Origin of the sequence: Pseudovibrio exalbescens (assembly GCF_028737195.1) — a bacterium.
Lineage (GTDB): Bacteria > Pseudomonadota > Alphaproteobacteria > Rhizobiales > Stappiaceae > Pseudovibrio > Pseudovibrio zosterae.
On record NZ_JAQZAJ010000001.1, the window covers coordinates 743031 to 857835 of the forward strand.

Consider the following 114805-nt stretch of genomic DNA (forward strand, 5'->3'; position numbering starts at 1 on the left):
AGAGACAATCAAATAAGAACAGGAAGTGCATCCCCTGCGCACCGTCTATTTGCCACGCCGAAATGGCACCTTCTCTTGCGGCGCTTTGACAAGCCGCTCATGTACGCCTTTGTCGCTTTTGGATTTCATCTCCTCGGCAACAGCTTTCAACGGGTGATCAGGCGAGGCCGGATCGAGATTCTTCTGGCGCTCCTCCTCCAGCTTTTGCAAATGCTGGTTCAAGTTGGAGCGTATGGCGCTTTCCTTCAAGTTTGGCTTCTTGCGGATGTAGTGGCCTTCCATGATCGCAATCATGCGGTCTTGCAGGACGGCTGGCGACAAGGGCTTTGACAGGAACAAGTTGACCCCGGCCCGCATCGCCTGAATGACCACAGACCGGCGCGCATCGGCGCTGATCACGATCACGGGTGTCTGGGCAATGTCTGGATCTGAGTCTTCACGCAGGATGCGCAGGAAATCCTCGCCATCCAGCGGGCGCATGACCCACTCGCACAGGATAATGTCCGGTCTGCGGTCAATCGCGATGGCGATCGCATCCGCCCCGTCCTGCGCTTCGTAAATGTTGCGAACGCCGAACCCTGCCACCATGGTTCGAAGCAAGCTTCGCATGTAGTTGTTACCCTCAGCAATCAGAACAGAGTAATTGCTCAAGGCAGCTTTCTTGTGCCGCACGCCACGTCTCCCGGCAACCTGTTAACTGCACTCTACATAAGGTAAAGGGCCACTGGTTAGCGGCCCTTTAACACAACTTAAAATTTTCTGAAAAATAAAAGTCAGCCTATTGAGCTGCTTCCTTTTCAGCCTCTTTGCGCAGGTTTTCCGCAATTCTGAAGGCCAGTTCGATAGACTGGTCTGCATTCAACCGTGGGTCGCAATGGGTATGGTAGCGGTCCCCAAGGTCCTCAGCGGAGAGCTGATGTGCACCACCGGTACATTCAGTCACATTGCGTCCGGTCATTTCCACATGAACGCCACCGGCGTGAGAGCCTTCAGCGCGGTGTACAGCGAAGAATGCATCGACTTCCTGCATCACGCGCTCAAACGGACGGGTCTTGTAGCCGTTGGCTGTAACCGTGTTGCCGTGCATCGGGTCACAGGACCAGACAACCTTGCGGCCTTCACGTTCCACGGCACGAATGAGCTGTGGCAGATGGTCGAACACCTTGTCCGCGCCGAAACGGGCGATCAGGGTCAAGCGGCCCGGTTCGTTCTCCGGGTTCAACAGGTCGATCAGTTCCAACAGGCCATCCGGAGACAGGGATGGGCCACACTTGAGACCAATCGGGTTCTTCACACCACGAGCAAACTCAATGTGTGCGTGATCAGGCTGACGGGTACGGTCCCCAATCCAGATCATGTGGCCAGAGGTGGCGTAATGCTCACCAGTGGTGGAATCCACACGGGTCAGCGCCTCTTCATAGCCCAGAAGAAGCCCTTCATGGCTGGTGAAGAAATCCGTAGACCGCAACTGAGGGGCGCTGTCCGGGTCGATGCCGCACGCACGCATAAACTCAAGTGCTTCGGAAATGCGATCCGCCAGTTCCTGATAGCTCTGACCCTGCGGGCTGTCCTTGACGAAGCCCAGCATCCACTGATGCACATGATCCAGATTTGCAAAACCGCCCTGCGCGAAAGCACGCAGCAGGTTCAGCGTCGCAGCGGACTGGCGGTAGGCCATCAGCTGACGATGTGGATCTGGCGTACGCGATTCCGGCGTAAACGCGATGTCGTTGACATTGTCCCCGCGGTAGCTCGGCAGCTCCACGCCGTCCTTCGTTTCGAAGTCGGACGAGCGCGGCTTGGCGAACTGGCCTGCAATACGGCCAACCTTCACAACCGGCCGTTTCGCTCCATAGGTCAATACGACGGACATCTGCAGGAAGACACGGAAAAAGTCGCGGATGTGATCGGGATGATGCTCCGCAAAGCTCTCCGCACAATCACCACCTTGCAAGAGGAAACCACGCCCCTCGGCAACATCAGCGAGCTGCGCTTTCAACTTGCGCGCCTCACCTGCAAACACGAGCGGCGGATAAGATGCAAGGCGACGCTCGACGTCGGCCAGTGCTTCCTTATCTGGATAGTCCGGCATCTGCACGATCGGTTTTGATCGCCAGGAATCCGGTGTCCAATTTTCCGCCATTTTATAAACTCCAACAGTCATTGGCTTGGGGTCCCTCCTTCAAGAAACTGGGAAACCCCGACAAAATAAGTTTCGTATCGAACTCTAAGAGCAAATACGGGGTAGGCTTATACACGGCCATAGCGGCAGATGCCAGAGCCCAAACCCGCCAGATTCTGCGCTTGTTGTGAGCTTAGCTCAACAAAGCCAACCCAAGCGGAAGTTTGTTGCATGGCTTTTGGCCAAAATAGCATAGAACCGCGGTTTTGGAGAGGCGTGCGAAAGCATGTTTCAAACTCAGGCAGATTTTTTGTATGCACAGGCAGGATCTGCGTGTCCCCACCGTCAATTCCTGAGTCAGTGCAAGCCTTTAGCCGCCATGGTTCATCTATCGATTCAAATGCCGGGCACCGAACTCCTGCAAAAGAGAATCAATTCGGCTCTCCAAGCCCGTTGAGATCGTTACGGCACGTGGGTAGATCTTGTCCCCCCGGTCGTTGAGAACCGGCACCCGGCCCCAGCCGTCTGTGGTTTCAAAGAAGTGGCGCACGCCCGCCTCTCCCCACAGCCGGTCGAAACCCGCCAGCACGCAGTCCAGATAGCTCAGCAGGATCGGATAGTCGTCATTGCCCCAGAAATAGTGCTGGTCCTTGATGGCATACATGAAGGTGTCTTCAGGCACGTGGGCGCTGGCATCTGGCGCAAAGCTGCCCTCCTCCAGCGTGTTGCGGTCATAGTGCCATTCACGGTCGTCCAGCCATGGCAGGTTGTCTTTCCGGTCCAGCACCATCACGCCGCGGATGTGCGCACCTTGCTTGCGGCGCACGCCCAGCGCACACACACCGGCCATCCCGGCGTGTTCCTTGCCACGCCAGCGTGCACAGCCCCGCCATTCACGCACCCAGCCGCTCAGGCGGCCCGGTATGACCCTGGTTCCCTCTTGCAGCGTGTCCTCATTCACCAGAGAGCCATAACCGAAATAACTGATCTGGTTGACTGCAACATCCATGAAAATCGCTTCCTGCTCATTTAAAGGCGAAAAGGGCGACCCGTTGATCGCCCTTTTCATTACGGTTGTCCTGATTACTAGCCGTTCTTGCGAATGCGCTCTGTGGGCTCGCGCATAGTGACAAGCTCTTCCGCAGAGGTTGGATGAACAGCAATGGTGCGGTCGTAGTCCGCCTTGGTTGCGCCCATGGTCAGGGTCACACCGATCAGCTGAATCAACTCGCCAGACTCCGGCCCCATGATGTGAACACCGAGGATCGTGTCTGTATCTGCGTCCACGATCATCTTCATCATTGTCTTTTCATCGCGGCCTGAAAGCGTGTGCTTCATGGGGCGGAAAGACGTCTTGTAGATGTCGATGTTGTCATAGGACGCTTCAGCTTCGGCCTGGGTCAGGCCAGCCGTGCCGATCTCGGGCTGCGAGAACACGGCTGTCGGGATCATGCTGTGATCGACCACCCACGCCTTGTCGCCGTAGATGCTGTCAGCAAAGGCATGGCCTTCGCGCAGCGCCACGGGCGTCAGGTTGGCACGGTTGGTCACATCGCCCACGGCATAGATGTTCGGCACGTTGGTCTGGCTGTCTGCTGTCACCTTGATGGCGCCCTTGTCGTCAAGCGCAACGCCTGCCTTGTCCAAGCCGAGGTCTTCAGTGTTGGGGCTGCGGCCAATGGCGAACATCACCTTGTCGAACACGTGTTTCTCGCCGGATTTGGCGGTCACATGCAGCTCCTCGCCTTCCTTGTCGATCCGGGCAATGGTGTCCTTGGTGATGACGTTGATGCCCTTCTTCACCATCTCCTCATGAAGCGTGGTGCGCACATCATCGTCAAAGCCGCGCAGAATTTCCTCGCCGCGGTACATCAACGTGGTTTCCACGCCCATTCCGGCGAAGATGCCTGCAAATTCAACGGCGATGTAACCGCCACCGGCCACCAGGATGCGCTTGGGCAACTCAGCCATGTGAAAGGCCTCGTTGGAGGTGATCACATGTTCGCGGCCCGGCAAGTCGGGATCAATGTTGGCCTTTGCACCCACAGCAATCAGGATACGCTCGGCCGTCACGACCGTGTTGGTTGCCAGAAGGCGGATTTGGTTTGGCCCTTCCAGCACTGCACGGGTGTCGTGCAGCTCCACACCGACCTTATCCAGATTGCGGCGGTAGATGCCTTCAAGGCGGGTGATTTCCGCGTCCTTGGCTTCAACCAGCTTGGCAAAGTCAAATGATGGCTTTTCGGAAAGACTCCAGCCGTAACCGGCGGCATCTTCAAAGTCCTTGCCGAACTTGGAGGCATAAACAAACAGCTTTTTCGGAACGCAGCCGCGAATTACGCAGGTGCCGCCGTAGCGAAATTCCTCAGCCACACCAACGCGTGCGCCATGTTGAGCGGCAATTCGCGCAGCGCGTACGCCGCCCGAACCGGCGCCTATGACGAAGAGGTCATAATCATACTGTGCCATGGGCATGGGCCTTTTCATTAAAAAGGCCGTGTCTTCAACGACTACGGCCTTGCAAAACACCTTGCAAAAATAAGGGCGGCCCGAACTTTTTCAAGTCGCGGGCCGCCCTTGCACACAATCGTGAACCAAGCTTACTGAGCTGAGAGCTGCTGCAGGCGCTCGCGAGAGATGGCAACCATCTGCTGGCTCAGTGCATCGCTCCACTGCTTTGCAGCGCCCATGGAAAGCGCGCTCAGCTGGCCACCCAGCTTGGCGAGCTTGGAGCCCGCTTCAGTGTTGTAGAACGTGGCAATCTGCTTCAGCTCTTCCTCGGAAAAGCGGCGTGCCCAAACTTCATAGATCAGCTTGTCGAGCGCAGGACGCTCAGCTGCCAGTTCCAGAGCCACTTCATTGACCACGGTGTCGATTTCCGCGCTCATGGCTGGATTGGAGCGGATGAACAGCGTGCGGGTGCGCTCAGCTACATCTGGCAGGATGTTGTCGAAGCCTTCGATGGAGCGCGTTGCAATGACCGCGTCACGGGCTGCATCCAGGTGCGCCGCAGAGAAGGTTTCTTCCTGTGCGATAGATGGAGCGGACAACAGAACGACCGCCAGCGCTGCACCAGCAAGGCTCTTTCCAACCGCATTCAGTGATTTAACGAGCATAATCGGAGCTCTCCCCTTCAAATGAATAGTAATCACAGGCCATCGGGCCCGGATGTTAGCGCTCAATGATCTTTACCTGATCCGTGCCCGCAACATAAGCGCGCATGGCCAGATTAATAAAGAGGCCATTCTCAACGACCCCCGGAATATCATTCAATCCAGCGGCAAAAGCCTCAGGATCTGGAATGGATCCCAGATGCGCGTCAATGATGTAGTTGCCATTGTCGGTCACCAGCGGCGCGTCTGCGCCACCGCGCAGCACCAATTCCCCAGCAAGACCATGGGCTTCCACATGCTTTTCCAGTTTTACACGTGTCGCGCCAAGGCCGAACTGCACAACTTCGATTGGCAGCGGGAACGTGCCGAGCGTTTCCACAATTTTCGTCTGATCTGCAATGACGATGAAGCGCTGAGAGGCCATCACGATCATCTTTTCGCGCAGCAGAGCCGCCCCGCCGCCCTTGATCAGAGCAAGGCCAGGCGCGATTTCGTCCGCCCCGTCAATGCACAAATCCAGTTCAGGTGTTTCATTGAGCGTGGTCAGCGGCACACCGAGTTCACGGCACAGGCTGGCGCTGGCTTCAGACGCAGGCACGCCCACAACATCGAGGCCACCCTTCACTTCTTCCGCCAGAAGCTTGATGAGTTCGTTGACTGTAGAGCCGGAGCCAATGCCCAGACGCATGCCGGATTTGACTTCCTTCAGTGCCGCTGCGGCGGCTTCAACCTTCAATGCTGCGCTCATTGCGATCCCACAGATTTTGCGGCCAACTTGCCTGCGCTCCCGTTTTGACCAGAGCACAAGTCTTGAGTGTTTACCTCAGCCGACCCATTTCCCTTTGGGGGCTGCTTAACATGTCCAACAAACAGGGCCAAGCAGGAAAAGAAAACTCCTGTATGCGGGTTCACTGCAAATTGACAGTTCACATTCTTGCGCTAGGTTGGCGCCACTTTAAGCGAACGACTACGGGCATTCCTAATGATAAAACCAGTATTGGTATTCGATCTCGACGGCACCCTTGTAGAAACTATGGGAGACCTCACAGCTTCTATGAATCACGTCCTGGTTGAAGCCGGATATGAGGCCATTGAGCCAGAGCGGGTGCGTACGATGGTCGGTGCTGGCGTGCGGGTTCTCATGAGCCGCGGCCTCAAGGCCAATAAGGTCGAGCCAACAGATGAAATTCTTGATCCGTTGCTGGACAAGTTCATCAAGTATTACGAGAACCACATTGCGGACCATTCTCACCCGTTCCCGGGTGCGCTGGACGCGGTACGTACCATGCGCGAAAAGGGCTGGAAGACGGCAATCTGCACCAACAAGATGCACGGTCTTGCCATGCCTTTGCTGAAAGCACTCAACATGCTTGAGCTGTTCGACGCTGTTGTCGGCGGAGACACCTTCTCCAAGAACAAGCCTGACGCCATGCCAGTGTTTGGCGCCATTGATATGGCGGGCGGTGATACCGCAGGTTCCATTTTTGTGGGCGACTCTCGTGCAGACATTCAGGCCGCGCGCAATGCAAACCTGCCAGTGATTGCGGTTGATTTCGGCTACACCGATGTGCCGGTTGCGGACCTGCATCCTGACATCGTGATTTCACACTTCAACGAGTTTGAAGCAGCCGTAGAAAAACTTTCTGCACAAGACTGATCGATTTCACATCGATGATCTTCTTTAAAAGGGCGCTCTCGGGCGCCCTTTTTGTTTGACCCTCTCCTCGGGCTTTGTTGAAGCCGCTCCCCTGCCTTTCTGCCTTGCCAGCCCATCAAATAATCCCGCCACCTTCACCTCTAGGCCAGCTTGCGGGCCATCGCTGCATGCGGGCGACTCTCATTGTGGCAAGGTGCCCCCATTTCTTCGAGAAAAAGCCTTACGCCCCCCAAAATATCTCCCCAGGTCGCTGTCATTGTCCGGGCAACGCTGCAAGGGCTGCGCGTGTTCTCCAGCCCTCCCTGACAACAAAAAGAAAAACATAAGCGACTTATCCCATGGTCAGAACCTACCTTGTGTCCTTGTTGGCGATCATTATTGCTGCATCCTGCATGCAAGTGACCAGCTCAGCGCTGATGACCTTTGTGCCGCTCTATGTGGGCGCGCAGGGCGGCGATACTTTTGAAGTCGGTCTCATTGCCGCGGCTTATTCCCTCGGCTTCATGGTGGGGTGCCTGCGTGGCTTGAAGATCATCAACCGGGTCGGTTACATCCGCGCCTTTGCAGCAGGTGCCGGGCTGACCGCCATCATGATCATCTTCGCCCGTATGACCGACAGTCTGGTGGCATGGGCGGCCCTTCGCTTCATTATGGGGGGTGCCATTGCCATGCTGTTTTCAGCGGCAGATGCTTGGCTGAGCGTGGCCACCCCTGACAACGTGCGCGGGCGTATCCTCTCAATCAACTCACTCGCCATTGGCGTGATGGCAATCTTGTCCCAGGTTCTGCTCTTTCACTTTTCCGATGATCCCCTGCTCATGCTGGACGTCATGTTGCTGCTCAGCGTCTGCTCCATCGTTCTGTTGTGCCTCACCCGTTCTGTGCCGCCGGTTACCGGCGACAAGGCAAAGCTGTCATTTGGCCAGGTCTTCAAAGAGGTGCCGGTCGCCCTGCTCGGGGCGTTTGTTGCAGGTGCCATCACCACCAGCTTCCTGACAGTCGTGCCCTTCGCCTTGAACGATGCAGGTGTGGCCGCGGGCACCACGGCGTTTCTGGTGGCCCTGCTTTATGTTGGGCGTTTGATCTTCCAATGGCCCATGGGTGCGCTCTCCGACATGATGGACCGCCGCTTTCTGATCCTGCTGTGCGCTATCGTCATATGTGTGCTGTGTGCACTTTACTTGATCACCGATCCCTTCAAGAACTGGCAGACGATTGGGGACACCGATGACAACCTGTTCCTCATTTTGTCGATTTTGCTGGTGGTTATTGGCGGTTTGAGCTTTCCGCTTTATTCCCTGTGCCTTGCGCATGGATTTGAGTTCAAGGTGGACAATGGCCCGGCGCTTTCAACTTACCTGCTGTTTGTCTGGGCATTGGGCAGTGTGTTTGGCCCGCTTGCGATCAGTGCCATGTCGCCAGTGCTACCGGACCGGGCGGCCCCGGTCCTGACGGTCGTGCTGTCGGGTCTGCTGGCTCTGTTCACTGCTTGGCGGCTTTACCGGCGGCCGTCGCGCAAACCCGTGCTGGAGCTTTCTTACACGAGCTATCCAAGTTCCGGCCTTGGCCTTTCTCCGGAGACCGTGGCCAATGCGCTGGAGAACGCGTCACCTGCTCGTCACACATTGGGAAAAGCACAATAAAATCCGAGGGGAAGAAGTTTTATACAAATCTTTTGGGAAAAAGTTCCGAGGAGGCTTGCGCTCTCAAATCAAACCGCCTAAATACCCCTCCAACGACGACGCGCCGCACGGCGCTCTGGTCGGGCGATTAGCTCAGTTGGTAGAGCGCTTCGTTTACACCGAAGATGTCGGGAGTTCGAGTCTCTCATCGCCCACCATTTCCTCTCCCCCAAAAATATACCTCCTCCCAAGAAATTTGATGCTCCATCTTGCTTGCTGATTGCGCGCGCAAGTGAACGCAAAAACTTGCTTGAAATCCGTCTTTCATTCATTACATCGCAAAAGCAACGCAACGGATGGAGGGCGTGTTGGCAGCCAACAAGAAAAAAAGCTGGTCTGAGCAGGTGTTCCTGTTCGGCGGCATGCTTTTCGGCCTATGCACCTTGATTTTTGCCGCACTGGTGTTCGTACAGGTGCTTTTGTATGGGGGCCCGAACTTCAAAGTGGCGGCAGGCCTTGCCACTGTCATCGGCGTCCCTTCCGCTGTTTATCAGAGGGTCAAAGGCCCCCGAGAAGATGCCTGACCACCGGAACGGCATATAAAAAAGGAGGCTCAACGACCTCCTCTTTTATTTTCTGTTTTCAATGCCTTACAGCGAATAGCCCTCACCATGGCCGAAATTGTCGGTCACATAGTCCAGGTCTTTATCCCCCCGGCCAGACAGGTTCACCAGGATGGTTTCACCCGCCATGGTCTTGGCGATTTTCATGGCGTAGGCAACCGCATGGCTGCTTTCGAGTGCCGGGATGATGCCTTCATGGCGAGACAGCGCATAAAACGCCTGAAGGGTCTCCTCATCGGTTGCATAGCCATACTGGGCACGCCCTGTTTCATGCAGGTAGGAGTGCTCTGGCCCAACGCCCGGATAGTCCAAACCGGAGGCGATGGAGTGGACCGGTGCCGGTTCCCCGGCCTCATTCGTCAGGACCAAGCACTTGAAACCATGGATCATTCCCGGCTTGCCGTAGGTGATCGTTGCCGCGTGCTGCCCTTCCTCTGGCCCCTTGCCCATAGGCTCAACGCCATGGAGTTTCACGCCGTCATCATCAATGAATCCTGAGAAAAGACCCATGGCGTTGGAGCCACCACCCACACAGGCGACAACGTGATCTGGCAGATTGCCGGTCATTTCCAGAAACTGTTCTCGAGCTTCTATGCCGATGATCTGCTGGAAGTCACGAACCATCTTCGGGAATGGGTGCGGCCCCACGACTGAGCCGATGGCGTAGATCGCTTCTTCCGTCTGCCCAAGGTAAGATTCAAAAGCAGAATCAACGGCTTCCTTCAATGTGCGACCACCAAAGCCCACCGGTACGACCGTTGCGCCGAGCAGTTTCATGCGCTTGACGTTGGGGTGTTCCTTGGCGATATCCACCTCGCCCATATGGATTTCGCATTCAAGGCCGAAGTAGGCTGCCGCCGTTGCCAGCGCCACACCGTGTTGCCCCGCGCCAGTTTCCGCAATCAGCTTCTTCTTGCCCATGTGTTTGGCCAAAAGCGCTTCAGCCATACAGTGGTTGAGCTTGTGCGCGCCGGAGTGGTTTAGGTCTTCGCGCTTGAGGTAGATGTTGGCACCACCCAGCTTTTCCGAGAGGTTTTTGGCGTGAGAAATGGGTGTCGGCCTGCCTTGATAGTGCTTTCGAATGTAGCGAAGCTCAGCAATGTAAGAGGCATCCCCGGCAATGCGATCATAGGCTTCAGCTATCTCCTTGAAGTGAGGCTCAAGCTGTGGCGGCAGAAATGCGCCTCCATACTCGCCAAAATACCCCTCTTTATTCGGAAATTGCTTCAGATAACTGGTCATTGTTCCCCCGCAGCCGAGCCAGTTACACGGGCTCGCATCTTGTCAGTCTTATCCATCAGCACCGGGCCGTTTTCAGCCTCTGGCGCCCTTGCTTGCAGACCTCCATCATTCAACGTGGGGTAGCGTGACGCAAGCGATCTTTTGGCCTAGGAGATACCGGAAAAACTCAACAAAAAACCCCCCGGCAGTTTCCCGCCGGAGGGCTGTTCTTATAAGAGCAAATTGGGAGGCTCTTACTTGATATCTACGCCGTAGAAGATGTGACCACCGAACGGATCGATCTTGTAGTTCTCAACGCGAACGCTGATTGGCTCAGACACAACAGAGTGCGCAATGGTTGCCCAAGGAGCCTGCTCCTTGAAGACCACCTGTGCCTGACGGTAGAGCTCTGCACGCTCTTCCGGATCAGCGGTTACCTTGGCCTTCTGGATCAGATCTTCAAATGGCTGGTGGCACCACTGAGCGCGGTTTGAGCCTTCAACAGCATCACAGCCGAGAAGCACTGCGAGGAAGTTGTCCGGGTCACCGTTGTCACCGGTCCAGCCGAGAAGAACAGCACCGTCGCGGTCCAGTTCCTTGGAGCGCTTGAGGTACTCACCCCACTCGTAGGATACGATCTCGACGTTAACACCGATCTTGCTGAAGTCTTCCTGGATCAGCTGCGCCATACGACGTGCGTTCGGGTTGTACGGACGCTGAACCGGCATTGCCCAGATCTTCATGGAAAGATCCGTTACGCCTTCAGCTTCCAGCATGGCCTTTGCAGCTTCCGGATCGTATGGATCGTCAACGATTTCATCGTTGTAGGACCAGATGGTTGGTGGCAGCGGGTTCTTTGCAACCTTACCTGCACCCTGGAACACAGCTTCAAGGATCGCATCCTTGTTGATGGCCATGTTGAGGGCCTTGCGGACCTTCGGGTTGTCAAATGGTGCCATCTGTGTGTTGTAGCCCAGATAGCCGACGTTCAGGCCTTCCTGCTGCATCAGGTTGATGTCTGGATCAGCCTTCATCGCTTCAATGTCAGCTGGGTTCGGGTAAGGCATCACATGACACTCGCCCGCCTTGAGCTTCTGATAGCGAACGGATGCATCTGGCGTGATTGCGAAAACGAGGTTGTCGATTGGTGCCTTGCCTGCCCAGTAGTCTGGGTTGGCCTTGTAGCGAATGATCGCATCTTTCTGGTAGCCAACGAGCTGGAAAGGACCGGTACCGACCGGGTTCTGGTCGAAGGCATCCTTGTTGTCCATCATCGCTTCAGCATATTCAGCGGAGTGAATGGCAGCGAAGTCCATGGCCAGGTTTGCAATCATTGGCGCTTCTGGGCGGGCGAGCACGAACTTGACTGTGTAATCGTCAACTTTCTCGATGGACTTGATCAGGTCCGGCATGGACATGGCGTTGAAGTACTCGTAGGTGCCGCCAGATACCATATGGTACGGGTGGTCCTTGTCGTACTGACGCATGAAGGAGAAGATGACGTCATCGGCGTTGAAATCACGCGTAGGCGTGAAGTTCTGCGTGGTATGGAACTTGACGCCCTCACGCAGCTTGAAGGTGTATTCAAGACCGTCCTCGGATACTTCCCAGCTTTCGGCAAGCGCAGGCACGATGTTGGTGGTGCCGCGCTCGAACTCTACAAGCTTGTTGAAGATCTGGCGGGACGAAGCATCAAAGGTGGTACCAGCGGTGTAAAGGGAAGGAGTGAAACCTTCTGGAGAGCCTTCAGAGCAATAAACGAGGGTCTTGGCCATGCTCGGTGCAGCAAGAACCATGGAAGCGGCCAGTGCGCTACCAAGCAAAAATGATTTTTTCATAGTACTTCCCCAACTGATTGGTTTTTTCTGCAGAAACCAACTGGCTCTCCTGCAAAGCTTCGCTCTCTCTATCCCACGAAACCATGCAGACCAGCTGTTAATTCTGTTCGCCGAGCACCACCCCTGTTCGGTCAGAAACGAGCTCCTCATTTCAACCGCCGGTGCAGCTCACTCGCCTACTCTGATATATATTGAAGGAAAAAATACGTAAACACCTCATAGGGCATTTTTGGTATATTCTCCCTTGGAGGGCCCAAAACCCTTAGGATTTATGTTGGCTTGAGTGAGTGAAACGTAAAATTTTGCCCGTCCTGAGGTGCCGTTTTGGCGTCTGGACGCTGGAACAATTTCAGGTTGCCACCACCCGCGCGCGTTCAATTGCGAGAATCATATTTGTTCGTTTCTTCGCTTTTTCACGCACAAACAAAAAAGGCTGATGCACCGCATCAGCCCTTTTCATCAAGTCAGTTGTGATCAAGCCCTAAGCCGTGCGTGCCAGGCGTTCCTTGATGTGGGCCACATCCGCCCGCGGCGTGGCATTGAACAGCGTCTTTGTGTAGTCGTGCTTCGGATCGCCGAAGACTTCATCCCGCGTGCCATACTCAACGACTTCGCCGAAGTACATCACCATCACCTTGTCTGCGATATACCGCACCACGGAAAGGTCATGGGAAATGAACAGGTAAGTCAGATTGAGCTCTTCCTGCAGGTCGGCCAGAAGGTTCAGGATCTGGGCCTGAACAGAAAGGTCGAGTGCAGAGACCGGCTCATCGAGGATCAGCAGAGACGGGTTCAGGACCAGCGCGCGCGCAATCGCCACACGCTGGCGCTGACCACCGGAGAACATGTGCGGATAGCGGTTGTAGTGCTCAGGACCGAGCCCCACTTTGACCAGCATTTCCATCGCCTTGTCGCGGCGTTCCTGCGGTGTCATGTCGGTGTTGATCATCAATGGCTCGGTGAGCACATCGCCAATGCGCTGGCGCGGGTTCAGCGAACCATAGGGGTTCTGGAACACGATCTGTACCTTGCCGCGCATTTCCGGCGTGATCTTCTGCTGGGCAATATCGATCTTCTTGCCTTCGATCAGCAGATCACCTTCCGTTGCTGGGTCGATCAAGGTCAGAATGCGTGCGAGCGTAGACTTGCCGCAGCCACTTTCGCCAACAACCGCAAGGGTCTTGCCCCGCTCCAGCTTGAAGCTGATGCCTTTCAGCGCGCGTGTGATGTTCAGCTTGCCGAACATGCCCTCTTTGGTGCGGTATTCCCGGACCAGATTGCGGGCCTCAAGAATGATATCCTCTGACATCACGCCCCCTCGCCGTTCAAGTGGAAGTCGGAGACCGTTGGAAGACGGTCGCCTGTTGCGTTTTCAGGCAGCGCAGAGAGCAGTGCCCTGGTGTAGGCATTCTGCGGGTTTTCGAAGAGGGAAAGCACATCGGCTTCTTCCATCTTCTTGCCCTTGTACTGCACCACCACCCGGTCAGCGGTTTCTGCCACAACACCCATGTCGTGGGTGATCATGATCAGGCCCATGCCGGACTTCGCCTGAAGATCCATCAGCAAATCGAGGATCTGCTTTTGAATGGTCACGTCGAGCGCAGTGGTTGGTTCATCAGCAATCAGCAGCTTGGGCTCACATGCAATTGCCATGGCGATCATGACACGCTGGCACTGCCCGCCGGACATCTGGTGCGGGAACTTCTTCAGCGTCTTTTCCGGCTCTGGCATACCCACGGAGTTGAGCAGCTCAACAGCACGGGCCTTGCGCTGCTTCTTGTTCAGCTCGGTGTGTTCTTTCAGTGTTTCGTCAATCTGAAAACCAATGGTAAAGCACGGGTTCAAGCTGGCAATTGGCTCCTGAAAGATCATGGAAATGTCCTTGCCAATCACCTTGCGGCGTTGGCGTGGGGACATGGTCATCAGGTCCAGTCCTTCGAACACCATCTTGTCAGCCTTGATATGACCGTTGTTGGCCAATAGACCCATCACCGCCAGCATGGCCACGGACTTGCCCGAGCCACTTTCACCAACGATGGCCATGACTTCACCGGCGTTAACGGAATAGCTCACGTTGTCCAGTGCGCGGAAGCGGCCATTGACGGTGTCAAACTCAACCGTCAGGTTTTCGATTTCTAAGAGAGCCATTGTGATCAGCTCCTCTTCAGCTTCGGATCGAGTGCGTCGCGCAGACCATCACCGATCAGGTTGATCGCAAGCACGGTGGTCAGGATTGCAAGACCCGGGAAGGTCACAACCCATGGCGCACGCAGGATGAACTCGCGGGCTTCTGCCAGCATTGTACCCCATTCTGGGGTCGGAGGCTGTGCCCCCATGCCGAGGAAGCCGAGAGCTGCCGCATCCAGAATGGCCGTAGAGAACGACAAGGCCGCCTGAACGATGAGCGGCGCCATACAGTTTGGCAGCACCGTCACGAACATCAGGCGCAACGTGCGTACACCAGAAACGCGGGCCGCCATCACGTATTCACGGCTCATTTCAGAGATCACTGCCGCGCGAGTCAAACGCACATAGTACGGCTGCTGAACGATCGCGATTGCGATCATGGCATTGATCAAGGAAGGCCCGAGGATCGCCACCAGAACAAGCGCGAGAAGCAAGGATGGGAACGACAGAATGATATCCATGATGCGCATGATCACGGTATCGATCCAACCACGGAATGTACCAGCCACGAGGCCCAGACAGATGCCGACCACCAGCGCTACTGACACAACGACCACGCCGATAAACAGGGAGAAGCGGCTGCCGTAGATCAGGCGAGACAGGAGATCGCGGCCGACGGCGTCCGTACCCAGAATGTGGTTCCAGCTTCCGCCGTCCATCCACACCGGTGGCACAAGAAGCGCATCGCGGTACTGATCAGTTGCACCATGGGGTGCAATCAACGGCGCAAATACTGCGATCACCACCAGGGTCAGGAAAAAGTACAGCCCGAAAACCGCACCACGGTTAGTCTTGAAATGACGCCAGAAGCCTTTGAGAACTTCAATGCGGGTATCCGGCGCGCTGCTATGAGTTGTATCAGTCATGATTTACTCCGAATGCCGGATCTTGGGATTGATCAGACCGTAAGCCAGATCGACGATGAGGTTCACGATCATGATGATAGCTGCGATCATGAGCAGACCGCCCTGCACCACCGGGTAGTCACGACGGAAGATACTATCGACCATCCACTTGCCGATGCCTGGCCATGAGAAGATGGTTTCCGTCAAGATCGCACCAGCGAACAAAACCCCGATCTGAAGACCAATCACTGTGATCACTGGAATGAGCGCGTTTCGCAGCGCATGCAAACCGACCACACGATAGGTGGACAGACCTTTGGCCTTTGCTGTGCGGACGTAATCCTCGTCGAGAACTTCCAGCATCGCTGACCGGGTCTGACGGGCAATCACCGCCAGCGGAATGGTCCCCAGAACAACGGTTGGAAGGATGAGGTGGTTCACAGCGGACCAGAATGCCCCTTCCTGATCGGAGAGCAGTGTGTCGATCAGCATGAACCCAGTGACAGGCTCAATCCAGTACATCAGTGAGATACGACCGGAGACAGGCGTCCACTGGAGGATACCGGAGAACAGGATGATGAGCAGCAGACCCCACCAGAAGATCGGCATGGAGTAACCGACCAAAGCGGTGGTCATGACGGTGTGATCAAGGGTCTTGCCGCGACGCACTGCCGCCAAGATGCCCGCCGGGAGCCCCAGAACTGCTGCGAAAATGATCGCGCAGACGGAGAGCTCAACCGTCGCAGGGAACAAGGCCATGAACTCGCTCAGAACCGGCTGCTTGGTGACGATTGACGTGCCCAGATCACCTTGCAGGATGTTCCCAAGATAGGTCAGGTATTGCTGCCAGACCGGCTGGTCATAGCCGAATTGGACCATGAGTTCCTGATAGCGTTCCGGGCTGACGCCCCGTTCACCCGCAAGAAGAAGGATTGGATCACCCGGCAACAAGCGAATGAAAAAGAACGAAGTCAGTGTAACTCCGATGAATGTGGGGAGTAACAGCCCCAGTTTTCTCAGTATGAGACGAAGCATTCTGCTGACACACTTTTTGTCGGTTTGGAACACAACGACCAACAACAATCGTCGTGATACGTGAAAATACAAAAATGTATCCCGGCGAATACTCGCCGGGATACGCAAAGTCCAGCGGAAAATTATTCTACTTCAGGTCAACAGGGTAGAAGTAGTGCCCGCCAAGAGGGTCGATTTTGTAACCAACAACGCGGGTGCTGATTGGCTCAGAAACCAGTGAGTGAGCAATCGTTGCCCAAGGAGCCTGCTCCTTGAATACAACCTGTGCCTCTTCGTAGAGCTTGGTGCGCTCTTCTGCTGAAGAAACGGCTTTCGCCTTCATGATCAACTCGTTGAAGCCTTCATGGCACCACTGAGCACGGTTTGATCCGCCAACACCATCACAGCTCAACAAAACGGAGAGGAAGTTGTCAGGGTCACCGTTGTCACCGGTCCAGCCGAGAAGGATCGCACCGTCACGGTTGATATCGGTTGAGCGCTTGAGGTACTCGCCCCACTCGAAGGACACGATCTCCACCTTGACGCCGACCTTGGAGAAGTCTTCCTGAATCAGCTCAGCCATACGGCGTGCGTTCGGGTTGTACGGGCGCTGAACCGGCATGGCCCAGATCTTCATGGATAGATCCGTTACGCCTTCAGCTTCCAGTATCGCCTTTGCAGCTTCCGGATCGTATGGATCGTCAACGATTTCATCGTTATAGCCCCACATGGTAGGTGGCAGTGGGTTCTTTGCTGCCTTACCAGCGCCCTGGAAGACCGCATCGATGATGGCTTCCTTGTTGATGGCCATGTTCAGCGCCTTGCGGACCTTCGGATTGTCGAACGGTGCCATCTGGGTGTTGTAACCCAGGTAACCGACGTTCAGGCCTTCCTGCTGCATCAGGTTGATGTTTTCATCAGCCTTCATTGCGTCGAGATCAGCTGGATTTGGGTATGCCATCACGTGACATTCGCCGGCCTTGACCTTTTGATAGCGAACGGATGCATCAGGGGTGATTGCGAAAACGAGGTTGTCGATCTTCGCAGGCCCAGCCCAGTAGTCCGCATTTGCCTTGTAGCGAATGACAGCGTCCTTCTGGTAGCCAACCATCTGGAAAGGACCTGTACCGACCGGCTTCTGGTCGAATACGTCTTTGTTATCCATCATCTTTTCCGCGTACTCAGCGGAATGGATGGATGCGAAGTCCATTGCAAGGTTCGCGATCATCGGCGCTTCCGGACGCGTCAGCACGAACTTCACGGTGTAGTCATCGACCTTTTCGATGGACTTGATCAGATCCTTCATGGACATGGAGTTGAAGTACTCATAAGTCCCGCCGGATACCATGTGGTACGGATGGTCCTTGTCGTACTGACGCATGAAGGAGAAAATCACATCGTCCGCGTTGAAGTCGCGGGAAGGCGTGAACTCACGTGTGGTGTGGAACTTGACGCCCTCACGCAGCTTGAAGGTGTATTCGAGACCGTCCTCAGACACTTCCCAGCTTTCTGCAAGCGCAGGAATTACTTCCGTGGTGCCATACTTGAACTGCACCAGCTTGTCGTAGACCTGACGGGAGCTTGCATCAAATGTGGTGCCAGACGTGTACAGCGCAGGTGTGAAGCCTTCTGGAGATCCTTCAGAGCAATACACAAGCGTTTTTGCCATGCTTGGATTAGCAAAGGCCAGTGCGGCGACCAACGCGCCCCCCATGAGCAGGCTTTTCTTAAGTTCCATTTTATTCCTCAAGGTATTCAACCGATTGTTACAACAAAGATTTTGCGTGGTTGCTTGTTCCGCAACCTTGGAGCACCCTTCCCCGCCTCAAACGGCGTGCAGGGTGTTGAAGCATTTGCGGCTTATGAGGAAAGAGAAAGAGACACACGTTATCTGGCTTCCTTGACAATCTCGAACTCGCCCGACCGTCTCCTATTCCTCCGGCTAGCCCGAAGGAGAGTGGTTGTTACCCAGAATATCCCTTGGGCCTCATTTTCTTTCCCACAAACCTGCCAAGGGAGTAGAAAATTCCACCCTACGGCATTCAATTAGTCTTTGTACGTAGCATTTTTTACTTTACATGCGCATTTGTGCTACCAGCGCAAAAATAGGGCAGAAGAACTGACCAATGGAGCCATGCAAGCCTAATATTTAGGCATCTGAGCAATGAAAAGCCCTTCCCTTCGGGCCGTTTTGAGGGGATCAATTTTGTGGACAACACACCATCTGCGCAGTTTCCTCATGTGGACTTCAGCTTGCTGACACATTCAGTTTTCGTTTTTTGAGTCGATTGACGATTCGATACTGACCCTTAGGCGCAGTTTGAGAAAAAGCTGACGCTAGGGAGCCCTTTAAGCACCGTTGACAGAAAATCATCGAACCATTGAAATGCGCTCACTCTCCACAACCATAATGCGCCAACAGCCGGGAACTGCATATTTTGCAGTCAGTTGCGCGGCAAAGGCTCTGAATTTGTTGGATTTTCATTGAGTTTTGTCCGGCATCACCCCATTGTCATCGTTCATGGATAAATCGGCAGTGTCTTCCGTCAGAGACTGCTCACAAAAGGGGTGAAAAATGATTGAGGACGTCGAACAGCGCATTATGGATCTTGAAATTCATGTCGCACATCAGGCAGATACCCTTGAGACGCTCAATCAGGTAGTGACATCACAAGCCAAAACGATCGACCGGCTGATGAACTCACTCAATCAAATGAAAGAGCTCGTTACGGATCTGCAGGATCTGGTTGATCAGGCTCCAGCGGACCGCAAACCTCCGCACTACTGACCTCTCTCGGTAGTGCTCTTCCAGATGTAGAACAATGACGCTCAGACCTGCGTGAGGATAAATGAAGCGCACTATTGAAACGATTGAAGGGGACACCACGGGTGTGTCCTACAGCATTCCGGTTTACTCGTTTGCCGGCACAAACGCGGACGAGGCCCCCTCCGCTTATCTTCAGGCGGGCTTGCATGCAGACGAACTGCCGGGCCCGGCCGCCCTGCACTTCTTTTTGGAAATGCTGAAGGAAGCGGAAGCAGAAAACCGCATCCTCGGAAAAATAACCGTTGTGCCGCATGCAAACCCAATTGGGGCAAACCAGTTCCACTTTGGCAAGATGGAAGGCCGCTTCCATCTTGGGACGCGAGACAACTTCAACCGAGCCCACCCTCACCTTGCTACGCCCGACGCCGCTCTTCTGAATGAAGACGAGAGCGCAATGAGCGCGGACAAGAAGCTGAAATGGCGCCTTGCCAAACTGTCTCTTGGCCATGACATCATCCTGGACCTGCACTGTGACGATGAGAGCTTGAACTACGTTTACATTGCAGAAGAGCTATGGCCGCAGACGCAGGACCTTGCGAGCTGCCTTGAGGCAGATGCCGTGCTGTTATGGTCTGGCGATGCCGATCAGCCGTTCGAGTCTGCTGTTCTGGCTCCCTACCTAGGCCCGGACTACAAGAATGTGCTCGCAGAAAAGCTGGTGGTCTCAACACTGGAATTGCGTGGCCAACGCGATGTGGATCTGACCACAGCCCACATGGATGCACGCCGTCTGTTCCGCTTTCTTGTGGCACGCGGCGTAATCGAGGCCGATGTGGGCCAAAAGCATCCTGCAGACTACAAGGGCACGGTTGTCCCGCTCATCAACATCGACATGCTGGAAGCGCCAGTACCGGGCGTGATCCTCTATCATGTGGAGCCGGGCTCTGAAGTGGAAGAAGGCCAGCCGCTGGTCACCTTGCTTCAGGAGCCGGGAAATCCTGAAAAGGATGTGACGCTGAACGCGCCACAGGCAGGACTAATCCTAACCCGTAGAAGTCACCGTTACACGCGTTCCGGTGATGCACTATTAAAACTTCTGGGAACAAAACCGAGCAAAACCGGCAAGGGAAGTATTCTGGAAAGCTGAGGGCAAGCCTTATCTGGGACAAGTGTTAGAAAAGGTCTGGTGTGACATCTGTTCGCATGGTTTCAGACCTTTTTTAATTAGCGTAAAAGCTGTAAAACTTGTTCCATCGATTTGACAGATATTTCTGCTGTCATCATCATTGGAAGCACCTGCCCATCGACAGGTTGCGATCGTGTGTATGCCTTAACAAGAAAGTGGCCCCATGGCGATTGACCATATACTGGCAGAACATTCGCGCGAAAGCTTGGCTGACAAAGCCTATCGTCTGATTGAAGAGTTGATCGTCAATCTTGACCTTTCGCCTGGAATGGTTCTGACAGAGAGTGATCTTTGTGAACGGACCGAGATTGGTCGTACCCCTGTGCGTGAAGCAATCAAGCGCCTTTCCACTGAAGGGCTGATTGTTATTCGTCCTCGAAAGGGACTGTTTGTTTCTGAAGTTGAACCACATGAGTATGTGCTCATGCTGGAAACACGAAAGCCTCTGGAACAGCTTCTTGTTGCATCAGCCGTAAAGCGTGCAACACCGGCAGAACGTGAAGCGCTGCATGAGTGCGCCGAAGAAATCCTGAAACAGGCCCGTGCAGAAGACGTCAAAGGCTACCTGCGCGCTGACAAGATCTTCGACGAAGTTCTTTGCGCTGTTTCAAGAAACCCCTACACAGCACGCGCCTGCGCCCCGCTGCAGACCATGAGCCGCCGGGCATGGAGCGCCTTCCGCGGCGCAGAAAAGCTCGAAGACTCTGCCATGCTGCACCGGGATGTTGCTGCTGCGCTTGCAGAGAATGATGCGGAGAAGGCTGAAGCGGCAATTGCCGAGCTGATGGACCACCTGACACGCTTTGCTGTTGAACAGGCAGAGCAGCATGAACAGATCGCGCTGGCCCGCTAAGCCTGCGCGATTTTAGATGGGTTCGAGGCGAGCGGTTCTGCCGCTCGCTCCCATCAAGATGGTGTATTGATGCCCCTGCTCGATAGCTACGCGGCGTCCGCCATATAGCGTTGTTGCACGCACCCGCATATCCCCATGAGCTGTAGAGACCGTCCAGATACCGCCGTGCTGTTCGTAGAACCGTATGGGTGCGTAGAGGATTTCAGAGCGCATTGGCGCCTCAGGCGGGCGCACGATCACGAGAAGATTGGCACGGATGTCGTGCCCCTCCTCATCCTGGTCGATATAGCCGACCGCCCTATGAATTATCTGATAGTCCGCGCTCATCGTCTGTCGGCTGCTCAACATCTCGTGGAATGTGGAAAGCAAACTCCTGAACAAGAACATCCTGAATGATCCCAACACCAAAGCGTGCGTTCACTTTGGCTTTGATCTCTTCTGTGATGTCCTTCAGCTCGGTGCGTTGCAGCTGCGCAAAGTGCTTGTCGGCGCGGCTGTAGATCAGGCGAAACGCCTCATCAACCACGAAGGCGTGAGGCGGCACCGCAAGCTTATCCAGCGTATCTGCATCAATGGTGAAGACGAACTGGGCGATGATGTAGCCGTAGATTTGACCATCTTCCAGAACCGGTACGTTGATGGGCTGGGTCTTCTGATAGTCCAGCCCTTCAAGGTGGGCTTCCTTTTGCATCATGGGGTCGTTCTGGGTCTTCCAGAGCGCTGTGGCATAACCTGCAAACAGTGTAACGCCGCAAATCCAGATACCGGTCAGGAGAACTTTAAACATGTGTTTCTACCACCCACCCGCAGAAGCGTCGTACGTGCCATCTGAATCCATTTCACGAATGGCGCTGGCCAACTTGCCAGAAAGGTCTTTCACTGAATCAAGCTGCGTAGACAACAACTTGAGGTTCAATGCGACACGTTCCTGAAGGTTTTGAAGACGCTCTACAACAGCGGAAGGAAGATCATCCATGGAAATGCTCTCGCCAGCACGTTCCAGCTCCAGCATGACCTTGCTCTTGCGAAACGAAGCTTCTTCCATGTTGTAAGGCTTGTGAGTAGAGATCGCGTCAATTTCTTCTTCAATCACCTGCTCGGCGCGCGCTATAATCGCTTCAAGGCGCGCCAAATCCTGACTGGAGATGTACTGCGGCTCGCCCGTTTGAAGCGGGGCGACCTGCTGATGCTGTTCATTTTCTGCGACCAAACTCGTCTGGGTCGTTTCAGACATTAGGCGTCACCTTTTTGTGTTTCAGTCTGGAGGCTTTCAGGAACCAGCTTCTCAGCAAGGCCAATGCCGCCACTGCGCGCCATCTGGGTGGCAAGCTGCTCAGCCATCAAGCCCTTCCACATGTGGCCTGCGGTGCCACTGCCAAAGAAGCTTTCCATTTCGCGAGGAAGCATGGACTTGACGAAGGTTTGCAGAACGGCGGCCTCAAGACGTTCGCCAAGAGATTCCTGCGTACGGTTTGAAATGTTGTGCTGGGCGAAGGAAGTGAGCGTTTCAACAGGTGTGCCGGAACTGGCCAACCCAACTCCGGAGGCCGCTGGCCCCACCTTTTCGGCGCGGCTCATGGCGCTTGCCCAGTCAGCCTGTTCGCCAGCGATGGGCAGATCGGCGGAGACTTTCACCGGCTTTGCCAGTGTCTCACGCGCAGAACTTGCTTCGAGCGGATCAGCCTGCTTGAGCACATCAAGAACAAGGTCACCAACCGGAGAAACAGCCATACCCAAACACCTCAAATCCCAAGAGCACGATTAGTGTGGCAAACACTAACCATCGAGGCTTATCCCGACCTGACCAGATTTTTGAGCACTTGAAGCTCACCGATCTCGGTCAGTGTCTTCTTTTCCTCGTTGCGGTCATGCTTTTGCTTGGCCACGTCACGCTGTTTTTGAGCCATGTTGGTCTTGCGCTTCTCACCAATCAGCTTGTCCGTAAGGGACTTGACCAGAGCTTCTTTGCGGAACTTTTCCTGCGCGGCGGTTTTGAGCTTGCGGTCGATCGACTTGTTTACGACTTCACCTAGAGCCCCCTCTTGCGAGCCCCAATATCCTGTCAGTTCAGCACTTTTCTCTTCAAGCTGCGTGATTTCGCTGTTGGCCACGGCAATCTCATAGCGCAGAGCATCTTCCTGCTGGCGCTGTACTTTCACGATGCGCTGCATGCGCAAAAACCGTTTCTTGTCCATGCCCTACTCCAACATCAACCATGTTCCCAATCCGTTGAAGAACAGGGAAATCATCTCTGAAATCGTGAGATACAAAACGAACACACCTCCGATCACGATCAGCGGCAGACCGACGAAGTACACCGGCATCTGTGGCATCAAGCGGTTGGTCAAGCCAAGTGCGAGGTTGATGATGATGCCGAAGACAAAGAATGGTGCCGTAATGCGCAGCGCCAGAAGCGCGCCACGTGTCAGACGATCTGCCAGCTGCATCGTGGCCGCATCCGGCATGAAAAGGCCCTGCACCGGGACGGCTGCGTAGGACTCGGCCAACGCCAGGAAAACATCTAGATGAGCCCCGGAAATGAACAGCATGGCGGTGGCTGACAGCGTAACGATACCCGCAAGCGGCGGAATCTGTTCGTTATCTTCCGGGAGAGCTGCAGGCATGCTGAAGCTGGAGGCATTGGCCGCAGCGCCCATCAACATCTGCAGCATTGCGAAGAAGGCGCGGCCAAAAATGCCGATGACAATTCCGATCATCAACTCGGACAGGATGATCAGATAGAGAAACGAGGTACTGGCATTTGAGACCACAGGCAGCACGTTGGCCATCATGAGCGGTGCGACCGCCAGACTTGCCGACAGGGCAATGAAAAGACGCACCTGCATGGATACCCGTGGGGAGGCATATCCGGGCATCACCATGAGACACCCGCCTACCCTGCAAAAAATAACGAAAGCCGAGAGGAGAAGATCAGGCATCTCCGTCAGATTCACGATACGGTCCCCAAGGTCTCCACTTCAATGCCACGCGCCACTTCCATATGCGACAGGATCGGCAATGCCGGGAACATGCGTTCTGTAATCATGCGCACGTATTGACGCGCTTCAGGCGACACAACAATTGCAAATCGGTGGCCTTGAGCAATTCTCTGACGGATCGCCTCGGAGACCTCCTTGGCAAAGTCCTCCACCTGCTTGGGCTCCATGTCGAACTCGATGGCCTCACCGCTGGCATCGCGGCGCAGCGCCTGATGGAAAGCAAGGTCCCAGCGATTGCCAAGGCGAAGCACCTTCAGATGCCCATCGTCGGCAATATCACCGCAGATCTGGGTCGCCATGCGCACACGTACGTGATCAGCAATCTGTTCAGGACGGCGGGCATGCGGCGCAATTTCCGCAATCGCTTCAAGAATGAGCGACAGATTTCGGATCGAGATGCGCTCCGCGAGCAGCAGCTTCAAGACGGCCTGTAGACCTGAATAGCTCACGTGCTGCGGAACGATATCGTCTACCAACCGTTTGTAGGCGGGGTCGAGACGGTCGATGAGTGCGCGCATATCCTTGTAGGACAGAAGCTGAGACAGGTTGTTTCGGATGACCTCTGACAGGTGTGTCAGAACCACGGAGAGGTTGTCGACCGTTGTGTAACCGGACCGCTTCACCTCGTGCTCGAACGCTTTTGGTACCCACATGGCGCGCATCCCGAACGCGGGCTCGCGTGTTTCCGTGCCCGGCAGAGCAGGAAGGTCCCGATCTCCACCGATGACAAGAAGCTCACCCACCTTGATGTCCTGAGCCGCGACCATGGTTCCATGAATGCGGAACTCATAGCTCTTCGGCTCCAGATCAATGTTGTCAGTGAGCTTGATCTCGGGCACCACGAAACCGTACTGCTCGGCAAATTTCTTGCGCATTTTGTTGATGCGGGACCCGATCTCTGGCTTTGCGGCCAGAAGACGCGCGGTGAGCTGCTTGCCGAGGCGTACTTCGATTTCCGCCAGCTCCAAGCTATCCTTTACAGATTCCCGCTTGGCAGCCGCCTCGCGCTGAGCCACGGCCTGCTGTGCGGCAAGGACCTTTTGTCTTTCCGCCTCAAGCTTTCTTGGAATGCTGTAAGCGGCAAAGGCCAGAACACCAGCCAGGAAGGTGAACGGGAGGAACGGAAGCCCCGGCAACAGACCCATAAGCAGCATGAGCATGGCTGCCACGCCAAGTGCACGTGGATAGCCACCAAGCTGGCCCATGACCGCCTGCTCGGCAGAGCCTTTGGTCCCGCCCTTGGACACAAGGAGACCAGCTGCAAGAGACACAATCAGAGCCGGAATCTGAGAGACCAGACCGTCGCCCACAGAGAGCTTGGTGAAGACGTCAGCGGCTTCGGCCAATTCCATGTTGTAGCGGGTCACACCAATGATGATCCCGCCAAGGATGTTCACCGCCGTGATGATAAGGCCTGCGACCGCATCGCCGCGCACGAACTTGGATGCACCGTCCATGGCGCCAAAGAACGAGCTTTCTTCTTCAAGCTCGTGGCGGCGGCGCTGTGCTTCCTTGTCATCGATCATGCCTGCGGACAGGTCCGCATCAATGGCCATCTGCTTGCCGGGGATCGCATCCAACGTAAAGCGGGCTCCGACTTCCGCGATACGGGTCGCACCCTTGGTGATAACGAGGAAATTGATGGTTACCAAAATTGCGAAGACAATCAGACCGATGACGAAGTCACCGCTCATCACGAATTTCGAGAAGCCGTGAATCACATAGCCTGCCGCAAGTGGCCCTTCATGGCCCTCGGCCAAGATGACGCGGGTTGTCGCAATGTTCAGCGCCAACCGCAGCATCGTGGCAATCAGAAGAATTGTCGGAAACGAAGAAAACTCAAGCGGCCGCTGAATCCAAAGCGCCACCATCAGAATAAGTACCGAGAATGCAACGGAAATTGCGAGCCCCATGTCAATCATGAAGGTTGGCATGGGAAGGAACAGAACAGACAGGATGAAGATTATGCCGACCGCAAACCCAAGGTCACGGCGGCTGGATCCTGCTGCTTGCACTGCGTCGCTCATTATTTATTTCACCCGAAATCGACAAGGACTGGTCCAACGTAATCTGGACCATGCCGAGCGAAACTTGTGCGAGCGTGGAAGCACGACGGATTGTCTTGGAGAACCTTCGGCTTAGAAGCCGTTTTCGATGCGTCCGTAGAGCATTTCTGTCAACGCAAAGATCTGCGCCCCAATGAAGGGACCAGTGACGGCGACCATGATCAAAATCGCAACAATCTTGGGAATGAACGTCAGGGTCATTTCCTGAATCTGCGTCAATGCCTGAAACAACGCGATTACAAGACCGACAGCCATGGCAACGCCCACGGCCGGACCGGTGGCAACCAGCACAGTCCAGACCGCGTTGCGCATTATATCGAGAGCGTCAGCTTCGTTCATTCCACTGCCTTATGGAGCCCCGAGGATCAAGCATGTATTGTAGGAGGGCCATCCGGCCCTAGCTTTCCGTTGGTTTGGAGATGGTTACACCAGGCTGAACCAAAACGGCCGTTCCACCTTCCAGAATGGCCACGTTCCCCTCAGAGGTCACCTGAACAGATTCAACAATGCCTGAGACCTTGCCATCGTTTGTTGTCACTGTCATGCCGATGAGGCCTGAAGCCTGATCAATGGAGCTCTGCTTCAGCATGGACTCCAAGTTCTGGTTCATCAATGTGGACTGCTCCACGGCAGAGAACTGTGCCATTTGGCCCATGTACTCGGCGGTGTCCATTGGCTCGGTTGGATCCTGGTTCTTCAAGGATTCCATGAAGAGCTTCAGGAAGGCCTGATAGTCCAGATAGGCATCTTCCCGGTCCGTCTGTGCTGTCGTTTGTGCCGTCGCTTGAGCGGCTTGGCTCTGAGTACCGGTAACGCTTGAAACGGTCATCTACTTGCTCCTGATCAAGCAGCGCGGCTGCTTACTTGCTCAATGGACGGCATCTCTGGCGTCACATCGGACTTGGAAAGCACTTCCGCTTCAACAGGGAAGAGCTTTCGAAGGGTTTTCAAGGCATCAAAATAACGACGCCGCTGAACGAGGTCCTCGATCTTGTCCAAGCCCTCATGAATGTCCAGATTGGCCACCGCCACACGCAGCGCCGAGAGCATCTCCTCGAACAGGTTGATCACCTGCCCCTCACTTGAGGGGTCAATCAGCGCATTTTGAACGACGAAATACATCTGGCGTAGTGGCGTGGTGGTGTCTTCCGGCTGCAATACGTGATTTTCAAGAAGGAACGTAGCGTCGTTCAACAGGTTGATTGTGGTCTTCTGGTCAAAACTCAATACAGCGCCGTTGATGAAGACTTTTTCACCAGCCCGAAGATGAATGCGCATGTAGCCCCTCCCCTTAGTTCAAGCCGTCACGAATTGTTTCGTTGATCTGAATGAGCGAAGCGAAGTCTTCGCTCTCGCCTGCGCGGATCTTGTCGGCCTGCTTGATGCAGAAAATGCCAATCGAGATCAGCTCCGCGCGCAGATCCGTAGGCAGTGCATTATCGTCGCTGCCCAAGTCGTCAATCAGAAAGGACCAGAGCTGACGGATTGTGGTGAGAGCCTTGTAGGACTCATCAGAAGTAGGCCCATTATCGCGCGCTTCTTCCAACTGCTTGATGGCAAGAGTGAAGACTTCGCGCTCCTGGGAGCGCTTGTCGACCGCCGAGTCCTCTAAGGTTTCCGCGTAGGACATCTGGTACATGACAACACCTATTCTATCTTTTTAATTCAACCGCTTAGCGGAGAAAGTTCAACAGGCTCAGATTATTGAGCCGCGCAGTGATCGCGTAGTTTGTCTCGAGCTGGTCCTGGGTATCCCGCAGGCGAACTGCGACCTCATTCGGATCAACATTCTCGATGTCGTTGATGCGAATGTTGAGCGTCGTCATACGCGTCTCCAAGCTCTTCTCAGCGAGCTCAAGACGCTGCTGTCTCGCGCCGATCTTGGTCTGGATGAAGTTTACTCCGTCAATACCTGTGGTAATGGCTGCTACGGAGTTCTCGATAACAACAGCTTCGACCTCTGGCGATAGATCTGCGGTACCAATGAGACCCACCATCGCATATGCCTTTGCCAGTTCCTTGAAGGCCTGATCGTTGGCTGAGAGCGTCGTCTCAATATCTACGCCGGTCTCTATGTTTGCGCTCATCACGCCATCTGTCGCGCCGGACCAGTTTGCTGTCCAGTTTGCCGCAGAAAACTCGTTGGTGGCACTCGCCTCATCATTGAAAACATCATCCAGAAAGATCTGCATGTCTGCTTCAGTGATATTGGAGGTCTGCGCACCATCGGTGATTGGGAAACCAAAGTGAGTATTGAAGGCAGCTTCAATTGACGCCTTTGCTGCATCCTCGAACTCTTGCATCGGTCCGGAGCTGACATTCTCGCCACCAAACAAGTAAACGCCGCCAGCACTGGAGTTCATAACGGAGGTCAGCGAACTCATTTCTGTATTTGCCAGTTGCGAGAGGGTGATGATTGCCCCTCCGGTATCGCGCACACCGATCATTTGGGAACGGAATGCTTCGGCATTGTTGCGGATGGTGTCCACTGCTTGATAGGAAACATCAAGCTTCATCTCCGTCTGACTGTTGGACAGATCGAGACGCTCAGCGTAGTAAAAATCGTTCTTCAGCGATGCGGCTGTACCTGCCTGCGCGCCAACAGAAAGAGCCATGTCGGCATGCTTTCCTGTTGCGTTTTCAATATTCAGGCGGTTGAGATCGTTGTTCTCATCCTGGATGTACTTGATCATCCGGGAAGACATGGTCAGGCTTGAAACGTTGTAGAGAGTCATTGTTACCTCACCGTAGCCAGAAGTTCTTTGAACATTTCATCAATGGTGTTGAGGAGAGAGGCAGATGCCGAGTAGGCATTCTCGATCTCCAACATGCGCTGCATTTCCGTGTCCAGATTGACACCGGTCGTGTTTGAAAGGGTGTCGACCGAGGAGTTGAAAGCGGCAGAGTCAACCAGAGCGATATCCGTTGAGCGCTGACGCTCTGCTGAATACCAACTTGTCGAGTTTGTTGAGAAGGTCAGAAGGCTCGAGTTCGGGTTGACGCCACTGGCAGGATCGAACGTGCGTCCCGCGGTCATGCCGTCGACCGTGTCGTTCAGCCGCTGCGCGAAACCATCCGTCCCCGCAGTGTTGTAAACGTAGTTGGCACCGTTGATGCCACCGTTACGGAAAACGTCCAAATCACCGCCCTGAGCAGGATCTACCGCAGCATTGACCGAGATATTGGCAGCAAGGCCCGGAACATCAGTGGCAGTTGGCATGCCCGGCCCGCCTGGCCAATCGAACAAGCCTGTCTGATCGGCGCCACCACCTACCTGATCAACTTCTTTAAAGATGTCGATCAGTGCATTGGCGGTTTCATCCAACTGGGTCTGAAGGGTATTTGCCGTCACGTCGCGCAGCTGAGCGTAACCGGCCAATTTGCCGCCAGATATCGGCTTGGTAGCATTTGGACCTGCAACCGCAATTCCGTCCACATAGACATCGTTGCCGGTTACATTTGCATCATAAGCTGCAGTTGGCGCGAAAGTGACTTCGCGCGGAGACGTCTCAAAAAGGGTGATGCCGCTATCGGTGTAGAGCGCAATATCGTTATTGTCGCGGTAAACAATCTCGATGCCGATTTCTTGAGACAGCGCAAGGAGCTGTTGATCACGCTGATCCAACAGCGCGTTCACATCATCGCCGCTCGCAGTTCCTTTTACGATCTTGGTATTGACCTTCTCGAGGTCCGCCAAGAGCGTATTGATGTTCTCAACCGATGCCTCCATCGACGCATCGGCTTCAGTACGCAGGTTTTGCACGCTCCGAGAGGCATTCCGCAGATTGGTCACCAGCTCGTTGCTGGTATTTACAACGGTTTGCCCGAGCACAAGGTTGGTCGGATCGTTAGCATAGGCACGCAGATCAGACTCCAACGAACCAAGGTTCGAGGAGATGCCGCCTGAGAACGGATCACTAGTGGTCGTTCCCAGGCGGTCAAGTAGGGTCGCATAAGTCTCGGTGGCCGTCGCAGTACTGCCGTTGCCTATGACAGCTTCCAATGCCGTGCGGTTTGCAGCCCGCTGGGCATTGGAGACGTAAATACTGTTATTGCTATCAGTAACAATGGTGCTGACAACCGCCGTCTGGCGGCTGTAGCTACGATTGTTTACGTTCGCAATGTTTTGCGTGTTGATAGCGATTTCAGCGGAACGCGCCTGTAAGGACGCTTGAGCTGTCAGCAGTGCTGATGTCAGAGACATAGTTCAACGAACCCTTAACGCAGATTTACTAGTTCCTGAAGAACTTCAGAGCTGGTGGTGAAGACCTTGGAGTTTGCACTGTAGGTACGCTGTGCCTGGATCATCTCAGTCAGCTCGGTTGCAAGGTCGACGTTAGATCCCTCAAGCGCGCCGGAGAGCATCTCACCGAAGCCCGCATCACCGGGCAGGCCAATACGTAGCTCACCGGAAGCGTTCGTTACGGAATAAACATTGCCGCTTTGTGCTGTCAGCATGTCCGGGCTCGGCACATCACCAAGCGGGATCTTGTAGATTGCAATTTCATCGCCGTTGCCGAAGATCGCGTTCAGCGTACCGTCCTGATCAATGCGGATCTTTTCGACGGAAGATGGCGCGTTGCCGTTTACATCCACACCAAGTACAGAGAAGTCATCTGTTGCCAGGTGCTTGGTTCCGCTCGCGTCCATTGTGATGGCCTGCGTTGGCGCACCGGTGGTGAGGTTGTCAATATTGATATCGAAAGCACCACCTGCAGTAACCGCACCGGTCGTCGGGTCAAAATCCATAACCGCGGTTGCCGGGTTCAGCGCTACGTTATAGCCAGCGCTGCCAGAAGTCGCTGTGACACTCCACTGGTTAGCGCCAGTTTTCTCGTAGGTGAAATCGACTTTCACCTCGTTGCCAAGGTAGTCGTAGGTAACAATGGATGTGGTTTCGGTGTCACCAACTGCCGCGCCAGATGGCAGCCCGGTGTTGAGCAAACCTGTATCAGACGGAACAGCCTGCATTTCCATATTGGCAACATTCACGGTCTCAAGGCCTGCAGTGCTGTTGGCCGCTGAGTTGATATTGCCATTGATGTCAATCGGATAACCCTGAAGGTAGTAACCTGCGGTGTTCACCAGATCGCCGTTTGCGTCGATCACAAATGAGCCCGCGCGGGTCAGATAAGGCGTACCAGAGCTGTCGTTCACGATGAAGAAACCGCTGCCAGTCACAGCCAAGTCGGTTCCACTGGTCGTGAAGTTGTACCCGCCCTCCTGGGAGATAGACTGAGTAACCGAAGTGCGCACTGAACCGGAGTTATGGCCAGAGCCGCTTCCGCCAATCACCATTGAGGAGAACTGCGTCGCGACACCCTTGTAGCCAACCGTATTCACGTTCGCGACGTTATCAGCAACGGTAGACAGTTTGTTTGCCTGAGCGTTCATCCCGGAAACGCTCGTGTTCATGATACCGTAGATACTCATCTATCTATCGCTCCTAAAGACCGCAGGGACCCTTGATGTTCCCTAAGTTAACTGTTGTAAACTTGCCCGAGCCTGACTGGTAAAACCTCGCCCAGAACGGAAAAGTTGTAGTGTCTCACTTGCAAAACTGCCGAGCGTTGGAAGTCCACTTCCCGAACCCGCTTGCCACCATGTTGGCAATCACCCGGCAGATGTATCGTTTTTGGGCAGGATTGTTGTTTGGACCGGCGTGATACCTGGCCACAGCCATGGTCCAAGTCCCTTCCCTGCGTTTCAATTCACTGAGAAAACGCGCCGCATAGGTGACGTTTTCCCTTGGGACCAACATCTCACGCACGGAAGCGAATTTTTCTCCGTGGTAGTGAATGTTGATCTGCATGCACCCGACATCGATTAGCTTTTTGCCGCGAGCTTGTGCTCGGCGGATTTCCCGAACCGCATCAGATGCGTTCGGAGCAAAATGGGAGTCCCCCTCAATGTTCAGAGCAAACGGATGCAAGGATCCGCGCCGCCCTGTTTCAGTAAGCCCAACGGAGTACAAAATGCCCAGCGGCACGTCGTAGAGCGCAGAAGCACGTTCCAGCTCACGCTCGCATAGCCGAACTCCTGTTTTTGACCCCGATGCAGCCAGAACCACGCTAGAGGTAAATGCCGTCGCGCAAATCACGAGCATCAACGCCAGTACGCGTTTCACCGCCCATGCCCTCCTGGTAGCTCTGATCACGTCCATTGTGTTGGCGCTGCTCGTCACCACGGCTTTCACCGCCCTGACGACCCTCACCAGCCTTGTCGCCTGACGCACCTCGATCGCCCTGACCAGCGAACTGCTGCTTCAACTGGTCTGAGCCATCGTTGCGATGGTTGATGGTGATGTTGGTGCTGTCCGTGCGATAGCCGGCATCACGCAGCACCTTGGTTAGTGCCAGCGCATCACGCTGGAGCATGTCCGCAGCGTCCTTGCTGCTCGCAGTCATGGTGATTTCGAGTTCATTCCCAACCAGCTGCATGGAAACTTTTACCGTACCCAGATTGTCTGGGCGCAGCTGGATCTCCAAAGTCTTGACCGGATTGCCGTTTTTCACGTTTTGAGCAGTTTGCGAAAGCTCACGAGCGAGCTTAGCCGGATCACCCAGACCATTGTCGGGACCAAGTAGTGCATTGGCTACCTGGCGGGTCGGCCCTTTAAGGTCAGCAGCTGGCATGAAATGCGTTTCAGCTTTCAAGACCTTTACGTCGCCCGCCTCTTTTGGAAGCTCGCCCTCAGCGCCCGACTTGGCCGCGGCCAGATCAACGGTCACCTTCTCTGAAGCATTAGATGGCATCAGCTTGCCATCAGCAGACTGTTCAGCGACAGCGACTTTGGCAGCTGAGGCATCAGTGCCCAAAGACGCGGCAGCCGCTTTTCCTGCCTCTTTTCCTGCTGTTGCTGTGGCCGCAGCAAGATCAACGGTCTTACCTCTTTCGCCAGAGGCTTGAGCTGGGACAGCAACTGCAGCTGCAGATGTGGCAGCCGATGAAGGCACTTGAGCCTGCCCACTCGTTTGTGATGAAACCGCGGCCAAAGCCACTGCCAATCCTTGGCCTGCGCTTCCAACCTCTGAGGAGACTGCGCCTGCGGCTTCACCGTCTTGGCCAGCGCCTGGGGTAACTTCAAGTTGCGTTTCAGAAGGCAGTTCTGCGTCTTTAGCTTTTGCAGAGCCGCCGCTGCCAGTCGCAGCCAAGAGGTCTTTTAGGGCTTTTTCGGCATTCTCAAGCGTATCACCCTCACTTGCCCCTAAAAGCTTTGCTTCCAGCCCCTTGCCCTCTTCCGAGGCTTGGCCTTGTGTTTGCGCAGCTCCCTTTTTGCTGCCCTCCACTTTGGCCAGCAGGCTGTGCAAAGCTGTTTCAGTGCCATCAGGTGCAACACCGGCCTTTACCGATGCTTTTGGCGCTTGCTGGGCAATTTCGCCCTTCACCAAGCTTTCAGGGAGCTTCTGCTCCTTGCCTTTTCCGAGCTGCTCGAAAACAGCATTGAACTCACCGCTACGGCCCTGTGCATCGGCTTTCTCGCCGAGGGCGTTCTTTGCGGCTTTGTTTTCTCCACCCATACCGGGGGTCATAAGGACTTGTGCGTTACTCAAAATTCTGCGTCCTTCAGTGTGGTGTTCGCACTGTCCAGGGAGGCTTGAGCCTGAGCGAGAACGCTCATATCCACGCCGTTCCGCTTCAAAACGGCCTGAGACAGGTGCGGTGCGAACATCGATGCCTGTTCGATCTGTGGGGTTGGCCAATCGCGGATGGAGTTCGCAACACGCGTTGCCGCGTCAGCCAGAACCTGGTTTTCGTGAGAGAGCGACCAATAGTCGAGCTGACCAATGCCGTTCAGCGCATCCCGCCAATCCTCTGTTGAGGCAAGAGAAGCCGCGATGAAAAGATCTGCCTTGAGATGCTCTTCTTCTGAAGTGCTCTCCATGTCCTTGATGACTTTGCCTGCCTTTGAGGCGAATTCAGTATTTCCGCTTACCAGCGCTGCGCGAGACAGCGTCAACAACACATGCCGACGAGAATCCTCATCAAAGTCTGCAAGAAGCTGGAATACTTTCTCCCAGTCACTTTCACGCTGCAGGTAGTAAGGCGTGCTCATGGTCGCGGCCATCTTGTCCCTGAAGTCAGGGGCAAAAACCGAGTCCGGGTACTGAAAGAGGTAGCGCTGCGCCAGGCGCTCGAACTTGTCGTGATTGCCGAGGCGCGCAGCCAGAGGTACCTGACGACGGAGCGCACTTTCCTCGACCAATGTGCCCGGCATCAAAAGGCGTGCCAAATCAAACCGTTTATTAGCCTCTTCAGGCTTGTTTGCGCTCAGCAGAATACCTTGCGCAAGTGCTACCTGTCCCGCCAACCCGGAAGGCAGACGGTGCACATCCACCTTCAACAATAGATTTTTGGCGGCCTGACGGTTGCCTTGAGAATAAGCCATCGCGCCAGCAAACAGGTTCTGGTCCGTATTGAACACAATGCCTTGACTGGCCAACTGCTGAAAGACGGAGCCTGAACCACCGCTCAGCATGAACGCCACAGCTGCGTTTGCCTGTTTCGGGATTTCCCAAACCTGCGGATCAACCGTCAAAAACCGGCGCCCCAGAACAAGAAGCGAAGGCTGAAGAAGGTCATAGGCCTCAAGATTGCCACGGATGATCTCATCCTGAAGGATCTGCATTTCCAGAACCATCAGATCCGGATCGGCACTGACAGATACCTGTGCCGTAGCCGGGCTGGTACCGACCCCGGCACCAACCAAGCTTAGAGCGACAAACGCGGCACGAAGATGTTTTCCAGCCCGCATCCGTTACACCTCGGTATCGTTTAGAAGCATGATTTCGATACGGCGGTTTTGTGGGGCCAGTGTATCCCCAGCGATCTTGGGACGCTTGTCTGCATACCCTTCGATACCCACGATGCGGTCTTCCGGGATGCCACCGCGCAGCAGCATGTAGTAGGCCATGTGGGCACGGGCTGTCGACAGACGCCAGTTATCATAATCGCGCGACCGGAACGGACGACTGTCCGTATGCCCGCGAATGACGATGGCACCCTTCTTCGACTTCAGCACCTCGGCAATGCGCTCCATGGCAGCAACAACCTGCGGGCGAGGCTCAGCAGACCCCACGGCAAACATACCGAAACGCTCGTTATCCATGATCTGGATCAGAACACCGTTGGCGTTTTGCGAGAAGTCTATACTTGCGCCCGACGCAACACCCTTCAGAGCGTTACCAATTTCAGAACGGATCTCCGCAAGCTCTTGAGCGTCAACAGGTTTCGCCTGAGGTACGGTTGGTTTCGTCTCTCCGATGCCCTGTTCGCTCTTGTCAGAAACACCCACAAGCGCAACGTTGGTTTCACCGTCTAGCGGCTGATCCGAAGTGCCATCTTCTCCCTGCGAAGAACTGCCAGTATCCGTCTCAGAGGATGTGCCGTTTTCAGCCTCCCCAGAAGATCCGTTCTCTGTGAAATTAGAGGTTCCGTTCTGGTTGACGTTGGACGTGCCGTTGAAAGGAAGCTCTGAACTGCCGTTTTCTGCTAGCTCGGAAGTTTCATCAACGGACACGTTGAATTCTGTGCTCTCCGCATTGCTTGCGGCGAGTTCAGCCTGTTCCGAACCGTCGGCTTCCGATTGCGTCGCCCGCACTGCCCGGGTCTCTGCAACAGCGCCTGCGATCTCTGCAAACTCCTGCTGTTCAGGATCCAGGCCAACGTTTTCCGGAGATTGGCCCAGCACGATCACACGGCTGCTGCTGCCGCCTTCTTCCTGCGTTTCAGCACGTTCGAGCAAGCCAGTTTCCGTGCCCTGCTCCAGTCCTTCGGTATCAGACCCAGCTTCCGGACGATAAACGACGGAAGACCCACTGGTGAGCGCTTCTTCTGAGCCCTCCATATTCGGGTCGCTGATGCCTGCACGCGCAAGATCTTTTGCATCTTCCAGAACACGGATTTGCTCTGCAGAAAGTTCTGTTACGTCGAGACCGTTCTCAACCTCAGTCACGATCGGAACGCGGGCCAACAATGGCGAGTTGCCCGGAAGCTCCTCACTCTGCCAGCCAGATGGATCGAATGGATCGCGGAAACTGGACCCATCAGCGAGACCCTGGCCGTCAGGATCGCGGTTAGGACGGGCAAACAAGACCGGCGTCGTTGCTGCTTCCATGGAACCCGGACCACCCTGACCTGCGGAGCCGTCCGTTTGAACCAGAGCCTCGGCTTCAACTGCCAGTGCAGCAAGGATCGCATAAGGATTGTCGAAGAGTTCTTGTTCAGTATAGCGCCCTGCTTCACCGGCCTGCGGGGTGCGCATGCGGGAAGCTTCGCCCGGAACACTGTCAGCTGTCTGGCCAGGTCCCTTGGGCTGCTTGTCAACATCTTCGGTGATTGGCTCAGCTTTGTCGCTGCCGCCGCCGGTGGTGGGGCCCTCAAGTTCAGTGCCACCCTCACCGGCCTTTTTCATGTCGTCAACGCCTTCGTTGCCCTCAGCCGGCGGGTTTTCATCCTCAGGATCACGAAGACCTTTTCGCTCGGATGCAGTGTCTACAATCTTCATCGGATTGAAGTAGGCTACAACACCCTGACGCGTTGCGTTGTCAGAGGCATTGACCAGCCACATGACCAGAAAGAACGCCATCATTGCGGTGGTAAAGTCAGCGTAGGCGATCTTCCAGACACCGGATTTGACACCCTGGTCCATATCGTCATTTCGCCGACGAACAATGATGATTTCAGACTGTTCTTTTTCAGCCATTGCCACACTCAGCCTTGATTTGTTTCGTTAAGTTCAGCGAGCCAGTCCGCAAGACCGGATGACAACGTCATGTCGGAAACTCGGACCTCCAAATCGGCGTCCTCGGTTTCCTTGTATTTCATGATGTGACACATCTCGCCTGAAGAGCGTTGAAAGAGGTCGAAGAGATCTTTGGGGCCACTCACTTCGACCACACTCTCCTTGTTGCCGGCCAAGTGCCGGCGGAGAACCTGTGACAAACTGAGGATCGCTTTTTGGCGCGCTTCCTCGTGCAGGAAAGGGATAAGGATATCCGCCACAGTTGCGGACACCCGTTCCTCAAGAATGGTCAGGGAGCGCTTGATTTCCTCTTCGAGGATGCGACCCTGTTCTTCTTTCCAGGCCTTCTGTGTTGTTTCAAGCTTCTCGTCGAGTTCTTGCTTCATGGCCTCGATGCGTGCGTCACATCCCGCCTTTGCAGCTTCCTCCCCCTCAGAAAAGCCGTTCTCATAGGCTTCAAAAACTCGGTTTACCCAGTCTCCGCCCTCACCGTAGGCCTTGGGCAGAAACGCCACTACATCGCTTTGCTCAAGTACATCGCTCTGCGCAGAAGCTGTTGCGTTGGTAAAATCAGCAAGCGTTTCGGACAGCGCCTTACTCATGAAGCACGATCCTGATTGTACATCCACTGCTTGAGGATGATGGCCGCCTGAACGTCATCCAGATCAACGGCACGCTCAAGCTTGCGCAGGGCAACGCGGTTGACCATCGTTGGATCATCGTCTTCATGGGCCTGCGACATGTCGGCAAGGGCAGCAAAGGCACCCTCTGGCGCTGCGCCTTCAATCATACCTGGTGCTGCACCACCTGCGGCCAGAGCAGCCTGACCTTCAGGCAGGGCTGCAATGGCAGTGGAAGCTGCTTTTTCGTCTTCCATCTCCTGCTGGCTTGGCAGCAGGAAGGCAACTGCTGGACGCAGACCGAACCAGATGATCATGAGCGTCACAACAAGGATCGCAAGAGCGTTCACCAAGCTGCCCATGTTACGCATCAAAGCGTCCATGATTGTTTGCTGCGGGATTGGCTGGAGCTGACCTTGAGGTGTGAGAAAGTTCACCGCACTGACGTTGATCTGGTCGCCACGCTGAACATCCAGACCTGCTGCTGTAGCGATGATCTGTTGGATCTCGTCCAGCTTGCTCTGAATTTGCTCAGGCGTCACTTCCTCGCCATTCGGGCTATCTGCCAGAAGGCGTGCGCGGTCCACAACAACGGCCACAGAAAGACGATCGATCTTGTAGTCATCGAAGATGGTCTCAACTGTGCGGCTGGAGATTTCGTAGTTGGTCAGCTCTTCTCGGCGTTCATTTTGCTCAGAAGAGCGTTCCCCGCCCTGCGCATTGACATCTTCTTCAGGCAAGTTCTGCTCGACAGTAACAGGCGTTTCAACGCTGGCGTTCTGCGACTGCTCGTTTTCGCGGACCACACGGAAAGAGCGCTCCACGCGGCTTTCCGGATCAAAAGTGGTCTCGGAAACGCGTTGCGTATCCGTATCGAGCTGCGCTGAGACGCTGACCTCAAAGTTACCGATACCCAAGTAAGGCAACAACGCACGACGGATCGACGACTGCGCTCGAGAGACCATGGTCTCTTCCAGCATGACCTTTCGACCACTCGACGCATTGGACTCGCTATCCCCGGCTGCGAGAAGCTGCCCTTCGGTGTCGAGGATGGTGACACCGTCAGGAGAAAGGCTTGGAACGGCAGCTGCCACAAGATGACGGATGGACTGGGCTATACCGTTGATCTGGCCCGCATCCGCGCGAATAAGAACAGAAGCGGTCGGCTTTTGATCTTCACGGCGGAACGTTGCCTTTTCGGGAATCACCAAGTGAACGCGCGCGGCTTTAACCCCGCGCATTGACTGGATTGTTCTTGCGATTTCGCCTTCAAGCGCACGCACGCGCGTCACACTCTGCATGAACGAGGTCAAACCAAGAGACCCCATCTCATCGAAGAGCTCGTAGCCGGCGCCGGAACCACGCGGCAACCCTTTTTCAGCAAGTAGCATCCGCGCCTGTGCTGTTGACCCCACATCAACAGTCACCACAGAGCCGTCGGAGCTCACATCAAACGGGATCCCAGCATTTTGCAATGCAGTGCCGATCTGGCTTACGTCATCACGCTCAAGATTGGCGTAGAGAATTTCTTGCTGTGGACGTGACAGGAGATATGCAGCAACACCAATCGCTACAAAGGTGACTAGTCCAACAAATCCAAGGGCGATCAACCGCTTTGTGCCTAGTTGAGCCAAGTTGGAATAGATTTTTTCTGCATTTTCGCGGGCAGCCATACGCACCTCTGATGCTATACATTCGTGCCCTATTTTGACCAATAACCTTGCGCGAAGGTGGTGCAGCAAGATTTGGCGGAAAACCTAGGGTTTTCCGAGGTGGCCGCGGCAGGAAATCCACCGCGGCGCAAGCTTCAAGCCGGTATCGGCAAGTTTTGCAGGGACATCAACCGTCCGTTGGCGATTCCCTCTCGGCTCGCGCCGAGGTGTGCCTTGGTCAAACCGGCAAGCTCGAACGCGCGCTTGAGTGACAGAGCTGGATCGACCTTGTCGTACATTTCCAACTTGCGCCTTGAGATCTTCTCTTCCAACGCTCGCTTGTGCGCAGAAAGCTGCGCCTGATAACTTTCAAGCGTATCAGCAGCCATTTTCAGACCTTGCTGGACAACGGTTGTCACACCAATCAATTGACGGAACTTGCCTGGATCTTCAAAAATCTCGTCAAGCTCGGTGAGATCCAGATCAAGGATCGTGGCTGGATCTTGAGTGAACGCTCCAGCCCCAGCCAACGGCTTTTCGAGAAGTCCTTCGCCTTCAACACCAATCAGCAAGAGCTTTGAAACATTCAAGAGCATATGGGTAACCGTCGCACACCCATCTGCGTGACCGTCAATGTCAACAGGTACTGACTTGAAACTGATCGATGCACCGTTGCCGCGCCGCAGCCGGCCAATAAGCTCCTGCTTGTGCGCTAGTGAGTTGGCACAAAGCGACAGCCGCTCCTGCAGATGCGCAATTTCGAACTGAATTTCGCGACGGTCCGCGAGCGGCTCAACAGCCTTCTTCAGAAGGTGCCTTATTTGCGTGAGATGGCCAATCAACTCCACCTGAAGCTCTGCAATTTCGAAAGCTTCACGCATGCCATCACCAACCACTTCGCGGTAGGCAGAGCATATCTGTGTTGCGGCCACATTCGGAAGGTCTTGATGATCGACAGCAAGCGCCAGACCTGCGCCCGTCTCCCAAGACGTAACATTCACCACGCCCTCGAGAACACGTTGTGATGGGCGAACCCGGCTTTCACAACGATTGTCTCTGACGGCCCTGAATGGAAAAGGTCCCATGCCCTCACCTTTCCATGGACTTTCACCGTTGCTTTGAAGATCGTGGAGCTAACAACAACGACCAATCAGAAACTCATAAAACGGCGAATCTCAAACTCGTACTTTTAAACTCGCCGTCCAGTATAGGGAATGAACTTGCTTGAGACTGACCGTAGCTACAATTTTAATTAGTTTGCCGGGTATGATTGTACGTAGTTCATACGAAAAAGCCGACCCAAGGTCGACTTTTTCAGAACTCTTTGTGTTCATAAGGGAAATCTAGACAAACGACCTTATGAGACCGGCAGTCAACAAATGCCACCCGTCCACCAACACAAAGAACAAAACCTTGAATGGCAGAGAGATCACGGTTGGCGGCAGCATCATCATACCCATGGACATGGTGAGAGTTGCCACAATCAAGTCAATGACCAGAAACGGCAGGGCAATCAGAAAGCCGATTTCAAAACCTCGGCGTAGTTCTGAGACCATGAAGGCTGGTATAAGAACACGAAGATCGATCTCTTCAATAGGCGTATTGCGATCATAGTCGAATGATTCAACGGCGAGCTCATCAAACAATGCCAAGTCCTTTTCACGGACATTGTTCAGCATGAACTCCCTGAAGGGACCGGTGATCTTGTCGTAGGCCTCTTCCTCTGTGATCTCATTGTTGATCAAGGGCTGCAAGCCGTCTTCCCACGCCTTATCGAAGGTGGGTGCCATGACATAAAAGGTCATGAACAAGGCCAGAGAGATGAGGATGATATTTGCTGGCGTGGTCTGAAGCCCCATACCAGAGCGCACGAACGACAGCGCCACCACGAAGCGGGTGAAGCTGGTCGCCATGATCAGAATGCCGGGCGCGAGCGACAGGACCGTCAGGATCGCGATGTATTGAATGATGCGCCCGGTGGTGCTGGCCTGCCCATCCGGCAAGATGGAGGACAGATCAATTTCCTGGGCCAAGCCCGCCGTTGCGCTCATCAAGAATACAACAGCAAAAAGACTAAGCGCTTTGATCTTCACTGAATGACCACCGATTCTAGGATGAGTTCATGGACAGCGTCGCCGCCGCGCATGCGGGCGCGCTCGTTCAGATCGTCCCGCAGGCGCAAAAGGCCACGTGACCCTTCCAACTGACGCGGACCCAACGTGCGGGCGTACACCAGCAGATCTTGTTCGATTTCCTTTGCAAGAACATCGCGATCCTTGCCGCCCATCTTCGCAGTCTCCACGACCAGTGAAGACTCGATGCGGATCCAGTTCTCAGAGGAAGACAAGAGGTTCGTCACGATCGGGTTCAAGGAAACAATCTGACTTTCCTCGGCATAAATCGGATTTACGATACCCTCGTCTTCCACTTCACGTGCAGCGATAAGTTGATCATGCACCTGAACAACCAAATGACCGCCAAGCAAGTACCCACTAACCAACGCCACAACCGTGACGATGAAAATGGCTATGATGTTTTCAATCAGAGAAGACTCTCGCTTCAGAAGTCCACCAATCATGAGCTACTCCTAGTACGGCGAGATGATGTCCATCACCTGTTGACCCCAGCCTGGCTGCTGGACCTCGGTGATGCGACCACGACCGCCATAGGAGACACGAGCCTCAGCGATCTTGTCATAAGGAATTGTGTTACGCCCGGTGATGTCCTCAGGGCGAACAATGCCGGCGACAGAAAGAACGCGAACCTCATAGTTCACACGGACTTCCTGCTGACCGCTGATAATCAGGTTTCCGTTTGGAAGCACCTGTGTCACGATCGCAGCAATGGAGAGATCGATCTGCTCAGACCGGTCAATTGCGCCCTCACCTTTGCTGGTTGTTGAGCCAGTGGCCCCGATATTGCCGTTTGCGCTGCCACTGGAAATCGACCCCCAAGCAAAAGCGGCGTCAGCAGAAGTTCGCGCATTTGAATTGCGTGAGCGCTCAGACTCGTTGTCCAGCTCCGCTCTGTCGTCGATCTCGATGGTAACAGTCAGGACATCACCGATCTGCTTTGCGCGCGGATCGCGGAAGAAGTCCTGCTCACCCTCAGCCCACAGACCATGAAACGCCCGCTTTTCGGTTTTGGTCTGCATGGATGTGGCAACGGGAAGAGCCCCCACATTTGGGGCCAGGCCATTACCCAGGGGGGTCAGCTCCGGCTCTTTGCCGACGTTTTTCAACGAATTACAACCGGCCAAGGAAAGAGCCAGAAGGAGAAGAGCGGCTTTCTTCACGAGTCGGCCCCTTTTTTGTACTTTTGCGTCAACAGCGCCATGGTGTCGGTCAGGTAAGCGGCGCGCTCCGCTGGCATCTCCGCCAGAATCGCACCTGCCTGACGAGGCTTGAGCTGCATCAGCACTGAAACTGCGGTGATATCGTCCAAGGTGGAAAGCTGAGTTGCGGCCGCTTCAGAGCGCATTTTCGCGTAAATCTCAACCACATGCCCCTCAGCGCGCTGCAGGATCTGCTCGCGCCGTTCAACCCAATTGCGAAGTTCTTCGATCTTGGCGTCCAGCTCTACGATCTTGGCGTTCATCTGCTCTTCAGCATCGAACATCGCCCGCAACTGCCACTTCATACGAGCGGCATCGGCATCTTCTGAGACGTTCTGACAATAGTTCAGTGCGTCTTCGATGCTTTGCTGCTGCTGCTTTTCGCTCATCTCAGCTTCCTGAGCTGAGACGGACAGCGTCAGAGCCAGCACCGCAGCTGCGCATACACCCGTAAGATTTAGCGATTTTCTGCTAAAAGCCATCGCACCCTTGTTCCCGAAGAATGAATTGACCCGATCATGGGGTTAGAAACTTGCCCGTGGCTTGTAGAGGCACACAGGCCGCCAATTACTTGACGACCAGTGTTGCCTGAAGCGCGCCTGCTCGCTTGATGGCTTGCAGAATTGCGATGATGCCACTTGGCTTGAGGCCAATGCGATTCAGCCCGTTCACCAGCGTCTGAAGGTCGGTACCGCCAACGATCTGAAGCTGGCCATCTTCTTCCGTCGCTTCAATTTCGGTGCGCGGTACAACAACCGTTTCACCCTGCTCTGCAAACGGATTCGGTTGGGAGACCTCAGGCTGCTCCGAGACGCGAACAGTCAGGTTGCCATGAGTGACAGCCACTGTAGAGATGGTCACGTTCTGCCCGATGACCACGGTGCCTGTGCGCTCGTCAACAACCACTCGCGCTGGCGTATCTGGCTGCACGAGAAGGCTCTCAATCTGAGAGATGAAACGCACAGCGCTCAACCCATTGGGGCGCTGGACCTCAATGGACCGATAGTCGTTTTCCTTGGCAAGCTTGCGTCCGTAGCGCGTCGTGGTGAATGCATTGATCGCATCCGCAACACGCACAGCCGTCTTGAAGTCCGGGTTTTTCAGCTCGAACACCAGCTTCTGCAAGTTGCTGAAATAATCTGGCAGGACGCGTTCAATGAGTGCCCCATTGGCAATCATGCCGGAGGTCGGCACGCCTTGCGTCAGTGTTTCTGCATCACCCTCAGCGTTGAAGCCGGATACGGATACAGAACCTTGCGCCACTGCATAGACATTGCCATCAGCACCCATGAGCGGGGTAACCAAAAGCATCCCACCCCGCAGCGACGATGCATCGCCCAAAGAGCCCAGGGAAATGTCGATGCGGGACCCATTGCCAACAAAAGGGGGAAGTTCGGCTGTGACAACAACCGCGGCAACGTTCTGAGCACGAAGCTGCGATTCACGCACGTTGACTCCCATACGCTCCAGCATGGATTGCAGTGACTGTTCCGTAAATGGCGAGTTCCGCATGGTATCGCCCGTACCGTTGAGGCCGATTACCAGACCGTAGCCAACGAGTTGGTTGTCACGAATGCCGCGAAGCTCAGCAATGTCTTTGATGCGCACGAGCGCATCGGCGTTGACGACCATCAGGCAGCTGAGCACCGCCGCGCCCAACACACTCTTGAATAGCTGCGAAACTCTTGCCAACACCGTCAATCACCTTTTATCAGCAGGGTGCCGTTGAGTTGAACGACCCCTGTTACCTGCTGCCCTGTGTCCACGTTACGGGCCTTGATCAGCTCACCTTCAGCGCCGGACTGAAGCGGCTCTACCACCGCTCTGATCTCCAGACCGTTTTCGCGAAAGACCAAATTTGTGAGCGTGCCACGCTTGACCACGAGAGGCTCTTGAAGTGCGTTCAAAGGCATGGGCTGACCCGGCACCAATGTGCGACGCACTTCTTTTCCGATCGCATCCTCTGCATTGAGAACCACGGCCATTTCGGCAACACCACGGTTCAGGAAAACCTTGTCCTGAAGCATTCCCTCACTGATGATATCGCCTGGATAAATCACCATGGAGGGGGTTGGCAGCTCTGTAGTTCCCCTGTCGGAAGCGTGAGCGAACGACGAGAAAAGACCTGCCAGAACCAACGCGGTTGCGCCTAGGATGGAGCGTTTTTCTTTCACAGTGAGACCACCTTCAAGGAGGAGTATTAGCGGATGCCCTTGCTGACGGTGCCAGCCATATCGTCTGCCGCCTGAATGACCTTTGAGTTCATCTCATAGGCGCGCTGCGCGCTGATCAGCTCGGTAATTTCCTTCACTGGATCGACGTTGGCACTTTCCAGATAGCCCTGATGAACAACACCAAAGCCCGGATCACCTGGCACGCCTTCTGTAGCTGCGCCTGAAGCCTCAGTTTCGCGGAACAAGTTACCGCCCAGAGCCAAAAGGCCCGCATCATTGACAAAGGTTGCCAATGACATCTGGCCGAGATCCTGCGGTGCCTGATCGCCGTCAAGGATCGCGAAGATTTCGCCGCTCTGGTTGATGGAAACGCGGATCGCGTCTTCCGGCACTGTGATACCCGGCTGAACTTCATAGCCATCGAGTGTCACGAGCTGGCCCTCATTGTTCACATTGAACGCGCCAGCACGTGTGTAGAGGGTTTCACCATCAGGGCCGGTTACCTGAAACCAGCCTTTGCCATCAATCGCCAGATCGAAGGTGTTGCTGGTTTCAACGAGCGCACCTTGAGCATGAAGCTTGCGGACTGCTGCCGTCTTCACACCCAAGCCCTGCTGGATACCTTCAGGAATTGGAGACTCGCCGGCTTGCGTGGATACACCTGCAGCACGGTCCACTTGGTAAAGCAGATCAGTGAACTCTGCACGCGAGGCCTTGTAGCCCGTGGTGTTCATGTTGGCGATGTTGTTGGAAATAACTTCCAGATTGGTCTGCTGGGCAGCCATACCCGTTGCAGCAATTGCGAGAGCTTTCATGGGGCTAACCTCAGATTGTCATTCTGGAGAATTCTTGATAGGCGGAGACCACCTTGTCGCGAATGGCGATGGCGCTCTGAAGCTGAACTTCAGCGTTCATGACAGCTTCAACAACTGCCTGCGCTGAAACTTCGCCCTTGATGCCCGCAACTGATGTTACTTCAGCAGTCTTGAGCGTATTGGCCGTCTCTTTCATGGCGTCTGCCATTACATCCGTGAAACTGGCTTCCTGCGTGGCAGTTGTATCGCTCACTGGAGCGTACTGACGAGATTCCGCAACACCGCCGATAGAACCTGTTCCGGCAAGGCGGGAGCTGGAAGACAGACTTCCAATAGCACCAAGGCCTTCGATAAAACCAACCATTAACGCGACCTCAACAAGTCAATTGTTCGGGTAATCATTTCACGTGACTGCTTCATCAAAGACAGGCCAGCTTCATAAGAGCGCGTCGCTTCGCGCATGTCTGCCAGCTCGATGAGCGTGTTCACGTTCGGGTACTTAACATTACCGTCCTTGTCTGCAGCTGGATGGGACGGATCATATTCAATTCGGAAAGCGCTATCGTCTTTGCCGATGCCATCGATCTCAACAAGCTCAGCGCCCAGTGCGCGATCCATTTCACTTTGAAAAGTGATGGTCTTGCGCTGGTATGGATCGGATCCTTCGGTCTTGCCGGTGGACTGCACGTTGGCTAGATTCTCTGAGACCACACGCATGCGCTGAGATTGCGCATGAAGGCCAGAGCCACTGATTTTCAGAGAGGCTACGAGTGGATCAACCATGATTTAGCGCTTTCCCAAACTTGCGAGCATCAGGCCGTGAAACTTCTGCACAACAGCCGTATTCAGCTGGTGAGCACGAGCTACTTCACCTGACTTGATCATTTCCTGCTCAAGGGAGACAGAGTTCTTAGAAGCTGACACCTGCCAAGGCTCTGCTTCTTCTGTTCCAATATCGCGAGCATTCCTGAAGTCACCGCCGATATGACCTGCACTGGTTGCGGCCATACCCAACTGGGTCTTGTCAAGCACATCGCGAAACGGCTCAACTTCCTTGGCTGCATATCCAGGTGTATCTGACTGAGATACGTTCTCAGCAATTGTCGCCTGCCTTACTGACAGCCAAGTCGACTGGCGCGAAGCAAGATCGAACAGGTAAACCGGTTCCAAAACGCTACTCCATGGATAACAATAGTGCCCTTGGGTACCAATTGAATCTTGCACGGGGCTGACGGCTGCAACGAACCGCGTCACGAACTCGGTTTTTTGGGAGTGCTAAAACAAAAAGCCCGCAACCGATGTGCGGGCCTGAAACATCCAAGAGAGGCAGGAGTTTAGCTGCGCTTTACCAAAGCATCTTCCAGAGCCTCAGTAAAGCGCTGAGAGTTGTCTGCAATATCATCCTGAATGCGATCAAACGCGATGAACTTGACATCCACTGCCGACTTGAGCGGCAACAAGAACAGCTCGAACATCACCTTAACTCCCTTGTTCTGGAAGTTCAGATGAAAACAGATCGACTGATCCCCTCCCCAATTCAGATCAATGGTGGAGGTACCTGCATAGGTGAGTGTGCCTTCTTTAAAGGACAACTCAGCGGAGGACTCGATCAGATCGGAAATATTCGCCGTCTCGTTGCCCAAAATATGTCGGGCAAGACAGGTCAAGTCGACAAGCCGAAGCTCGGCCGCAACAGGACGTACGGCCTCAGCAAGCAAAGCCTCGCGCTCCGCATGTTGCGAAACCGAGGTGTCTACTTCAGCACCCGATATTAGACTTTCGGCGAATGCAACTGTTTGCATAGTATCCTTACACGCCGCTACAGCACTACTCATCTTCTACTCACATACACGTAAGAAATGATTTCTGCAACAGCTCTGTAATATTCAGGGGGGATATACTGATCCACAGAAACTGCTGCATACAGCCCGCGAGCGAGCTCCTTATTCTCCACCACTGGCACGTCGTGCTGATAGGCAAGTTCTTTAATCTTGAGCGCGACCAGATCCTGCCCCTTCGCGGTAACACGTGGGGCGGAGTTCTCACCGCGGTCATAATAGAGCGCAATTGCAAAGTGCGTTGGGTTGGCAATGACCACCGTCGCCTCTGCAACGTTAGACATCATACGCTTGCGTGCACGATCACGTGCCAGCGAGCGCATCCTGGCCTTTAGGATTGGATCGCCCTCGGCCTGCTTGAACTCATCCTTGATGTCTTGCCGGGTCATGCGCAAGTTCTTGCGCCACTGGAAACGGGCCAGAACCAAATCGAAACCCACAAGCGCAATGGTTGCAACACAGATCGCGGAGAGCAGCTTGATAGCAATCTCGAGAATGGTTTGCGGCAGAAGTGTTGGATCTTGATACATGGCAGTCAGCGCTGCTGCCTGTTGAGAGCGCAACACAATGACCGCCACCGCGCCCACAATGGTGAGCTTGATCAGAGACTTCACGAACTCCATCAACCCATTCATACTATAGATACGCCCAAAACCTTTCAGCGGAGATATACGGTTCATCTTCGGCTGAATGCGATCAAGAACCATTCGCGGTGAATTCTGAAGAAACGAAGACGCCAGACCCAGAATGGTAAGTAGAGCAGCGCACGGAAAAAGGAAGCTGCCAAATTCCAAAGATACGACCCGTAGCAACTCAACCCCATCCTCATCACTGAGCATGCGGATCTCACCCGGGTTATCCAGAAACCAGCGCAGGAACCCAGTAATACCGGCTCCTGCATCATTGAGCATGAACGTGAGAATAAACATCATGCCCACAAAGGAAGCGAGTACCGACGCCTCTTTAGAAACGGGAATATTCCCCTTCTCAATGGCATCGCGAACCCGCTTCTCCGTGGGTTCCTCGGTTTTACTCTCTTGATCCTGATCTTCGGCCATGCCCCCTCGCCGCTTTTAGAAAGCGCCATACTCCTCCCGGCATGCCGGACTAGATGTACACCTCGTCGCCACGTCCAAGATCAAGATCAATCTCGCCGCTGTTGGCCTTTTCCAGTGCAAGGTCGGTGATCTGACGGCGCGCATCGAGAACTTCGCGCTGCGGTGAAGGCTCACCGGAGGCCAAATCATTTTCAACAATACGCTTTGCACGCGAAGAGATGGAGGACAGAATTGCCTGACGGAACTCGTTCTCCGTCCCCTTCAGGGCCAGCGTGATCGTGTCCGTGTTTACATCGTCGAAGATCGCCATGCGGGTCCGCTGATCCAGATTGACGATATCGTCGAAGGTAAACAGAAGACCGGCCAGCTGCTCTGCAGATTTTGGAAGAACTTCACGCAGATTGCTGAGCGTATCTTCCAGATCGTCGCGCTCCATCTTGTTGAGGATGTCTGCCATGCGAGCATGCGCATCGGTACCAACTGTCCGAGCGAAGTTCACCATGAAGTCTTCGTGAAGCGTCTTTTGAACCTCGTCCATGACGTCTTCCACGATCGGCTTCAGAGTGAGCATCCGACGCACGATCTCATTACGCTTGCGACGTGGGATCTGAGATATTACGCCAGCCGCCGCATTTGGAGAGATCTTGGAGAGAATGAACGCAGCCGTCTGCGGGTGCTCTTTCGAGAGATAGGTTGAAAGAACGTGATCAGAGATCTGCGAAACCTTGTCCCAGATGGAGCGCTTGGAATACCCCATCACGTCAGACATGATTTCAGCAACCTGCTCTTCAGGCAGGATGCCGCGCAGCAGCCCTTCAGCGCCCTCAGCGGTACCGAACAGGTTCACACCGCCTGAGAACAATTCAATGAACTCTTCAATGAGTTCATCAAGCTCATTCGCAGGGACCGTGCCAAGTTCGGCTGCGGACCGAATGATCAGGCGCATCTCGTCGTTGTCGAAATGCTTGAGCACCCTCGTCGCCTTCTCATTGCCCATTGCAAGGAGAAGTGCCGCCGCCTTTTGAGTACCGGTCTTCTTTACCGCCGTGCCAGGGCTTGTTCCCTGAACCTGAAGCGCTGTGTTCATACTGATTTCCTAAAGGTCTTACGCGTAACTACCCTTCGCACCAACAATCTCGGTGAGAGAAACACCAAAACGGGAGTTATCGTCTTCAACAACAACGATTTCACCACGTGCTACAGTGCGACCATTCACCACGATGTTGACCGGCTCACCAACGCGGTGATCGAGTGGAATAACCGCACCGCGTCCCAGCTTGAGAAGGCTGGCTACAGGCATGGTCGCCGACCCCAGAACCACCTGCATATCTACCGGAATGCCCAGAACGGCATCCAGGTTGCGATCTACGTTACTATCGCTCATTCCATCATTATCAGCGGGCGCGGCAGGTGTAGCAGCGGCGGGAGTGGCAGCCATGGCCTCCTCCATGCTCATATCAGCCTCTGCTGCAGCAGCTTCCCACTGAAGGGCAAGAGCCTCATCGCTCATGTCGTTGGAATTGGTCATTACCTGTCACTCCAAAAGAGAGGTCATTTAGTCTTTGACATTCACGCTTCTAAAAGGCGCAGCCTGTCCAAAGCTGACTTTGCGCACGCGCAAATTCTGTTTATCAACGGCGGAGACAGCAGTCGCTGAACCATCGGCATTCTGCTCGCTCGCAGGCCTTTGACCAGCACTCTTTGCTTCACTTCCATGGCCAGCAGGAGCCGCGGCCCCAGCGCTCGCCGCCCCTGGCTTTGCACTACCCGGTTTCGCGGCAACACCTCGACCAACTCCCGGCTGCGGGCGCTGCGCCGTTGCAGAGCCCTTGGACGCAGAGGCTGCACGCCCACGATGAGCAGGTGCGCGACTGCCACGCCCGGGCGCCTGAGAAGCCCTATCAGGCAGGCGCGCAGAGACGTGAGCCAAGTCCACGCCAACCTTGTCGGAAGCGGCCTGCAACCACTCTACATACTCTTGCATGGCGCTCATTTCGTCCTGCGCCTTCTGGATGACGGCGTTCATATCAACCGTTGTCTCTTTGGCAACATCGATACGCTCACCAAGCGTCTTGGTGATTTCTTCACCGCGCACCTTCAGCTCTTGAAGCGAGACGTTGATGCCGTCCATCGCCTCTGAAGTCTGATCAAAGATGCGCTGATAGTCTTCGTGATGCGAGGACATGACGCGCAGCTGGCGATACATGAGGACCACCCGCCACGTGGTCACCAGGAGAGCAAGGAATAAAAACCCGTCAATTAGATATGATGTCATCGAGAAGATCTCCGTCTTGCTGGATCAACTCGTCAATTCGAACGGTATATGATCCGGCAACCTGCCCAAGTTTACAGTTGAACAGGGGTTGTCTGTTGCACTCCAGCCGCACAGGTGTTTTAGGTGTTGCATTGAGTTCCAGAACAAGCCCAACTTCGAACTGCGCCACTTGCTCAAGCGTGAGACGCTGCTCCTCCAGGACCGCTGTTAGCTTCACCTCTGTTTTTTGAATTTCATGCTGGAATTGTTTGGTCCAGCGCGTGTCACGTCCGGCTACTTCGCCAGACAATACTTGCGTTAGATTCTGTCGCAGCGGGTTCAGAACCGACTGCGGAATTACGATAAAGATCTCGCCCTCACGGCCAATGAGTTCGGCATTCATCTGGCACACAACGCATTGGTTGCTGCGCCGGCCAGTCTGAGCAAACTCGGTACGCGTTTCGAGACGCTCAACCTTGATGGTCACGTCCGCAATGGCCTCAAATGCGCTCTCCATGGCCGAGGCTGCCTCCTCGAACATCTTGTGCGCGAGACGCTGCTCTACACTGGTAAGCGCGCGGTCCTCATCAAAGGCCTCTTCCTCGCCGTCGCCGCCAAGGAGAAGCTCGACCATCGAGAATATGAACTGCTTGTCAAAACCAAGGAGGATGCGTGCATCCCATTCTTGAGCATGCAAAACCGCAATGATCGCACGATCCTCATACTGATCCAGAGCATCGCCGATACGGTCGTTTCTTACGGACTGCACGGCAATGTAAGGCGCACTCGCCGCCATCTGACGAAGCGTATCGATGTACTGCCGCGCCATCCGGTCGAACACCACGTGCAGCATCGGCAGACGATCAACACCAATGCCAGCAGCATCCAAGAGACGAGATGGCAGATCGAACTTCTGCGCCTCGGTTTCCTCGGTGTTCTCGTATCCACCCGGCTCGATCACATCACCTTGATATTGCATGGCTTATGCAGCTCCCGCGTTCATTGTTTCTTCCTCAACCTCATCAATCGATGGGCGCTCATCAGCGGCAATGGTCTTACGTCCATGCTCCAGAGCGATCTGAGGGGCTGCACCATTCATGAATGCAAGAAGGGTTTGCTTGACTTCGATGTAGAGGCGATAGCGACGTTCACGAACGGTCTTGATGCGACCGTTGATCGGACTCACGATGCCGTAGGACAGAAAAATACCAAGGAAGGTACCCACAAGAGCCGCACCAATGAGCGAACCGAGAATTTCAGGCTCCTGATCAATCGCGCCCATCGCCTTGATGATGCCGAGCACCGCTGCCACAATACCGAGCGCAGGCAGCGCCTCTGCGATTGTTGACAGAGAATAGTAAGGCTTTAGCTCCTCACGACCAATTGTGTGAAGCTCTTCATCCATAAGCGCCTCAATTTCATGAGGCCGCACATTGCCGATCACAATCAAGCGGAAGTAGTCGCAGATAAAGTTGGTCAGCGAGCTGTTGTTCAAGACGCCAGGGAAGCGCTGAAACAGCTCCGACTCGCTCGGATTATCGATGATTGCTTCGACATCATTTCGCCCCTTGGCACGCAAGGTACGCATCAGCCCATAAAGAACACTCAGCGTATCCAAGTGATCTCGTTTTGTTGGCACGGCATATAGGAATGCCTGCATGATGCCTTTGCCGGTATCCTTCATTGTCTTAAATGAGTTACCGACAACAAAGGTGCCAAATGCCGCCCCGCCAATAATGACGAACTCGAAAGGCTGCCACAACACACCGAGGTGACCGCCCATTGCCATGTAACCACCGAGCAAAGACCCGACAACGATTACCAGTCCGACCGCAATATTCAAAACGCGCTCCACTCTTCGAGCCAATTCCATATTGGGACATTCATAGGAGCGCATGCTTGTCTGAAACTGGCGCAAACTGAAAAAGTTCTCATCAGCTTCAGGCAAGCCAGAAAACGTAGTTTAAGGGCAAGTATGCTTTTTGTTGAGGTGCCCTATGCTTGATACAGCGTTGCGTTATACCATGCTCACACGTGACATGGATAAAACCATCGAGCGAACTTCCAAAGATCCGATCGTCGATCGCGAGACACAGTACTACCAAGAAAACATTCGCAGTATCAAAAGCATAGATGATTTCATGGACAATGACCGGATATATCGGTATGCCATGAAAGCTATGGGCCTCGAGGACATGATCTATGCAAAAGGCCTTGTTCGTGACGTGCTGGAGCAGGGCATCACTGATCCGACCAGCTACGCCAATCGCCTTCAAGATAAACGATACAAAGAGCTTGCAACTGCCTTCAATTTCGAGACCTACGGCTCGACAGCCACAAGCTTTGACCGCGCACAGCAAGACGTTGTCGACGCCTACGTGCTTCAAACACTTGAGCTGAATGAAGGTCAGGACAACGAAGGCGTGCGCCTCGCGCTCTACTTCAAACGAAAAGCGCCTGAGCTGACCAACACCTATGAGATTCTTGCAGATCAAGCGCTTTATGCCGTTGTACGCACCGCCATCGGCATGCCTGAGGCGATGGTCGGCGGCGACGTTGACGCCCAAGCGAAATACATAGAATCGCGTCTTGATCTTGAGATCCTCAAAGATCCCGAGGAACTGGATAAGTTCTTAACTAAGTTTACCAACCTCTATGATGTGCAGAACAATATCTCGATAGCCCCTACCCTCTCCCTGTTTCAAAACAGCGGATCCGGCGTCAATCCAGATGTTCTGCTCAAGGTCAACTCTCTCAAGTTTGGCGGGTAAAAATGGAATCTTCGCTTTACGTTCAACTGTCTGGCCAGCTTTCACTCGAGCGCCGCATGGAAACAGTGGCCCGCAATGTGGCCAACATGGATACGGCAGGGTATCGCGCTGATGCTGTGAAGTTTAACAGTGAAATCAATCGCGCAGGCGCCGATCCCGTTGCCTACGCCTCCACTGGTGACAATTACATAAATCGTCAGGGCGGCCCGATTAAACAGACAGGTAATCCCCTTGATGTCGCAGTCGCTGGCAATGGCTGGCTCGGAATCGAAACCGGCAACGGGCCAGCGTACACCCGTGATGGCCGCATGCAGATCTCCGTTGACGGTCTCCTGCGCAGCGTTGAGGGCAATCCGATTCTTGATGCTGGCGGCGGCGTGATCGCGCTTGATCCTGCTGGAGGGCAGCCTGAGATTCTCCGCGATGGCTCTGTGTTCCAGAACGGCCAGCGCGTCGCCGTTATCGGTCTGTTCGACATTCCAGAAGGCGCCAAGCTTAGCCGCTTGGGCGGGTCTGCCGTTGTGCCAAATCAACCTGCCCAGCCCATTTTCGAGTTTACCGAAAACGGGCTCGAACAAGGCTACGTTGAAGGCTCCAACGTGAACCCAATCATGGAAATCTCCCGCCTGATTGAAATCAGCCGCGCCTTTGAAAGCACAAACTCAGCCATGCAAACGGCTGAGTCCGCCAGACAGAATGCAATCCGCCAGCTCGGAGGCTAATCCAATGTATGTTGATGGTGTTTATTCCAAGACTGGCCCACAGTTGGATCCGGACCTCAAAGCACAACAAAACCAGAGCGCTGCGTCAACGGCACCGGATTTCACGATGGATGAGTTCATCGACATGATCAATCCGCTGCAACACATTCCGGGCGTCAACACGCTCTATCAAGGCATGACAGGCGACACCGCCTCGGTACGCTCCCGCGCAATCGGCAGCACCTTGTTCGGCTTGATCGGCGGCCCGCTCGGCATGGTTGGCCTTATGGGCGCAAACATGGTTCAGATGGCCATGGACGGCACGCTTGAACAAGAAAGCCAAATGGCAACTGGCGCTGACGCGGTGAACCAGAAGCTCGCTGCACTGGAAGGCAACGCACCGCCAACCGCCGTTGCCGGGGTTGATTACAACCAGATTGGCACCAACGTACCGCCCCTGTTCGGCAACGTGGAGATGAACCAGTCCTTGTCGTCCCGCGCCCCTGAAATTCCATCCGTGAGCGAAGCGGACCTAGTGGCAGCCCTTTCAAAAAACACCTCTTTCTCAGAGCCTCCAAACGTTACGGCGCTGGCGAATGATCCTCGCAACGTCTTTCCAGAAGACGTCTTGAGAGAGCTACAGGCCAAGCACCTGGGCAACTCGTAAATGCACCATCTTGAGAGGCTTCAAAAGCTGACGAGAAGCATCCCGGCAGATGCTTGGGATATCGATATCAGCGGCACGCTCAGTGAAGTCACGGCAAACTATTTGCGGGTAAAAGGGCTTTCCAGCGGGGTTAGCTTGGGCGACCAAGTCTCGTTTTCGAACGGGCGAGAGACCTGCTTTGGCGAGATCATCAAGATTGATGCTGAAAGCGTCATCGTCAAACCCTATGCCACCCGCAACGACCTGGGGCTGGGCACCAAAATCAAACGTAGCGGCGATTTGAGCCTGCGTCCTGATGCAAGCTGGAAAGGCCGGGTCATCAATGCCATGGGCAAACCGGTTGACGGAAAAGGGGCACTGGGACGCGGTGAAGAGGACATTCCCTTCAATCAATCCCCTCCCCCTGCCATCAACCGAGCCCGGGTTACCAAACACGCGCGAACTGGGGTTCGCGTCCTCGACATATTCACCCCTATGATGCACGGGCAGCGCCTTGGCATCTTTGCCGGTTCGGGCGTTGGCAAGTCCACAACGCTCTCAATGATTGCCCGAAGCAACTCCTTCGATACGGTTGTGATTGGCCTCATTGGCGAACGTGGGCGAGAAGTTCGTGAGTTTATCGAGGACACGCTTGGCGAACAGATGGGTAAATCTGTTGTTGTCGTCGCTACGGGTGATGAAAGCGCAATGATGCGCCGCCTTGCCCCTAAGACCGCAGTTTCCGTAGCAGAATACTATCGAGACAGAGGGGATTCCGTCCTGCTGGTACTGGATAGCATCACCCGCTATGCGCACGCATTACGCGACGTTGCTCTGGCTGCAGGTGAGCCCGCTGTATCGCGTGGCTATCCTCCGAGCGTCTTTACCGAGCTTCCAGCTCTTCTGGAACGCACGGGACCTGGTGTCGAAGGCAGCGGCATGATCACTGCTGTCATCTCCGTGCTTGTCGATGGCGACGATCACAACGATCCAGTAGCAGACAACATTCGCGGTCTTCTGGATGGTCACATTGTTCTGGACCGCCACATTGCAGAGGATGGCCGCTACCCGGCGGTCAACATTTTGTCTTCTGTCTCTCGACTTGCTCAGCACGCATGGTCTCCTCAAGAGCGGGAACTTGTGCTCAAACTACGATCGATGGTGGCCAAGTTTGAGGACACGAAAGATCTTCGCATGATGGGCGGCTACAAACAGGGCGTAGAGCCGTTTCTGGATCAAGCCATAGAACTGGTACCCAAGCTCTATAATGCGCTCTCACAGAGCAGCACAGCCCCTTCCAGCACTGATGCGTTCACGGAACTGGCGCAGATGCTCTGAAGCTGATGTTTTCATAAAGCCAAATAGGACCTCACAGCATTGCGCGGTGAGGTCCTTTTTTATGGAATGAGGTGACTTCGATCTAAGATGGAAGAGGCTTTAGCGAGCTTCTTCCATGGTGCTGATGATGTAGCCGAGGTAACGCTTGGAGTCGATTGGATCGTATCCAAGGCGATTACGGAGTTTCTTGCGCAGCTTGCTGATGTGGCTTTCGATAACATTCTCATCTACTTCACTTTCGAAGATGCCGTAGACGAAGTTGTAGATCTGAGCCTTTGTCAGGCGGCGCCCGTTGTTCTGAGCAAGATACTCGAGAATACGGCGTTCGCGACGTGGCAGTGGCAATACTTCACCCTTTGCCTCAGGATCGCGACCATCAAAGAATACTGTGAGGTCACCCAGTTCGACCTGTACTGACTGTGTTTGCGTACGACGCTTGATCGCGTTCACACGTGCAAGTATTTCCTGCACATGGACTGGTTTGCGAACAACATCATCAACGCCGGCAGCAAACAACTTCAAGGTCTGCTCCAGCTGTGTGGTGCTGTTCAACGCGATTACCGGCTTCTGACCACAACGACGCCGGATAATCTGCGGATACTGTTCGCGTTCAAGGCACTCACCAATCAAAATGGCCTCTACCGCTTCAAAATCTGTGTCTGGTGCAGAGCTAATCCAATCATGGAACTCTGACGGCTTGAACCCACTAGAGGAGATACCCTCTCGCTTGAAACCCGACGCATAGCCTTCGGTTACAAGCTCCTGTTCGTCAACAATTAGATACATGACCCCAATTCCAAATACCCCACGGACACTCATGGCAGTAATACAGGTCATTATTGGCTGTCAATTTAAGTTTTTGCGAAATTATTCAGTTTATCTAAGGGGTTAACCGTTTGTTAACTAATCTAATCTTCGCAAAATCTACGGACATTTATTTAAAATTTTATATTATCTGCTATTCAAATGGAAATATCCTCGGAATCTCAAGGCATAAGATGCATTTTGCAAGAGTGACCGAGTCAGTCCGACACAAGTTCGTCATGAGATGAATTGGTCATATAAGGGTCCAATTAACCAATTCAGCTCATTAAATTCCACGCAATTTTATGGGATAAAAAATCAGGGATTTCGCCGCTTTGATGGATAAAAGACGCGAGAATCGGCAAAGGATTCGGTTTAGAGCAGGTAAGCTATGTGATCTTTCGGACCAATTTGTGGCTGATTGCGTCATTCGGGACCGGACACAATCCGGTGCGAGGCTACTCGTAGGCGATGCCGATGCCGTTCCCATCGAAGGACAGATATACTTCGACGACGATAGTAAAATTGCTCTCTATCGTCAGGCATGGAAGAAGAACTCGGAAGTTGGAATCCAGTTTCTATCGGAACCATGCGAGGTTAAGGATTTCACGGCTAAGGACCTGCGCGCCCTGCGCGGGGTGTACTACGCCTTGACCGACAAGTAGGTTTCGAGCCCTGCCTGCACAGGACCTTTATTATAAATGTATGGTTGCAGCAGGTTCTCCCCTGCCTCCCACACATTTAGTAGGCCAAGGTCTTTAAATGCCTAAAACTTCGCGCTAATGCTTTCCCCCATCCAGAACCAGCAGGAATGGGTCAGTCTTTTGGCTGGCGACAGGAGCTACAATGATCATTTCAGTCATCGGCAGCGGCTATGTAGGGCTCGTCTCAGGAGCCTGCTTTGCAGACTTTGGCCATGAGGTTATCTGCGTTGATAAGGCGATCGAAAAGATCGAAGGGCTGAAGCGCGGAGAAATTCCGATTTTTGAACCGGGCCTTGATGAACTGGTCAAGCGCAACAGCGATGAAGGCCGCCTGTCCTTCACCACCGACTTGCCTAGCGCAGTCAAGAAGGCAGACGTTGTCTTTATTGCAGTAGGCACGCCCTCTCGTCGCGGAGATGGCCATGCTGACTTGAGTTTCGTTTACGACGTCTCCAAGGAGATTGCAGGGGCGCTGGACGGCTTTACTGTAGTTGTCACCAAATCAACGGTTCCGGTGGGCACCGGCGATGAAGTCGAACGTATAATTCGTGAAGCAAACCCGGATGCCGACTTTGAAGTGGTCTCCAATCCCGAGTTCCTTCGCGAAGGTGCCGCCATTGATGACTTCAAACGCCCGGACCGGATCGTTGTTGGTCTATCGAACGAGCGCGCACGCGATGCAATGACCGAGGTTTATCGTCCTCTATACCTCAACCAGTCCCCTATCCTGTTTACATCACGCCGTTCTTCCGAACTGATCAAGTACGCCGCCAACGCGTTTCTTGCCATGAAGATCACCTTCATCAATGAAATTGCTGATCTGAGCGAAGCTGTGGGGGCAAACGTTCAGGATGTCGCTCGCGGGATTGGTCTTGATAACCGCATCGGGGCCAAGTTCTTGCACGCGGGACCTGGATACGGCGGCTCCTGTTTTCCAAAGGACACCCTCGCACTTGTCAAAACCGCGCAAGACAACTCCTCTCCTGTGCGTCTGATCGAGGCTACCTGCTCCATCAACGATACCCGCAAGCGCTCCATGTCTCGCAAGGTTCAAGCTGCGGTCGGCGGAGATGTCCGTGGCAAGAAAATTGCCATTCTCGGCCTCACATTCAAGCCAAACACCGACGACATGCGAGACAGCCCTTCGCTGTCAATTGTGCAAGCCCTGCAAGACAAAGGCGCACTCATTCATGCCTATGACCCGGAAGGCATGGAGAGTGCCGCCCAGCTCATGGACAATGTGGTGTTCGGCAAAGACGCCTACGAGATTGCCCAGGACGCAGACGCTCTGGTTATCGTGACCGAATGGAACGCTTTCCGCGCCTTGGATTTTGCGCGTCTGAAAGAAACCATGAAGGCTCCTGTTCTGGTTGATCTGCGCAATATCTACCGCCGGGAAGAGCTTGAAAAGCACGGGTTTACATACACCTGCGTTGGTCGCCCCGATCAGGAAATTTGATCGGCCGACAAGAAGACAAACACCAAAGGCCCGTTTTCCCACGGGCCTTTTCTTTACCTAGTCGGTCTTCTCTGTTTCCCGCAGCTCTGGAACGTTTGTCTGATCCAAGTTTCTGTAACTTGGATCCTCCAAAATTTTGGCTCTGAACAAGCCCATAGTGAGATCTGACAATGGTGGGATCAGAAATGTCTTCTGCAGCCATATGCCGACGACCAAAGGTATTGGAAACGCAATCACCGACCACTTTCTGTGAAGTCTTGCCTTGATTATCCGCGCAGCTTTTTCGGCTGATATTTTAAAAGGCTTTGCGCCAAGATGCCTTGCAGTCATGCTGCTGGCTACAAACCCAGGATAAATCACCGCCACCGCAACGCCGGTTCCCCGAAACTGGCCACGCAATGCAGCACCATAAGAGGCAATTGCTGCCTTGGTTGCCGAATAACTTGGCATATCTGGAAGTGCTCTCAGGCCAGCAAGCGATGATACAAAAGCAATCTGGCCATGGCCCCGCGCTTTCATGCCGGGCAAAACGGCCTGTGCAGTCTCAACTGCGGCCGTATAGTTGACCTGCGTCAGCCGGTGCGCCTCCTCCGGATCTTCCAGACCGGTCTCATCCTTTCTGCCACAGGTTACTCCGGCGTTCGCAATCGCCAAATCCACCGCGTAACTGTTGTCGAACGCCTGCAGTGTTGCGCGCAGCACTTCATGGTTTCTCACATCCAACTCGATTACATGCACGTGGGCGCCTTGGGCAGCACAGTCGTTGGCAACGCTGCTGAGCTGCTGGCGGTCTCGCCCGATGAGCGCGAGGCGAATGTTTGGGCCTGCATAGGCCTTGGCAAGAGCGGCGCCAATTCCCCGACTGGCTCCTGTGATGACGATTGTCGTTTCGGTTGTCGTCATTCCCCTCTCCTTATAGCCGCAGTTTACGCGCAGCCCAAGAAATGTACTGCAAAGCCAAACGCTTCGGGCGCGCGGCAGTGCGTTCCCTCATTTCCATCAACCGGCGGATAAGGATCTCAGGTGTCGTAACGTTAAGCGTTATTGGGTCTATGGCTCGCATGTATTCGACCAGCGTGATGTAAAGGAGCTCTTCGAGGCTTCTCTGCCGCACCCGCAAGAGACTTTTCGTGCGATCATCGGTCAGCCCCCACCCCGCATAGAACGGCAGCCCATAGGCTGTGACCGGTTTGTCTCGAACCAACGCTTCAAAACCCGCGAGAGAGGAAAAGGTCACCACACGATCTGCCCGCTCTATTAGATCGATGATATCGGCATTCGAAACAACTTGATCACAAAGCCCTGCCGAAACGGCCTCTGACACCTTTCCTTTGCGAAGGTCCGCCGCAACATCAGGATGCGGTTTGTACACCACATAGGCCTCTGGGAAGTCTTCTCTGACTTTTTTCAGGAGATCGATATTGATGTTTGGACTGTTCTCGCAGTCCAACAAATCCGACAGCCCCCTGCGCACCGCCATGTCATCAGCAACTTGCCCAGGAACCAAAACAACTTCCTGCTCAAGGCCTGCTGATAGTTCAGAGGGGGCACCTGTCAGATTGTATTTGGAAACCCGTGCCGCTACCAAAATCCGTTTGAGTTCTTTGCCACGTTCCAACTGTCTTGCAGAAAGATCGAGCTGGTTCAGCAGTCTAAACAATCGGCTGTCGGACCGAGGATCGTAGTAGATGCCATGATCATCAAATGCCACGGAGGCCCCCGAAATGAGGCCCGCCCCCAAACCCACAGAGCGCAAGAACCCGTCTTCGATACGCTGAAAAGTGATTTCTTCCTTCCGGCAGGCCTCAATGATGCTGTTCGGAACAGAGTTCCCCCACCCAATCAGGCGGCTGCGTGTTTTTGCTGCTTCTTTAAATCCTGTCTCTGGATCTTTCACAAAACGCACATTGCGCCCACGACCAATCAGCTTTCTGATGCCCCGGTGGTTCCAAAATTTAACACCAACACATATTGCGGGCTGAAGCGTTTCAGCGGCATGCCTGATTTCAGCTTCTTTGAGTTCAAGCGCTTCGCGCTCACCAACGTGCATGCCGTTGTTGCACAACCACACCTTCTGCATCTTCTCCACCAGCCTTAGCGGGACAGGCCCACGCTCATAGTTCGTTTCTGAAACAGCTGCCAACTCACTGGCAGCACCATAAAGTTCAACGGAACGCACTGTTGTTCCCGCGACCTGATGGCTGACCTCTTGCGCTGGTTTCGACCAAATGTAAACAGTATTCCCGTACTTCTCCGCCCAGCACCGTGCGTTCACCAACACATCGCATTCGCGCATTTCAAAGCAGATTTTCGCAAATGCAAGAGGCGCGCCCAGCACCCCTCCTTGAAGGTTCAAAGCGCGTATCAAGTCCTTGCCAAACCTGCGGCTTTCGGAGTCAAAGCAATAAATGGGTGTCATGACGCGACCTCCCCAAGTTCACCTTGTTCAAAATTCGGCAGTACCTTTTGTTCCTCCGGCGGCTCGGAAAGTTTCGTGACGAAGGACTTTACTGCGGTTTCCAGACCGGCAGCGTTATGGATCGCACCTTTGACCTGCGTGCGTTTTTTGAGCAGGCGGACAAAATCGGCGAGCAATGCCGAACTGGGCGCGCAAGGCGCACGCCAAAAATCATGTAGTGGCTGTTGATCTGTAAGCCCCTCAAAGCAATAGATGGGCGAAGACAATGCCTTAACAGGGACACCTTCGAGCATGGCTTCAAGGCCCGCGGTCGAGTTGACCGTAACCACCCCTTGAACCACCTTGAGCCACTGCGCCATGGCGCCACCGCGCACGAAATGAACCCTCTGCGCGCAGCCGAGTTCCGCGCTGAGCCGTGCCACTTGATCTGGCCACTTTTCAAAGCCTGCATCCAGAGGGTGTTCTTTGATCACCAAGTTTGCGTCGTGGGGAGCACAAGTCGCGAACGACCTTAGAATAACTTCGAGCGCAGGGAGCATGCTGCCAAAATCCGATTTGGCTCGGATTTGATAATCGCCTTCAAGCTGAAGAGGGAACAGAAAAACACTTTTCCTGCCTTCCAGCGAGTTCTGGAGAGCGCTCGCTCGCTCCTCGGCTCGGCGTTCGCCAAGGAGTTTTATCGCCCAAAGCGCATATTCTTCCAAAGGGTTGTAAAGAGTATGCTTTTGGTAGCGCGGATAGAAGTACCACAGGAAGTAGTTACTCAAGTTGTATAGGAGATCTGGCAGCACCTGATAGCGCAGAAACCGTGATGGAAACTCTGCTTCCTCTCCAATGATCGGCAGCGCCTTTGCTAAGCGTTGTATTTCTTTCGGATCTTTTGGAAGTCCGCCATATGGCTGCCCCTCTTGGCGCTGCAATGTCATGAAGCCCGGTCGAACCAACCCCATTTCACTTACATAAACGCGAATGCCGTTTTCGCACGCCAAGTCGATCGCGCAGCGATGATAGAAGCGCTCGTCCCCGTGGCAGATCAGATCAGTCGGCCGCCAGGATTTGATGAGACTTTCGAAATAGGCTCGCCAATCCTTCGCTCTCCCCCGATAGCTTCGTGTCTCTCGGCCACTCCAATAGATCCAGTCTCCAACGCACAGGTTGATGCGCAAGACCGGCGCGCCTTGCCCAATCAACTCCCGACCCACTCGGCAATAAAGAGGTGACAGAGGACCCTGGAGAAACAGGTAGCGGCGTTCGGGCAAGTCTTGCCGAGTTTCCTTGTGCCCATGAGTACGATGGGGCCGCTCTTCAAAGCTCATGTTCAAGCCCTGCCCAATCGTCTTCTTTGTGCTGCTTTTTGCCTCTTGTCTTGATTTGCGCTCGCGATGTTACCGGGATGCCTTGGGCAATTGCCTTTTTCAGGCGCAGCGGTTCATTTTCCAACGCGCCCGGCAAATTTACAGTCTCGGCGATGAGCCTTTCAGCGGCGGCTACTGCGGCAGCTTTACGCCCCACTCGAGTATAAAAGTTGCCTTTAACCTGAATGGTGCTGGCCAGCACCTGTTCAAAGGCGCGCAGTAGTCGCTGGTCCGGCTTTTCTGGATCATGCCAAAACTGATCCAGTCCACCTTGAAACGTCAATCCGTCAATGTCGTAGATGGCAATGCCGAGTATCTTTACGGGGCACTTCAGCCTGAGGGCGTGAAGCCCTGTGGTGCTATTCACCATTATGGCGCCGCGTGCGGCTTTCAAAAGCGTGGCCAGGTTCCCGCCATCAATGACATGAACCCGCCTTTTGACGTGATACTTGCGTGACAAGCGACGAATGATCACGGTCCAAGGTTCAATTCCATTATCAAGCGGGTGCACTTTGAACACCAGGTGCTGAGCCTTGGGCGCATGATGAGCGAAACTCGCTATTGTCAGCTCGATTGCTTCACTCAGATGATTAAAGCGCGAGTTGTAGCGCAGCTGATAATCGCTTTGCAGCTGAAGCGGAAAAACAAAATAACCAGCAGCAATCTCGACCACATCTTCAATGAGCATGTTGGCCCCCTCGTCCTTTCGTCTCGCCATCAGAAGCCGAGGGATCATTGCCAGATATTCAAAGAGCGGATTGTAAACCTTGTCGTCATCGAAAAGGTAATAGGGCCAGGGGAAGAAGAAGTTGAGCAGGTTGTAAAAAACCTCCCCGAATGCCTCGTTGAAAAACGGGTACGGATATTCAACTTCGGTGGAGACAGGCATCATGTTCTGCGCCAAGTCTTTGATCTTCTGCGGATCTTCGGGAAAGCGCGAGTAGGCTCCCATGCCATCTCGCTCAAGGGTCACCCAATCTGGCCTCAAGTACCCAAATTCATAGGCATAACAGGGAATGTCGAGTTGGTTGCAGACTTCATTGGCGATGGCATGGTAGGGGAACCTGTCCTGATAGTAGACAACGTCCGTCACTTTGTTTTCAAAGAGAAACCGGCGCAGGTACGCTTCCCAGTTGGCGAGCCGCCCACGATAGGAAACGGAGCGTTTGTCGTGCCAAAAAACCCAATCACCAATGCATAGGTTGATGCGAAGAGTTTTGGCTCCTCGTGCTTCAAGTTCGTCTGCCAGCTTTCGAGCAAAAACGGAGGGTGGACCTTGCAGAAACAAGAAAACCCTTTGCTCTGCATCCATTGCTCCACCCCACTCAAGCAACCCTAGCCTCGCCTTGTGCGCGGCCTCTTACTCAACTCAAATGCCCTATGCCTGTTTTAAACCGCTGCCAGCGGCGAACAATCCTAGAAAAACTCCAAGCGGTTTACCGTAGAAACGTTTGAGATCAGCGGTGAGATGATCTGCAGGAACTTGCCAAACTCTGCGGTTGGATGGTTAGCGACATATAGGATGTCCTTATCCTTCATTTGCACAAACCGCGCCCGAAGGAACCCGTCCGCATTTCGCAGGTTCAGGCGATAAACCACCGGCACCAAGGTGTAAGCCGAAACGTGAGCATCAAACCGCCCCGGTGCCATTTGACGAACCAGCCCCGCCTCCTCGAACCTGAACAGGAAGATGCCAGCAGGATCGGCAGTGAAGTCCCGAATACCGCCCACATAGGCCAGCGCTTCTGCTAGCGTTACTTCCTGCGTCCGGAATGGAACCAGCTGTTCTTTGGTCACCGCCCCAAACACTGAGAAGCTACGCGGGCGATGGGAGAGCAAAATGTTGTCTCCCGAAGACACCCAAATGTTGTTCTGCGGATTTTCGATCAGGTCTTCAAAACGGGCGGTACCTGAACGCGATCCGCGTTTGAGCGTCACGACGGTTTCATAGGAGGCTTCACGTGCCCCTCCCGCTTCGGCAACCAGCTCCAGCAGTTTGGAGCCACGAATTGAGATCGGATAGCGCCCTGGCTTGACCACGTCTCCCACGACAACTGCGCTGTTGCTCTGGTTGCTCAGGACCGTGATCAGCACTTGAGGTTCGATCGCCTTTCCGATCAGCTTGTTTTGGACCGTCGTTCGCAGCCCTTCAACGGACAGACCCGCAGCGCGAATACGGCCTGCGTATGGGATGAAGATGAAGCCCGCCTCGTCAATGACTGTCTCGATGCCGGATTGCTTCGAGCGCTCGGTAGAAAACAGCCCATCGGGTGCGGCTTCCCAAATATGAATATGGATGGCATCGCCCACACCCAGCCGTGTCCCTCTTCCTGCCACGGGGACAGCGCCAAACCGATTGGCAAAACTCTGCGGCTTGTAATGACGCAAAACAGAGATTGCCTGATCATCAAGACCGATCAGTGTGTAGTTGGCAAGAGCTGCGTCCGACGCAACTTTCTCAGAGGTAATTGCCGCTGAGGATGGGCCCTGAGCCGGCAGCGCACCACACGCTGCCAAGATAACCGAAATCAAAAAGACTGTTATCCAGCGCATCAAGAGTTCCAAGCGAATTCGCAAACCAAGATTCAGGCTCCGAGCGATTCCCGAAACCAGACGGGCCAAATTTGACGCAGAGCGGAAAATTAAACAAACGCAACAAGTTAGTAGGAAATAGTTGTTAGGTATTATTAACCATAAAGCAATTAGAGAAAGGCGCCCGCCTACTGTTGGTATTGCCGATTCTACTCAGGCGGATTGTGGTCTCCTTCAGGGTTCACAACTCTGAATTCCAAACAAATACTCTCATAAACCCTAGGCAATCGGCTGCACCCGAGATCATCCACAATTTGTTGGCAGTCTTCCTCAATCTCGTCGGATATCTTCCCGATCCTTCATCGCGGTTGCACATGGGCCAAGAAGTGTTTGCAAAACAACGGGTGCCATGGCATGGACCAAGAACAACAACAGCCTTGAAGGCATTGGGGGTTTTCCTTTTAGCAGGCTCATCCCCTCAGAACTGATGTTTGGTGAGTTTTCGCGGATCCTGCTTGGGGCAACGACCTTATAAGGTTGAAATGGCAGGGATCTTGTCGGAGTGGTTTGTGGGGCTTGGTGTGTACGCATCTGCGTCAAAGAGCAGGCATATGTTGAAGCGGCTGGGTGTAATTACCTGCGTCGTTGCAGCTCTTGCCATGCCCGCGAGTTCTGCAGCGGAAGCGTTTAGCCTGTTTGGTTTCCACCTCTGGGGTGAAAAAGAGCCTGAAGCCAATCTTGCAGATGCTATTCCCGAACCAACAGATTTTGCGGTAACGCTCGAACTGTCCCCCGATCCGGCCACCGGTGAAGTCAACACAGACTTGAAGTCCGCGCTCGAAACCAACAGTGAGCTGTTCAGCAAACAAGACACCCCCGTTTCAGGTGAAGCAGGCGTACTGGCGCTGGCAGCAAGCGATTTTGAGCGTCTAGTTGGCACGCTCTACACACAAGGATACTATGGCGGCGTCGTCACTATCCTCGTAGATGGCAGACCTGTCGATGCAGTGATTGAAGACCCCACCCCGATCTCTGCCCGCCCCATTCCGGTTGACATCACGGTTACGGCCGGACCTGAGTTCACTCTTGGCACCGTGGATATTCACTACAATGTTGCACGCGACGCCACTTTGGGCCAGCTGCCTACGGCGGAGGCTTTGGGTCTGCAACAAGGAGCCCCAGCGTTCTCGGAAAAGGTGCTGACTGCAGAAACAAGAGGATTGCGGGCATTTGAAGACCTTGGATACCCGAAAGCGGCAGTCAAGGCACGCCGTCTGACGGCAAACCACCAGACCAGCACCCTTGATGTCACGCTCGTCTTTGATGGTGGTCGCCTGGCGAAGTTCGGCCCGGTCACTGTTTCCGGCGCCGAACGCGTCGATCCCGAGTTCATCAGGACATACGCCAACATCCCAGAGGGTGAGCGTTATGACGCGAAAATCCTGAAACGCGCTGAGACCCGCCTCCGAGACCTTGAGGTTTTTGCAAGTTTGCGTGTGCAACCCGGCGAGACAATAGCCCCCGATGGAACTCTCCCGATCAATATTACCGTGTCCGAACGGCCGCGGCGCGTTTTCGGGTTTGGCGCAAACTGGTCAAGCAACGAAGGTTTTGGCGTTGAAGGCTATTGGCGCCACCGTAACTTGTTTGGACAGGCGGAAAAACTTCAGCTTTCTGGCTCGGTGGGTCAAATTGATGCCGTAGACCCGGAAGACTTGGAATATGCGCTGCGCCTTGCCTTTGAAAAACCGGGCGCATTTGGCCCCACGACAGCTTTCACGACCAGCGTTGCAGCCGTTCAGGAGCGCCCTGACAACTACAGGTCCCGTTCGATTTCCGCTGACGCATTCTTCGTCAAAGAGTTTGATGAAAAGCTATCTGCGCGCGTTGGTGGAGAGCTTTACTTTGCTAACGAAGAGGATGTTTTTGGCAACAACAACTATTTTCTCGTTGGCATTCCCGGATACGTGACCTACGACAGCCGCAACAACGAGTTCAACCCGAGTTCCGGCATCTTTGCGGAAGGGTTTATAGAACCTGCCATCGATGCGCTGGACAGCTCCCCCCTGCTGTTCTCCAGATTCACGGTTGCGACCTACAAGAGCCTCGATGAAGCCGAGCGTTTTATACTGGCAGGACGCTTGGGGACCGGGGCGATCTACTCCGACAGCGTTGAGGACGTGCCTGCATCCCGGCGCTTCTTCCTTGGTGGCGGCGGTTCAGTGCGTGGCTACGCCTACAAAAACATTGGCCCGCGCGAAGGGGATGAAGTCATCGGTGGCCGCTCCTACCTGTTCTTGAACGGTGAGCTGAGAACCAAGATTACCGACACCATTGGATTGGTCGGCTTTGTCGACGCTGGTGCGGCCTACGACACATCCCTGCCCGACTTCAGTGAACCGCTGCAGGTTGGTGTTGGCGCTGGTCTGCGTTACTTTACCCCTGTAGGGCCGCTTCGCCTTGACGTGGGCGTTCCGCTGGACCCAAAAAACAATGATCCATCCTTTGCCATATACGTGGGTCTGAGCCAGTCATTCTAGTTTAGAATACCTGCTGGGCTCCCCACCACAGATGAGGACGTTACCCGTGATCCTGCGCATTCTTGGAGTGTTGGCCCGTTTGGTCTTGACCGTAATCGCGCTGGTGGCCATCAGCTATGGTGCGTTGGTGGCAACCAGCCAGGTCGAGCAAGGGCGCGTTGCACTTGGCAATGTGATCACAACATTTGTACCGGGTATTGAGGTGGATGCCCCTGCCCTGAGCCTCGGCGGCAACCTTGAAGTGGCACGTGTCGCCTTGCGCGACGCAGATGGGGAATGGCTCTCGGTAGACGGCATCGCGTTGGATTGGTCCCCCCTTGCGCTGGTCAGAGGCAACGTTGAGATTGAACGCTTAAGCGCCGCCTCAGTCAGCGTTGTACGCCGGCCTTCCTTAGCTCCAGAAACGGAAACAGACACGGATTCAACAGCAGAACAGCAAGCGACCTCGCTTCCCTTTGCTGGCTCGGTGCAGGACTTCAGCGTTCAGGAGATATCCATTGCGCGCTCAGTTCTAGGCGAGCCGATTACGCTGAGCCTGAATGGCTCCGCTTCGGTGACGCCAACTCCGGAGATTGTGAGCCTCACTATTCAGGCTGAACGACTGGACAGCATCAAGGGGAGCGTGGACGCTACCGTCACACTCAATCTTGCGGACTTCCGATTTGACGTGGACACCATGGTGAGCGAAGCACCCGGTGGGCTGATTGCTTCGCTTCTGGAGATACCTCAATCCCCGTCTTTTGATTTTGATCTGATTGGCAAGGGATCGCTGGATGCGCTGGAGGCCAACATGGCTTTGGCACTTGACGGTGTACCGACCGTTGGCGGCTCCATAACCATGGATCGCCAAGGGGCGGACAGGCTTTTCTCCGCTGACCTCAACGGCGATCTTCAAAGTGTCTTGCCGAGTGATTTGGAAGGTCTGTTTACAGGCCAGACCCAACTTGTTGCAAACGGAACGCTGGACGACACATTCTTCCCAACCAGGTTGGATGCCAGTTTGGCGACAAATGCCATTTTCATCAAAGCCAACGGTTCAATCGAGAAAGGCAGCCGCACCGCTCTGCTAAAGGCGAATGTTGGAACACGCCAACCATCCGGCAGCAAACTCGCCCTGCCAATTCCAGAAATAGGCCTGAGCCTTGACCGCTTTGATGCCACACTGACAGCAGATGGCGCACTGGAAGCTCTAGATTGGACACTGGTTGCGGAAAGCGCCGGTGTTGTATCGGAACTTGGAAACATGCAGTCGCTGCGTCTGAATGCCCAAGGGACCGGTGCCTCAGCGCTAGCCGATCAGCTCAGAACGCCACTGAAGGCCAATATGGTGATGGAAGGCGTTGAACTGAAAGGTGGTGAGTTTGCCAAGCACCTGCCGACCGCAGCCTCTCTTTCCATGGAAGGTGCTGTGGATCTCAGTGCCCAAACTGCCCGCATCAGCTATCTGTCTGCCGTGAGTGATGAAGCCTCTCTTCGATTGGAGGATGTAGTGGCTTCAACTCAAGAAATAACCGCACTGGGCATGATGCAGGCTGATGATCTGACCCGTTATGCAGGCCTTGCCCAACGCCCGCTTGCAGGTGCAGCGACACTCAACTTCGAACTGGTAGGATCACCTCAAGAACGCAGTGCGAATATCCGTTTTCGAGGTCAAACGCAGGATCTCCAGATTGGGGTGTTGCAAGCGGACAACCTGCTGCGCGGCATAACAACCCTTTCAGGGCACATGGATGCACGCATACCGGAAGACTTTCCGGCGCAAGGGAAGCTGGTGATCAATGATGCGGAGATTTCTTCTGACCAGTTTTCAATAAGCACCCGCACTTCTTTAGAGAACGGCGCAGTTGACGGCGAATTCCAGCTTTCCATTTCCGATCTTTCAATGCTGGATTCACGCGTTACCGGAGAGTTGTCTGCCACTTCGACCATTCAAGGCCCGGTTGATGCCGCTCAGCTTGATGTTGAAGCGACCACTCAAGATCTGGAGATGCTTGGCACGCCGGTGGATGACCTAGAGCTTGACAGCTCTCTGGTGCTTAGTGCCAGTGCACCGGAGGCGGATGTTTCCCTAAAGGGATCGCTGCGCGACAGGGAAATCCTGCTCACTGCCAACCTCAAGCCTTCTGGAGATGGCGCAGCCGTTGAAAATCTGGAAGTGCGTGTTGGCGACAATGAAGCTTCAGGCGAAGTTCAAATCGCAAATCTGGGGGCTCTTCCCGCTGGCATTACAGGTCATCTGGATGTGAACGCTCCGCAACTGGCGCAGATTTCCCCTTTGGTGTTGGCCCCTATTGACGGTGCTTTGGTGGGCCGCGTGCAGGTTCAGGATCTGGGCGGAGAAATGCGGATCGATCTTGATACGCAAGCCAGTGCGTTTGTCTGGGAGAGCATTGCACTTGAAAGCCTCAGTGCGCAGGCTCGTATCCTCAAGGCCCTTTCAGAACCGGAAGTGGATGGAGAGGTAACGCTCTCCAACCTAAACGCTGGGGCCGTTGTGGTTTCAAGTGCGAACGCAACCTCACGCACCCGTGGAAACGAGACGGCTGTTGTCCTCAACTCCGTTCTTGATGGGCCCGGAGACACATTCGACGCAGAAGTTGTGCTGCGCCAGCTCGACGACGGCCTTGAGGTGGACGTCAATCAGATCGCAGGCGCTTACCGCGGGCTTGAAACCAAGCTCAAGGAACCAAGCCGCATTTCCGCAAAAGCTGGCATGGTGTCCTTGAACAGGCCCCTCATCCTGGCTCTTGGAGATGGCTCGGTGACGGTGACCGGCGCTGGCGGGGAAAACCTTGATCTGGCATTGCAGGTGGACCAGCTGCCGCTGGAGCTTGTGAATGCTCTGGCTCCAAGCCTTGGGCTTCAGGGCCGCGTCAATGCAACAGCAGAGGTGACCGGTGCCCCTGCCTCACCGTCAGCGCAATGGCAAGTGAAAGCTGAGGGCGTGGGTATCACCGCAATGCGGCAAAATGAGATTTCACCTTTCGCGATCACCTCAAGCGGTAACCTGCGAGACAATGTTGTAACGCAACAAACAAAAGTCACGAGCAATGCGGGACTTGATCTTGCTTCCACAGGCAAGGTGTCTCTCGCTCAAGGAGGCAGCCTTGATGTGCAGGCCTCCGGGCGCGTTCCACTGGAGGTTCTGCGGGCGCGCCTAATCCGCACCGGGCTCACCGGCTCTGGTTTCCTCAACTTGTCTGCCAAGGCCAACGGCGCGCTTTCTGCCCCCCAATTTACGGCCGCCGTAACACCTGACGGCATGGAGATCACGCAGCTTGCGACCGGCCTCACGCTTGAGAATTTCAGCGGTGCTGTAGAAGCCAATCAGGAACGGGTTGCCGTGAATAATCTGGGCGCAAACCTGCGCACCGGAGGCACTATTCGGGTCAATGGCACGGTAGGCCTGAATGAAGGTCTCCCGATCGCGGTGACAGCCGTGGTTGATCAGGGCCGCTACATTCAAGGAACGCTGGCTGACGTTTTGATTGATGCTGACATGAACATGTCGGGCCCACTTGCGGCCCAGGGCCGGGCACCAAGGCTGAGCGGTACGGTTACAATCCAACGCGCCGACATCGGCATTCCAAGCTCATTTGGCGGTGGTGTCAGCCCCGTTGTTGTGCGCCACCTCAATGCCCCCAAGCCCGTCATGGACCAAGCCCGTGCGCTCGCCATTGATGCAGGTGAAACTGGCGACCAGTCTGCCGGTGGGAATGGAGGCACACCCATCGAACTGGACTTGAACGTCAACGCACCCAGCAAAATCTTCGTACGCGGCCGTGGTCTCAACGCGGAAGTTGGCGGTTCTTTGCGCCTTGCAGGTACGACCAGCGACATCGAAGGCATTGGCGGCTTCCAGTTGATCCGAGGCCGTTTCGATATACTGAGCCGCAGGCTGGAGTTCCAACAAGGCTCCGTTACTTTCGATGGCAGCCTCACCCCCTACCTGAACTTCGCCGCCACCACTGCCACTTCCTCGGCAAATGTCACCATCGGCATTGTTGGCGAAGCAACAGAGCCTGAGATTACTTTAAGCTCCTCGCCAGAATTGCCCCAGGATGAAATTCTGGCGCAGCTCTTGTTTGGACAGTCGGTTACAGATTTGTCCCCTGTTCAGATCGCTCAGCTGGCCAGCGCTGTGACCACGCTGGCTGGCGGAAGCTCCGAAGGCCCGTTGGGCGCACTGCGAAACGTCTTGGGCCTGAGTGACATCGATGTGAATGTGAATTCTGAGGGCCAAGCCGAGCTGTCGGCGGGTACCTACATCAACGACAATATCTATCTGGGCGTCAAACAGAACGCCAAAGACGGTTCAAACGCCGCCAATGTTGATATTGAGGTGACGAAGGACTTGCGCATTCGCGGCGAAGCAGGCTCTACTGGAGACACAAAAGCGGGCTTTTATTTCGAGCGCGAGTACTAACTCTCCAGGCGCCTCAGGGCCCAAGAAAGCTGCATTGGAAGAAAATGACTGTTTGCCGTGAGGCATTAGCGCCACGCCTTGAAAGTGAGCGCCTCATTCTGCGTGGCTTCGAGCCAGCAGACCTAGATTCCAGTTATGCGCTTCGCAATCAGGAAGTCGTTTATCAATACATTTCCGGCAAGCCTTCAACACGGCAAGAGTGCTGGTATCGCCTATTACGTGCGACGGGCATGTGGGCGTTCAAAGGCTATGGATCATGGGCGATAGAGCAAAAGGATAGCGGCGCCTACCTTGGTGAAATTGGTCTCTTTGAGACAAAGAGCAACTTTTCTCTTGCCAACGGCAACCTGCCTGAAATGGGCTGGATGCTCTTTCCAGAGTACTTCGGCAAGGGTTTTGCCAGTGAAGCCGCACAAACTGTTCTTGCTTGGGCGACAGATCACTTGAAAGATCGCGAGATTTACTGCCTCGTAGATCCCGTGAACACGTCCAGCGTCAGACTCGCAAAGCGGCTCGGATTTGTTGAAACAGGCCGTTATCTAAATGATGGGATTGAAGACTTGGTGTTTCGAAAGGTGCTATAGGGTTGCCTACATGAATGGCCCCCCCTTAACCTGATCTCTGTTTTCAAAGACCTTCCCGGTGTTTCCACTCCAAATCCCACTCATCATGGACATCTGTCATGACAATGATCGGCGGCCCTGCCCCTCGGCTTGAAAGCGAACGCCTAGTCTTGCGCGGCTTTCTGCCAAAGGACCTTGAACCAAGCAGCAAACTCTGGATGCAGGAAGAGGTCTATCGCCATATCTCAGGCAAACCCTCCACACGGTCAGAGTGTTGGTCACGTCTTTTGAACTTCTCCGGCATGTGGAACCTTATGGGCTTCGGCTACTGGGCTGTCGAAGAGAAAACAACGGGTGCATATGTGGGCGAGATCGGCTTTGCTGATTTCAAGCGTGAGATGTCCGTTTCCATTGAAGGAAAACCTGAGATGGGCTGGATCCTCTCTCCTGATTTCTTTGGTAAAGGGTTTGGCACAGAAGCCGTCACGACCGCACTCCTCTGGGCGGACCACCATCTTCCCTTTTCCGAGGTGGTGTGCATCATCGCGCCCGAAAACACTGCCAGCCAAGGCCTTGCTCTGCGCGTTGGCTTCATTGAGGAAGAACCGGTTCTTTTCAAAGATGAAAAGACCCTGTTCTATCGTCGTCAGCTCACAGCGAAGGCACACGCGCGATAGCTGAGAAACAGGTGTGCAGCTTGCTCTTTGCTGGGGCAGTCTGTATGCACGTGGCCAAACCAAAAGCAGATGGCAAGATGCAGAAATACGACAAGATCTATTCAAAGAACCAAGACTACTTCGGCCATACCTCGAAGCAGTTCACTACCATGTTCAACAATCTGGATTTCGATGCCGGGCTTATTTTGGACGTTGGTGCCGGACAGGGCCGCGATGCAATCTATCTGGCCAATAGAGGTCATCATGTGATTGCGCTGGACAGTTCCGCAGTGGGCTTGAAGCAGCTCGAAGAACGCATTGAAAATGAAAAGCTCTCAATTGAAACCGTGCATGCGGATGCGATTGGCTATCATTGTTCCCATGAGTTCGACGCTATCGTGTTCGATCGCTTTTTCCATGAGCTGCCCTCCAACAACCGAGTGCGTGTTTTGGAGAAGTACATGGGCATGCTCAAAAGCGACGGCTACATGCTGTTGGCAGATGACAAAAGCGTGCTTCCCCAGCTCCGCGATTCTCTGAAAAAGGCCGGTTTCGATATCATCCGAGACAAGAATGGTATCTTGTTCAGCGTCAAACCCTAGCTCTCTTGAGCATTTTGACAGTGGATTGGTGCTGCTTCAGGCGGTCATTTTCAATCACGGATTGGTGATGGCTGGCTCTAATCGCGCGAGCCGCCATGCGCCTCTCTGATTGATTTGGCGCTGAAACGCGCGGTTTCCTTCGCAAGAACGTTAAACAATAAATGGAAATAAGCCCGCAATGCGCCAAACTGTTCATTTATAATGAACAGTCAGTTCAGTTGCAATTTCACAAGAACCTCACAAAATCCCATCATGGTTTTTACGCAGATCGCTGGACGCGATTGACCAAACAGGAAGGTACTTGGAAATGATGAACCGCTTTGCAGCACTTGCTCTGACAACTGCTCTATTCACCGCGCCAGCTTTGGCTGATCCAGTCGAATACGAGTTCGACATGTCCCACGCGAACATCGCGTTCACCTACAATCACCTTGGCTACTCCACCACCGATGGCCGTTTTGGCTCGTGGGAAGGCAAGCTTCTCATCGACGAAGAGAACCCTGAGAACTCAACGGTGAACATCACCATCGATGTAAACAGCCTCGACACTTTCTGGGAAGCGCGGGACAAGCACCTGCTTTCCGCTGACTTCTTCAACGCGGAAGCTCATCCACAGGCAACTTTCGTAAGCACCAATGTTGAGCGCACAGGCGAGACAGAGCTGAAGGTAACCGGCGACCTCACCATCAACGGTCAGACCCAAGAAACCGTTCTGAACGTAAACGTGAACAAGATTGCCGAGCATCCAATGCTCAAGAAGCCAGCCATTGGCTTTACAGCAACCACAACTCTTCTTCGCTCCGAGTTCGGCATGGAACAATACGTTCCTTACGTATCCGACGAAGTGGAAGTCGTGATCAACGCTGAGACGCTGATCAAGCAGTAATGGAAAGCGGGCGAAGGCGTTTTGATTGTCTTCGCCCAACGCACCGAGGTCAGACATGATAAGAAACACTCCTCTCAATTACGGCTTGGTCGCAATGGGCTTTCATTGGCTCATGGCGCTCCTGATTATCGGTCTCATCGCCCTCGGCTTGTACATGGTCCGTCTTCCCTTGACGGATCCAGAGACTTTTCAGCTTTATCAGCTGCACAAGTCTTTTGGTTTTGTAGTTTTGGTTCTGGCTGTCATGCGCCTCGTCTGGCGCTTTTTGAACCCATCTCCGGAACTGCCAGCGGGAATGCCATGGATTGAGCGCCTAGCCGCGCACCTGGGCCATGCAGGCCTTTATGGCCTGATGCTTTTTCTGCCGCTTTCTGGATGGCTGATGGTTTCTGCGTCCCCTTGGGGCTTGCCGACGGTCATCTTTGACAGTTTCAATCTGCCTCACCTGCCGGTTCCAGCGTTTTTGGGAACAAAAGAGCAAGCGGAAGGCCTGTTGAAGATCGTGCATGAATATTCAGCCTACTTCTTGATCCTGATGGTAGTCCTGCATGTTGCCGCCGCACTTAAGCACCATTTCATCTCCAAGGATGATGTGCTGCGTCGCATGACGCGCCTGAAGTCCGACTAACTCGGCCCTCTCACTAATGGATCGAAAAGGAACTGTGATGTCCTCTTTGAAAGCACTCGTTGCCGCAGGCGTTTTGGCAACCACCACGCTCTTTGCTGCGCCATCCTATGCAATAGAATGGACGGTCGACAGCGACAAGAGCGCCCTCACCTTCGACACCATGCAGAATGGGCAGCCGCTCTCCGGCACGTTCCAGAACTGGACTGCAGTCATCAACTTCGACCCGGCAGATCCGGAAAACGGCAAGATCGAAGCAACCATCTCTACCCAGTCGGCTGATACAGGAAATGGCCAGATCAACCAGACACTGGCTAGCGATGCATGGTTCAATGTTGCGCAGTTTGAAAACGCGGTCTTCAAATCCGAGACCATTGTCCCAACCGGCGGAAATGGCTTTGAGGCGCGAGGAACTCTGAGCATTCGCGGCATTGAGTTGCCTTTGACGCTCCCATTTACCTTGAGCATTAAAGATGCGACAGCGCACGCAGTTGCGACTGTTGATCTCAGCCGAACTTCCTATGAAATGGGCAAGGACATCTCCCCAGAAACAGTGCCAGACAAGGTCGTGGTAAAGCTGGATCTGTGGGCCACACGGTAACGGCGCATGAGTTATCCACGCGCACGCTAGGTAATCACTTTACCTAATCGGTTAAATTGCCAACCAAAAGGCCGGAGCGCTTTGCGCATCCGGCCTTTTGACTATAAAACCAGAGCCAACAAGGCCGAAGGCCGAAATGCTGCAGATAAACCAGAGATCTTGAGATGTCAGAGAACCTTCCTCCAGAGTACGTCCACTCCTCGCTTTTTCCGCTTGGCCCCGACGAAACGCCCTACCGCAAGCTCACCGATAAATATGTGAGCACCACCGAGTTTGACGGCGAGACCGTTCTGAAGGTGGAGCAGGAAGGCTTGCGCTTGCTCGCAGAGGAAGCCTTCAAGGATATCAACCACTACCTGCGCGAGGGCCATCTACAGCAGTTGCGCAACATTCTGGACGACCCTGAAGCAACTGAGAACGACAAGTTCGTCGCTTACGATCTTCTCAAGAACGCCAATATTGCCTCTGCTGGTGTGTTGCCCATGTGTCAGGATACGGGCACGGCGATCGTGATGGGCAAGAAGGGCCACCGCGTCTGGACAAATGGCAAGGATGAAGCCTCTCTTGGCGAAGGCGCGCGCGATGCCTACTTCCACAAGAACCTGCGCTACTCTCAGCTGGCACCGCTGTCCATGTTCGAGGAGAAGAATACCAAGAACAACATGCCAGCGCAGATCGATCTCTACAGCGAAGGTGAAGACGCCTACAAATTCCTGTTCATGGCAAAAGGGGGCGGCTCTGCAAACAAGACCTTCCTGTTTCAAGGAACCCCCAGCCTGCTGACACCAGAGCGAATGATCGAGTTTCTGAAGGAAAAAATCCTGACACTCGGTACTGCTGCCTGCCCGCCCTACCATCTTGCCATTGTTATTGGCGGCACATCTGCGGAAATGAACCTCAAGGCTGTGAAGCTGGCCTCTGCACGCTACCTGGACCAGCTACCGAAAGAGGGCTCCGAACTTGGCCATGCTTTCCGTGACACGGAGATGGAAGCGCAAATTCACAAGCTGACCCAGTCCACGGGCGTCGGCGCTCAGTTTGGCGGCAAGTATTTTTGCCACGACGTGCGAGTGATCCGCCTGCCACGCCACGGCGCGTCGCTGCCAATCGGCATTGGCGTTTCCTGCTCAGCAGACCGCCAAGCCACGGGAAAGATCACAAAGGACGGTATTTTCCTCGAGCAATTGGAACGCAATCCGGAGCGGTTCCTGCCGGAGGTGACCGAGGACGACTTGGCTGATGATGTGGTCAAGATTGATCTGACCCGGCCAATGAGCGAGATTTTAGGCGAGCTCACAAAGCACCCAATCAAGACACGCCTTTCTTTGACCGGGCCTTTGATCGTTGCTCGCGATCTGGCGCACTCCAAACTAAGAGACCTGCTTGAGAGCGGTCAGCCGCTGCCTGACTATATGAAGAACCATCCCGTCTACTACGCAGGCCCTGCCAAAACGCCTGAAGGGATGCCCTCTGGATCATTCGGTCCAACCACAGCGGGCCGTATGGACGCCTATGTGGACCAGTTCCAAGCTGCTGGAGGCTCCATGGTCATGCTGGCAAAGGGCAACCGATCTGCGCAGGTGCGCCGCGCCTGTCAGGCACATGGTGGCTTTTATCTGGGCTCCATTGGCGGCCCGGCCGCTCGCCTTGCTCAAGATTGCATCAAAAAGGTTGAAGTGCTCGAGTTTGAAGAGCTCGGCATGGAGGCTGTCTGGAAGATTGAAGTTGAGGATTTCCCAGCCTTCATCGTGATTGACGACAAGGGCAACGACTTCTTCAAGGAACTGAATCTGGGCTAATGGTCCAACGGCATGGGCTGGCATTGGCCAGCCCATTTTCACGAGCTACCAGCCCTGCGGCAATACCAGCGATTCTTTAGTTAGCGGAATTCAACAATCGTGATTCCAATTTGCACTTGATTGAATCTGATCTCTTTTTAACCAGATTTACTTATTCTCCGCTGCAATTTATTAATTACATCAGACACTTCCCCGCAAAATTACTGCACACGCCAAAGCTGCGTTAACCGCTTTGCAACGCGCCGATGACAGCGTACACTTACTTGACGCAGAGGCACCCTCATGTAGTCGAGAAAAAATAAACATAATTACAGGGGATCACTATGCTCAGACTGTTGGCCATCGCGGCCATCCTGCTGACCGCAGGCTTTGCAGCAACATCGTCTCAGGCCGCAAGCGGCAAATTTTTCGACCCAACCTCCAAAAAGTGGGTGTCTTACGGGGCAGCCAATTACGGTAAGTCTCCCATCAAGCGCAAGATGGTTTCATACAGTGGCCCCTATGGACCGGGCACTATTGTTGTAAACACACAGGAGCGGCGCCTCTACCACATCTATCCGGGTGGCCAAGCCATGAAGTACGGTGTTGGCGTTGGCCGTGACGGCTTTCAGTGGGCAGGGACACACCGCATCACTCGAAAAGCTGAATGGCCAGGTTGGACACCACCAGCCGTGATGCGTGAACGTGAGCGTCGCAAAGGCCGTATTCTTCCAGCTTACATGGAAGGTGGTCCCAACAATCCATTGGGTGCCCGAGCGCTTTACATCGGCTCTACCATCTACCGTATCCATGGTTCCAATGAGCCATGGACAATTGGCTCAGCGGTTTCATCCGGGTGCATTCGTCTTGCAAATGAGGACGTCATCCACCTCTATGAGAACGTGCGAGTTGGTTCAAAGGTGGTTGTGCTTCGCTAGCCTCAGACTGCCCATTGGACCAAGCGGCCTTGCGAGCTTCGACTCCCTCGCAAGGCTGTTTTTGTTCACAGACCCTAGTCCCTTGAAAGCCCCTTCGCCTCCAGCTCCTTCAGATAGCGCTCCCACAGTTTTGAGCGGCCTCGATTGAGGTCGTCAAAATAGCTCCACGTAAAAATCCCGGTGTTGTGGAGATCGTCGAACACAAGTTTTACGGCATAGTTTCCTACCGGCTCCACCCCGATTATCTGAACCTGACGCTTTCCCGCGACGGTCTTTCTCTGGTGCGGTGCATGCCCCTGAACTTCTGCACTCGGAGAATTTACGCGCAAGAACTCGGCAGTGAACTCAACGGCTTGCTTGTTGTCGTAGGACACAACGAGGGTTCGTTTATCTTGCTTCAATCGAATTTCAGTGGGCCACGGCACAGTCTCGGTTGCCAACTCTTTACTCCACGCTCTAACAGTTGCATTGCCCTGATGTGGGGCTTGGGTCAACAAAATGTCAATGCCCCGCCATTGACGCGTGTGCACCGATAATTAGATTGAATCCACAATAATACTTAGAAACCCATTTCAGGAGGGGCTTTTGGAGACGGCAAATTCCTTTGTGACCGCGCATCAGCCGCAATTGATTGACCCGTTCGGACGCGCCGTGACATATCTTCGTGTGTCCGTGACCGACCGCTGCGATTTCCGCTGCCTCTACTGCATGGCAGAGGACATGACGTTTCTTCCCAAGCGCGAAGTTCTCTCTTTAGAAGAGCTGGACCGGCTGTGTTCCGCGTTCATCGAGAAAGGCGTGCGGAAGCTTCGCCTGACTGGCGGGGAGCCCTTGGTGCGCAAGAACATCATGAGCCTCATCCGTTCGCTTTCAAGACACCTTCAAACAGGCGCTCTGGAAGAACTCACATTGACAACCAATGGCTCGCAACTGGCACGCTTTGCCGATGAACTCGCGGCGGCTGGCGTCAAGCGCGTGAATGTGTCCGTCGACACTCTCAACCCGGTGAAGTTCAAAGAGGTCACCCGCTGGGGCGATCTGGCAAAAGTCCTGGATGGTATTGAAGCCGCAAAGGCGGCAGGCCTTCAGGTCAAGATCAATGCTGTTGCCCTTAAGGGCGTCAACGAACACGAAATCATCCCCATGATGGAGTGGGCCCACGGCGAAGGTCACGACCTGACATTGATCGAAACCATGCCGCTTGGTGAAATCGACGGGGACCGTGTGGACCAGTATCTGCCGCTGAATACTGTTCGCGCGCGTCTGGAGGAACGGTTCACATTGGAGCCGCTCACCTACAAGACCGGCGGACCTGCACGGTACTATTCCGTTTCAGAGACCGGTGGACGCCTTGGACTGATCACGCCCCTCACCCACAACTTCTGTGAGGGCTGCAACCGTGTACGAGTGACCTGCACAGGGCAGCTCTACATGTGCCTTGGACAAGATGATCAGGCCGATCTGCGTGCGCCCTTGCGGGCCTCAGAGGGGAACGAATTGCTGTCACAGGCCATCGAGGAAGCAATCAGCCGCAAACCAAAGGGCCATGACTTCGTCATTGATCGAGACACAAAAAAACCGGCTGTCTCACGTCACATGAGCGTTACCGGGGGGTAAACTTGTATCGCGAATGAAAAAAACCCGCCAGCACACGCTGACGGGTTTACGCATGGCTATCACCACTAGTGACTATGATCCTGTCAAGCCCTCTGCGGTGAGCTTATCATTGATTGCTGTAAACGCCTGAGAAAGCTGATCCCCCAGAAGGCCAACTGCCGTGATGATCGCGACTGCGATCAAGCCTGCGATCATTCCATATTCGATTGCGGTCGCACCGGACTCGTCTTTCAGAAACTTTGCAAACATGTGTTTTACTCCAACTGAACCCAAATTGCCCCTACATGTCCCGAGGGCATGGCCAGACAATACGGAGCACTTTCTTTCCAATCTATGAACAAAAGGGGGGCAGAACTGTCATGCCAGAATCCAGAAGCGAAGGCAGGCAGAAAGCTGAGCATCCGCTTCGGCTAAAATTAGATAAGCAATTGTTTTAATAAGACTATTACCATCACATATGACTTTTAAATGTTTTTACCGTGCATTAACTAAAGCTTTAACTAGGCTGTAAAAAATCACAATGGCGGCAAACTCGACTTAGATGAATGACAGTTTTGTTGGGACTCACTCATCAAGATTCCCCAAAAGATAAAGGGCGCTATTTGCGCCCCAAAATCCACTTCAGAAATGTCAGCGCCGCTTTGGACCTGGCGCAACTTCCCCTCATCAGGAGGGTGTTCATTGGCTTGCCGTTGATTTCGGAAGCCGAGGCAAAATGGTGCACAATCATGATGGTTCTCCTTTTCGAACCTTTGGTTTTTCCGAGGGGGACAGCACCGTCCTCGGCAAGCGTTCCAGCCCGGTCACCACAGCCGGGCTGGGAAGAAAATTCAGGCTGTGGCAGCTGCCCGCGTTGAAGCGGGGTCCTGAGAAGCGCTCGGGCGGCTTGCTGCTTTTTTGTTGACTTCGGCCTGTTCCACGGCCTGTTCTGCGCGCAGACGCAACCGCTCACGATGAACAGTGTAGAGGCCTGAGCCAACGACGATCACCATTCCGGTCATCGTGATCCAGTCCGGGAACGTTCCCCAAACAAGCACACCAATTGCTGTTGCCCACAAAAGGCCCGTGTAACGCATTGGAGCTACCGCGACGAGTTCGCCCAAGCGGTTGGAAACAATAGCGAAGTAATAGGCCCCGATAATAAAGGCAGATGACCCGAGGATCGGCCAGAGGTACCACGTGTCCACCGGCACCCAGACTTCGGTTGCGCCAAGCCCCGCCCCCATGAAGGTGACGGCAACGCAGACAACAAAAGTCACACCAAATGAAGGGAGGCCCTTTGGCATGCGCCGGGTCACAAGATCTCGGGTGGCCATAAAGAACACCGCTCCAAGAGCCAGCAGGGCCCATGCGTCGAAGCCATCAAGTCCGGGCTGGATAATCAGCATCACACCAACAAAGCCGAAGGCCACAGCGCTCCAGCGCCGCCAACCGACAATCTCGCCATAAACAATGGCGGCACCTGCGGTCACCATAAGCGGCATGGCCTGCAGCATGGCAGTTGCGTTGGCCATTGGCATCTTGGTGAGTGCAGTCAGGTACATCATCGACCCAATCACTTCCAACAGCGCACGGGCCAGAACCACTGGATGGCACAGGCGCCAACCAATCTTAAACTGTCCCAGATAGAGGCACACCATACCCATCAATGCTGTTGTTACGAGGCCGCGGAGGAAGATAACCTGCCCCAGAGGCATTGTCTGGGCGGTGTATTTCAATGTCGCATCATTGAACATGAAGAAGGCGGTCGACAAAAACATTGCCAACAACGCGCGGCCATTTTCTTTGGCAAGCATTCCCTGGGCACTCCAAATCGCCGGGAGATTTACAATTTGAGAAAGCGGCAACCGAAGGTCTCCACACAGGTCGCCACATCCCCTTCGATCCGGTTGTTACCGTAACGCGATTTGGAGTAATTTAAGACGCGACAATACGACGCCTTAGAGCTATTTCTATTGAAATATCAGATATTTACATAGTTGTACGCACTAGGGTTTAGACGTAGACTTTAGGCTAAGAAACGAAACTCCCGCGCAGATCAGTCCGCGAGAGTTGCTTTTGCATCAGACAAGGTTCTTTACTCGATCACGATCCGAGGGGCTGGCTTGGTCAGCACTTCGCCTTTGTTCTCCAGCGCTGTCTTGATCTCCTCACCAATCGTCATATAGGCATGGCTCACAGTGCTATCTGGCGCGGCAGCGACGATCGGCGTTCCTGCGTCCGACTGCATGCGTAGCTCCATGGTGAGCGGCACCTCTCCCAAAAACGGCACCTTCATCTTTCGCGCCTCTTCCCGCGCACCGCCATGGCCGAAGATCTCATGACGTCCCCCGCAATCAGGGCACACAAAGTGGCTCATGTTTTCAATTACGCCGATAACGGGAATGCTAACCTTCTCAAACATCGCAACGCCGCGTCGCGCATCCAGCAATGCCAAGTCCTGCGGCGTGGACACCACGATACTGCCAGTGAGAGGCACTTTTTGCGCCATGGTCAGCTGGACGTCACCGGTGCCCGGCGGCATGTCCACCACAAGCACATCCAATTCGCCCCACGCTACTTCGCGCAGCATCTGGTTGAGAGCTGACGTTACCATGGGCCCTCGCCAAATCATGGCCGTTTCTTCGTCAACCAGAAAACCGATGGACATCAACTTGATCCCATGGGCCTCCATGGGCTTCATGATGCGCCCTTCGACGAGCTCAGGTTTGCCGGAAACGCCCATGAGTTTAGGAACTGAAGGGCCGTAGATATCAGCATCAAGCAAGCCGACGCGCAGCCCCAATCTGGAAAGCGCGATCGCCAGATTGGCGCTTGTGGTCGATTTGCCTACGCCGCCTTTGCCGGAGGCAACGGCAATGATGTTGGCAACTCCAGGCACCTCAAGTTTCCCCCCACCGCTCGGCCTTGAGGCTTGCGTTTCTGGCGCAAGGGACTTTTGCGCGGCCGGCCCAGAACTGACAGCTGCGGCGGGTGCTGAAGGTATTGGGGCTGATGCAGGCGCCCTGCCCGGAGTTTTTTCAGCCGTAAGCACGGCCATCACCTTTTCCACGCCCGGCAGGACGGAGACAATTTTCTCCGCCGCCTTGCGCATACCTTCAAGGCGTTCGGCCTCATTTGCCGGAATTTTAATGGAGAAAACCACGCGCCCATTCAGAATGGAAATGTCGCTCACCAACTGTTTTTCGACAATGTTGCTGGTGCCTGTGGGATCCTTGACCTGTTGTAAAACCTCCAGCACGCGCTCGTTTGTCAGTTCATCCTCTTGCTGGCGACCCTTCTTCCAAAACATCTCAAAGTCCCTGTTCTATGAGGCTCCAGCCCAACCCGGCGAGCCTGTTTGGTCTTGCTGTGCCCCACATGTAGGCATCTCGTGCCGCCTTGTCACGCAGGTAGCACCGCACCTATCACATCTATTTAGAGGAAACATTAGCCAGCCTAGTTACTTGAAACAAAATCAACTAGAGAAAGCACTGTTGCTTATTACAACTTTGATTTTATTTCCTCACTATTAACAAGCGCAAATCTTTCAAGAGTTCCCATTAGTTTTTTGGAAACCCTGATCTCCTAAGCTTTCCAAAGGTTAAGGAGAAAAACATGAGTGTCTCGCAGCTCTGCTATCGCAGTCGCATCCACTGGCCCGCGCTCCGGCACGATCTGGACACGGAGATGGACCTCACTTTGATGCGTATTCGTCGTATCAATTCCAGAGCTGGGGTTACCGGTGCTCTCATTCTCACAGATACCCATGTTTTTCAGATGCTGGAAGGACCATGGGAAGCCGTCAAACGCACATTCGAATGCGTTCTTCAGGACAAAAGACACAGTCATTTGACTGTGCTTCATAACGGCACACAAGAAAACAAGTTGTTTTATGGCAGCTGGATGCAGTTCTTTGACCTGAGAAGCGAGGACGATAGTAACGCTCCAGATCCGTTTGATGGCTTTTCAAGAAACGCTGACAGAATGCATCGCGACGGAGTGCTTGAACTCTTTCAAGTGCTGTCCCTGACACTTACCGAAAGGCAACTTACCAACCGCCTTTCCCTGATGTAGCCAGCTAATTACTGAATTGATTAAATTTTTGGGAAAACGCAAAATAGCCATTTTCACACGCATATGTTGAGATAACTTAGGGAAAACGCTTTTTTCAGATGCAACGCCAAGGCGAGACACCTGAAAAAACTACAGGAAAGATCCACATGTGCACCCCAAGCCATACGGGCAATCCGGATGCGACCTCAGCCGCTGCAGCCTCCTTCCAAAAGCAGGGGGTACGGGACCGCATTATCGGTTGCTTGCTGTGTGGCGGGCAATCTCGCCGTATGGGTGGGCATGACAAGACCTTGGCAGAGCTAAACGGCAGGAAACTGGTCAACATCACCGCCTCTCGCCTCGCCCCTCAGGTCAAGTCACTTGTCGTCAGCGTAAACAATCCGACCGAAGACCACATTGGCCTTGATGTACCGCTTCTCCCCGACACTCTTCCAGGCCAACTTGGGCCCATGGCGGGTATTCTGGCGGCGATGGAGTGGGCTCGAGTGAACGAGCCGGACGCTATCTGGATTGCAAGCGCTGCGGCTGATACCCCATTCTTCCCACTGGATCTGACTGAGAAGCTTGCAGAACCGGCTGGTAGTATTGTGCCACTGATTACCATGGCCCAGTCCCGCGAACAGCTTCACCCAACCTTTGCGCTCTGGCCCATCTATCTGGCGGAAGACATTCGTACCTATCTGTTGATGGGAGGTCGAAGCATTCAAGGCTTTGTTCGCGAACGCACCCCGCCAGTTGTCAGCTTTGGCGGACCAATCGTTGACGGTATTGAAGTCGACCCCTTCTTCAACATCAACACGCCACAAGACCTTGAGATTGCAAAGGTCGCAGATGCGAGTGTGATTGAAGCGGTCTTCAACCTCTAGTCTTTTGTTGCAGGCAACCAACTTCCCGCGCGCCCTGCAAGCCCTACACCACGCATACGTATATATCCCCAGATCCAGCGCCCTCGGCCCGCATACCCTTGAGATTCGAGGATATCGTTGGGTAAACTGCCTGTTTAACTGGTATATTAGCGGAATAATTTTCCCCAGATCCATCATATTGACGGCATATCATGCAATCTGACAGCGGATTTGACGAAAGTTTCAGCACTGGACCCGTCAATAAGCTTGATCCATGGAAAGATTTGATGTGAACTGAGTACGGGTCAAAACGGGGGCAACTCCACGAGAGCCCGTAACAAATAAACACCAGGGGAATAACAATGCGTTTTATGCGTTTTGCAGCTGTTGCGGCTTTGGCCGTAGCAACTATTGGGGGAGCTCATGCAAAGGACTGGAGCAAAGTTCGCATGGGCACTGAAGGTGCTTACCCTCCGTTCAACTATACTACTGCTGACGGCAAGTTGGTCGGGTTTGATATCGAAATCGGTAATGCACTCTGTGAAGAGCTCAAGATTGAATGTGAGTGGGTAACTCAGGACTGGGACGGCATTATCCCCGGTCTGGTTGCAGGCAAGTACGACACCATTCTGGCGTCCATGTCCATCACGCCTGAACGGCAGGAGCAGATCAGCTTCTCCAAAAAGTACTACAACACCCCTCCAGCAATCGCCGTTCGTAAGGATTCTGAACTAGCTGGCGTCACTGCGGATGACCTCAAGGACATTTCCATCGGCGCTCAGTCTTCCACAACGCACTCCGTATACGCTGAAGAATTCTTCACCGAATCCGACGTTCGCCTCTATCCAACCGCAGAAGAGTACAAACTTGACCTCGAAAGCGGCCGAGTTGATGCGGTAGTTGACGACGTGATGGTGCTTTCGCAGTGGATTGATTCTGAAGAAGGTTCTTGCTGTAAGATCCTCGGCACCCTAAAGTCCGTCCCACGGATCCACGGTGAAGGTGCTGGCATTGGCGTTCGCAAAGGCGACGAGGACCTTGCCAACATGTTCTCCGAAGCAATTGTGGCGATCCGCGCAAACGGCAAGTACAAAGAAATCAACGACAAGTACTTCAAGTTCGACGTTTACGGCGAATAAGCCTGCGCGACATCGGCTGTGTTACATGAGCGGCGGGGATGTATTCCCCGCCGTTCGCCTTAGGTGCAAGAAGGAACACCTTAGCAATGAATGACATTCTGGTAATGCTCTCGTTCGGTCCAGATGGTTGGGGAGACCAGATCGCAGCGGGCGTTTATATTACCGTTACACTGGCACTTGCCAGCCTGCCGCTTGGCCTTGCCACGGGTCTTGTTCTGGCGCTGGCGAAAAAATCCGCAGAGCCTTCTTTACGTGCATGGGCTGACGTCTACACGACAATCTTTCGCGGCCTTCCTGAATTGCTGACCCTGTTTTTGGTGTACTACGGGGGCCAGATACTCATTCAGGAAGTGCTCAGTGTTTTCGGGGTGACCAATTTTGAAGTCAGTGCCTTCTTTGCGGGCATGATCGCCCTGTCACTTGTTTTCTCATCTTATGCTTCCGAGGCCTTTCTCTCAGCTTTTCGCGGCATTTCCCAAGGCCAGTATGAAGGCGCGCATGCACTCGGGCTTTCCAAGCTCCAAACCCTGCGCTTGGTTATTCTTCCTCAATTGATCCGCCTGTCCCTGCCGGCGCTGGGAAACCTGTGGCTGATCTTGTTGAAAGAAACCAGTCTGGTCTCGATCATTGGTTTGAATGACATTATCCGCTATTCAAACATGGCCGCACGCACCACGAAGGAACCGTTCCTGTTCTTCTCCATCGCATGCGCCATCTATCTGGTTCTTGCGCTCATCTCTTCTGTTGGCATCTCACGCCTTGAAAAATGGACCAAGCGTGGGGAGGCCCCAAGATGACAAACAGCGTAACGAATACAGCCTTGCCAGACACCGCTGAACCGACAAATCAGAAGCCAGAGCCGCCAAAGAAAGGCTGGACGTTCGGGCGTGTTGTCGGGAACTTTCTGGTGACCCTTTGGATTATCGCGGGCCTTGGCATTCTTTATTTTCTGGTGGTACGCAACAACGTCACCATCAACTTCAATGTGGCTGAGGGCTTTCCTTGGGTTGATCTTAGTGCGGACCCAAAGTTCCTGCAACGCTATGGCATGAAGCTCCTTGAAGGTTTTTGGGTAACCCTTCAGGTCGTCGGTGTTTCGGTCCTTTTGGGCGCACTTCTCTCGGTGCCAATCGCCGCGATGCGCATGTCGAACGTGAAAGCTTTCTCGGTCATCGCATATGCGTACGTCTATTTTTTCCGCGGCACACCAATGCTGGCGCAGGTCTTTCTGATCTACTACGGCGCCGGATCTTTCATGCATGAACTCCGCGATATGGGGCTTTGGAGCTTTTTCAGAGATGCCTGGAACTGCGCCATCTTTGCATTCACGCTGAACACAGCGGCCTATCAGGCGGAAATTATGCGCGGTTCGATCCAGAACATGCCAAAAGGTCAGTGGGAAGCAGCATCAGCCCTCGGTTTGCCGCGCTGGCTCACCTTCTGGAAGATCATTCTACCGCAAGCATTGATTGTGTCCCTGCGCCCATACGGCAACGAGATCATCCTCATGATCAAGGGATCCGCGATTGTGTCCATCATTACCATTCTGGATCTGATGGGCGAAACACGCCGCGCCTTTTCTCGGACCTATGACTTTCAGGCTTATGTCTGGGCTGCCATCATGTATCTGGTCATGGTGGAAACGCTGCGCCGGATCTGGAACCAATTGGAAGCGCGTCTGACACGTCACCTCCAACGTTGAAGTTCAGCCCCCGCCCTAATTGGAGCGGGGGCTTTCTTTTGTGCCTACCTGCCCGTTCCATTGGCCTAATTGCTGGTTGCGCCACCAATCTGGAGCGCTAAACTCCGGCTCCAATCTGATCTAAAAACGAACAATCTGAGGGGGATAGCATGGCAAAAGTCGCTTTTCTTGGACTGGGTGTAATGGGCTACCCCATGGCAGGTCATCTGGCGACGCGTGGCAACCACGATGTCACCGTATACAACCGAACGACTGCAAAAGCAGAAAAGTGGGCCAAGGAATTTGGTGCCGCATTTGCTCCGACGCCTCAGAAAGCAGTTCAAGACTGCGACGTGGTTTTCTGCTGCGTTGGCAACGATGATGACCTGCGCGGGGTTACGACTGGTGACAACGGTGCCTTTGAAGGCATGAAAGCGGGTGCGGTATTTGTTGATCACACCACCGCGTCCTCAGAGGTCGCTCAGGAGCTCGCACAGGAAGCTGAAGCCAGAGGGTTTTCCTTTCTGGATGCCCCCGTATCCGGCGGGCAAGCAGGGGCAGAGAACGGGGTTCTGACCGTGATGGTTGGCGGAAACGAAACCGCGTACGAGCGCGCCCTTCCAATCATGGAGTGTTTTTCAAAAAAGGTTGGCTTGATGGGACCAAGCGGCGCAGGTCAGCAAACCAAAATGGTCAATCAGGTTTGTATCGCAGGTCTGCTTCAAGGCCTTTCTGAAGGCATACATTTCGCAGAAAAAGCTGGCCTTGATGTGGAGAAGGTCATTGAAGCCATCTCCGGCGGCGCTGCGCAGTCCTGGCAGATGGAAAATCGATGGAAGACCATGCATGCCAATGAGTATGAACATGGCTTTGCCGTTGACTGGATGCGCAAAGATCTGAAGATCTGCCTCAAAACAGCCGACGAGATCGGCGCACGCTTGCCGGTTACAGCGTTGGTGGATCAGTTCTACGCTGAAGTACAGGCCATGGGCGGTGGGCGCTGGGACACTTCCAGCCTGCTGGCCCGCATGAAGAAAGCCGACAGCTGAGACAAAGAAAAGCCAGAGTGACCGCACTCTGGCTAATGACTTTTCTAATTGTTGCTGTCAGGCGCCAGCCACCTTCGGTTTTTCGCTGGGAACATATCCAAGCGGCAGTTCCGTGGTGTATTTGATCTGTTCCATCGCAAAAGTGGTCGACACATCTGCAATTTCGATCTTTGCGATCAGGCGTTTGTAGAATGCGTCGTAGGCATCGATATCCGGCACAGCCACGCGCAACAAATAGTCCACCTGCCCTGCCATGCGGTAAAACTCGACAACCTCTGGAAACTCCCGGATGACATCGGCGAATTTTCGCAGCCAGTCATCGGTATGCTGGTTTGTGGTGATGGCCACAAAAGCCGTCACCTTGGCATTGACCTTTTTGGGGTCAAGCACCGCAACACGGCGCGTGATCACGCCGTCTTCTTCCAGCTTTTGAATCCGCCGCCAACATGGTGTGGTTGAAAGGCCTACTCTGCGCCCAATTTCCGCGACCGGAATGGTGCAGTCTTCCTGAAGTATCGACAGGATGCGTCGGTCGATGCGATCAATCATTTAGGGCCTCTGGTTGTTATCATGGCGAGCAGCTAGTGGTTCAGGCGTATCATAAAGTGTCCCACGCCTTGCGCTACGATCCGTTTTTTCTATTTCACCAGAATTGTAGATCAAAATTCTAACTGAATAGACTTTTTAATGTGGTGGTTTCTCTACATTTACAGAAATCACCATTAGTGTGGAACCACTTTCCAACGGCTCCGATCTTTTTTGATGTTCGGTTAGACGGAAGGTTGCAGACAGCTGCATTCCATGGCCCTTGCAGCAATGTCTGGCCAATTCCTACAAGGTCGCCTAAGCCATAAGCCGGGCGACCTCTTTTTTTACAAGCGGCAAGACCTGCTCCTCAAACCATGCATTCTTCTTCAGCCAGGCGTTGTTGCGCCAGGAGGGATGCGGCAATGGCACAACAGCTGGCCCCTCACCTTTTTCTCGACGCTTCGATGTCACCTCCCAGATCTCCTTAAAATTGGCGATGGTTTCGCGCGAGCGCTTTGATGCAAGTTCACCCAAGTGGTACTGATGCGCGTGCGCGCCCACTGCAAACACGGTTTCAAGCTGAGACATGTGGCGAAACACATGATCATGCCATGTCCGCCGGCATTCCTTACGCGGCGGCTTGTCGCCCCCTTTGCTATCAAGACCGGGAAAGCAGAACCCCATGGGCACAATCGAAAGCAAATTCGGATTATAGAACTGAGCCTCTTCGATGCCCATCCACTCCCGAAGGCGCACACCTGAGGGATCCGTAAACGGACGCCCGGAAGCGTGAACCCGCGTCCCCGGCGCTTGCCCACATATGCATAAGCGCGCAGTGCTGGAGAAGACGGCCACAGGCCTTGGCTCGTGAGGTAGAGGCGCCCCCAAAGGCGCCTCGACGCAAACACGGCATGAAGAAATCGCGTCCTCAAGCTGCGTTAAGGTATCAAATGCGCTCAAGGACAGGCCTCAACTGGCAATACTTGGTCGTTGTTTGACCTCACCAAGCCAGCGATGTAGGTTTGAAAGGCTTTCCGGCACTTCAACCTTGGCAGGACGTGTGAAAATCATAGCCACATAGGTCGTAATATCCGCAATGCTGAACTTATCTCCGGCCACAAACTCATTCTTTGCAAGTTGCGCGTCGAAAACTTCCATGGCTTCCAACGCTCTTGGACGATTGGCCTCTGACCAGTCCTTGATCTGCGGCACTTCCAATTTGGCCATTGCTGGATGGGAATGGCGGAACACACTGGCAATTGCCAGTAGAAGATTAAGTTCTGCGCGCCGGTTCCACATTTCAATAACCGCCTGTTCCTCGGCAGAAGACCCCATCAACAACGGCTCAGGCTGAAGTGCTTCGAAGTAACGGCAAATTGCCACCGATTCAGAAATCAGCGTCCCGTTGTCCAGCTCCAGCACTGGAACACGCTTCATGGGATTGAGCGCTGTGAAGGTCGGAGTTTGAGCCTCCCCCTTCATGATATCCAGCACTTCGGTTTTAACGTTAATGTTCTTTTCTTTAAGAAAGATCTCTACACGCACCACGTTTGGTGCCCGCTCTGAAATAAAGAGTTTCAAAAATCGCCTCCCTCAACTCAAAGAAGAATCTATGAGATTTCGCAGTGTACTTGTTCCAGTATGACGCAGCAAACTAAACTGCGCAATTTTGTATTTACCAAATATTTACCATAGTATTCAGAGCATTATTAAGGAAAAGTGTTCATGGTGGCCAAATAGGAAAGTATCCGCTCAGTCTAAATCAAAAACAGGCCACCTTCCTGATGAGCAAAGTAAACACGACGGGTCGCAATGAGACGAACAAAATTGACGGAGCACGCGCTGCGCGCCGCCGACAGTTTGCTCAAACTCTGCGTTCAAACAGTGGGAGACTGAATTCCAAGCCCGCTGAGCTTGGTTTTGAGCCCGAGCTGGTCTTCATGTTCGTGAAGAACCGCCTGAGTGCCGCCTACGCGCTTCCTTTGTTCATGAGTGTGGTCGCGGCCATTTCTTCACTATGGCTGCCGTTGATGTGGATCTCGGGATGGTTGTTTGGTGCCCTTGCGCTTCATCTCCTCATCAACTGGCGCACCCGGCGCATTGAACTGAAGCTCCTGAAACGGCGCAAGCTGAAGTCCATTAAGCTCCAACTCACTTTGAGCGATGGTATCTATGGTTTGATCTGGACCAGTTTCCTGCTTTTGAGCCTGAAACCCATGCCCGTGAATGGCCTGGACGTCTTTCAGTTTGCCACTGTTCTTATCGTCATCGCCATGAGTACCATGCTGTCATCGGCGCTGCCCACGGCCCTGTTGGCTGCGACAGTACCGATCACAGCGACACTTGTTGTCTGTTTTATGAACTATGGTTCGTCCATTCACTTCGCCATGGCTGCCATGGCCATCGGCGCTCAGGGGTTCTTCATCATCCTCAGTCACCAGCTTCACGCCTCGGCGCTGACCATGCTGGCGACACGCGCCGAAAAGGATGACCTGATCGCAGAGATGGAACAGGTGAACGCTCTGGCCTTGGAGAGCCGCCGCCGTGCAGAGGAAGCCAATCTTGCCAAGTCGCGCTTCCTTGCCACCATGAGCCACGAACTGCGCACGCCGCTGAACGCCATTTTGGGCTTCTCGGAGGTGATGAAAGACGAGGTCTTGGGCAAGATGCAGAACCAGACCTATCTGGATTACGCAAGCGACATCCACAAGTCTGGTCAGCACCTGCTCAACCTGATCAACGAAATTCTGGACCTCTCCCGGGTGGAAGCTGGCCGCTATGAATTGAATGAAGCGCCCCTTCCCCTTGATGAAGTTGTTGAGGCGTGCAAGGGCATGATGCAAATGCGCATCAAAGCAAAGAACCTTTCCTTGAGCGAACGCTACGAGGCTAACCTTCCGCTATTGGTGGCCGATGAGCGGGCTGTGCGGCAGATGGTTTTGAACCTGCTTGCCAATGCAGTGAAGTTCACTCCTGATGAGGGCGAGATTTTCATTACCGTCGGATCGACCGAAATGGGCGGCCAGTTCGTTAGCATTGCGGACAACGGTCCTGGCATTCCAGAGGACGAGATACCGTTGGTCCTACAGGCTTTTGGTCAGGGCTCACAAGCCATTCAAGGCGCAGAGCAAGGAACTGGCCTCGGCCTTTCCATTGTGCAAGCGCTGGCGCACATGCATGACGGACGCTTTGATCTGGATTCAAAGATGGGTGAAGGAACGATTGTACGCATCGAATTTCCGCCAAGTCGTGTTGTCCGCGATCCAAGCTCGCCGTTCACACACCCTGAAAACAGCTTCGATGGCATGTTAAAGGCGGGATAAGCCGCAAAGCTCCCCGCCCGTTCAACTCAGCTCAAAGCCTGAATGGCTCAGTCGCCTGCTGCGTTCTTCACGCCTGCCATTTCAAAGGTTGCCATCCCCGAGTGGGTCTGCGCAGCCGCCTTCACGATGCCGGCGGCGACAGCTGCACCAGTGCCCTCACCCAAACGCATTCCAAGGTCCAGAAGCGGATTTCCATTCATGGCTTCAATGGCCTTACGGTGCGAAGGTTCTGCGGAGGCATGCGCAAACATGCAATGATCAAGGGCGGTCTTGTCCATCTGATAGAGAACGGCTGCTGCCGAGGTCGTGACGAAACCGTCGATAAGAACCGGAACGTGCTGCATGCGCGCGGCGAGAATGAGACCCGTCATCGCGGCAATTTCACGACCACCGAGACGGCGCAACACTTCGAATGGCTCCATGGACTGAGGGCCGCCACAACGCGCCACCGCGTCTTCCACCGCCTTCACCTTGAGTGCCAATGCCTCGCCCTTGACGCCTGTGCCGGGCCCTACCCATTGTTCAGCCGTACCGCCGAACAGAGCATAGAAAATGGCCGCAGCGACGGTGGTGTTTCCAATGCCCATTTCACCAAGGCACACCAGATCAGAACCACCGGATAAAGCCTCCATGCCAAAAGCCATGGTGGCAGCGCAGTCCGCTTCCTCAAAAGCGTCTTCCACGCAGATGTCGCCGGTTGGCACTTCCAATGCCAGTTCAAAGACCTTCAGGCCAAGATCGTTGGCGATGCAAAGCTGGTTGATGGCCGCTCCGCCTGCTGCGAAGTTGGAAACCATCTGCTCGGTCACTTCAATTGGAAACGCGGAAACGCCGCGCTTGGCAACGCCGTGATTGCCCGCAAAAACTGCAACCAGTGGCCGGGTGACGCGCGGCTTTGGGTTGCCTTGCCAAGCAGCCAGCCATTCCACGATTTCTTCCAGACGCCCCAGAGAGCCCTGCGGCTTTGTCAGCTCTGCTTCCCGTTTTTTTACAGCAGCTACTGCTTCCATGTCTGGTCCCGGCATCGCCTCCACGAGTGCTCGAAAATCGTCAAAGGGCAAACCAGTGGTGGACATGGACATAGTATTTCTCCAGCGCGAGTAGTCAGCGGTTCTGCGTGTCGGTACTGTGTGTTCTATAAGCAAGCGCGGGTGTTTTACAATCGCCGATGAGAGGCACATGTGCCCAGCCATTCCTTCAGTCAATAGGCGCAAAAAGTTACAGAGCATGCCCAACCAAGGCCCCGTGGAGAAAACGGAAACACGCGAACAGCCGTTAGCCGTTGATATCGTTACGTGCATTCGTTTCTTCTCACGCATTCCCGTCCCATCCATTGGCCGAAATGACAGGCTGGACCACGCACCAGACTTTCGCCGTACTGCACGCGCTATCCCTCTGGCCGGGCTGTTGATTTCTTTACCCGCAGCGTTGGTTCTGCTGATTTTTTCCTTCACTGGCCTGCCAGTCTTGACCACAGCTTTGATTGCTGTCGCAACGACAGCGATTCTCACTGGCTGCCTACATGAAGATGGCCTTGCCGATGTCTTCGACGGTTTCTTTGGCGGCACCACCCGTCAAAAACGCCTTGAGATCATGCATGACAGCCGCATTGGCACATTTGGGACGTTGGCACTGATTTTCACCATAGGTCTGCGGATCGTTCTGCTTGGCACTGCCCTGGAAGAGATTGGCGGCTTTGCCACGGCCATGCTCTATCTGATGGCGGAGACCATCGGCCGCAGCAGCATGGTTGCAGCCTGGCACAGCCAGCCGAGCGCCAATCCGGGAGGGCTCGGTCACCGGTTTGGTTTGCCGGATTGGGAAGCAGTGATCTGGAGCGTTCTTACGACACTTGTCCTGTGGCTCCTGACTTTGCTTGCGCTCCCCCTCTCACAGCTTCTTCTCGGTTCAATCGTCTCACTGGGCGTTGCTGTTGGCTTTGTTGCTGTGGCTCGCAGCAAGATAGGCGGTGTGAGCGGGGATGTTTTGGGCGCACTGCAGCAAATTTGCAGCATCTCGTTTCTATTTGGATGCGCCTTGCTGTGAGGCTTCACAGAGCTGACCTCGAATCATGTAATTGCTCTAGGTGAATTTTTGCGCCCCCTTATCAGCGGGTTGGCGCTGCGGTACTGCATAAGAAAAAATCAGATATCGATTTTAAAAGGATCATCCTTTGAGTGCGCCTGTTCGGTCTAGTTGGGTTGTTCGCGGCCTCGCCATCTTTTCTCTGGTCGTTGTTGCAGCGTGCGCCTCTCGCCCGTACAGCGGTGGCATGCAGGTATCGCTAGAACCTGCACAAGGCACGACCGAGACCGATATGCTGATTGCCACGACGCGTGCCCGCGCTGAAGAGCCGGACACGCTGTTTGGTACCCAGCGTCAGGAGCGCCTTGATTTCGCTGAGGTCACGGTTTCAATCCCACCAACGCACACGCCTGGAAACATCGAGTGGCCGAGTTCCCCTCCCGGTGATCCGAATACGGACTTTGTGGTACGCTCTGCCGCCTTCATCGACGGCGAAACCGCGTTCCGCTCCGAACTGAGCAGCAGGCTGCGGGCCAAGCCCAAAGGCAGCCGCACCGCTCTGGTTTTTATCCATGGCTACAATACGCTGTTTGCAGAGGCGGTGTTCCGGTTCGCCCAGTTCACAGCAGACTCCAAGTTTGACGGGGTGCCCGTGCTTTTCACTTGGGCCTCTGAAGGCGACGTGACCGGCTACGTCTACGACACAAACAGTGCGACAATCGCCCGAAACGGGCTTCAGCAAACGCTGCTCGACGTCGCTGCAACAAAGCCGGATGAGATCATCATCATGGCTCACTCACTGGGCAACTGGGCATTGCTTGAAACGCTGCGCCAAATGGAGCTATCCGGAAACAGCATCGTCGATCGGTCCAATGTAACCGTGGTGATGGCTGCCCCTGATGTCGATCTGGACGTATTCCAGCACCACATGGAGCTGCTGCGCAAGCCGAACAACCCGTTTGTAGTCCTTACTTCTCAAGATGATCGGGCCCTCGGCGTTTCCGGAACCCTTGCAGGCGGCCGGGGACGCGTTGGTTCCTTTTCCGATACGCAGGAACTGTCGGAGCTGGGTGTTATCGTACTTGATTTGACCGACCTTGAAGGCAACGACGCTGCCAACCACAACAAGTTTGCACTGCTTGCAAATCAGATTCCGCAGGTTGCAAGCGCTGTTTCTCAGCAAATTGATGGCGACATCGCCCGAGAGCGTGGTTTCTCCCGTTCGGTGGGCGATGCGGGCCGCGACCTTGGCAGCTTCATTGGCAATGCAGCCAGCGTAGTTATTACGGTACCGGCCTCCATTGCGCGGGCCGGACGCACCACATCAGTGGTTCCATCAGGCGATTACTGAGTATAGAAGACACTGCTGCTTTACCGTTGGAGGCCCCTATCGTCGAAAGTCCCTGTATAAAGGTCTGTCAGATTGACAGGCCAACTGGATTGTGTACCGGCTGCTTGCGAACGCTCGAGGAGATCGCCACATGGTCTTCCATGAGTGATGCCGATAAACGGCTCACCAACAGCCGTGTGGCGCAGCGTCGTTCCGCTGCCGGTCAGAAACTGGAGCCCAACCTGTAATGCTGAAGTTCGGCCTGTACTTTCTTGTAGGTGCCATGATCATTGGCGTGGTTTCCGGTTACATGATGGGCCCGGACTTCTATTCCTCCGAGCTTCACGAGATCGGGCCGCAAATGGTCGGCCTTTTGAGCGTCTTGCTTCTCGTCAGCGCGGGACTTGTGGCACAGCGTCCGTCGGGTGGAGAGGTGTTGAAGTCCATACTGCTTTGGGGCGGTCTTGGTCTGCTTCTCGTTGCGCTCTACTCCTTTCGCCACGAGTTCTCCATGATCAAGGACAGGGTGATGGCAGAACTGATGCCCGGCAACACCGTGACAACGGCCGCTGGCGAAATCGCCATTGCCCGTTCTGGAAACGGTCAGTTCGTTCTCAACGCTCTTGTTGATGGTACCAGCATTCAGTTTCTCGTTGATACGGGTGCTTCGCACATCACTCTTACCTCTGATGACGCGCGCCGCGCCCAGTTTCCAATGGACCGGCTCCGCTACACCGTGCCTGTTCAGACAGCCAATGGAACCGGCTTTGTAGCGCCGATCCGCATCGACCATCTTCAGATTGGGGATGTGACGCTGAACGATGCGCGGGCATTCGTGGCCCAGCAAGGCATGCTAAACTCAAGCCTTATGGGCATGAGCACATTGGACCGGTTCAGCGGCATTCGTGTGGAAGGCGATCGAATGATTCTGACGCCTCGGGGCAGCTAGGCCCGCTCAAATCAGGCTGAAGGCAAAACGGGCGCATACGAACAACAGGAAGATCCCGAAAGCCACTTCCAAATGACGGCGCTTCATGTAGTGAGCGACACGCGCTCCGATCGGTGCCATGAAAATGGAGAGGGGAATGATGATCGCAACCGCAAGCAGGTTCACATAGCCCAGTGACAGCGGAGGCAGATCCCCCTGCCCCCATCCTGCTGCGATCATACCCAGCACACCCGGAATTGAGATCAGCACTCCAACGCCAGAGGAAGTTGCTACGGCCTGGTGGATTGGCCTGTTGAACAGGGTCATGAAGGTGTTGGTCATCACCCCGCCGCCAATGCCCATCAGCGTGCTGAAAAAACCGATACACATGCCAATGAATGCGCGTAGGGGGTTGCCCGGAACATCGTCGCCCAAGCGCCAGCTTTCTTTGTTGAACAACATGCGCATGGCCACGAAGAAGGCTGTGATCATGAAAATGGCCTTCAAACCATCCCCTGAGATCCACGAGGCAACCCAGGCAGCAATCACGCCCCCGGCAGGCACAGCAACAAGCCAGCTTTTCAGGAGCTGATGATCCACCGCGCCGCGGGCATTGTGCGCAAAGAATGAACGCAGAGACGTGGGCACAATCACCGCGAGGGATGTTGCCACGGAAACATGCATGGCAATGGATGGATCGACACCTGCAGGCACAAGAACGGACAATAAAACTGGCACAAGGATCGCTCCCCCGCCAATTCCAAAAAGGCCTGCCATGAAGCCAGCCAACCCACCGGCGGCCAGAAGCGCTCCAACCAGAGGCAGGAGTTCAGCTGAAAAGTGATCCATCAGTATACCCAGTAAATACGGTGGGCGAACGCCCAACCTTTAAAATGCAGTTGCCCCAATTCCTTCAGGCTCGTCCGCGCCGAACCCACCCACCTTTGGCTGAGATACGGCAGCCATTGCCTGTTCAACCACCTCGATGCCTGCGCCCTTCTTTACCGCCTCTGTCGTCATGATGCGGCGGAAATGGCGAGCCCCCGGAACACCTTGATAGGTGCCAAGCATATGGCGTGTGATCTGGGAGAGCTTTGTGCCCTTCTCCAGCTCCTTCACGATGTATGGAATGTAAGCGTTCACCGCTTCTTCAGCGGAAATGTCAGGGGTATCGGCGCCAAAAATCCGGCGATCCACGCTCGCAAGCAGCATTGGCGAGTGGTACGCTGCGCGGCCCATCATCACACCGTTTACTTTGCCAAGGTGCGTTTCCGTCTCTTCCAGAGTGGCGATGCCCCCATTTATGCCGATGAAGACATCTGGATGCTCTTCCTTGAGGCGGTAGACCAGCTCATAATCAAGCGGCGGGACATCCCGGTTTTCCTTGGGGCTCAACCCCTGAAGCCATGCTTTGCGAGCATGGACCCATATGGCATCGGTGCCTGCCTTGAGTACCTCTCCCACCAGCGCGCGAAGCGCTTCTTCGGGCTCCTGCTCATCAACGCCAATCCGGCATTTGGTGGTTACAGGAATGGAAACCGCGTCCTTCATGGCCGCAATGCACTCGCCAACGAGCTGAGGCTGAAGCATGAGACAGGCCCCAAAACTGCCATTTTGAACCCGGTCAGACGGACAGCCGACATTGAGGTTGACTTCATCGTAGCCCCACTCCTCAATCATCTTGGCGCATTCAGCGAGCGCTTTGGGATCAGACCCACCAAGCTGACAGGCTACCGGCTGTTCACTCCGGTCAAAGTTGAGATGCCGATCACGATCGCCGTGAATCAGCGCACCGGTGGTAATCATTTCCGTATAAAGCAGCGTGTTGCGGCTCAGCACGCGGTGATAAGACCGGCAATGTCGATCGGTCCAGTCCAGCATGGGTGCAACGGCAAAAACTGGCTGAGCAAGGTCGTAGAGTTTTTTGGTTTGATCGGTCATTCACAGCCTATGGGACTTCATAGCCTTCACATGCTCTGCAACGGAGCATCAGGCATTCTCATCATTCTCAAGATAAGTGGCAGACGTTTCGCAAGGCCGCCTCGCCGGACGCCCAGAACCTGCCTTCGTTGCTGCAACTTCTAAAGCTGTCGGCCTTTGAGCACAACAAAAAGATCGGACAGATAAAAACGGCGCGAGCAGCATGTGCCACCCGCGCCTCAATTAAATGCTGCTCAGCCAGTCGTTACCAGCCTGCTTCCACGTCCCCCATTTCAACGTAAACGCTCTTGACCTGGGAATACTGGTCCAACGCCCAGTGCCCGTTTTCACGGCCAATTCCAGACTGCTTGTAACCACCAAATGGCATCTCTACCGGTGTCAGGTTATAGTTGTTGACCCAACAGGTTCCCGCTTCAATCTGGTCAATAACGCGGTGGGCACGCTGGATGTTTTGGGTAAACACGCCAGCCGCGAGACCGAACTCCGTGTCATTTGCGCGTGCGATCACGTCGTCTTCATCTTCGAAGTCGAGCACACACATGACCGGACCGAAGATTTCTTCGCGGGCGATGCGCATGTCGTCCTTCACCTCTGTGAAAATGGTTGGTTCCACATAAAGGCCTTGAGGACACGCACCAACATCTGCGCGCTTACCCCCATGAAACAGGGTTGCCCCTTCTTCCTGACCAACTGCGATGTAGTTCATGGTCTTGTCGAACTGCATCTTGGAGATCATCGGCCCCATTTGGGTTTCTTCGTTGAGCGGATCGCCCAGGAGAATGGCACTCGTGCGCGCTTTGAGGTTGGCCAGGAACTTGTCCTTGATGCTCTTGTGCACGAACACGCGGGTGCCGTTTGAGCATATCTGGCCGGAAGAATAAAAGTTGCCGTTCATGCACGCAGCTACCGCGTTTTCGATGTGCGCATCTTCAAACACGATGATTGGAGACTTGCCGCCCAGCTCAAGACTGAGGTGTTTGAGCGACTTGCTGGCGTTTTGCGCGATAATGCGACCTGTCGGAACAGAGCCCGTCAAAGACACCTTGTCGATTTCGGGGTGGTTCACCATCAAGCTTGCCGCTTCACGGTCGCCTTGCACGACATTGAATACACCATCGGGCAAACCGGCTTCAGTCAAGATTTCAGCGAGCTTCAATGCCGAGAGCACGGTCTCTTCCGAAGGTTTGAAAATCATGGCGTTGCCTGCAGCAAGCGCGGGAGCGGCCTTCCACGAGGCGATTTGAATTGGATAGTTCCATGCGCCAATACCTAGGCAAATACCAAGTGGCTCTCGCTTGGTGAACGCAAAAGCGCCACCCAGATTGATGTGTTCGCCGTTTTCAGTCGCCGCTATGCCTGCAAAGTAGGCGAGCGCCTCTGCACCCGAGGCAGCATCCGCGACCAACGTCTCTTGAAGAGGTTTGCCCGTGTCCAAGGTTTCAAGAACCGATAGCTCATGGTTTTTGGCACGCATCAGCTCCGCTGCCTTGCGCAGCACCTCGGCGCGTTCTGCCGGGCTGGTTTTCCGCCAAATGGCAAAGCCGGTCTTGGCGCTTTCAATGGCCTTGCTGAAGACTTCTGGCGTTGCAGCGTGAACCCGCGCAATCACTTCTTGGGTTGCGGGATAGATTGAGGCGATCTCCGTGCCAGCCACGTCCTCCACATAGGCACCGCCAATGTAGTGCGAGGCTTGCGGCTGCGCCCGCAGCGTTTTCTTGTCAGTGGTCATGATCTCGTCCTTATCTTTGCTGCGTTTGCCAATGGGGGTGGATCCACGGCGCATCCTGCACCGGAGCCAGCGGTGTTTGACCGAGAATATGGTCCGCGGCCTTCTCACCCACCATCATGGAGGGGCCGTTCAAGTTACCATTGGTGATTTGCGGGAAGATGGAGCTGTCGACAACCCGAAGGCCTTCCACGCCAATGACGCGGCATTCTGGATCGACGACCGCGCCCTCATCCTCTGCATCGCCCATACGGCATGTCCCACAGGGATGATAAGCGCTCTCCGCGTGTTCCCCAATGAAGGCGTTCAGCTCTTCGTCGGTTTGAACCGCTGCACCCGGCTGAATCTCTGCCCCGCGGAATGGCGCAAACGCGTCCTGTCCAAAGATCTCTCGGGTCAAGCGGATACACTGGCGGAAGTCTGCCCAGTCTTCTTCATGGCTCATGTAGTTGAACTTCACCTTCGGTGCTTCCAACGGATCTGCGGAATTCAGCGTGACAGCGCCCCGGCTTTTCGAACGCATCGGGCCCACATGAGCCTGAAAGCCATGGCCTTCTGCTGCGGCTTGTCCGTCATAGCGCACGGCAAACGGCAGGAAGTGGAACTGGATGTCTGGATACTCCACCCCTTCCTTGGAGCGGATAAACGCGCAACTTTCAAAATGGTTGGACGCGCCCTTGCCAGTCTTGGTGAACAGCCACTGGGCACCTATCAGCGCCTTGGAAAACAGGTTCCAGTACTTGTAAAGGGTGATGGGCTGAATGCAGGCCTGCTGGATATACAGCTCCAGATGATCCTGAAGGTTCTGCCCTACCCCGGCCCGATGAACAAGCGGCGTGATGCCTTGAGCCGAAAGGGCTTCAGCGTCACCAATGCCCGACAACATCAGCAACCGCGGTGAGTTGATTGAGGACGCGGAGATGATGACCTCGCGGGTGCAGGTAACCTTCTCGACGTTATTGCCCTTTCTGTACTCCACCCCAACCGCGCGCTTGCCTTCAAACAAGATGCGCTGTGTCAGGGCGCCCGAAATCACTTCAAGGTTCTCGCGGGACTTGGCAGGCTTCAGGTAGGCGTTGGCGGCGGACCAACGACGACCGTTGTAGACGGTCATCTCCATCTCGCCGAAGCCTTCCTGCTTGTAGCCGTTGTAGTCTTCGGTCGTTTGGTACCCAGCCTGTTCGCCCGCTTTGACGAATGCATCGTAAAGTGGGCTCCAACGCGCACCGCGCGTTACATGCACAGGACCTTTTCGGCCGCGCCAGCCCGCATCGCCGGAGTGAGCCTGTTCCATGCGCTGATAGTAGGGAAGAACTTCCGCATAGGACCAGCCCTTTGCACCCATCTGTTCCCAGGTATCGAAGTCCTTGGCATGCCCACGAACATAGACCATGCCGTTGATGGAGGACGAGCCGCCCATCACCTTGCCGCGTGGCGTCACAAGACGGCGTCCGCCCAAATGCGGTTCCGGTTCCGTCTGATAGCCCCAGTCGTAAAATGGCATGTTCATGGGATAGGACAGCGCTGCTGGCATCTGGATGAATGGCCCCATATCGGTGCCTCCCATTTCCAGAAGCAAAACCTTGTTGCGCGGGTCTTCAGAAAGGCGGTTTGCCAGCGCACAGCCAGCAGAGCCCGCCCCTACGATGATGAAATCTGGTTGCATAGTGCTCAATTTGTTGTTTTTGACAGCCCGTCAGACGTCTTCTGTCGCCGGCTGTGCCTGAAGTACGAGTTCAACGTGATCCAATGCCGTTTCTGAGGCTTCTTGTGGGTCTGGATGGTCACCGGCAAGCGCCATCTGAAGCCAAAGCCCATCAATCAACGCCGCTGTGGATCTGGCGGCCTTAACCGCTTTCGCCCGTGGCATAACGCCTGTGAACTCGTGGATAAGGTTGGATATCAGGCGACCATGATAGACGCGCAGCAGTCGCCGAGTTTCTGTTTCGGTTCGCGCCTGAACGTAAAACGCCAGCCAGGCTGAGATGACCTCAGGCCGGAACTGCTCCGCACTGAAGCTCCCTTGCACGATTGCCCGAATTCGCTGCTTCGGGTCGGTCAACGGCAGCATGCGGGACTTGACCTGCATGGCCAGATCCTTGAGCAGCTTGACCATGGTCGCGTTCAAAAGCAGCGCCTTGGAGCCAAAGTAATGATGCGGCAGGCCCGTGGAGACCCCGGCCTTCTTGGCGATCTGAGCCATTGTCGCTTCAGAATACCCACGATCATGAATCACGGTAATCGTTGCATTGATGATGGACGCCTTGCGATCCGCTACAGTTTGCGCTCGCCCCATACCAATTTCCCCTTACACACAAGAAAATTGATTGAACAGCCAATCAATATTTTCCCTCTTTTAGAGTACCTTGGAGCGATTGAAAAGTATTGATTTGCATACCGGTGTATTTTTTCGCAAAAAGTTCCCCTTGATATAAATTGTTGCACCGCCTAATAGCTAAGGAGGCGATCACAAGACGCACATCAATTGGCCGAAGAAAATTAAAATAGGCAGCATTATTGCAAGTCAAACAAAGATAAGGCCAATTAAAAACTCTAAAATGGGGGATTTACATGACTTTTACTCTACAGAAAACACTTGTAACCCTTGGCTCTTCGCTCGCAATACTACTTAGCGCAAGCGCAGTGCAGGCGAAGGATCCGGAAGCGTGTGAAACCGTGCGCTTCTCAGATGTAGGCTGGACCGACATCACCGCCACCACTGCAACTGCTGCTGTTGTATTGGACGCCCTTGGGTATGAGCCAGAGGTAAAAGTTCTCTCCGTACCAGTTACTTACGCATCACTTGCCAACAACGATCTCGACGTTTTTCTTGGCAACTGGATGCCTACCATGGAAGCAGATATCGCTGCTTACCGTGAAGCAGGTACCGTTGAAACCATTGCAACAAACCTCGTCGGCGCCAAGTATACATTGGCAGTACCAAAGTACACTTACGAAGCAGGCCTAAAGTCCTTCGCCGACATCGCCAAGTTCCGTGATGAACTGGATGGCGAAATCTATGGCATCGAAGCGGGCAACGACGGCAACCGCTTGATCCTGGACATGATCGAGGCCAACGCTTTCGATCTTGAAGGATTTGATCTGGTTGAATCGTCCGAGGCAGGCATGCTTTCACAGGTCTCTCGGAAGGTTCGCCGCGAGCAGCCAATCGTCTTCCTTGGCTGGGCACCACATCCGATGAACTCCAACTTCGAGATTGAATATCTTTCAGGTGGCGACGACTTCTTCGGCCCGAATTATGGCGGCGCGGATGTTCGCACCAACGTGCGTGCAGGCTATACCGCCGAATGTCCGAACGTCGGCAAGTTCCTGACCCAGCTCACCTTTACGCTTGAGATGGAAAACGAACTGATGAACGCCATTCTCAACGAAGGCGAAGACCCACAGGATGCCGCTCGTGCATGGCTGAAGAACAACCCAGAGGTAATTGACGCCTGGCTTGACGGTGTCACTACTTTTGACGGCCAAGACGGCCCGGTTGTGGCCAAGTCCGCCCTCGGCCTTCGGTAACATATTCATTCGCAAGGTGGCGGGGGACGCGATTCAGTGCCCCTCGCCACGCGTTCAGTGCTGTTCAAAACACTAAAATTTGAGGTATTCGCGTGGATTGGCTAACCGACCACAAACTTCCCATTGGCACCTGGGCCAAATGGGTAGTGGACTGGCTTACCGACAATGCCACAGCCCTTTTTGATGGTATCTCTATCGCAATCGAAGCGATGATTGATGCGGTCTTGTGGGCGCTAACAACACCGCATCCGCTGATAATCGTCGCACTAGCCACAGCGCTCGCCTACGGCGTGCGCCGCAAGATTGGCTTCTCTGTTTTCGTCGCGCTCAGCCTGCTGCTGATCATCAACCAAGGCTACTGGTCCGAAACCACTGAGACCCTCGCCCTGGTCTTGTGTGCCGCCTTCATCTGCATGTTGATTGGTGTACCGATTGGCGTTTACAGCGCCCATCATCCCAAGTTTTTCGAATGGATACGGCCTGTTCTTGATCTGATGCAGACGATCCCAACCTTCGTCTATTTGATTCCGGCCCTCATCCTGTTTGGATTGGGCGTTGTGCCGGGCCTCATCTCGACCGTCGTGTTCGCACTGCCTGCCTCCATTCGCCTCACGCAGCTTGGTGTTGTTTCCACACCAACGCATCTTTTGGAAGCAGGTGAGGCATTCGGGGCGACTTACTGGCAAAAGTTGTTCAAGATCGAACTCCCCTACGCCCTGCCAAACATCATGGCTGGCCTTACGCAAACCATCATGCTCTCACTCTCCATGGTCGTTATTGCCGCCCTTGTTGGCGCAGATGGTCTTGGCGTGCCCACCCTTAGGGCACTTAACACGGTGAACATTGCAAAGGGCTTTGAAGTGGGCACGGCAATTGTGCTGGTGGCTATCATCCTGGACCGTTTCTTCCGCAGCGATCAAAAGACGGAGACAAACAAATGAGAGACTTGAACCCAAGTCGCGCCATCTCCTTTGAGAACGTCTCCATTGTCTTTGGCAACAATCCTGAGGCAGCGCTTGAACTGGTGGACCAGAACCGTTCGCGAGAGGACATCCTCAAGGAAACAGGTCAGCTGGTTGGTGTCGCCAACGCAAGCTTTGACATTGAGGAAGGCGAACTGCTGGTTCTCATGGGCCTTTCCGGCTCCGGGAAATCGACCTTGTTGCGCGCCATCAATGGCCTCAACCCGATCAGCCGGGGGGCGGTTCATGTTTCCAATGGCGATGCATTGGTCAATCCCGGCACTTGCAGCACCAAGGACTTGAGAGAGCTGCGCCGCCACGGCGTTGCCATGGTGTTTCAGCAGTTCGCGCTGCTGCCATGGCGCACGGTGCGCAGCAACATTGGCTTTGGCCTTGAACTCTCTGGCATTTCGGGCGTAAAAAAGCGGGAGTTGGTTGAACGTCAGCTGGAACTTGTGGGGCTCAAAGACTACGCAAACAAGTATGTCCATGAGCTTTCAGGCGGCATGCAGCAGCGTGTGGGCCTTGCCCGCGCCTTTGCAACGGATGCCCCTATCCTGTTGATGGACGAACCCTTCTCGGCCCTCGACCCGCTCATTCGCGCGCACCTGCAGGACGAGCTTCTGGAACTGCAACAACAGCTCAACAAGACCATCGTGTTCGTCAGTCACGACCTTGATGAAGCAGCCAAGCTTGGCAGCCGCATTGCAATCATGGAAGGCGGCCATGTTGTGCAGATCGGCACTCCGCAGGAAATTGTCACCAAGCCAGTGGATGAGTATGTGGCAAACTTCGTGTCCCACATGAACCCACTCAATGTGCTTCGCGCCAAGGACATCATGACGCCCGTCGCGGTGACTGAAGCACCTGTACACGAAGCTGGCCGCCCGAACTGCCTTGCCGACGCGCCGCTCCGGCAGGTCATTGAGGTCAAGAAGGCCACCAATGAGCCCATAACAGTGCTCGATCATGGCAAGGTTGTTGGTAGCATCACCGAGTCCGACATTCTGAGCAGCCTCAGTTCGTCGTCCTAGCCTCGTTTTTTCTGTGTGATTTTGTCAGAGGCATAAATATCGCCCTGACAAAATCACGGAGGCCCGGTTATATTGCCGGAAAAGGACCCATCGCTAATGCCTGACATTAAAGACGACCTCGACCGCAAACTGATTTCCATCCTGCAAGCCAATGCACGGGAACCCGTGTCTTCTATTTCAAGACGCCTCAATGTAGCCCGGTCTACAGTTCAGGAACGCATCACGCGGCTGGAAAGAAATGGCGTCATTGCAGGCTATACAGCGCTCTTGGGAGATGTCCACGCTGGGCAGCAGGTTCAAGCCGTTGTCATGCTCTCTGTGGCACAGCAACAATCCAAGACACTGGTAAAACAGCTGGAATCCTATCCGGAAATTCGCGTTTGCTACACCATCTCCGGTGAGTTTGATCTGTTCTTGATCGTGGAACCGAGCCGCCTTGAGGAGTTGGACGATATTTTGGACGAGATTGCAGCCATCCCGGGCGTGGTGCGCTCCCGAAGCTCAATTGTGCTCTCCAAAAAATTCGAACGCCAAAAGCCGATTGCACCATCAAATCCGCTTAGCTCTGCTCTTTAAAGGTACAGAGCCCGCGGATTGGGAGTTTAAATTGATTCTAACTCCCCTAGCGGAATTCGACAGAAATCCGTCAAAATACCTATTTAATCAGCGTAATCACGGATATTACCGACAATTCGGCAGATTGCCCTCTCACTTTCGTAAGTATCAGCCCGTATACTTGAGCGCTTAGGCATTCGAGTGGAGGGCTCATATGACGAAATGGCATGTCGGAATTGTTGGCGCTGGCAAGATTGGCGTCATGATTGCAGCGCTTTTGAAAGAGAGCGGCGATTACACCATAGCCATCTTTGACCAGAACGAAGACGCCTTGAAGGCTCTCAAGGATGTTGAGCGGGTTCGGATAGACGTCAGCGATGAAGATGCATTGGCTGCGGCGCTTGGAAACGTGGACGCGGTGTTGTCCGCTGCTCCTTTCTTCCTTACCCCGGTTATTGCCAGAGCCGCCAAGCGCTCCGACACGCATTACCTAGACCTGACAGAAGACGTATCTTCTACCAATCTCGTAATGGATCTGGCCAAGGATGCCAGCTCTGCCTTCGCACCGCAATGCGGCCTCGCACCAGGCTTTGTTTCAATTGCCGCCCATGATCTGGCCCGTAAGTTCGACAAGTTGGAGAACCTTACTCTGCGCGTTGGCGCCCTGCCCCGCTACCCTACAAACCGATTGAAGTACAACCTGACATGGTCTACCGAAGGCCTGATCAACGAGTATTGCAACCCGTGCCTTGCCATTGTTGATGGCACATTGACGGAGGTCGCGCCGCTTGAAGGACTGGAAACGTTCTCGCTTGAAGGCGTAGACTACGAAGCGTTCAATACCTCTGGTGGCCTTGGGTCCTTGCATGAAACCCTTCGCGGCAAAGTTAACTCTCTCAAATACCTAAGCATTCGCTATCCTGGCCACCGGGAAATCATCAGCCTTCTGCTTCAAGATCTGGGCCTCAAGAACCGCCGCGATCTTTTGAAAGAGGTGATGGAGACCGCGCTGCCGACCACCAAGCAGGATGTCGTTGTAGTATTCATTACAGCAAGCGGCATGATTGACGGTCGTCTGGAAGAACGTTCCTACCTGAACGAGATCAACGCTGGCCAGATTGCAGGCACTCACTGGAGTGCGATCCAGATCACAACGGCTGCCGGCATTTGCGCAACGCTGGACATGATCCGCGAGGGACGCCTTGCCAAATCTGGCTTCATCAAGCAGGAGGACATTCCTCTTGAAGCGTTTCTGGCGAACCGCTTCGGCGCGCTTTATTTGGGGCACCGGTCAATTCAAGACAACGGGGAGCCGAAATTGCTCGCCGCAGAGTAACAAAAAGACCGCTTTAACTGTTTTCGGCCTGAATTGAATGGATTCAGGCCGTCTTCTTGATCACTCAGGAAAGGTCAGGCACGGTGCATCTATAAAAACCAGAAGAAGATGCCCCATGTTTTCACGCCCCCAAAACCTAAAAATGCTCGCCAGTGCCCTTGCATTGATCTTTGGCTACGCTCCCACAATCGCAGCACAGACCACTCTTCAAAAAGCAACATTGCCACCCCTTGCGGTTTACAAGGAGCTTGCTGAGGGCTCCCAGTTCACGAGCTGGGTCACATTTCAGGAAACGGCCGACCAGCAGATCATCCACTTCAAACCGATCCTGCTTCTGCATTGCCGGTTGAAGGAGCTGCGTTATTCCATTGACAACAAGGGCCTTAAGGAACGTTTCCCGGTTCCGCCCTGCAATTCTGTGGCGCCCTTTGCCATGCCGAGCAGCACCTCATTGGCAGACACCGCTTTGGTTCTTGCTCCCGGGACGGCTGACGCCGTTGCTGTTCAAGTGATCTGGCAGGATGGGTCTGCCAGCCGTGTTGGATACTTCGAACCGTGCCGGGACGTCGGTTCAGTTCCCTGCGCCTATCCGCTGAATTAGCTTCAAGCAGATAGGCCCAGAAGTATCTCGTTCAGCTCGGGCCAGTTAGATTGATTGGGCCCCTAGACGCGCTCAAGCCCCCATCCACCGGCAAATTAACGCCGGTAATGAAAGAAGCCTGATCACTTGCCAAAAAGAAGACCGCATTAGCCACTTCAACCGGCTTTGCAATCCGCTTCAACGGGACGGACTTGGCGTAATTCACAAGGTCACTTGGCGCAGCCCCTCTTGCAAACAACTTGCTGGCAAGCGCCATGGGCGAAACAGCGTTCACCCGAATGCCGTAGTCTGCATAGTCCAGTGCCATTGATTGTGTCAGGTTGAGAACGGCACCATTTGCAGAAGTAGACACAGCTGTACTACCACCGGTAAGCCCATCAGCATCCGAAGTAATGTTGACCACGGCACCACCGTGCTGCTCCATCATCATGGGCAAGATGTGTTTGCACGTGAGAAACACGCCCTTCACATCCACGTCGAAAACCCGCTCCCACGCGAAGACTTCCATCTGGTGTACCGCGCCACACTTCAGGTTGGCTGCGTTGTTCACCAGAATATCGCATCCGCCAAGGCGCTCTGCCACCGCACCCGCTGTTTCCTTGACGCTCTGTTCTGAAGAGAGATTACAACGGCAATACTCTATGGTGACTGCGTCATTGATTGCTTTCAGTTCGTCGGCTACGGCTTCCCCATCGTCGCGATGTTCGATGCCAGTGAACAGCACGTGGTTGCCAGCTTCTACGAAGCGCTTCACCACATCCTTGCCGAACCGTGAGGTGCCGCCAGTGACCACAACTCTTTTGTTCATTTTTTACTCCACGCCACAAGCGCAACGCTTCCCAGCGCTGCTTATTCTCTCCAGAACCCGTTAGAACCACGTGTCACCGGAAAGCTCACCCAAAGGCGGTTCCCAATGAACCTCCGCTAATTTGCCACACGGGATCATTAGGTGTACGCCGCGAAAACCACAGGGTGATCAAAGTGTTCAATACCAATCCTTGAGTGTGTATCACGCACACATTTAAAAACAATGACGTGTTTACCAACAATGGATAGGTTGCATGCACTACGTCATAACCCCATGCGACAGTGTGTTTTTTCCCAATGGTTTGACAATAAGGAACCAGTTCGAATATTTTCAACAGAGGGCAGTTCTTGAAAATCATCTTCTGCGTTAAGCGCAAGCACCCGTTGTGATTGAGAGACCTTCGTGAACCGGCGGCACTAGGTAAGAAAGTTTTTGAACCTTGGAACAGAAGAAGACAAACCAGTCAATTGACCGTGCCGTGAGCATACTCAGCTTCATTGCAGAGAATGGGAACAGCGCACGCTTGATGGATATGTGTGATGCTCTGGACCTAAAAAAGAGCACGTTGCACGGCATTCTCGCCACCATGCAGATCCATGGGCTGATCACTCAAGACACAGACACCTCCCGTTACTCGCTGGGCATCAAGCTGTTCGAGCTGGGCAAGATCTACGAAGAGAATTTCTCCTTGCGCCAAGTCATTCGGCCAACTCTGGAGCGGCTTTCAGCGGAGTTCAAGGAAAGTGTTCATGTGGGCATCTTGACCGAAGATAGCGTGCTTTACATGGACCGTATAGACTCGCCCTACTCCATTCGCGTTGCTGCAAAGGCAGGCCACAAAGCGCCGCTCTATTGCACCGCCATGGGGAAAGGGATTCTGGCCTACTCCAGCGAACAGCGTCAGGAAGACTACCTTGCCAAAGGCCCGTTTCCGCGGCTGACGGAAAACACGCTCTGCACAGCAGACGAGCTTCGCGCCGAGTTGCGGGCCATCCGCCAACGCCAGTGGTCCATCGACAACGAAGAAGTCGAGATGGGTCTGATCTGCATTGCCTCACCTGTGGTGAATGGCGATGGCAAAGTAATTGCCGCCATCGGCATCAGTGGCCCCAAGCACCGAACGGATGAAGCAACTCTGGACTCCTGGAAGGCCGCCATTCCAGCGGCGGCACGGGATCTGTCCCAAACGATGCGCTTTACCCGCTAACAAAAAAACGGGCCCCACATCTGAGGCCCGTTTTTTGTTTTCTTTGCCAGCCAAGCCCTACTTCATGGTTGGGATCACGAACTCTGCACCGTCTTTCAGGCCTGACGGCCAACGGGCCGTGACGGTCTTGGTACGAGTGTAGAACTTGAAACCATCCGGACCGTGTTGGTTCAGATCGCCGAAGCCAGAGCGCTTCCAGCCGCCAAACGTGTGGTAAGCCAGCGGCACCGGAATCGGCACATTTACACCAACCATGCCAATATTGATGCGAGAGGCAAAGTCTCGTGCCGTATCCCCATCGCGGGTAAAGATGGCGGTGCCGTTGCCGTATTCATGGCTCATAGGCAGGTCCAGCGCCTCGTCATAGTTTTTAGCGCGGACCACGGACAGAACCGGACCGAAAATCTCTTGCGTGTAGATGTCCATATCCTTGGTAACATGGTCGAACAGGCAGCCGCCCATGAAGTTGCCGTTTTCATAGCCCTGCAGTTTGAAATCACGGCCATCGACGACCAGTTTTGCACCCTGCTCCACGCCACGGTCCACCAGTCCCTTGATCCGTGAGAGCGCCTCTGGCGTGATCAACGGGCCAAAGTCGACATCGTCACCGGCTGTATAGGGCCCGATCTTGAGGCCTTCCACACGCGGAGCCAGCTTCTCAACCAGCCGATCCGCCGTATCTTCACCAACAGGTACTGCCACAGAAATGGCCATGCAGCGCTCGCCCGCTGCGCCGTAGCCTGCGCCAATCAGCGCGTCCACGGCCTGGTCCATGTCCGCATCCGGCATGATGATCATGTGGTTCTTGGCCCCGCCGAAGCACTGAACGCGCTTCCCGTTGGCGCAGCCGCGGGTATAAACGTACTCGGCAATTGGCGTGGAACCCACAAATCCAACGGCCTGAATGATCGGATCATCAAGAATGCCGTCCACGACTTCCTTGTCTCCGTTCACAACGTTCAGAACGCCTTCAGGCAGGCCTGCTTCCATCATCAGTTCAGCCAGCATGACCGGCACCGTTGGGTTGCGTTCGGATGGCTTCAAAATGAACGCATTACCCGCCGCAATGGCAGTACAGAACTTCCACATCGGGATCATGGCGGGGAAGTTGAAGGGCGTGATGCCAGCTACAACGCCCAGCGGCTGGCGCATGGAATACATGTCGATGCCCGGCCCTGCGCCCTCAGTAAACTCACCCTTCAGGAGATGAGGCGCACCGATACAGAACTCCGCCACTTCCAGACCGCGGACAATATCGCCCTTTGCATCCGGAAATGTCTTGCCATGCTCGCTGGAGAGCACTTCGGCCAGTTTGTCCATATCGCGGTGAAGCAGGTTGACAAACTGCATCATGACGCGGGCCCGGCGCTGCGGGTTGGTAGCGCCCCAGCCAATTTGTGCCTGTGCAGCGTTTGTGACTGCTTCACGCAATTCATCAAGGTTTGCCAGCGCGACCTTGCCGGTCACTTCACCGGTTGCCGGGTTGAAAATGTTGCCGAAACGACCAGAGCGCCCAGGTACGCGCTTTCCTCCAACAAAGTGGCCCAGTTCCATCTGCTTCCTCCCAAATAGTTTCCAGATCACGCTTTTCAGCAGATTACCAGATTTTACGTAGGCCCAGAATGAACTATATTTATTGCAGTTCAACCTGATATTTGACGAAGCCGTTGTGCATTAATTAAAGCACATAACCGCATTGGAGATCCTATGAACTGGGATGACACCCGCATTTTCTTGAGTGTTGCGCGCAACGGGCAAATCCTCGCCGCTGCCCAGCGCCTTGGTATCAACCACGCGACGGTCGCCCGTCGGGTGACAGCCTTGGAAGATGCGCTTCAAACAAAGCTTCTTGAGCGCGCAACAACAGGTTGCTCCTTGACGGCGGAAGGCGAACGCTTTCTGGAATACGCAGAGGTGATGGAGGCGCAAATGCAGGATGCGCAAGCTGTCATTGGCGGCATGGATGTGGAGCTTTCCGGGACCGTGCGCATTGCCGCCCCGGATGGCTTCGGCGTGAACTTCCTTGCGCCTCGCCTCGGAGAGTTCAACGAGAAGTACCCCAATCTCACTGTTCAACTGGTCCCCCTCCACCGCAGCTTCTCCTTGTCGAAACGAGAAGCAGACATTGCGATCAACGTGGGGCGCCCCGAGCATGGCCGCCTCGTGACCCGCAAGCTGGTGGACTATTCCCTCAATCTCTATGCTTCCAGAGAGTACATTGAAAAACACGGCGTACCGCTTACTTCCGATGATCTCAAGCAACACCGACTGATCGGTTATGTGGACGATCTCGTGTTTACCCCTTCCCTCAACTATACCGAGGAAATCCTGAAGGGGTGGCGCTCTTCACTGGAGTTCGCCAGTGCGCTTGCCCAAACAGAAGCCGTTCGCGCGGGCGCAGGCATTGGGGTGCTTCATGCTTTCATTGCCAATCAGGACCCGACATTTGTGCGCGTACTGCCGGAGCGGCGCATTGAGCGCAGCTATTGGTTGCTTACCCATGAAACCACAAAGAACCTTCGCCGGATCAAGATGCTAGGTGACTTCATTGTTGAGAGCGTACTGGCCGAACGGCATTTGTTTTGATCCTTGTTCATTCATCGAAACAGCAACAATAGGCCTTCAACCTCAAGATTGTTCACTAAAACGCGTACTGTGTGTTCACTTTCAATCCGCGCCGAGAACGGTATGTTGATTTCAACGCAGACATACGCACCGCCAAAGGGCGATGCCCGATTGAAAGGCCATAGCCATGACATTGCCAAACCAGCCAGATCCAATTCCAGGCGATGAGCAGAGCATCAACGCGATCGAGCAGGTCATTGTGCCGCGCGCCCATGACATCGGCAATTTTGAGGTGCGCCGCGCACTGCCGACAAAGAGCCGTCAGATGGTTGGTCCTTTCATTTTTTGGGATCAGATGGGCCCTGCCGAGTTTCTGCATGGTGGCGGGATCGATGTACGCCCCCACCCACACATCGGCCTGTCGACCGTAACATACCTTCTGGAAGGCGAAGTCTACCACCGAGACAGCCTCGGTAGCGACATGATCATCAAGCCTGAAGAGCTGAACTGGATGACCGCAGGTCAGGGGATTGTTCACTCCGAGCGTGAGCGTCCTGAAGTGAAAGGCACGCCGCGCAGCTTGTTTGGCATTCAGAGTTGGGTTGCACTTCCAAAACACATGGAAGAAACGGCTCCAGCCTTTGAACACTATGCCAATGACAAGATGCCGGTGATCACCGACAACGACAAGCGCGTGCGGTTGATTGCAGGGTCGCTTTATGGCCAGACATCACCCGTGAACACAGCCAGCGAGACACTTTATGCAGACATCTCGCTTAACGCAGGGTCGGTTCTTCCGGTTGATCCAACCCATGAGGAGCGAGCAATCTACACGTTGACTAGCCGCATCGAGATCAATGGCGACGTGTTTGAGCCGGGTCAACTTCTCGTTTTGCGCGCTGGTGATGCCTTGACCGTTCGCGCCAAGGACAATGCACGCATCATGCTGTTTGGCGGCGAGCCGATGGACGGCCCTCGTCACATTTGGTGGAACTTCGTTTCCTCCTCAAAGGAACGTATCGAGCAGGCTAAGGAAGACTGGCGCTCCATGAAGTTTGGCAGTGTACCGGGC

Annotated in this window: 114 protein-coding genes and 1 tRNA gene (1 of these 115 running past the window's edge); 43 read left to right on the forward strand and 72 right to left on the reverse strand. The window is 54.4% G+C overall.

What is annotated here, in order from left to right; genetic code table 11:
- Positions 1–45: 45 nt before the first annotated feature.
- The 6 genes from PUV47_RS03515 to rpiA all read right to left on the reverse strand — a co-directional run bounded on the left by PUV47_RS03515 (position 46) and on the right by rpiA (position 5983).
- Positions 46–672, reverse strand: a complete 627-nt coding sequence (locus PUV47_RS03515; protein WP_274217062.1) for a response regulator — start codon at positions 670–672, stop codon at positions 46–48.
- Between the two features lie 106 nt (positions 673–778).
- Positions 779–2143, reverse strand: a complete 1365-nt coding sequence (locus PUV47_RS03520) for a class II 3-deoxy-7-phosphoheptulonate synthase (RefSeq protein ID WP_274217063.1) — start codon at positions 2141–2143, stop codon at positions 779–781.
- Positions 2144–2510: 367 nt separating this feature from the next.
- Positions 2511–3131 (reverse strand): gamma-glutamylcyclotransferase, encoded by a 621-nt coding sequence (locus PUV47_RS03525; RefSeq protein ID WP_274217064.1) that lies wholly within the window; start codon positions 3129–3131, stop codon positions 2511–2513.
- A gap of 77 nt (positions 3132–3208) precedes the next feature.
- Positions 3209–4591 carry a glutathione-disulfide reductase gene (gene gor, locus PUV47_RS03530; RefSeq protein WP_274217421.1) on the reverse strand — a complete coding sequence of 461 codons (1383 nt, stop codon included), beginning with the start codon at positions 4589–4591 and terminating at the stop codon, positions 3209–3211.
- Positions 4592–4722: 131 nt separating this feature from the next.
- Entirely contained in the window at positions 4723–5238 is a 516-nt protein-coding gene (locus tag PUV47_RS03535) for a DUF2059 domain-containing protein (protein WP_274217065.1), read from the reverse strand.
- A gap of 55 nt (positions 5239–5293) precedes the next feature.
- Positions 5294–5983: a ribose-5-phosphate isomerase RpiA gene (gene rpiA, locus PUV47_RS03540; RefSeq protein WP_274217066.1), complete on the reverse strand. Its 690-nt coding sequence runs from the start codon at positions 5981–5983 to the stop codon at positions 5294–5296.
- 234 nt (positions 5984–6217) lie between these two features.
- Between rpiA and gph the strand changes: the two genes are divergently transcribed.
- The 4 genes from gph (at position 6218) to PUV47_RS03560 (ending at position 9098) form a co-directional block, all read left to right on the forward strand.
- Entirely contained in the window at positions 6218–6892 is a 675-nt protein-coding gene (gene gph / locus PUV47_RS03545) for a phosphoglycolate phosphatase (protein ID WP_274217067.1), read from the forward strand.
- 338 nt (positions 6893–7230) lie between these two features.
- Complete coding sequence (locus tag PUV47_RS03550) at positions 7231–8535, forward strand: MFS transporter (protein WP_274217068.1); 1305 nt, start codon at positions 7231–7233, stop codon at positions 8533–8535.
- 121 nt (positions 8536–8656) lie between these two features.
- Positions 8657–8732, forward strand: a tRNA-Val gene (locus PUV47_RS03555).
- Positions 8733–8882: 150 nt separating this feature from the next.
- A complete protein-coding gene (locus tag PUV47_RS03560; protein WP_274217070.1) occupies positions 8883–9098 on the forward strand; it encodes a hypothetical protein in 216 nt (71 codons plus the stop codon).
- A 66-nt stretch (positions 9099–9164) separates the two neighbouring features.
- Here PUV47_RS03560 and trpB read toward each other — a convergent pair whose 3' ends face one another.
- From trpB to PUV47_RS03595, 7 genes are all read right to left on the reverse strand, one after another.
- On the reverse strand, positions 9165–10379 hold the full coding sequence (gene trpB, locus PUV47_RS03565; protein WP_274217072.1) for a tryptophan synthase subunit beta: 1215 nt from the start codon (positions 10377–10379) through the stop codon (positions 9165–9167).
- Between the two features lie 233 nt (positions 10380–10612).
- Positions 10613–12196, reverse strand: coding sequence for an ABC transporter substrate-binding protein (locus PUV47_RS03570; protein ID WP_274217074.1), 1584 nt, complete (start codon positions 12194–12196; stop codon positions 10613–10615).
- A gap of 481 nt (positions 12197–12677) precedes the next feature.
- Positions 12678–13505 carry a dipeptide ABC transporter ATP-binding protein gene (locus tag PUV47_RS03575; protein WP_274217075.1) on the reverse strand — a complete coding sequence of 276 codons (828 nt, stop codon included), beginning with the start codon at positions 13503–13505 and terminating at the stop codon, positions 12678–12680.
- Positions 13505–14344 carry an ABC transporter ATP-binding protein gene (locus PUV47_RS03580; RefSeq protein ID WP_274217076.1) on the reverse strand — a complete coding sequence of 280 codons (840 nt, stop codon included), beginning with the start codon at positions 14342–14344 and terminating at the stop codon, positions 13505–13507. Before PUV47_RS03580 ends, PUV47_RS03575 begins: the two co-directional genes overlap by 1 nt.
- A 5-nt stretch (positions 14345–14349) precedes the next feature.
- Entirely contained in the window at positions 14350–15249 is a 900-nt protein-coding gene (locus PUV47_RS03585; protein WP_274217078.1) for an ABC transporter permease subunit, read from the reverse strand.
- 3 nt (positions 15250–15252) lie between these two features.
- Positions 15253–16263, reverse strand: a complete 1011-nt coding sequence (locus tag PUV47_RS03590) for an ABC transporter permease subunit (protein ID WP_274217079.1) — start codon at positions 16261–16263, stop codon at positions 15253–15255.
- Positions 16264–16390: 127 nt separating this feature from the next.
- Entirely contained in the window at positions 16391–17980 is a 1590-nt protein-coding gene (locus tag PUV47_RS03595; protein ID WP_274217080.1) for an ABC transporter substrate-binding protein, read from the reverse strand.
- Between the two features lie 837 nt (positions 17981–18817).
- Here PUV47_RS03595 and PUV47_RS03600 point away from each other — a divergent pair.
- From PUV47_RS03600 to PUV47_RS03610, 3 genes are all read left to right on the forward strand, one after another.
- A complete protein-coding gene (locus PUV47_RS03600; protein ID WP_274217081.1) occupies positions 18818–19030 on the forward strand; it encodes a SlyX family protein in 213 nt (70 codons plus the stop codon).
- Between the two features lie 61 nt (positions 19031–19091).
- A complete protein-coding gene (locus PUV47_RS03605) occupies positions 19092–20156 on the forward strand; it encodes a succinylglutamate desuccinylase/aspartoacylase domain-containing protein (RefSeq protein WP_274217082.1) in 1065 nt (354 codons plus the stop codon).
- A 202-nt stretch (positions 20157–20358) separates the two neighbouring features.
- On the forward strand, positions 20359–21048 hold the full coding sequence (locus tag PUV47_RS03610; RefSeq protein ID WP_274217083.1) for a GntR family transcriptional regulator: 690 nt from the start codon (positions 20359–20361) through the stop codon (positions 21046–21048).
- A 12-nt stretch (positions 21049–21060) separates the two neighbouring features.
- On the opposite strand, the gene PUV47_RS03615 is transcribed toward PUV47_RS03610, so the two are convergent.
- The 38 genes from PUV47_RS03615 to motA form a co-directional block, all read right to left on the reverse strand.
- Positions 21061–21375, reverse strand: coding sequence for a hypothetical protein (locus PUV47_RS03615; protein ID WP_274217084.1), 315 nt, complete (start codon positions 21373–21375; stop codon positions 21061–21063).
- Positions 21347–21835 (reverse strand): hypothetical protein, encoded by a 489-nt coding sequence (locus tag PUV47_RS03620; protein WP_274217085.1) that lies wholly within the window; start codon positions 21833–21835, stop codon positions 21347–21349. The genes PUV47_RS03615 and PUV47_RS03620 overlap by 29 nt, the downstream gene beginning before the upstream one ends.
- 6 nt (positions 21836–21841) lie before the next feature.
- Positions 21842–22282: a hypothetical protein gene (locus PUV47_RS03625; RefSeq protein ID WP_274217086.1), complete on the reverse strand. Its 441-nt coding sequence runs from the start codon at positions 22280–22282 to the stop codon at positions 21842–21844.
- Positions 22282–22779, reverse strand: a complete 498-nt coding sequence (locus tag PUV47_RS03630) for a rod-binding protein (protein WP_274217087.1) — start codon at positions 22777–22779, stop codon at positions 22282–22284. Before PUV47_RS03630 ends, PUV47_RS03625 begins: the two co-directional genes overlap by 1 nt.
- A gap of 59 nt (positions 22780–22838) precedes the next feature.
- Positions 22839–23243, reverse strand: a complete 405-nt coding sequence (locus PUV47_RS03635; protein WP_274217088.1) for a hypothetical protein — start codon at positions 23241–23243, stop codon at positions 22839–22841.
- Positions 23244–23246: 3 nt separating this feature from the next.
- Positions 23247–23987: a flagellar biosynthetic protein FliR gene (locus PUV47_RS03640; protein ID WP_274217422.1), complete on the reverse strand. Its 741-nt coding sequence runs from the start codon at positions 23985–23987 to the stop codon at positions 23247–23249.
- Positions 23988–23998: 11 nt separating this feature from the next.
- Positions 23999–26074, reverse strand: coding sequence for a flagellar biosynthesis protein FlhA (gene flhA / locus PUV47_RS03645; RefSeq protein ID WP_274217089.1), 2076 nt, complete (start codon positions 26072–26074; stop codon positions 23999–24001).
- A gap of 111 nt (positions 26075–26185) precedes the next feature.
- Complete coding sequence (fliQ, locus tag PUV47_RS03650) at positions 26186–26452, reverse strand: flagellar biosynthesis protein FliQ (RefSeq protein ID WP_274217090.1); 267 nt, start codon at positions 26450–26452, stop codon at positions 26186–26188.
- 58 nt (positions 26453–26510) lie between these two features.
- Complete coding sequence (gene flgD, locus PUV47_RS03655; RefSeq protein WP_274217091.1) at positions 26511–26942, reverse strand: flagellar hook assembly protein FlgD; 432 nt, start codon at positions 26940–26942, stop codon at positions 26511–26513.
- A 14-nt stretch (positions 26943–26956) separates the two neighbouring features.
- Positions 26957–27391, reverse strand: a complete 435-nt coding sequence (gene flbT, locus PUV47_RS03660; RefSeq protein ID WP_274217092.1) for a flagellar biosynthesis repressor FlbT — start codon at positions 27389–27391, stop codon at positions 26957–26959.
- Between the two features lie 13 nt (positions 27392–27404).
- Entirely contained in the window at positions 27405–27752 is a 348-nt protein-coding gene (flaF, locus tag PUV47_RS03665) for a flagellar biosynthesis regulator FlaF (RefSeq protein ID WP_274217094.1), read from the reverse strand.
- A gap of 34 nt (positions 27753–27786) precedes the next feature.
- Positions 27787–28848: a flagellar hook-associated family protein gene (locus PUV47_RS03670; RefSeq protein WP_274217096.1), complete on the reverse strand. Its 1062-nt coding sequence runs from the start codon at positions 28846–28848 to the stop codon at positions 27787–27789.
- 2 nt (positions 28849–28850) lie between these two features.
- Entirely contained in the window at positions 28851–30317 is a 1467-nt protein-coding gene (gene flgK, locus PUV47_RS03675; protein WP_274217097.1) for a flagellar hook-associated protein FlgK, read from the reverse strand.
- Positions 30318–30331: 14 nt separating this feature from the next.
- Positions 30332–31546: a flagellar hook protein FlgE gene (locus PUV47_RS03680; protein WP_274217098.1), complete on the reverse strand. Its 1215-nt coding sequence runs from the start codon at positions 31544–31546 to the stop codon at positions 30332–30334.
- A gap of 115 nt (positions 31547–31661) precedes the next feature.
- Entirely contained in the window at positions 31662–32219 is a 558-nt protein-coding gene (locus PUV47_RS03685; RefSeq protein ID WP_274217423.1) for a transglycosylase SLT domain-containing protein, read from the reverse strand.
- Positions 32185–33633, reverse strand: a complete 1449-nt coding sequence (locus PUV47_RS03690; protein WP_274217099.1) for a flagellar hook-length control protein FliK — start codon at positions 33631–33633, stop codon at positions 32185–32187. The genes PUV47_RS03685 and PUV47_RS03690 overlap by 35 nt, the downstream gene beginning before the upstream one ends.
- Positions 33634–33662: 29 nt before the next feature.
- Positions 33663–34868: a hypothetical protein gene (locus PUV47_RS03695; protein ID WP_274217100.1), complete on the reverse strand. Its 1206-nt coding sequence runs from the start codon at positions 34866–34868 to the stop codon at positions 33663–33665.
- Positions 34869–34871: 3 nt separating this feature from the next.
- Complete coding sequence (locus PUV47_RS03700) at positions 34872–36818, reverse strand: flagellar motor protein MotB (protein WP_274217101.1); 1947 nt, start codon at positions 36816–36818, stop codon at positions 34872–34874.
- Positions 36819–36826: 8 nt separating this feature from the next.
- A complete protein-coding gene (locus PUV47_RS03705) occupies positions 36827–37459 on the reverse strand; it encodes a hypothetical protein (RefSeq protein WP_274217102.1) in 633 nt (210 codons plus the stop codon).
- Positions 37456–39150, reverse strand: coding sequence for a flagellar basal-body MS-ring/collar protein FliF (fliF, locus tag PUV47_RS03710; protein ID WP_274217103.1), 1695 nt, complete (start codon positions 39148–39150; stop codon positions 37456–37458). The genes PUV47_RS03705 and fliF overlap by 4 nt, the downstream gene beginning before the upstream one ends.
- Before the next feature lie 134 nt (positions 39151–39284).
- Positions 39285–40130 carry a hypothetical protein gene (locus PUV47_RS03715; RefSeq protein WP_274217104.1) on the reverse strand — a complete coding sequence of 282 codons (846 nt, stop codon included), beginning with the start codon at positions 40128–40130 and terminating at the stop codon, positions 39285–39287.
- Between the two features lie 342 nt (positions 40131–40472).
- Positions 40473–41180 (reverse strand): flagellar type III secretion system pore protein FliP, encoded by a 708-nt coding sequence (gene fliP, locus PUV47_RS03720; RefSeq protein WP_425313733.1) that lies wholly within the window; start codon positions 41178–41180, stop codon positions 40473–40475.
- A gap of 38 nt (positions 41181–41218) precedes the next feature.
- On the reverse strand, positions 41219–41707 hold the full coding sequence (locus PUV47_RS03725) for a flagellar basal body-associated FliL family protein (protein ID WP_274217107.1): 489 nt from the start codon (positions 41705–41707) through the stop codon (positions 41219–41221).
- A 9-nt stretch (positions 41708–41716) separates the two neighbouring features.
- Positions 41717–42424, reverse strand: coding sequence for a flagellar basal body L-ring protein FlgH (gene flgH / locus PUV47_RS03730; RefSeq protein WP_274217108.1), 708 nt, complete (start codon positions 42422–42424; stop codon positions 41717–41719).
- Positions 42421–42945, reverse strand: a complete 525-nt coding sequence (locus PUV47_RS03735) for a MotE family protein (RefSeq protein ID WP_274217109.1) — start codon at positions 42943–42945, stop codon at positions 42421–42423. The genes flgH and PUV47_RS03735 overlap by 4 nt, the downstream gene beginning before the upstream one ends.
- A gap of 85 nt (positions 42946–43030) precedes the next feature.
- Complete coding sequence (flgI, locus tag PUV47_RS03740; RefSeq protein WP_274217424.1) at positions 43031–44095, reverse strand: flagellar basal body P-ring protein FlgI; 1065 nt, start codon at positions 44093–44095, stop codon at positions 43031–43033.
- A 65-nt stretch (positions 44096–44160) separates the two neighbouring features.
- A complete protein-coding gene (flgA, locus tag PUV47_RS03745; RefSeq protein WP_274217110.1) occupies positions 44161–44637 on the reverse strand; it encodes a flagellar basal body P-ring formation chaperone FlgA in 477 nt (158 codons plus the stop codon).
- Positions 44638–44663: 26 nt separating this feature from the next.
- Entirely contained in the window at positions 44664–45452 is a 789-nt protein-coding gene (gene flgG / locus PUV47_RS03750) for a flagellar basal-body rod protein FlgG (protein WP_274217111.1), read from the reverse strand.
- Between the two features lie 10 nt (positions 45453–45462).
- Positions 45463–45816, reverse strand: coding sequence for a flagellar hook-basal body complex protein FliE (locus PUV47_RS03755; protein WP_274217112.1), 354 nt, complete (start codon positions 45814–45816; stop codon positions 45463–45465).
- A complete protein-coding gene (gene flgC, locus PUV47_RS03760) occupies positions 45816–46235 on the reverse strand; it encodes a flagellar basal body rod protein FlgC (RefSeq protein ID WP_274217113.1) in 420 nt (139 codons plus the stop codon). The genes PUV47_RS03755 and flgC overlap by 1 nt, the downstream gene beginning before the upstream one ends.
- Positions 46236–46238: 3 nt before the next feature.
- On the reverse strand, positions 46239–46622 hold the full coding sequence (gene flgB, locus PUV47_RS03765; RefSeq protein ID WP_274217114.1) for a flagellar basal body rod protein FlgB: 384 nt from the start codon (positions 46620–46622) through the stop codon (positions 46239–46241).
- A 164-nt stretch (positions 46623–46786) separates the two neighbouring features.
- Positions 46787–47254 (reverse strand): hypothetical protein, encoded by a 468-nt coding sequence (locus PUV47_RS03770; protein ID WP_274217115.1) that lies wholly within the window; start codon positions 47252–47254, stop codon positions 46787–46789.
- A gap of 29 nt (positions 47255–47283) precedes the next feature.
- A complete protein-coding gene (flhB, locus tag PUV47_RS03775) occupies positions 47284–48348 on the reverse strand; it encodes a flagellar biosynthesis protein FlhB (RefSeq protein WP_274217116.1) in 1065 nt (354 codons plus the stop codon).
- 49 nt (positions 48349–48397) lie between these two features.
- Positions 48398–49435, reverse strand: a complete 1038-nt coding sequence (locus PUV47_RS03780) for a flagellar motor switch protein FliG (protein WP_274217117.1) — start codon at positions 49433–49435, stop codon at positions 48398–48400.
- An 18-nt stretch (positions 49436–49453) separates the two neighbouring features.
- Entirely contained in the window at positions 49454–49876 is a 423-nt protein-coding gene (gene fliN / locus PUV47_RS03785; RefSeq protein WP_274217118.1) for a flagellar motor switch protein FliN, read from the reverse strand.
- Positions 49877–49903: 27 nt separating this feature from the next.
- A complete protein-coding gene (locus PUV47_RS03790) occupies positions 49904–50623 on the reverse strand; it encodes a hypothetical protein (RefSeq protein WP_274217119.1) in 720 nt (239 codons plus the stop codon).
- A complete protein-coding gene (locus PUV47_RS03795) occupies positions 50604–51581 on the reverse strand; it encodes a flagellar motor switch protein FliM (protein WP_274217120.1) in 978 nt (325 codons plus the stop codon). The genes PUV47_RS03790 and PUV47_RS03795 overlap by 20 nt, the downstream gene beginning before the upstream one ends.
- Positions 51582–51584: 3 nt before the next feature.
- A complete protein-coding gene (gene motA / locus PUV47_RS03800) occupies positions 51585–52445 on the reverse strand; it encodes a flagellar motor stator protein MotA (RefSeq protein WP_319621962.1) in 861 nt (286 codons plus the stop codon).
- A 154-nt stretch (positions 52446–52599) separates the two neighbouring features.
- Here motA and PUV47_RS03805 point away from each other — a divergent pair, with 154 nt between their 5' ends.
- From PUV47_RS03805 to fliI, 4 genes are read left to right on the forward strand one after another with little or no spacing between them, the layout of a single operon-like run.
- The gene (locus tag PUV47_RS03805; protein ID WP_274217122.1) at positions 52600–53373 is read left to right on the forward strand and encodes a DUF1217 domain-containing protein; all 774 of its coding nucleotides are present in this window, start codon (positions 52600–52602) and stop codon (positions 53371–53373) included.
- 2 nt (positions 53374–53375) lie between these two features.
- On the forward strand, positions 53376–54095 hold the full coding sequence (flgF, locus tag PUV47_RS03810; protein ID WP_274217123.1) for a flagellar basal-body rod protein FlgF: 720 nt from the start codon (positions 53376–53378) through the stop codon (positions 54093–54095).
- 4 nt (positions 54096–54099) lie between these two features.
- The gene (locus tag PUV47_RS03815) at positions 54100–54741 is read left to right on the forward strand and encodes a hypothetical protein (protein WP_274217124.1); all 642 of its coding nucleotides are present in this window, start codon (positions 54100–54102) and stop codon (positions 54739–54741) included.
- The gene (gene fliI / locus PUV47_RS03820) at positions 54742–56058 is read left to right on the forward strand and encodes a flagellar protein export ATPase FliI (protein ID WP_274217125.1); all 1317 of its coding nucleotides are present in this window, start codon (positions 54742–54744) and stop codon (positions 56056–56058) included. It abuts the gene before it with no gap.
- Between the two features lie 99 nt (positions 56059–56157).
- Here fliI and PUV47_RS03825 read toward each other — a convergent pair whose 3' ends face one another.
- On the reverse strand, positions 56158–56844 hold the full coding sequence (locus PUV47_RS03825) for a response regulator transcription factor (RefSeq protein WP_274217126.1): 687 nt from the start codon (positions 56842–56844) through the stop codon (positions 56158–56160).
- A gap of 864 nt (positions 56845–57708) precedes the next feature.
- Between PUV47_RS03825 and PUV47_RS03830 the strand changes: the two genes are divergently transcribed.
- Complete coding sequence (locus PUV47_RS03830; RefSeq protein WP_274217127.1) at positions 57709–59025, forward strand: UDP-glucose dehydrogenase family protein; 1317 nt, start codon at positions 57709–57711, stop codon at positions 59023–59025.
- 57 nt (positions 59026–59082) lie between these two features.
- Here PUV47_RS03830 and PUV47_RS03835 read toward each other — a convergent pair whose 3' ends face one another.
- The 5 genes from PUV47_RS03835 to PUV47_RS03855 form a co-directional block, all read right to left on the reverse strand.
- Positions 59083–59928, reverse strand: a complete 846-nt coding sequence (locus PUV47_RS03835; protein WP_274217128.1) for an SDR family NAD(P)-dependent oxidoreductase — start codon at positions 59926–59928, stop codon at positions 59083–59085.
- Positions 59929–59938: 10 nt separating this feature from the next.
- A complete protein-coding gene (locus tag PUV47_RS03840; protein ID WP_274217129.1) occupies positions 59939–61444 on the reverse strand; it encodes a hypothetical protein in 1506 nt (501 codons plus the stop codon).
- Entirely contained in the window at positions 61441–62760 is a 1320-nt protein-coding gene (locus PUV47_RS03845) for a capsule biosynthesis protein (RefSeq protein WP_274217130.1), read from the reverse strand. The genes PUV47_RS03840 and PUV47_RS03845 overlap by 4 nt, the downstream gene beginning before the upstream one ends.
- The gene (locus PUV47_RS03850; protein ID WP_274217131.1) at positions 62750–64111 is read right to left on the reverse strand and encodes a capsule biosynthesis protein; all 1362 of its coding nucleotides are present in this window, start codon (positions 64109–64111) and stop codon (positions 62750–62752) included. Before PUV47_RS03850 ends, PUV47_RS03845 begins: the two co-directional genes overlap by 11 nt.
- Before the next feature lie 104 nt (positions 64112–64215).
- A complete protein-coding gene (locus tag PUV47_RS03855) occupies positions 64216–65352 on the reverse strand; it encodes a polysaccharide biosynthesis/export family protein (protein WP_274217132.1) in 1137 nt (378 codons plus the stop codon).
- 590 nt (positions 65353–65942) lie between these two features.
- On the opposite strand from PUV47_RS03855, the gene PUV47_RS03860 reads away from it, so the two are divergent.
- The 10 genes from PUV47_RS03860 to PUV47_RS03905 all read left to right on the forward strand — a co-directional run bounded on the left by PUV47_RS03860 (position 65943) and on the right by PUV47_RS03905 (position 78946).
- On the forward strand, positions 65943–67871 hold the full coding sequence (locus tag PUV47_RS03860; protein WP_274217133.1) for an autotransporter assembly complex protein TamA: 1929 nt from the start codon (positions 65943–65945) through the stop codon (positions 67869–67871).
- A 46-nt stretch (positions 67872–67917) separates the two neighbouring features.
- Positions 67918–72297, forward strand: coding sequence for a translocation/assembly module TamB domain-containing protein (locus PUV47_RS03865; protein ID WP_274217134.1), 4380 nt, complete (start codon positions 67918–67920; stop codon positions 72295–72297).
- Between the two features lie 44 nt (positions 72298–72341).
- On the forward strand, positions 72342–72881 hold the full coding sequence (locus tag PUV47_RS03870) for a GNAT family N-acetyltransferase (RefSeq protein WP_274217135.1): 540 nt from the start codon (positions 72342–72344) through the stop codon (positions 72879–72881).
- 98 nt (positions 72882–72979) lie between these two features.
- Positions 72980–73537 carry a GNAT family N-acetyltransferase gene (locus PUV47_RS03875; protein ID WP_274217136.1) on the forward strand — a complete coding sequence of 186 codons (558 nt, stop codon included), beginning with the start codon at positions 72980–72982 and terminating at the stop codon, positions 73535–73537.
- Positions 73538–73581: 44 nt separating this feature from the next.
- Positions 73582–74118 carry a class I SAM-dependent methyltransferase gene (locus tag PUV47_RS03880; RefSeq protein ID WP_274217137.1) on the forward strand — a complete coding sequence of 179 codons (537 nt, stop codon included), beginning with the start codon at positions 73582–73584 and terminating at the stop codon, positions 74116–74118.
- Positions 74119–74425: 307 nt separating this feature from the next.
- The gene (locus PUV47_RS03885) at positions 74426–75004 is read left to right on the forward strand and encodes a YceI family protein (RefSeq protein WP_319621948.1); all 579 of its coding nucleotides are present in this window, start codon (positions 74426–74428) and stop codon (positions 75002–75004) included.
- 55 nt (positions 75005–75059) lie between these two features.
- On the forward strand, positions 75060–75632 hold the full coding sequence (locus tag PUV47_RS03890) for a cytochrome b (RefSeq protein WP_274217138.1): 573 nt from the start codon (positions 75060–75062) through the stop codon (positions 75630–75632).
- Positions 75633–75669: 37 nt separating this feature from the next.
- Positions 75670–76230 carry a YceI family protein gene (locus tag PUV47_RS03895; RefSeq protein ID WP_274217139.1) on the forward strand — a complete coding sequence of 187 codons (561 nt, stop codon included), beginning with the start codon at positions 75670–75672 and terminating at the stop codon, positions 76228–76230.
- A 164-nt stretch (positions 76231–76394) separates the two neighbouring features.
- Positions 76395–78029 (forward strand): fumarate hydratase, encoded by a 1635-nt coding sequence (locus PUV47_RS03900; RefSeq protein ID WP_274217140.1) that lies wholly within the window; start codon positions 76395–76397, stop codon positions 78027–78029.
- Positions 78030–78352: 323 nt separating this feature from the next.
- On the forward strand, positions 78353–78946 hold the full coding sequence (locus PUV47_RS03905) for a L,D-transpeptidase (protein WP_274217141.1): 594 nt from the start codon (positions 78353–78355) through the stop codon (positions 78944–78946).
- 74 nt (positions 78947–79020) lie between these two features.
- Here the strand turns inward: PUV47_RS03905 and PUV47_RS03910 are convergent, their stop codons facing one another.
- Positions 79021–79347, reverse strand: coding sequence for a DUF971 domain-containing protein (locus tag PUV47_RS03910; protein WP_274217142.1), 327 nt, complete (start codon positions 79345–79347; stop codon positions 79021–79023).
- A gap of 184 nt (positions 79348–79531) precedes the next feature.
- Here PUV47_RS03910 and moaA point away from each other — a divergent pair, with 184 nt between their 5' ends.
- Positions 79532–80563 (forward strand): GTP 3',8-cyclase MoaA, encoded by a 1032-nt coding sequence (moaA, locus tag PUV47_RS03915; RefSeq protein WP_274217144.1) that lies wholly within the window; start codon positions 79532–79534, stop codon positions 80561–80563.
- 72 nt (positions 80564–80635) lie between these two features.
- Here moaA and PUV47_RS03920 read toward each other — a convergent pair whose 3' ends face one another.
- The 3 genes from PUV47_RS03920 to apbC form a co-directional block, all read right to left on the reverse strand.
- Positions 80636–80812 (reverse strand): Flp family type IVb pilin, encoded by a 177-nt coding sequence (locus PUV47_RS03920; RefSeq protein ID WP_274217145.1) that lies wholly within the window; start codon positions 80810–80812, stop codon positions 80636–80638.
- Between the two features lie 581 nt (positions 80813–81393).
- On the reverse strand, positions 81394–82359 hold the full coding sequence (locus tag PUV47_RS03925; RefSeq protein WP_274217146.1) for a DMT family transporter: 966 nt from the start codon (positions 82357–82359) through the stop codon (positions 81394–81396).
- Between the two features lie 281 nt (positions 82360–82640).
- Positions 82641–83855, reverse strand: a complete 1215-nt coding sequence (gene apbC, locus PUV47_RS03930; protein ID WP_274217147.1) for an iron-sulfur cluster carrier protein ApbC — start codon at positions 83853–83855, stop codon at positions 82641–82643.
- A gap of 305 nt (positions 83856–84160) precedes the next feature.
- On the opposite strand from apbC, the gene PUV47_RS03935 reads away from it, so the two are divergent.
- The 6 genes from PUV47_RS03935 (at position 84161) to PUV47_RS03960 (ending at position 89333) form a co-directional block, all read left to right on the forward strand.
- Positions 84161–84619: a BLUF domain-containing protein gene (locus PUV47_RS03935; RefSeq protein WP_274217148.1), complete on the forward strand. Its 459-nt coding sequence runs from the start codon at positions 84161–84163 to the stop codon at positions 84617–84619.
- Positions 84620–84765: 146 nt separating this feature from the next.
- The gene (gene mobA / locus PUV47_RS03940) at positions 84766–85485 is read left to right on the forward strand and encodes a molybdenum cofactor guanylyltransferase MobA (protein ID WP_274217149.1); all 720 of its coding nucleotides are present in this window, start codon (positions 84766–84768) and stop codon (positions 85483–85485) included.
- A 341-nt stretch (positions 85486–85826) separates the two neighbouring features.
- Positions 85827–86603, forward strand: a complete 777-nt coding sequence (locus PUV47_RS03945) for an ABC transporter substrate-binding protein (protein WP_274217150.1) — start codon at positions 85827–85829, stop codon at positions 86601–86603.
- 86 nt (positions 86604–86689) lie between these two features.
- Positions 86690–87400 carry an ABC transporter permease gene (locus PUV47_RS03950; RefSeq protein ID WP_274217151.1) on the forward strand — a complete coding sequence of 237 codons (711 nt, stop codon included), beginning with the start codon at positions 86690–86692 and terminating at the stop codon, positions 87398–87400.
- A complete protein-coding gene (locus PUV47_RS03955; protein WP_274217152.1) occupies positions 87397–88305 on the forward strand; it encodes an ABC transporter permease in 909 nt (302 codons plus the stop codon). Before PUV47_RS03950 ends, PUV47_RS03955 begins: the two co-directional genes overlap by 4 nt.
- A 149-nt stretch (positions 88306–88454) precedes the next feature.
- Complete coding sequence (locus PUV47_RS03960; RefSeq protein WP_274217153.1) at positions 88455–89333, forward strand: NAD(P)-dependent oxidoreductase; 879 nt, start codon at positions 88455–88457, stop codon at positions 89331–89333.
- A 57-nt stretch (positions 89334–89390) separates the two neighbouring features.
- On the opposite strand, the gene PUV47_RS03965 is transcribed toward PUV47_RS03960, so the two are convergent.
- The 3 genes from PUV47_RS03965 to PUV47_RS03975 form a co-directional block, all read right to left on the reverse strand.
- Positions 89391–89882 (reverse strand): Lrp/AsnC family transcriptional regulator, encoded by a 492-nt coding sequence (locus PUV47_RS03965; RefSeq protein ID WP_274217155.1) that lies wholly within the window; start codon positions 89880–89882, stop codon positions 89391–89393.
- A 294-nt stretch (positions 89883–90176) separates the two neighbouring features.
- On the reverse strand, positions 90177–90821 hold the full coding sequence (locus tag PUV47_RS03970) for a uracil-DNA glycosylase family protein (RefSeq protein ID WP_274217157.1): 645 nt from the start codon (positions 90819–90821) through the stop codon (positions 90177–90179).
- A 9-nt stretch (positions 90822–90830) separates the two neighbouring features.
- Complete coding sequence (locus PUV47_RS03975; protein WP_274217159.1) at positions 90831–91442, reverse strand: glutathione S-transferase; 612 nt, start codon at positions 91440–91442, stop codon at positions 90831–90833.
- 203 nt (positions 91443–91645) lie between these two features.
- Between PUV47_RS03975 and PUV47_RS03980 the strand changes: the two genes are divergently transcribed.
- On the forward strand, positions 91646–93184 hold the full coding sequence (locus tag PUV47_RS03980; protein ID WP_274217160.1) for a sensor histidine kinase: 1539 nt from the start codon (positions 91646–91648) through the stop codon (positions 93182–93184).
- 47 nt (positions 93185–93231) lie between these two features.
- Here PUV47_RS03980 and cobT read toward each other — a convergent pair whose 3' ends face one another.
- Positions 93232–94260 carry a nicotinate-nucleotide--dimethylbenzimidazole phosphoribosyltransferase gene (cobT, locus tag PUV47_RS03985; RefSeq protein ID WP_274217426.1) on the reverse strand — a complete coding sequence of 343 codons (1029 nt, stop codon included), beginning with the start codon at positions 94258–94260 and terminating at the stop codon, positions 93232–93234.
- Between the two features lie 151 nt (positions 94261–94411).
- Between cobT and PUV47_RS03990 the strand changes: the two genes are divergently transcribed.
- From PUV47_RS03990 to PUV47_RS04005, 4 genes are all read left to right on the forward strand, one after another.
- Entirely contained in the window at positions 94412–95230 is an 819-nt protein-coding gene (locus PUV47_RS03990) for an adenosylcobinamide-GDP ribazoletransferase (RefSeq protein WP_274217162.1), read from the forward strand.
- Positions 95231–95357: 127 nt separating this feature from the next.
- The gene (locus PUV47_RS03995) at positions 95358–96560 is read left to right on the forward strand and encodes an alpha/beta hydrolase (RefSeq protein WP_274217164.1); all 1203 of its coding nucleotides are present in this window, start codon (positions 95358–95360) and stop codon (positions 96558–96560) included.
- A gap of 26 nt (positions 96561–96586) precedes the next feature.
- Positions 96587–96787 (forward strand): DUF1289 domain-containing protein, encoded by a 201-nt coding sequence (locus PUV47_RS04000; protein ID WP_274217166.1) that lies wholly within the window; start codon positions 96587–96589, stop codon positions 96785–96787.
- Positions 96787–97488, forward strand: coding sequence for a retropepsin-like aspartic protease family protein (locus PUV47_RS04005; RefSeq protein WP_274217167.1), 702 nt, complete (start codon positions 96787–96789; stop codon positions 97486–97488). Before PUV47_RS04000 ends, PUV47_RS04005 begins: the two co-directional genes overlap by 1 nt.
- Before the next feature lie 6 nt (positions 97489–97494).
- Here the strand turns inward: PUV47_RS04005 and PUV47_RS04010 are convergent, their stop codons facing one another.
- From PUV47_RS04010 to betI, 5 genes are all read right to left on the reverse strand, one after another.
- Complete coding sequence (locus tag PUV47_RS04010; RefSeq protein ID WP_274217168.1) at positions 97495–98316, reverse strand: sulfite exporter TauE/SafE family protein; 822 nt, start codon at positions 98314–98316, stop codon at positions 97495–97497.
- Between the two features lie 39 nt (positions 98317–98355).
- Positions 98356–99408, reverse strand: a complete 1053-nt coding sequence (dusA, locus tag PUV47_RS04015; protein ID WP_274217169.1) for a tRNA dihydrouridine(20/20a) synthase DusA — start codon at positions 99406–99408, stop codon at positions 98356–98358.
- A gap of 244 nt (positions 99409–99652) precedes the next feature.
- Positions 99653–101137 carry a betaine-aldehyde dehydrogenase gene (gene betB, locus PUV47_RS04020; RefSeq protein WP_274217170.1) on the reverse strand — a complete coding sequence of 495 codons (1485 nt, stop codon included), beginning with the start codon at positions 101135–101137 and terminating at the stop codon, positions 99653–99655.
- Positions 101138–101147: 10 nt separating this feature from the next.
- Complete coding sequence (gene betA / locus PUV47_RS04025) at positions 101148–102800, reverse strand: choline dehydrogenase (RefSeq protein ID WP_274217171.1); 1653 nt, start codon at positions 102798–102800, stop codon at positions 101148–101150.
- Between the two features lie 30 nt (positions 102801–102830).
- Entirely contained in the window at positions 102831–103430 is a 600-nt protein-coding gene (gene betI / locus PUV47_RS04030; protein WP_274217172.1) for a transcriptional regulator BetI, read from the reverse strand.
- Between the two features lie 275 nt (positions 103431–103705).
- Between betI and PUV47_RS04035 the strand changes: the two genes are divergently transcribed.
- From PUV47_RS04035 to PUV47_RS04060, 6 genes are all read left to right on the forward strand, one after another.
- Positions 103706–104665: a choline ABC transporter substrate-binding protein gene (locus PUV47_RS04035; protein ID WP_274217173.1), complete on the forward strand. Its 960-nt coding sequence runs from the start codon at positions 103706–103708 to the stop codon at positions 104663–104665.
- 92 nt (positions 104666–104757) lie between these two features.
- Positions 104758–105606, forward strand: a complete 849-nt coding sequence (gene choW / locus PUV47_RS04040) for a choline ABC transporter permease subunit (RefSeq protein WP_274217174.1) — start codon at positions 104758–104760, stop codon at positions 105604–105606.
- Positions 105603–106661: a choline ABC transporter ATP-binding protein gene (gene choV / locus PUV47_RS04045; protein ID WP_274217176.1), complete on the forward strand. Its 1059-nt coding sequence runs from the start codon at positions 105603–105605 to the stop codon at positions 106659–106661. Before choW ends, choV begins: the two co-directional genes overlap by 4 nt.
- Positions 106662–106757: 96 nt before the next feature.
- The gene (locus PUV47_RS04050) at positions 106758–107237 is read left to right on the forward strand and encodes an Lrp/AsnC family transcriptional regulator (protein ID WP_274217177.1); all 480 of its coding nucleotides are present in this window, start codon (positions 106758–106760) and stop codon (positions 107235–107237) included.
- A 193-nt stretch (positions 107238–107430) separates the two neighbouring features.
- Positions 107431–108552, forward strand: a complete 1122-nt coding sequence (locus tag PUV47_RS04055; protein ID WP_274217178.1) for a saccharopine dehydrogenase family protein — start codon at positions 107431–107433, stop codon at positions 108550–108552.
- Between the two features lie 115 nt (positions 108553–108667).
- Positions 108668–109153 carry a hypothetical protein gene (locus PUV47_RS04060; protein ID WP_274217179.1) on the forward strand — a complete coding sequence of 162 codons (486 nt, stop codon included), beginning with the start codon at positions 108668–108670 and terminating at the stop codon, positions 109151–109153.
- Positions 109154–109184: 31 nt separating this feature from the next.
- Here the strand turns inward: PUV47_RS04060 and PUV47_RS04065 are convergent, their stop codons facing one another.
- Positions 109185–109961 (reverse strand): SDR family NAD(P)-dependent oxidoreductase, encoded by a 777-nt coding sequence (locus PUV47_RS04065; protein ID WP_274217181.1) that lies wholly within the window; start codon positions 109959–109961, stop codon positions 109185–109187.
- Positions 109962–110400: 439 nt separating this feature from the next.
- Here PUV47_RS04065 and PUV47_RS04070 point away from each other — a divergent pair, with 439 nt between their 5' ends.
- Complete coding sequence (locus PUV47_RS04070) at positions 110401–111168, forward strand: IclR family transcriptional regulator (RefSeq protein ID WP_274217182.1); 768 nt, start codon at positions 110401–110403, stop codon at positions 111166–111168.
- A gap of 57 nt (positions 111169–111225) precedes the next feature.
- On the opposite strand, the gene PUV47_RS04075 is transcribed toward PUV47_RS04070, so the two are convergent.
- Positions 111226–112722 carry a CoA-acylating methylmalonate-semialdehyde dehydrogenase gene (locus PUV47_RS04075; RefSeq protein WP_274217184.1) on the reverse strand — a complete coding sequence of 499 codons (1497 nt, stop codon included), beginning with the start codon at positions 112720–112722 and terminating at the stop codon, positions 111226–111228.
- A 153-nt stretch (positions 112723–112875) separates the two neighbouring features.
- Between PUV47_RS04075 and PUV47_RS04080 the strand changes: the two genes are divergently transcribed.
- On the forward strand, positions 112876–113754 hold the full coding sequence (locus PUV47_RS04080; protein WP_274217186.1) for a LysR family transcriptional regulator: 879 nt from the start codon (positions 112876–112878) through the stop codon (positions 113752–113754).
- Between the two features lie 166 nt (positions 113755–113920).
- Positions 113921–114805, forward strand: partial view of a pirin family protein gene (locus PUV47_RS04085; RefSeq protein ID WP_274217187.1) — the 5' portion only. It continues 39 nt past the right edge of the window; 885 of the gene's 924 nt are visible here — the first part of the coding sequence; its start codon is at positions 113921–113923; its stop codon lies off the right edge, out of view.

Bases quoted from the DNA above. Each gene is read 5' to 3' on its own strand.
- mobA (WP_274217149.1), top strand. From the start codon at position 84,766: ATGTGCACCCCAAGCCATACGGGCAATCCGGATGCGACCTCAGCCGCT.
- PUV47_RS03575 (WP_274217075.1), bottom strand. From the start codon at position 13,505: ATGTCAGAGGATATCATTCTTGAGGCCCGCAATCTGGTCCGGGAATAC.
- PUV47_RS04005 (WP_274217167.1), top strand. From the start codon at position 96,787: ATGCTGAAGTTCGGCCTGTACTTTCTTGTAGGTGCCATGATCATTGGC.
- PUV47_RS03830 (WP_274217127.1), top strand. From the start codon at position 57,709: ATGATCATTTCAGTCATCGGCAGCGGCTATGTAGGGCTCGTCTCAGGA.
- PUV47_RS03620 (WP_274217085.1), bottom strand. From the start codon at position 21,835: ATGTTTAAAGTTCTCCTGACCGGTATCTGGATTTGCGGCGTTACACTG.
- PUV47_RS03835 (WP_274217128.1), bottom strand. From the start codon at position 59,928: ATGACGACAACCGAAACGACAATCGTCATCACAGGAGCCAGTCGGGGA.
- PUV47_RS03640 (WP_274217422.1), bottom strand. From the start codon at position 23,987: ATGCCTGATCTTCTCCTCTCGGCTTTCGTTATTTTTTGCAGGGTAGGC.
- PUV47_RS03755 (WP_274217112.1), bottom strand. From the start codon at position 45,816: ATGGTTGGTTTTATCGAAGGCCTTGGTGCTATTGGAAGTCTGTCTTCC.
- PUV47_RS03615 (WP_274217084.1), bottom strand. From the start codon at position 21,375: ATGAGCGCGGACTATCAGATAATTCATAGGGCGGTCGGCTATATCGAC.
- PUV47_RS03850 (WP_274217131.1), bottom strand. From the start codon at position 64,111: ATGGATGCAGAGCAAAGGGTTTTCTTGTTTCTGCAAGGTCCACCCTCC.
- PUV47_RS03535 (WP_274217065.1), bottom strand. From the start codon at position 5,238: ATGCTCGTTAAATCACTGAATGCGGTTGGAAAGAGCCTTGCTGGTGCA.
- PUV47_RS03920 (WP_274217145.1), bottom strand. From the start codon at position 80,812: ATGTTTGCAAAGTTTCTGAAAGACGAGTCCGGTGCGACCGCAATCGAA.
- PUV47_RS03960 (WP_274217153.1), top strand. From the start codon at position 88,455: ATGGCAAAAGTCGCTTTTCTTGGACTGGGTGTAATGGGCTACCCCATG.
- gph (WP_274217067.1), top strand. From the start codon at position 6,218: ATGATAAAACCAGTATTGGTATTCGATCTCGACGGCACCCTTGTAGAA.
- PUV47_RS03735 (WP_274217109.1), bottom strand. From the start codon at position 42,945: ATGGCTTTTAGCAGAAAATCGCTAAATCTTACGGGTGTATGCGCAGCT.
- flhB (WP_274217116.1), bottom strand. From the start codon at position 48,348: ATGGCCGAAGATCAGGATCAAGAGAGTAAAACCGAGGAACCCACGGAG.
- flgF (WP_274217123.1), top strand. From the start codon at position 53,376: ATGGAATCTTCGCTTTACGTTCAACTGTCTGGCCAGCTTTCACTCGAG.
- apbC (WP_274217147.1), bottom strand. From the start codon at position 83,855: ATGTTTTGGAAGAAGGGTCGCCAGCAAGAGGATGAACTGACAAACGAG.
- PUV47_RS03965 (WP_274217155.1), bottom strand. From the start codon at position 89,882: ATGATTGATCGCATCGACCGACGCATCCTGTCGATACTTCAGGAAGAC.
- PUV47_RS03955 (WP_274217152.1), top strand. From the start codon at position 87,397: ATGACAAACAGCGTAACGAATACAGCCTTGCCAGACACCGCTGAACCG.
- betI (WP_274217172.1), bottom strand. From the start codon at position 103,430: ATGGGGCGAGCGCAAACTGTAGCGGATCGCAAGGCGTCCATCATCAAT.
- PUV47_RS03870 (WP_274217135.1), top strand. From the start codon at position 72,342: ATGACTGTTTGCCGTGAGGCATTAGCGCCACGCCTTGAAAGTGAGCGC.
- PUV47_RS03815 (WP_274217124.1), top strand. From the start codon at position 54,100: ATGTATGTTGATGGTGTTTATTCCAAGACTGGCCCACAGTTGGATCCG.
- PUV47_RS04055 (WP_274217178.1), top strand. From the start codon at position 107,431: ATGACGAAATGGCATGTCGGAATTGTTGGCGCTGGCAAGATTGGCGTC.
- PUV47_RS03525 (WP_274217064.1), bottom strand. From the start codon at position 3,131: ATGGATGTTGCAGTCAACCAGATCAGTTATTTCGGTTATGGCTCTCTG.
- gor (WP_274217421.1), bottom strand. From the start codon at position 4,591: ATGGCACAGTATGATTATGACCTCTTCGTCATAGGCGCCGGTTCGGGC.
- PUV47_RS03845 (WP_274217130.1), bottom strand. From the start codon at position 62,760: ATGAGCTTTGAAGAGCGGCCCCATCGTACTCATGGGCACAAGGAAACT.
- flgG (WP_274217111.1), bottom strand. From the start codon at position 45,452: ATGAAAGCTCTCGCAATTGCTGCAACGGGTATGGCTGCCCAGCAGACC.
- PUV47_RS03600 (WP_274217081.1), top strand. From the start codon at position 18,818: ATGATTGAGGACGTCGAACAGCGCATTATGGATCTTGAAATTCATGTC.
- fliQ (WP_274217090.1), bottom strand. From the start codon at position 26,452: ATGAACGAAGCTGACGCTCTCGATATAATGCGCAACGCGGTCTGGACT.
- flgK (WP_274217097.1), bottom strand. From the start codon at position 30,317: ATGTCTCTGACATCAGCACTGCTGACAGCTCAAGCGTCCTTACAGGCG.
- flgI (WP_274217424.1), bottom strand. From the start codon at position 44,095: ATGGTCGTCAACGCCGATGCGCTCGTGCGCATCAAAGACATTGCTGAG.
- PUV47_RS03795 (WP_274217120.1), bottom strand. From the start codon at position 51,581: ATGCAATATCAAGGTGATGTGATCGAGCCGGGTGGATACGAGAACACC.
- PUV47_RS03790 (WP_274217119.1), bottom strand. From the start codon at position 50,623: ATGACATCATATCTAATTGACGGGTTTTTATTCCTTGCTCTCCTGGTG.
- PUV47_RS03635 (WP_274217088.1), bottom strand. From the start codon at position 23,243: ATGGACAAGAAACGGTTTTTGCGCATGCAGCGCATCGTGAAAGTACAG.
- PUV47_RS04035 (WP_274217173.1), top strand. From the start codon at position 103,706: ATGACTTTTACTCTACAGAAAACACTTGTAACCCTTGGCTCTTCGCTC.
- PUV47_RS03680 (WP_274217098.1), bottom strand. From the start codon at position 31,546: ATGAGTATCTACGGTATCATGAACACGAGCGTTTCCGGGATGAACGCT.
- PUV47_RS04010 (WP_274217168.1), bottom strand. From the start codon at position 98,316: ATGGATCACTTTTCAGCTGAACTCCTGCCTCTGGTTGGAGCGCTTCTG.
- PUV47_RS03905 (WP_274217141.1), top strand. From the start codon at position 78,353: ATGCTCAGACTGTTGGCCATCGCGGCCATCCTGCTGACCGCAGGCTTT.
- PUV47_RS03840 (WP_274217129.1), bottom strand. From the start codon at position 61,444: ATGACACCCATTTATTGCTTTGACTCCGAAAGCCGCAGGTTTGGCAAG.
- PUV47_RS03685 (WP_274217423.1), bottom strand. From the start codon at position 32,219: ATGCTCGTGATTTGCGCGACGGCATTTACCTCTAGCGTGGTTCTGGCT.
- PUV47_RS04080 (WP_274217186.1), top strand. From the start codon at position 112,876: ATGAACTGGGATGACACCCGCATTTTCTTGAGTGTTGCGCGCAACGGG.
- fliP (WP_425313733.1), bottom strand. From the start codon at position 41,180: ATGAGCGCAACGGCGGGCTTGGCCCAGGAAATTGATCTGTCCTCCATC.
- PUV47_RS03950 (WP_274217151.1), top strand. From the start codon at position 86,690: ATGAATGACATTCTGGTAATGCTCTCGTTCGGTCCAGATGGTTGGGGA.
- PUV47_RS03630 (WP_274217087.1), bottom strand. From the start codon at position 22,779: ATGGCTGTTTCTCCGGTTGGTGACCTTGTTCTTGATGTGCTCAAGCAG.
- choV (WP_274217176.1), top strand. From the start codon at position 105,603: ATGAGAGACTTGAACCCAAGTCGCGCCATCTCCTTTGAGAACGTCTCC.
- fliN (WP_274217118.1), bottom strand. From the start codon at position 49,876: ATGACCAATTCCAACGACATGAGCGATGAGGCTCTTGCCCTTCAGTGG.
- fliF (WP_274217103.1), bottom strand. From the start codon at position 39,150: ATGGCTGCCCGCGAAAATGCAGAAAAAATCTATTCCAACTTGGCTCAA.
- betA (WP_274217171.1), bottom strand. From the start codon at position 102,800: ATGCAACCAGATTTCATCATCGTAGGGGCGGGCTCTGCTGGCTGTGCG.
- PUV47_RS03825 (WP_274217126.1), bottom strand. From the start codon at position 56,844: ATGTATCTAATTGTTGACGAACAGGAGCTTGTAACCGAAGGCTATGCG.
- PUV47_RS03725 (WP_274217107.1), bottom strand. From the start codon at position 41,707: ATGATTGGTGGACTTCTGAAGCGAGAGTCTTCTCTGATTGAAAACATC.
- flhA (WP_274217089.1), bottom strand. From the start codon at position 26,074: ATGAGCGACGCAGTGCAAGCAGCAGGATCCAGCCGCCGTGACCTTGGG.
- PUV47_RS03585 (WP_274217078.1), bottom strand. From the start codon at position 15,249: ATGACTGATACAACTCATAGCAGCGCGCCGGATACCCGCATTGAAGTT.
- PUV47_RS03605 (WP_274217082.1), top strand. From the start codon at position 19,092: ATGAAGCGCACTATTGAAACGATTGAAGGGGACACCACGGGTGTGTCC.
- PUV47_RS03550 (WP_274217068.1), top strand. From the start codon at position 7,231: ATGGTCAGAACCTACCTTGTGTCCTTGTTGGCGATCATTATTGCTGCA.
- PUV47_RS03900 (WP_274217140.1), top strand. From the start codon at position 76,395: ATGTCAGAGAACCTTCCTCCAGAGTACGTCCACTCCTCGCTTTTTCCG.
- PUV47_RS03590 (WP_274217079.1), bottom strand. From the start codon at position 16,263: ATGCTTCGTCTCATACTGAGAAAACTGGGGCTGTTACTCCCCACATTC.
- PUV47_RS03855 (WP_274217132.1), bottom strand. From the start codon at position 65,352: ATGCGCTGGATAACAGTCTTTTTGATTTCGGTTATCTTGGCAGCGTGT.
- PUV47_RS03625 (WP_274217086.1), bottom strand. From the start codon at position 22,282: ATGTCTGAAACGACCCAGACGAGTTTGGTCGCAGAAAATGAACAGCAT.
- PUV47_RS03925 (WP_274217146.1), bottom strand. From the start codon at position 82,359: ATGCTTGCCAAAGAAAATGGCCGCGCGTTGTTGGCAATGTTTTTGTCG.
- PUV47_RS03780 (WP_274217117.1), bottom strand. From the start codon at position 49,435: ATGAACACAGCGCTTCAGGTTCAGGGAACAAGCCCTGGCACGGCGGTA.
- flaF (WP_274217094.1), bottom strand. From the start codon at position 27,752: ATGTACCAGATGTCCTACGCGGAAACCTTAGAGGACTCGGCGGTCGAC.
- PUV47_RS03580 (WP_274217076.1), bottom strand. From the start codon at position 14,344: ATGGCTCTCTTAGAAATCGAAAACCTGACGGTTGAGTTTGACACCGTC.
- PUV47_RS03695 (WP_274217100.1), bottom strand. From the start codon at position 34,868: ATGCGGGCTGGAAAACATCTTCGTGCCGCGTTTGTCGCTCTAAGCTTG.
- PUV47_RS03805 (WP_274217122.1), top strand. From the start codon at position 52,600: ATGCTTGATACAGCGTTGCGTTATACCATGCTCACACGTGACATGGAT.
- PUV47_RS03885 (WP_319621948.1), top strand. From the start codon at position 74,426: ATGATGAACCGCTTTGCAGCACTTGCTCTGACAACTGCTCTATTCACC.
- cobT (WP_274217426.1), bottom strand. From the start codon at position 94,260: ATGTCCACCACTGGTTTGCCCTTTGACGATTTTCGAGCACTCGTGGAG.
- PUV47_RS03945 (WP_274217150.1), top strand. From the start codon at position 85,827: ATGCGTTTTATGCGTTTTGCAGCTGTTGCGGCTTTGGCCGTAGCAACT.
- dusA (WP_274217169.1), bottom strand. From the start codon at position 99,408: ATGACCGATCAAACCAAAAAACTCTACGACCTTGCTCAGCCAGTTTTT.
- PUV47_RS03770 (WP_274217115.1), bottom strand. From the start codon at position 47,254: ATGCAAACAGTTGCATTCGCCGAAAGTCTAATATCGGGTGCTGAAGTA.
- PUV47_RS03670 (WP_274217096.1), bottom strand. From the start codon at position 28,848: ATGACTCTCTACAACGTTTCAAGCCTGACCATGTCTTCCCGGATGATC.
- fliI (WP_274217125.1), top strand. From the start codon at position 54,742: ATGCACCATCTTGAGAGGCTTCAAAAGCTGACGAGAAGCATCCCGGCA.
- PUV47_RS03980 (WP_274217160.1), top strand. From the start codon at position 91,646: ATGAGCAAAGTAAACACGACGGGTCGCAATGAGACGAACAAAATTGAC.
- betB (WP_274217170.1), bottom strand. From the start codon at position 101,137: ATGACCACTGACAAGAAAACGCTGCGGGCGCAGCCGCAAGCCTCGCAC.
- PUV47_RS03935 (WP_274217148.1), top strand. From the start codon at position 84,161: ATGAGTGTCTCGCAGCTCTGCTATCGCAGTCGCATCCACTGGCCCGCG.
- PUV47_RS03700 (WP_274217101.1), bottom strand. From the start codon at position 36,818: ATGGCTGAAAAAGAACAGTCTGAAATCATCATTGTTCGTCGGCGAAAT.
- trpB (WP_274217072.1), bottom strand. From the start codon at position 10,379: ATGACCAGTTATCTGAAGCAATTTCCGAATAAAGAGGGGTATTTTGGC.
- PUV47_RS03595 (WP_274217080.1), bottom strand. From the start codon at position 17,980: ATGGAACTTAAGAAAAGCCTGCTCATGGGGGGCGCGTTGGTCGCCGCA.
- PUV47_RS03690 (WP_274217099.1), bottom strand. From the start codon at position 33,633: ATGGGTGGAGAAAACAAAGCCGCAAAGAACGCCCTCGGCGAGAAAGCC.
- flbT (WP_274217092.1), bottom strand. From the start codon at position 27,391: ATGCGCATTCATCTTCGGGCTGGTGAAAAAGTCTTCATCAACGGCGCT.
- PUV47_RS03990 (WP_274217162.1), top strand. From the start codon at position 94,412: ATGCCCAACCAAGGCCCCGTGGAGAAAACGGAAACACGCGAACAGCCG.
- PUV47_RS03610 (WP_274217083.1), top strand. From the start codon at position 20,359: ATGGCGATTGACCATATACTGGCAGAACATTCGCGCGAAAGCTTGGCT.
- flgC (WP_274217113.1), bottom strand. From the start codon at position 46,235: ATGGTTGATCCACTCGTAGCCTCTCTGAAAATCAGTGGCTCTGGCCTT.
- PUV47_RS04050 (WP_274217177.1), top strand. From the start codon at position 106,758: ATGCCTGACATTAAAGACGACCTCGACCGCAAACTGATTTCCATCCTG.
- PUV47_RS03875 (WP_274217136.1), top strand. From the start codon at position 72,980: ATGACAATGATCGGCGGCCCTGCCCCTCGGCTTGAAAGCGAACGCCTA.
- PUV47_RS03890 (WP_274217138.1), top strand. From the start codon at position 75,060: ATGATAAGAAACACTCCTCTCAATTACGGCTTGGTCGCAATGGGCTTT.
- PUV47_RS03880 (WP_274217137.1), top strand. From the start codon at position 73,582: ATGCACGTGGCCAAACCAAAAGCAGATGGCAAGATGCAGAAATACGAC.
- PUV47_RS03520 (WP_274217063.1), bottom strand. From the start codon at position 2,143: ATGGCGGAAAATTGGACACCGGATTCCTGGCGATCAAAACCGATCGTG.
- PUV47_RS03705 (WP_274217102.1), bottom strand. From the start codon at position 37,459: ATGAGTAAGGCGCTGTCCGAAACGCTTGCTGATTTTACCAACGCAACA.
- PUV47_RS03895 (WP_274217139.1), top strand. From the start codon at position 75,670: ATGTCCTCTTTGAAAGCACTCGTTGCCGCAGGCGTTTTGGCAACCACC.
- flgD (WP_274217091.1), bottom strand. From the start codon at position 26,942: ATGACCGTTTCAAGCGTTACCGGTACTCAGAGCCAAGCCGCTCAAGCG.
- PUV47_RS03570 (WP_274217074.1), bottom strand. From the start codon at position 12,196: ATGAAAAAATCATTTTTGCTTGGTAGCGCACTGGCCGCTTCCATGGTT.
- PUV47_RS04075 (WP_274217184.1), bottom strand. From the start codon at position 112,722: ATGGAACTGGGCCACTTTGTTGGAGGAAAGCGCGTACCTGGGCGCTCT.
- PUV47_RS04065 (WP_274217181.1), bottom strand. From the start codon at position 109,961: ATGAACAAAAGAGTTGTGGTCACTGGCGGCACCTCACGGTTCGGCAAG.
- PUV47_RS03860 (WP_274217133.1), top strand. From the start codon at position 65,943: ATGTTGAAGCGGCTGGGTGTAATTACCTGCGTCGTTGCAGCTCTTGCC.
- rpiA (WP_274217066.1), bottom strand. From the start codon at position 5,983: ATGAGCGCAGCATTGAAGGTTGAAGCCGCCGCAGCGGCACTGAAGGAA.
- PUV47_RS04060 (WP_274217179.1), top strand. From the start codon at position 108,668: ATGTTTTCACGCCCCCAAAACCTAAAAATGCTCGCCAGTGCCCTTGCA.